We start from the raw sequence: 115,343 nt of genomic DNA on the forward strand, positions 1-115,343 counted from the left end.
TTGTCTAACTACAACCGCAACTATCCCTAAAGCTGCTCCCAATGCTAAAGAACCCACATCACCCATGAAGACTTGAGCCGGATAACTGTTATACCAAAGAAAACCCAGGCCGGCACCAACAATAGAAGAACAAAAAATTGTTAGCTCACCAGTATTGGGCACATAAGGGATTCCTAAATAATTAGAGTATACGGCGTTACTTGATGCATAGGCAAACACACCCAAGGCACCAGCCACCATTACTATTGGCATAATAGCCAAGCCATCCAGTCCATCAGTTAAATTCACCGCATTACTGCTTCCAACGATAACGAAATAGGCAAGCACTGGAAAAAAAACGCCCAGATCCCAAGTGACCGTTTTAAAAAAAGGAACCGTGAGCTGAGTATGTACTGGCAAACTGGCATTCCAATACAAATAAGAGACGGCGACTAAAGCAATAACCGACTGCCAAAAATATTTCCAACGGCCAGGTAAGCCTTTGCTATTTTTTAATACCAACTTGCGATAATCATCAACCCAACCAACCAAACCGTTCGCCAAAGTAACCAAGAGCACCAGCCACAGGCTTGTTTGTCTTAAATCGCACCAAAGCAGGCAACTTACAGTGATAGCCAATAAAATCAAAACGCCCCCCATAGTGGGAGTTCCTGCCTTTGATAAATGGGTTTGGGGACCATCAGTCCTAACCATTTGACCAATTTGAAGCCCTCTTAACCAGCGGATCATTAATGGGCCACATAATAAACCCACTATAAGAGCGGTTAACGAAGCTAAGATAGACCTGAATGTCAAATATTGAAAAACTCTAAACGCATGATATTGTCCCTGCAATAACTGCGTTAACCAATAGAGCATAATTATTCCTCTTGTTCTTAAAATTATGCTCAATGACGCTTATTGAGCATAATTCCTTTAATGGGGCAAAAAAGTGGCCAAGCATACCACATTCCTGTCGATTCAATGAAGAGGTTAGCCCTCTATCTGAACCAACTGATGCACAACATTTTCCATAGCACTCGATCGAGACCCTTTTACCAATACTGTGGTATCAGGTGTTAAATCATTTTTTACCACTTCAATCAACTCTTCTTGACTGCAAAAATGCTGACCTCCCTCACCAAACGCTTGGGATGCCAATTCACTATGTGAACCACAACTCATCAACTTATCTATTCCTAGCTGGCGAGCCGCTATGCCAACTTCCCTGTGATGTTGTGTCGTCCATTCACCCAATTCTCCCATATCACCGAATACAAAGATTTTTCTTCCTGGACGTCCAGATAAAACCTCCAGGGCTGTTAAGACTGAGCGTAAGTTAGCATTATAGGTATCATCAATGACTGTTGATTGATTTTGCCCTGTCAACATCGTCATCCGACCTTTTACACCACCAAAATGCGCCAGTCCCCTTTGAATGTCATTGCCTGATATTCCTACAGCATAACAACAAGCTGCGGCAGCCAAAGCATTGCGAACATTATGCAAACCAGGTACTTGTAACTCGACCTCAATTCTGCCATTAGGTAAAACCAGGGTAAAATGAGCGCGTCCGTGGGTATCCAAGCGTATATCCTGAGCGTAAATATCCGCAGGATGAAGTGAGGAAAAACGTAATATTTTTTTATCAGCAAGCAAATCATCCCAAAAGTGGGAGTATGCGTCATCATCATTGACTACAGCAACGCCAGTTGGAGATAAGCCTTGATGGATTTCACCTTTGGAGCGAGCGACTCCGTCTATTGATCCGAAACCTTCGACATGTGCCGGGGCAATATTATTAATTAAAGACACATCGGGCTGTACTATCCCTACAGTATGCGCTATTTCTCTTGGATGATTGGCTCCCAACTCAAAAACAGCATAGCGGTGCTGCTTATTTAAAGCCATCACGCTTAACGGAACCCCTATGTGATTGTTTAAATTACCTTTCGTAGCATGTGATGGCTGAGGCAAAATACTCGCTATCATCTCTTTGACAGTGGTTTTTCCATTTGATCCTGTCAAAGCAATAATAGGGCAACTCATCTTTTGTCGATGTGCCGCGGCAATTTTGGCTAAAGCCATTAAAGGGCTGGCAACCACAAATTGGGGAATATGAACGCCTTCAATCGAGCGATTAACCACCACAGCTAAGGCGCCTTTGGCCTCGGCTTCTTTAATATAATCATGACCATCGAAACGCTCCCCCACTATCGCAAAAAATAAATTTCCTGGCTTTAAAGTGCGGGTATCTATACTAACACCAGTAATATCGGTATTAATCTGACAAGACTGAGAAAGAAGTGAAGCAATTGTAATTAGGTTCATAGTATTTTGTGATGTCTAAAAGACTAGTGTACTAACACTCACACTCACAGTTCAAGATGGTTTGAGGGAAGATAAATAAGAATATAACTAAAAAGTCAAGAATTTTAAATTTATTATAATCCCGCTTGTAAATAATCTGACACACAATCAACGGAGTAAACGCTGGGCTTCGCAAGGTGCGAAGCCCTATCCTGGAAATATGACCACTTGATAACTCAATAATTCTAGCCTATGACTTTGACATTAGTTTGTTACACAATCATCCATCAAATGCTCAATTTTCAAGTATCGATGATACCGTGCAATACGCTCTTCCGTTAGAGGCTTGCGCTGGTCATCCAGCAAATAAGCATCCAGCCCCTCACTTAATTGTTTTGCAGTATCTAACATAATAGAAAACCGTTCTGCATCGACCTCAGGATTATTTGATATTTGCATGAACAGACATAACCCTCTTACACTGAAAGCGCCGATATTCTGTAAATCAAAAACACCGGTAGCTGTAGCCGCGGCTAAACTGCAAAGCACTGGACCTTGTCCATTCGTCAATTGATGTCTATGAAACAAGTGCCTCTCTCCAAATCTTAAACCAGCCGCTAAAACAGTTTGCAATAATTCATAACCTGCGAATTGTCGATTTTCTTTGGCCAACAGAAACACCATGACGGTAGAAGAAGAGCAGTCACTATTGGATTCTGTTCTTTCATTTGATTCGCACTCCTCTTCCTCAGGAATCAACTGGGGTTGTGCTGTTTTTGCAGAAGACTTTCTTATTGCTTGCCGCTTTTCAGAACCATCAAAATTTTCAAAATCCAAAGGAACCTCCCTATTGACCTTCCGCACAGCGATAATTTCATCATTATATGATTGAGAGCCATAGGAACTATTTTCTACTTGGCCAAGAGAAGGTTGATAATGTTCTTGATTTAAGCTCTGTCTTCTAGTCTTCATTAAACGGCCAATAGCCACTAGAACGCCAATTAACAACAGGACATTAAGAATTAAGCTCCAATTTGCCTGCATAAAAGTTTACTCCATAGTCAAAGCTTGTTTCACATCAACCGCAACCAAACGAGACACTCCCGGCTCACGCATGGTCACCCCAACTAAATGATCAGCCAATTCCATAGTTACCTTATTATGAGTAATAAACAGGAATTGTATGAATTGTGACATCTCTTTTACTAAATCGCAAAACCGACTTACATTTAAGTCATCTAAAGGTGCATCTACTTCATCTAACATACAAAATGGTGAAGGATTTAGCTGAAAAATTGCAAACACCAAAGCCACAGCGGTCATTGCCTTTTCACCACCAGATAACAGATGAATAGAACTATTACGTTTTCCAGGTGGCTGCGCCATTACTACAATTCCTGATTCTAACAGATTATCACTAGTTAATTCGAGCTGTGCCCGACCACCACCAAATAATCTTGGAAAAAGCGCTTTAAAAGAAGTATTCACTTCATCAAATGTATTTTCAAGACGCGATTTCGTTTCATTATCCATTTTTTCAATGGCAGTTTCCAAAGTAGATAAAGCTTGACTCAAATCATTATATTGCTCATCCAGGTAGACTTTGCGCTGCTGTTCAGTAGCAAATTCTTCGATGGCCGCCAGATTTATAGCGCCTAGCCTTTTAATTTTCTCCGAAATCGCTATCAATTCATCTTCTTTTATACTTTGCGTTACCCCAGATGGAATTCTCTCTAATAAAGACTGTGCCTGTAAATTAGCCTCATCAAGGGTTTCTTGAATTGAACTTGCACGAACAGATAAAGCTTGTTTTTCCATTTGGATTTGATTCATGAGTTCCTGAATCCGTTTTACTTCCTGATCGTAGTTTAAAATTAATTTCTCATGGTCTTCAAGTTGCAACTTAAGTTGAGATACTTTCTCTCGGCTCACAGTCAACATCGATTCGATTTCACCATGTTTTATCAATAATGCTGCCAATTGATTTTTAAACTCGGTTTCTGGCGTTACTGACTGTAAATAATGTTGATTTAACTCCTCTAAACGTATTTGTGCACGTTGCAAACGCTCTTTTTCTCTACTTATCCTATCGGTTATTTGCTGTATTTTGTTGACTTCTCTATCAGATTCCAATTCACTTTGATGCAATAAAGCACGGACACTCTCTACTTGTTTATTTTGGTCAACGAGAACACTGTTCCATGTGTCTTTTTCATTTATAAATTTCTTGAATTGCAACTCAGAAGCCTGATATTGGCCTTCCAATTCTCTGATTTTCTCAGCCATTTCCAATTGTTCAGCGTTTAGCTCTTCCAGCGAAGATTCCAACTCTATTATCTCGTTAGTGATAGCATCTTTCTGTTTTTCAGCGTGAAAAATAGCTTGTTCCTGACTATTTATGGCAATGATATGATTGCGTAGCGCCTCATTACTGGCATTTAAATTTAATTGATGCAGCTTTATAAAATTTAAATTTTCCTGTAGTCGGGCTTGATAACTATCTCTTGCCAAACGAATAGATTCAATTTTTTGTTGTAAAGATTCCACACTTAAATTCAGCTCAAGAATCCTTTGCTGTCTGGCAAGAACGCCTACCTCATCTTGTTCTTTTTGGCGAGGTAATTTAACCCACCCTTTACCTAGCCAAATACCATTGACGGTTACAATAGATTCATGAGCCAATAACTCAGGAAACCAAGCCTTTGCCTCTTCAAGATTGTCTGCAGCATAAATATGCTCAAGATGATTTACTGTTGCGGGAACTAAACCTTGAATTTTATCAGCTAACCTTGGGCGCTCCGGCTTCTCCCCATCAAGAGCTCTCATCGTCACCACGCTCTCTTTATGATCTTCACAAAACTGCCACCGAGGCCACAACTCAGCAAAATCATCTAATACATAAGCGATTAGATCATCTCCTAATACGATTTCACAAGACGCTTGCCATTGAGGTTGAACCTTTAAAATATCCATTAATCTTGGCTTATCTGACCATTCTGCAATTCCGTCCTTATCAGGCCGATTTTCCTTTTTTGCTGCGATTTGAGCAGCTTTTAATGCAGCGAGCTCACTGTTTAAATGATGAAATTCATCTTGCAATGCATGCAATTGTTGCTCGGTATTTTGTAGTTGATTATGCAAATCCGACTGAGTCTCATTCGCTTGCCTAAGCTGTTCTTCATCAAACTCCTGTGTTTCTTTCAAGTGGACATGTTTTTCTTGCAGTTCGTCTTTACCTTTTTGTAAATCGTCAATTGATATAGCTGATTGTTCCAAATTCAATTTTTCCAGCCTTATCAGGACTTGATGGCGTTTCTGCTCTAAATGTTGTCGTTTGGCTTGTGTAAGCTGGTATTCATTTTTAATGGCATTGGAATTAATTTGCACCTCTTGCCAAATTTTTTCCCATTGCGATTGTTCGTTTTGTTTTTCTTGCCATAGAGATTCCTGTTCTTTGAATTGCATTTTTAAATGTTGTAAATGCTCTTCTAACTGTTGAGCCCTAAGCTTACAATTGTACAATTCTTCATTATCCTGCTTAAGTTGCTCCTCAATGAGTTGAGAGTCAACCTGCATTTGCTGCCTGTCATTTTCCAAACGCCTTTTTTCTCTTTCTTGTTGCTGAATAACTTCTTCTAGACGTGCTATCTCAGTTCCTGAATGATAGAGAGAATCTTGAATTAATTGGGATTGATCAATGGCATCTTGTAATTGTTCATTTAAAGCTGCGCGCTCCTTGTAACAATTAGTTAATAAACTTTGCTGTTGCTCATTACGGATTGCTAACTCTTGTAATTCCCGCTGTTTCACTGTTTGTTTTTCTGAGTATTCCTGCCATTTAAGAGCCAGGATCTCCGCTCGGCAAATTTTTTCCTCTTCCTTTAAAATAGTATAGCGTTCTGCTGCTTTGGCCTGTCGCTCCAAACGTTGCAAATGTTTGCCCAATTCTTCTCTAATATCAGCAACGCGTGTCAGGTTATCTCTTGTTTGTTCAATACGTTGTAAAGTTTCTCGGCGACGCTCTTTGTATTTTGAAACCCCGGCCGCTTCTTCCAAATAAACTCTTAATTCCTCTGGTTTCGCTTCTATTAATCGAGATACAGTACCTTGGCCAATAATCGAGTAACTTCGCGCCCCGGCTCCTGTGCCTAAAAAAATGTCAGTAATGTCTTTTCGCCTGCATCGAGCCCCATTCAAATAATAAAAAGATTCACCATCCCGAGTGACTACTCGCTTTACAGCGATTTCACCATAACTGGCAAAAGGCCCAGTCAATCTTCCCAAACTATTATCAAATACCAATTCTACTGACGCCTGTCCTACTGGCTTACGATTCGAAGAGCCGTTAAAGATAATATCCGTCATAGACTCTCCACGTAGATTTTTGGCAGAGCTTTCGCCCATGACCCAGCGAACAGCATCAATAATATTTGATTTACCGCATCCATTTGGACCAACAACAGCGACCAAACGGCTGGGAAAATGAACCGTGGTGGGATCAACAAATGATTTAAAACCAGCCAATTTTAATTGCTTCAAATGCATTTTAACTGCGGATTATAAAATAATAATCGATTAGTATATCGTAGGAAGTGAATCCTGACTATTTCAGAACCCCCATATTGCTCTCTTCTGCCATTGTTAAGGACAACATGCTCAATTGACAAACAATTTTATCGCTTTATAATGCAAACTTCTGTTAACAAATGTAGGTAAACAATGAAACAGCAATTCTATAAATTGCCCCAAATTCTAATAAGCCTTTGTCTCCTATTGATTCTATCCACCCCAATCCAGGCAGAACCGCCAAATCTTAGTTTAATTAGAAAGGAAATTAAGCATTATTACGATTCTGGCTTGTATTATCGCGAATTGGAACGAACCATCAAGTTAGCTCAAGAATATATACACCAACAATATTTAATCAATAAAAATAATAAGCACCCACAAAAACTCGCCATAGTACTGGATATCGATGAAACCAGTCTGTCCAACTACGATAAGATGGTAAAACGGGACTTTACCAGTAACAAAGAGCAAATTCATAAAGAAATACTTGCCGCCAATTCCCCGGCAATTAAGCCTATGCTGACACTTTACAAAAATGCCTTAAAAAAGGGCATCAAAGTATTTTTTGTAACCGGAAGACAAGAATCTGAGCGCAGCGCAACCCGAGCTAATTTAATTAAAGCAGGATATACCAAATGGGCAGGACTTTATCTACGGCCTAATGGGTATTCCTCTCCCTCGATTATCCCATTTAAATCAAAAGCCAGAGAAATGATAGCAAAAAAGGGATATACCATCATTGCCAGTATTGGTGATCAATACAGTGATATCCATGGGGGATATACAAAAAAAGGATTTAAGCTCCCCAATCCATTTTACTACTTGCCTTAATCGAGATGTAACGTGTCATTAGATTTTTCTTGTTATTAAATTCATAAAAAATAAAGCCCTCGGGCACAAAACCCGAGGTTTCTTAACACGCCAATCATTAAGCCGCTTTTTCTTTCATACGAATTGCCATGACTTCCATTGCCAGGAATTTGACATAATCATAGGTCACGTAATAATCCCCTTGATCTCCAGCAAATTTAGACCAGGAGTTACGCAAAGTGAAAACACCTCTATTGACATGACCATCTTCATCCATCACTTCAAGATCATCATCATAGCCAGTGATCACTAATTCATGCCCGGCATAGATCATTCCATTCATTGCGTCCAATACAATTTCAGGTGTTAACATCCAGGTGTCATGGTAAGCACGGTTAGTGCCTACAGCTCCGGCATCCCCAACAAATACATCCAATAACATACCGACAGTCAAGCGATTACCTTTGGCAAGCTCTTCCTTGATCTGATAAACGATTTGATTCATATCTGCTTTGGCTGAAAAAGATTCTTCATCCTTCAACAAAGCCTCCCAGCTGATTAAATTGGATACCGGAACACTGTGAGCCAAGAACTCGGAATCGGACATAGGTTTCCCTTCATTGTTCTCGTCTTCTAAAGGATATTCTCTAACACCGGCACAACCATTCAATTTTTGATAATTCTGGCTGATGATACCGTATTCAGAAATCTGTTGAAGAACCCAGTAGCCAAAAGAACCATTCCACCCGCTGGCTTTGGCTTTGTCATGTATCGCCAGATAACTTCCTAACTCCAGGTTACACAATTGACTGATATAATCCCCAGCCCCAAGAGCAGCATTGATGGCTGCAGTAACTGCGAAAGTGACGCAACTGCCATGATATCCCTGATCCAATACGGGTGTTAATTGCATTCCCAATTTAACTTTTCTTGGTAATTCAGAAGAAAAGCCGGCTGTGTTTATTGCATTTTTAGGATATTCTGACAGCTGTTCGCGCAAATAAGATTTTGCTTCGGTCGATAATTCATACTTGGGCAGCTTAAATGTCAAGCTTTGAGCAACACCACTTGGATTTTTAGGTGTAATGTGGACATCAACCTCCCCTTTTAAAGTCAAAGGGCCAGCAAAAGCCAATGATGAAGACAAAGACAATACAGCTAAATTAATTAACTTACTCATAAAATATATCCCTATAATTAACCCTCTTGCATCATATCAAGAGGTGAATTAAATGCAAACAAATCATGCGAATAAAATGACAAGCCAATTTTTTACTCACAGAATAGAAATTATTTTATGATAAGATACCCGTTCGCTAGAGCGCTGAGATAATTTTGCTCAAACAAACTCCATCCCAAATACTGAAATGCCATCCTTTCATTGACCAATAAACAATAACAAATCTGATTCAATTTAAGAAAACAAGCAACTTGGCCTGAGTTCATATATAATAGGTCTGATTCTAAAAAAGAGGATATTAATATGCGTACTCTATTGTCATGTTTCCTGATAACCCTATTGTCTTTTGGTTTAATTATCAATGAGGCCTCCGCTAAACGCTTTGGCGGCGGGCGTAGCTTTGGGGTTCAACGTTCTCACAATAGTCTTTTTTCATCCAATAAAACATACAACCAATCTTCATTAGCACAAAAAGCTAATAAAAACAGATGGGGTGGGGTATTAGGAGGCCTCCTGGTTGGAGGATTATTGGCCAGTCTCTTTATGGGTAATGGTTTGGCAAATGGGTTAATCACCTGGCTAATCCTTGGTTCAGTCATATTCTTTATCATCAGCTTCTTACGCAGAAAAATGAATCCAGGATTTCAATCAGCTCAATCCGGAACATTCCGCCAAAACTCTTTTCAACAATTCACTCAAAATTACGGAAACCGAAATAGCGGTGGAGCTCATTTTGCTCAACAAGAAATTAATTTTGACGCGGAGGGTTTTCTTCGTGATGCCAAAGTAACTTTTATACGTCTACAAACGGCTTATGACCAAAAAAATCTGCAGGATTTGCAAACATTCACAGTTCCGGAAGTATTCGCAGAAATTAAAATGCAATTGGACGAACGTGGCGATGCCCCAAACCAAACAGAAGTCATTTCCCTGGATGCAAAATTGCTTGATGTGTCTAAACAATCCTTATCCACGATAGCCAGTGTACAATTCACTGGAACAATCAAAGAGAACGGTGAACTATCTAACCTGGATGAAATATGGCATTTCCGACAGTTTGATAACAGAAAGGAGTGGGTTGTAGGAGGTATTCAGCAAGAAGTATTTCAGCCATAAATACTTATAATTCCCTAGAGTAGCAACTGTCTTTGATGACAGTTGCACTAAAAATTAAAGAAAATAACTGAACTCAATCAACAATATATTGTACCTTGGTAATTTCATATTCAACCATACCTCCGGGTGTTTCTACCGTAACCGCATCATCAAGCTCCTTGCCAATTAAAGCTCGGGCAATAGGAGAACTGTATGAAATCTTGTTCAGTTTGATATTGGCTTCGTCCTCTCCAACTATTTTATAGGTTAGTTCCGAGCCAGTGGCTACATGGCAAATAGTAACGGTTGAACCAAAAATCACTTTACCGTTGTTCGGTAATTTACTGATATCAATTATTTGCGCATGAGACAACTTCGCTTCAAGTTCTTGAATACGCCCTTCATTAAAACTCTGTTGTTCTCGAGCAGCGTGATACTCCGCATTTTCTTTCAAATCACCATGAGCTCTTGCAGTCGCAATTGCTTCTACAATGCGCGGACGATCCACGAACTTTAAGCGATGCAATTCTGATTTTAGTGCTTCTGCACCTTCAACTGTCATAGGATGTTTGCTCATATTTACCCCTAATGTAAATCTTGTAAGCGAGTTACAGTTTCCCTATCTTCATACTTCATAGCCAAACAAGCGGCTTCGGCTCCTGATAAGGTCGTAGTGTAGCTGACCTTATGCTGTAATGCATTGCGCCTAATCGCAAAGGAATCTGCAATTGCTTGTTTGCCCTCCGTCGTATTTACAATAAAGTCTATTTCATTATTTTTTATAAAATCCAGCACGTGCGGCCTACCTTCTGCCACTTTAAATACTCTCCTGCAGTCTACGCCGGCAGCTTGTAAAGCCAAAGCAGTGCCCCGCGTGGCAATAATTTCAAAACCCAATTCTATTAATCTCTTGGCAATTTCTCCGACACGCGTTTTATCTGCGTCACGAACCGATACGAAAGCCCGTCGTCGTTTGGCAATATGACATCCGGCACCCAATTGAGCTTTAGCATAAGCTTGTCCAAAACGCTTGGCAATACCCATCACCTCCCCTGTTGATTTCATTTCCGGGCCAAGAATCGAATCCACGCCAGAAAACTTGATAAAGGGAAAAACAGGCAATTTAATAGAATAGAAAGAAGGCACATGATGATTATGATTTAATCCTTGATCTTTCAAGCTAATTCCTACTTTACAAAGAGCCGCTATTTTAGCTAATGGCAGTCCGGTAGCCTTTGAAACAAAAGGTACGGTTCTCGAAGCGCGCGGATTCACTTCCAAAACATAAATATCATCCGCTTGAATAGCAAACTGCGCATTAATCAAGCCCACCACACCTAATTTCAATGCCATTTTTCGAATCTGCTCTATCAAATCCTGTTGAACAACCACACCCAAACTAAAAGGGGGTAATGTGCATGCTGAATCACCCGAATGTATCCCCGCTTGCTCAATATGCTCCATGATGGCACCAATCAATACGTCTTTGCCGTCACAGACGGCATCAATATCTACCTCTATGGCATCATTCAAAAATTTATCAAGCAGAACGGGAGAATCATTAGAAACTTCAACGGCATGCGACAAGTAATACCTTAAATCCTCTTCTTGATAAACAATTTCCATAGCTCGTCCACCGAGAACATAAGACGGCCTGACGACTAGGGGATAACCAATTTTGTTAGCTAATTCAATAGCCTCTGCTTCGCTTCGAACAGTTCCATTATCAGGCTGGTGCAGTTTCAATTCTTTGACCATTTGCTGAAATCGTTCTCTGTCTTCAGCCATATCAATAGCATCGGATGAAGTACCAATTATTTTTACGCCATTAGCCTCTAAATCACGAGCCAACTTTAATGGTGTTTGTCCTCCATAATGCACAATGACACCCTCAGGTTGCTCAATTGCGACGATGGACAACACATCCTCTAAAGTAACAGGTTCAAAATATAATCGATCGGAGGTATCAAAATCGGTGGAAACCGTTTCAGGATTACAATTCACCATAATAGTTTGATAACCAGCGCTTCTTAAAGACAAAGCAGCATGCACACAACAATAATCAAATTCAATGCCTTGACCGATTCGATTAGGCCCACCTCCAAGAATCATAATTTTTTTCTTATTACTCTCAGCACGTGCTTCACAGCCGCCTTCATAACAAGAATACATGTAGGCTGTATCACTAGGGAATTCTCCAGCACAAGAATCAATCCTCTTGTAGACAGGCAAGACCTCTAATTCAACACGCTTTGCCCGTACTTGTGATTCTGTACAACCAAGCAACTTGGCCAAGTATGCGTCAGCAAACCCCCGGTGCTTCATCAAGTGTAAAGTGGTTTTATCCAGATCCTGAATCGTTTTTCCAATGATTGAGCGCTCTAAAAAAACCAACTCTTGAATTTGCGCCAGAAACCATGGATCGACTCGACTTTCCAGATGAATTTCCTCAAGTGATAAATTTTGCCTAAAGGCGTCAGCAATATACCAAAGTCTATCTGGAGTGGGTTCTCGTAAATGCCCTCGCAAACGAGCCATATCCTCTTTTTGAAACAGCGAATGCAATCCACATCGTCCTATCTCTAAACCTCTTATGGCTTTCTGTAATGATTCCTGAAAGTTAGAACCAATCGCCATGACTTCCCCGACTGATTTCATCTGCGTTGTGAGGGTGTCTGGAGTTTGTGGAAATTTATCAAAATTAAACCGCGGAACTTTAGTAACGACGTAATCAATGCTGGGCTCAAAGGACGCTGGTGTTTTACCTCCGGTAATTTCGTTTTTCAATTCATCCAAGGTATAACCCACAGCCAATTTTGCTGCGACCTTGGCAATAGGAAAACCGGTCGCTTTTGACGCCAAAGCAGAGCTTCGAGATACACGCGGGTTCATTTCCACAACCAGCATGCGTCCATCTTCAGGATTAATAGCAAACTGAACGTTAGACCCCCCTGTATCCACACCAACAGCTCTTAATACTTTAATCGCCGCATCTCGCATACGTTGATATTCTTTATCAGTTAATGTTTGTGCTGGAGCAACGGTAATGGAATCTCCAGTATGCACGCCCATAGGGTCAAAATTTTCTATAGTGCAAACAATAATGCAATTGTCATTTTTATCCCGGACAACTTCCATTTCATATTCTTTCCAACCCAGAACCGATTCATCGATCAAAAGCTCGCGAGTTGGCGATAACTCCAATCCTCTAATACAAATTTCTTCAAATTCTTCACGGTTATAGGCAATACCGCCTCCACTGCCACCCATGGTAAATGAAGGCCTGATGATAGCTGGAAAACCTAAACGAGCTTGCACTTGAATTGCCTCTTCCAGGCTATGTGCAATCGCCGACCTTGGCATATCCAATCCGATTTTAATCATCAGTTGGCGAAATTTTTCTCTATCTTCTGCCCTGTCTATGGCTTCACGCGTCGCGCCAATCATTTCAACCGAGTACTTGGCTAATACCCCCTCTCTTACCAAATCCAAGGCGCAATTTAAGGCTGTTTGTCCTCCCATCGTTGGCAAAAGGGCATCTGGCCTCTCTATTTCAATAATACGAGCCACTTCTTTCCATTGAACAGGCTCTATATAGGTCGCATCAGCAAGCTCTGGATCAGTCATTATGGTTGCTGGATTAGAGTTGACTAATATCACTCGATATCCTTCTTCTTTCAAAGCACGTACTGCTTGGGTACCTGAATAATCAAACTCACAAGCCTGCCCAATCACAATAGGGCCTGCCCCAAGAATTAGAATAGATTTTATATCGGTTCGTTTTGGCATAATGACAATAAAAAAAGAATAAAGTGATATATTTTACCGAGTTTTGCCTAAAGATTATACCCTTCGGTGACATGTTTTGAGTTATTAATTGCCAAAAAATATCCAACGGCACTAAATAACTTAAAATTACTTGTATAAAGTAGAAAGCAGCATTTGCAAACCGGCTTCTGTCAAAGATAAATATTTATAATAAGGGTCAGCTGTTGTCCGCTCAAGCCATTCATTTGCGATGCAAATATCGGTTAATTTCTGCGCTTCTTCCACTGAAACAGGTTTGCCCAGTTTCTGGGTAAGCATTGCTGCTGCATCCTCTTCAATACTCAGAAAAACCTGTTCTCTGGTTACCCCGCCCGCGATCATTTCATCATAAAACAAGGACAAAATATCCATTTCGTTCATAGCAATTCCTTATTATTTGGATACTAAGATCTATAGCATATATTTAATCATCGTTCGACATGATAAAATTAAATACTTTTTAACTAAAAAATTGGTCATAACCGAATCTCTCTATGCAAGAAATTGATGTCCTTATCATTGGCGCTGGTGCTGCAGGCCTGATGTGCGCTATTGAAGCAAGCAAGCGTAAAAGAAAAGTGTTCGTCCTGGATCATGCCAATAAAGCCGGGAAAAAGATACTCATGTCAGGTGGTGGTCGTTGTAATTTTACCAATTACTACGTTGAACCCAACAAATATTTTTCCCACAACCCCCATTTTTTCAAATCAGCCTTATCACGTTACACTCAATGGGATTTTATTGACCTGGTTAACAAACATAAAATTCCTTTTCATGAAAAAACATTAGGACAATTATTTTGCGATAATAAATCCAAAGACATCGTTGATATGTTGCTTAAAGAATGTGGGCAATATGGGGCGACAATTTATTTAAATACTGTAATAGAAAAAATACAAAAAACCAACGACTATTCTTTCAAGATTAGTACGACAAAAGGGAGGTTTCATTGTCATTCTGTGGTCATTGCAACTGGTGGACTATCTATTCCCACAATGGGCGCGAGCCCCTTTGCCTATAAAATTGCAGAACAGTTCGATATTAAGGTATGGCCAACCAGAGCTGGTCTGGTACCGTTTACATTGGATGTCTTCGAAAAGGATAGATTATCCGTCCTGTCGGGAATAGGTATTGATAGCCTGGTCAATAATGAAAGAAAGCAATTTCGTGAACATATCTTATTTACCCATCGGGGGCTGAGTGGCCCCGCTATCCTGCAACTCTCGTCCTACTGGCATCCCGGTGAAAGTATATGCATTAATTTGTTACCTGAACATAACCTGCTGGAAAGTTTGAAAACAGCCCGAGTAGAGGTGCCGCATAAACAATTAAACTCTGTATTATCGATGCACTTACCCAAACGAATTATTGAAGTATTTATTCCTCAAAAACTGAGTGAAAAAAAACTGGCTGACACTTCTAATAAAGATTTGCAAACAATTTCCCACTTGTTGCAGAATTGGGTAGTGAAACCCAATGGTACAGAAGGCTACCGTACCGCAGAGGTTACGGTTGGTGGAATAGACTGTCATGCTATTTCATCAAAAACCATGGAAGCCAACAATGTACCAGGCCTATATTTCATTGGCGAAGCCATGGATGTGACGGGGTGGTTAGGTGGGTATAATTTTCAGTGGGCATGGTCTTCCGGCTGGGCTGCCGGGCAAGTAGTGTAAGTAAGGACATTCAAAAACCCAATTCTAAACACCCATCCGCTTAGCGGAATCCCAAAGCCCAAATTTTCCCCAAGATTTCATGAAGAGCAATTGAAGTGTAGGCCAAGTTATAAGGATTGGGTATAATCATTTTTACCCAAGTATCAGTAGACCAAAAGAAGGTAAAATCAGTTGGAGCCGCTATAGGATGCAACCCTTGCTGCTCGCACAATGCCATGGAACGCGGCATATGAATAGCTGAGGTAACCAGATAGAAGGATTGATCATGCACTATCGCAGCTAATTCACGTGCCTGATCTGCTGTATTGATAGAAACCTTTTCAATAACAACTTTTTCAGGATCGATTGAGAACCATTTGGTTAATTCTGCCAATAATAAAGCCTCTGATTGTTCACCAGCAGATCCCCCGCCCGATAAAAGCAATTTTGCATCGGGCAAAGTTCTGAATAATCGAACACCTTCAATCAATCGCTTGATACTCGCGGAGGTCAACAGATCATTTGCAGGCATTCCTTCTGCTGTATTTTGTCCACCACCGAGAACAACCACCCATTTAACATTCGGATTAATCGCCTTCACTATAGAGTATCGAGACTCTAATTGATAAGTTAAATAACTGGGTAACCAACCCGTACTCATTGCAAGCAAGATAATCAACACAAGAAACAACATAACCTTAGTAACAGCAGGAGCAAGCCGGCGCCATAGTAAAAAAATGCAAATACCCAACGCTAACACACATAAAAAGAAAGGATGTATCAAGTATTCAAGCAAGTGTCTAATGAATGCCATTATCTCACTCTTCTCATCAAATAAATCCCGATTAAAGAAAAGATAAGAGTAGGACTAAAGGCAGCCAATTCAGGTGGCCACTGGAATACTATGCTCACTGGGCCAAAAAATCGATTCAGAATATGAAACCCGAATCCAACCATAGCGCCTACCAGTAATTTTGAACCCATAGTTGACGAACGTAACGGGCCAAAAATAAAGGGGATAGATAATATCATCATAACCATAGTGTTCAAAGGCTGGGTAATACGTTGAAAAAAGGCAAACTTATAATTTGATACATTTTGATGGTTACGTTGTTGCTCACGTAAATAGCGCTTTAATTCACGTAGAGTCATTTCATCCGGATTGGCACCAGTAATTTTAAGAATTTCCGGTTTCACAGGAACATCCCACGGCAAAGCATCGAAATGATAGGCTTTGGTATGATCCTCCCCAAACTCGGTTTGTTTCACGTCATAAGCTATCCATGAATTGTTGACATATTTTACTTCACTTATCTGACGGGCCAATTTTAAATGATGTTGGTTATCAAAACGGAACTGGTTAACATAGCGTAGAGTATTCTCGCGCGTGACGGAGGCGATAGAAACAAAATCATTACCATTACGCACCCAAACCCCTCTTGGAGTCAGCAAAGCCTGCCCTCCTGTTAAAGCTGAAACCTTATATTCATTCGCATAATGCGCCATTACTGGTACAACGGTTTCACCTAAAGAGGTGATCAATAGAATGACTATCAGAGACGCTTTTAATACCGCCCCTGTTATTTGGCCGATAGATATCCCCGCGGCGCGCATGACAACCAGTTCACTATGGTTAGCCAATACTCCCAAACCAATCAAACACCCCAGCAAGCTGGCAATAGGAAAAAACAAATAAACTTGATAGGGCATCTGCAAAAGCACAAAAACACTGGCTTGTACTATTCCATAGTCTGCTCGACCCAAATCGTCTATCTGGTTAACAAACAAAATAAAAATCTGCAAACCGACCAGCATCAAAGTCACTAAGCCAATTGCAGATAAAACTGTTTTGGCAATATAACGATCAAGTATTTTTCTACTCATGCAAGCTTCACCTGATTTCGCCAAATTAGGATGATGCCAAGAATAGCAACGATCAAGTGTACCCACCACATCCCTATCCACCAGGGAATTTTCCCGGTAGCAATCGCATCACGAGAAACAAACATAAAATTAGCGTAAAAAATATAAATGATAATCGCGGGCAAAAGTTTCGAATATTTTCCAGAGCGAGGGCTGACACGGCTGAGCGGAACAGCAACCAAAGTCAAAGTCAGAACCATTAAGGGGATAGAAATACGCCACTGTAATTCAGCGGCCTTTTTCAAATCCTGATTGTTCAAAGGCCATAAATTTCTGGTTTTTGCAGTGCGAGCATCATCATTCATGACAACAGTAGGATTGGGCAATTTGGATTTATAGCTCGCAAATTCAGCAATCTGGTAATCGGCATGACCAGGAACACCTTGGTATTCCTTGCCATTTTGCAGCACGATGTATTCCTCGCCTGTTTGAGGATTAACCTCAGCAAATGCTTTATCTGCCCATAACACATCCCATAACAGCTTATTATCCTGAACGCTATGTTTTGCCATGAATATCTGTTCTGCCTGGGAATGATCACGATTCATGGATTGCACATAAAAGATTTGCTGACCACTATTAATCGCATGAAAGCGCCCTGGCATAATAGTTTGAATTAAAGTTTTGATTCCAGTAGAACGTATTAACTTGGTGCGTTCAACAGCAATCACAGGACTTGCCCAAATCATTACGACAGCAACGACTACTAACACAACAGTAGCCATGACAAAGCTATGTTTCAGTAATTGCTTAGGGCCATAACCACAAGCTCGCAGAACAGTCATTTCACTTTCGGCATATAACCGGCCATACGCCAATAAAAGGGCGACATAAAATCCCAGAGGCAATAACAAGCCCATTAAATTTGGCAATTCCAACATCAACAGCTTCATAATCACAAAACCAGGAATTGAACCAGATGCAGCGCGATTTAAATATTGTATGAATTGATTACTCATGAAAATAAGAACTAATATCGCGGTTAATGCGATTAAAGTGAGAAACACTTCTTTAGTCAAATAACGAAAAATAATCACTACTTCATACCCTATGGAGGATTTTATCGATTAATTCAATTCTTTCAGAATAACATATAAAAGAACCCATCATGATAATTCAAGACAACCTATTTAAAAATAGTATTGATTTAAAACAGACGATTAAAACAGAATTTTTCATTCAAATGCTTATCCAATTTAGGTAAACTAGTTGTCTTTCTTAAGAGGCGCAGGAAAAAATATCATGAATTATGGATTAACTCATACCCCCTCATTAACCACGAGCGAATGTCTGGTGTTAGGCGTTTTTTCAGATTTGGCGCTACCCGATTTTGCAACTGCGATTGATAATGAACAACAGGGGCTTATAAAAAAACTTTGCCAACGAATCCCAGAGCCAGGAAACGCTGTATGGCAAACTGATGTCGAAGGACATAGCCTACTAATCATTCAGTGCGGCAAGAAAGAGGAATTTAGTGCTAATTCACTCCAAAAACGTATAGGGGAAATTACAGAAGCATTAATTAAACAGCGTTTCTCTTCTGCCACCGTATGCTTGCCTCGATTAAATCAGGAATCTGCCGAATGGCAGTTAGAGCAAATGATAGTTCAAATCGATAATTTAAGATATCAACTTCTTGATTTTAAAACAAAACATGCAAAGAATCATAAATTGGAATCGGTCATATTCCATCTACCCGGAGCCACTGAAAAAAGCCTTGAAATGGCCAAAGCAATTGTTACCGGAGTTGAATTTTGCCGTGATTTAGCGAATATGCCGGCTAATATTTGTACTCCGACTTATCTTGGTGAGCAAGCCTTTTCATTATCCAAACAATTCGACCAAATAAGCTGTCAAGTTATGGGGCCAGAAGAAATAAAAAAAATGGGTATGGGGGCATTATTAGCCGTTGCCCAAGGAAGTGACCAGCCCCCAAGATTAATAGATATTCATTATCAGGGAGACAAAAACTCAGCACCGGTAATTCTTGTAGGAAAAGGCATTACATTTGATTCAGGAGGCTTATCTATAAAGCCGGCTAACGCCATGGATGAAATGAAATACGATATGTCTGGCGCCGCCAGTGTGTTAGGGGTTATAAAAGCCTGTGCTTTGCTGAAATTGCCTATTAATCTCATCGGCATTATAGCCAGTGCTGAAAATCTGATTAGCGGCTCCGCTGTAAAATCAGGAGACATTGTGACCACCATGTCAGGACAAACAGTCGAAATCATCAATACCGATGCGGAAGGTCGACTAGTGTTAGCAGATGCTTTGACTTACGCCGAACAATATAATCCTGATTTTGTAATCGATATTGCTACTTTAACAGGGGCGATAATAGTCGCTTTGGGCAATATAGCCACTGGCTACATGACTAAAGATGAACAACTGGCAAAATCAATTGAGCGTGCTGCTAACGAAAGCCAGGATAAAGTCTGGCGTATGCCACTGGATGAGGCCTATCAAGATGCTTTGGATAGTCCTTTGGCTGATATGATTAACGCCAGCTTTGATCGTACTGCAGGAAGTATTACTGCCGCCTGCTTCTTATCACGATTTACTGAAAAATATCGTTGGGCTCATTTGGACATTGCGGGAACAGCCTGGATTTCAGGAAAGAAACGTAATGCAACAGGGCGTCCTGTTCCTTTATTAATTCAATTATTACGCCATGTCGCCAATTCGCGTTGATTTTTACTTATTAGCCAGCAGCCTTCCAGAAGCCCGCTGGTTGGTTGCCTGTCGTTTAATAGAAAAAGCCTACAGCAAAGGGCATACCATTTTTGTTTTTTGCGACAATCAGCAGCAAGCAGAATACCTTGATGAATTGTTGTGGACCTTTAAAGACGACAGCTTTATTCCCCATAATTTGCAAGGTGAAGGGCCGGAGCCTCCGCCCCCTGTACAAATTGGCTATCAAAAGGAGCCCAGAGGCTTTACTGATATCTTGTTGAATTTATCCGCCAATATTCCAATTTTTTATACCCGATTTAAAAGAGTCATTGAGTTGGTAAGCAATGTGGAAAATGAGAAAGAAGTGAGTCGATTGCACTATAAAGAATATAGAAATAAAGGCTGTGCATTGCACACACACTCAGTTGAATAAATATTTTACTGCTCGCTGGACTTTTAATCTTATTGTGTGTCCGCTCCCTGATGGTCGCGGCTCTGATTATAATAAAGTAAAACAGAGCCGAGACCATCAGGGAGCGGACAAAGAAGGCCGGAGAATAAGCAGTTACATTTTAACTTGGTGATTTTGAATAAGACCACAGCACGTCACAGTCCTTTTTTTGGGCTGCTTGCAATAAATGAATTAGAGGAATTGCTCGTTTAGCCAAACTGATATCAGGTTCACTATCCTCATCGTCTTCTAATGGATTATTTTGGCTTTTTATTTTTTCCAGCCCTTGTTGTAAATGACTTAAAGCATCTGGCACATTCTCTGATTTAATGGCACCGGGGATTGTGCCGCCATGTCCCATTAACAACAATAATTGTTTTGCCACATTTTCAAAATAAGTAATGTTTTCATATGCATCACAACTAAAAGTCACAAACATAACTAACTCCCAAGTGAAAATTCTATCCATAAGTCTGTAATAAATACTCGGCAACGGCTCGTAAACCCATTGCTTCACCACCTTCGGGCTTTCCTGGCTTGCTTACAGTATTCCAGGCCATGATATCAAAATGAACCCATGGTATTGATTTTGTCACAAATCGTTGCAGAAATAAGCCGGCAGTAATAGCCCCGGCATAGGACGAGGAACTGGAGTTGCTCATGTCTGCAATATTTGAATTCAATAACTCTTCATAAGGTGCAAATAAAGGCAAACGCCAGACAGGGTCTGAGACTTTATTAGATGCCTCCACTATACCTTGAGCCAGTTGATCATGATTAGAAAACATAGCAGCAATTTCAGTGCCTACAGCAACACGAGCGGCGCCAGTTAAGGTAGCAAAATCAATGATCAAATCTGGTTGTTCTTCACAAGCCTTGACCAAAGCATCTGCCAGAATCAATCGACCCTCTGCATCAGTGTTTTCTATTTCTACCGTTAATCCATTACGCATGGTTAAAACATCTCCTGGCCTAAAAGCATTCGGACCAATGGCGTTTTCAACAGCAGGAATTAATACCTGTAACCGAATCGGCAAACGCCGAATCATTATCCACTGGGCTAATCCTATAACGTGTGCAGCACCACCCATGTCTTTTTTCATCAAACGCATGCCTGATGAAGGTTTGATATCAAGCCCTCCACTATCAAAACAAACTCCCTTTCCAATTAAAGTCACCCGTGGATGTTTCTCATTTCCCCAATGCAAAGATAATAAGCGAGGTGCTAAAGCAGCAGCTCTTCCAACCGCATGAATGGCAGGAAAATTATCCTTTATCAACTCCTCTCCGATCCATTGTTTAAATTGAGCCTTGTGGGTTTTAGCCAATTCTTCGACAACATGGGCTAACGATTCTGGCCCCATATCACAGGTTGGTGTGTTAATGAGATCCCGTACTAGAAATAAAGAATTAGCCATGGATAAAATATAATCCATTTCATTTGCTTCAATAATTAAAACTCGAGGCTGTAACTCGTATTTTTTATAGTCATCAAATCGATATTGTGCTAATGCCCAAACTACACCAGCCTCCCGACTTAACTTATCTTGTAATTGATAGTTCCCCGGAGGCAATAAAAGTGCGGCATTGGCCAAAGCACATTCCTGATTACCAGCTCCTGAACCAATAAAGGCTTTTTCGATCACGCCATCCGCATTGAGAATAAAACAATAATCGCCCAATTTACCTTTAAATTGGCGCACAGAAAAACAATTGCGTTCCATTGGAGTTAGATTCTCAATTCCTTCTTCCCATTGTGATTGAGAAATGAGACAAACAGGAACCACTCTATCCCCGCTGTTTTTATAAAATACTTCAGCTTGCATCATTTTTAATCCTTCATCTGGCCACGAAAGTGGTTAGGTCTAACACCCATTATACCTAAAACTAATAAGTAGATGACTACCGTGACGAACACATGAGTTAATAACAAGCTCAAGCGCATCAAAGGAGAGAAACCAAGCCAGTAAGTCGCTGTTCCACTCATAAAATATAAATAAACTCCAATGGTAAAATTGGCTATCAATAACTGCATACAGTATTTCAGCCATCCGGGAGATGGCTTGAACAATCCCCTTTTAATCAAAAAAAACAACAAAATAGCGCAATTCACATATCCAGCTAATGCAGAAGCCAAAGTCAAGCCAGCATGAGCCAAGTGCCAAACAAATACAAAACATAAAAGAGTATTAACTACCATGGCTATGGCACCGACTTTTACAGGAGTACTGATGTCCTGACGAGCATAAAAACCGGAAGCCAACACTTTAACCACCATGAAGGCAGGAACTCCCATGGCGAGAGTGATTAAGCTTTTTTGAGTTTGTAACAAATCGTAGGCTGTAAATTTGCCATATGCAAAACAACTGGCAATTAAAGGCAATGCAAAAAAGGACAATCCCAAGCCGGCAGGCATTCCTATTAATAAAATCGAACGTAGCCCCCAATCCAAAGCACGAGAATATTGATTAATATTCTGTTCTGTGTGTTTTCGGGAAAGGTGGGGTAAGATAACTGTCGCAATCGCGACCCCAAAAACCCCCAAAGGAAAATCAGTTAATCTGTCCGTATAATATAACCAAGAGACACTCCCTACCTTTAGAAAAGAAGCAAAAATACTATCTACCATCAAGTTAAGTTGCGCAATTGAAACACCGAATAATGCCGGGATCATTAACTTAAGTACTTTATTGACTCCCGGATCATCCCGAACAACTCTAGGCCTCATAAGCAAATGCCGTTGATACAAAAATGGCAATTGAAAAACCAATTGTACGATACCTGCAATCAATACACCCCATGCCAAACCAACAACGGGTTGTGGCAAATTAGGGCACAAATACATGGCTGAGAGTATCATGCTGATATTAAGCAAAACAGGAGTAAAGGCTGGAACCCCAAAATAACCATAGGTATTCAATATCGCCCCTGCCATCGCTGTTAGGGAAATAAGCATTAAATAGGGAAAAGTGATACGAAGCATCTGCGTTGCCAATTCAGCCCGGACGCTATCATGATGAAACCCTGGTGCAAATAAAAAAATAATAACAGGCGATGCTACAATTCCCACTACAGTGACCAGAGTTAATATAGAACTCAAATAACCTGAAATCCGGGCGATGAAAATACGGACGTCTTCAGAAGAACGCGTTTTTTGATATTCAGCCAATACCGGGACAAACGCTTGAGAAAAAGCACCTTCCGCAAAAAGACGCCGCATAAAATTTGGTATCCTGAAAGCAACAAAAAAAGCATCCATACCAGCTTGCGCACCAAAAAAATTGGCAAGAACCATATCTCGGGCAAATCCTACTATTCTTGAAATAAATGTCATTAATGAAACAAGGGAGGTGGATCGAATCAAGCTTTGTTTTTTAGGTACCATAATATCCGTTGTCAGCATGATGTTTTAAATAGATAAAAATTTTCTTTATGATATACTTAAACTGACGTGAGTTCGATATAAAAAGCATGGAAATATCTCTTATATCTGGTTAAGCTGACATTATCTAGTAAAACACAACACATCAGGAGCCGGATGCCACTGCAAATTAAGTCGAACCTGGCATCAACTGAGTAAGCGCATCACCTGAAATCTTGGCCTTGTATCCCGATAATAAAACATTTCAACATCAACCTACGTCAAAACAAATACATAAAAGCAAAAGGGTCAAAACAGGTCTATTGACAAATTCTAACTCATTGTGCAAGATCTACATTTTTTGCAACATCTGATTGAGTGGAGATTTTTAAGTGGCAAATATCAAATCAGCGATTAAGCGTGCGCGTCAAAACGTCAAATTGCGTCAACATAACGCCAGTGCGCGTTCCATGTACCGCACCTACATTAAAAACGTGCTGAAAGCCGTAGAGTCTGGAGATCAAGAAGCTGCTCGTGCTGCTTATACCAAAGCACAACCAGTAATAGACAAAGCCGCTAATAAAGGCTTAATTCATAAAAATAAAGCAGCTCGTATTAAAGGTCGCCTCGTTGCTCGCCTCAAGGCCATGGCTGCCTAATCTGGAGTTTCCGTCGCTCTAAGTTCGAAACAACCGAACCGGCATTTACGGTTCGGTCCCCTTAGTTGAGCCCATTGGAATAATTAGTTGCCTCAATTGTGGGCTGTTCCTGTTCTATTGCCCTGTAATCATGCTCCTGATTTCCTCTGACAAAAGTTGAGTAAAAATAACTTCTACCCATAGCAGCAGCTATGCCCTGGAAAAATCCTAACATACTTAATGGTTGAGCAGGAAACACCAATGCGGCTAACTCTCTTTGCGACTGCATATGTACCAGTATATCTAATTCTGAAGTCATCGCTTGTAAGTTTTCTCGGGCTATTTTGTGCTCACTGTCTACTTTTTCCATTTTCGTTTGCAATTCCTTTTCCAAAAGGAAAAAAGGCTCTGTCATCAAATTAGCAAATCGGTCTGTTATTGATTTTAAATGAAGACGTTTGACTTCGATACTATCCACTGTTGGATTAGTAAAGCCATTTTTAGTAAACAATAAACAGGCTATCTCATTAAGCATGTTATGCCAAGGTAAAGGAGACAGTAAAAATCTTGTTAGCCAATATCTGTCGTCTTTTACAGAAGAAAAAGCATCAGCCAGGCATTCAACAAAAAAATTTAATGATTCATTGAAATACATTATCCGAGCATCTAATTGCTCTTTATAGATTGCTAAGGACTCATGACAAAAATCCGATGCCCATTTGTATTGTTTTTCTGCTGTCTGTAATCGCTCGCAATAATACGCTACTGTTTCACGGCCCTTTTCAACATCGCGCCACTCCTTATTGATACTGCGTGCCATGCGATAAGCCAGATTTAAGCCTCTGAACTGTACATTGGTTTGGACTTCAAAAGTTAATTCCTCCAATGTATGCAATTGTTCCATTAAGGTAGTGAGTTGACATAATCTCTTGAGTATTTCACTATTTTCTCGTGAGTGGCATACATAAATCACTCTGGGTACCCTTCTTGCGTTGAATTGCTTGGGGTGATTTTCTGAGTTTATCAAGGACGAAGATTGCTCGAAGCTCTCTTGCGAGAAGTCATCTTCCGATTGATTGACCAATGTTGCATTGCGGATCAAGGGAAAACCTGTCTCTTTTAATCGCTCCTGCATTTCTTCTTTTGTCGAAGCTTGAAATGCATCAAGCCAATTCGCCTTATCTTTTGAATTAATTGCTTCCTTTTGAGTTTCCAGCCAATTTTGGGCTAAAACATACAATCTTTTTTTTGCCAATTGAATTTGGCTTTGTAAATCATTTATGGTTAAAAACATCCTTTTATGCTCACTTGTTTGCTTGAGTGCCCTTAATCTATCACTCTAAAATTCATACTTCAATCAAAAAAGCATATTAATAATCGGATGTTTTAAAACAAATCGCTTATCTAATTTTCACAAGGCTTGTATATTCATTTCTAAAGAGGGTTGGGCTTTAACAGTCCCTCAACACCAACCCATACTGGAATCTATTCAACCCACTCTACGTTGCCGAAAGGTGTGGAGTTAAAGAAATCTTCCCCTCATAGTCCTCTGACTCGACATCATCCTCACAATAGGTGCGTCCGATAATTTTACAAAGGTTAATTTTATCCTTTCTGGATAAATAAGAGGCCACTGCTTCCACCATATTTTCAAACTTATGGTCGTCAGTTTTCCCATATGGAGAGGTAGTTGGATTTTCCATTGGGGCATCATCGTCAATTTGATAATTATCCACAATGGCCATATAAATGTTGTTAAATAACGATTTTGCCTTTTTAATTTTATCTTGTAATATTTTTTCTCCTGAGTTTCTTGGAGCTGAAAATAAAGAAAGTGCCCAGCCATACCACCCTCCAGGTTTAGGCTCTTCTTGCTTGGGCTCAATAATGGAAAAGGCTTTATAACATTCAACGACTTGATTGATTAATTCATCTTTGTAAAGCCGATATTTCTCAGGGACACTGCTATTGATTAATAACCATTCCAGGCGTTGCAGTTTTCTGACAATTCCTTTCACTTCCTCACAATAATCCTCATCTATTTGGAATAACTTGATTGTCCCATCGGATAACGCTTCAAGCTCTTGCGGCGGAACTGTCCAATAAAGCTTTACTCCGGGATCTTTTAAATCACGATAGTGTACAACGTCTCCTGAAGATTTTTTATGCTCTCGTAAAGGGCCTGTGCTATGTAAAAAAATGGCCTCCATTGGTCCACTACGTCTGGGCACTGTGGGATGTTGACCATATTCAGTTAGGCGTTCAATTTGCTCCTTTGATAATACATAAGACAACAATGATAAAGCTTGTGTTTTACAATTTTTGGAAAGAGCCAAACTAGGTCCAAACAATCCCCAGGACAAGCGCAGCTCAAAAGGTTTTAAACGAGCTTCCCGCCCTTGTTGTTCTGCTTTAATCTTTTCAGTCGCATAAATTAATCTTGAAAATTGTTCATGAGGATAAATTCTGGTTTTCTCAGGAGGTTTCCCTTTAATGCCTTGCGTTTCCACAAACTCATTTATCGCTGTTTGCTGATCAGCTGCCATCTGCAAACATTTTCTTTGTAATAACTCAAAATCGTCTTTGGTTAACTCAAAGGTAACCCCGCGCAAACCACATCCCTGATCGAGAAATCTAAGCTCTTCGTGCCGCAACATTCCATGATTGTCAATCAAATCCACATCCAGGCCCATTTTTATTTTCAATTGATTTAACCAGGAACTATCACGATTGGTTGTCGGCAGCCCATAAAACCCCCAATTATCGACAACTTCCAGTAGGTTACTGGTTTCGTCCATTTTTGAAAGCAATAGACAACTATGCCACAATGGATTACTTCCTACCTCCTGATCTGTAGTACAAAAAGTAACAACATATTTCATATCAACACCCTTAACGATTTTTATCTAAAATTATTTGCCCGTGATTAAATTAAAAATTTAAACACCTAAATATTATTTTTAAAACAACAATAAGGCATGGTTGCACTTTCGTAAAGTGCCAGGGTAAGCTTAATGTTATTAATATAATCGAGGAAACAAATGTAGACTGGGCCTTGTGGCCCAGAAGAATCAGATACTTGATTAGCAAGATTGAAACATCATCTGTTAAATAGCTCAATGAGCTGAGCAATGACTTTAACCCAAGTTATTAATTAATTTGGCTTGATTCAACTGCTCATAAGCTCTCTTTGCAGGTATAAAATTGGGATATTGCGTCACTAAGCGTTGCAAGATCATTCTGGACAAAACCTCTTCCCCATGGTTCCATTCATTCAATGCATCAAAATAAATCATATCGGCGCTTTGACCATCAAACTTGGGAACATTATTAAACAACACAGGTTCGACATAACTTACTTTATCCTGGGTTTGTGCCTCTAATCTTTGTAATATTCTACGGGCTTGTAAACTACCGTTTTCACTCGCTTGTTGTAATAACTCACGACCTTTTTCGGGTAGTCGCTCGCCAGCTGTCCCTTCAATATAATAAGTACCCAATTGATATTGAGCATAAGCATTTTGCTTTTGTGCTAATTTTTGATAAATACTCGCTGATCTTTTATGATCCTTTTCGACACCAAGACCATAATGATACATTCTTGCCAAAGCAAGCATTGCTTTTTCGTTACCTTTATCAGATGCATCCTGGTAATACCTTAAAGCATCTGGAAAATCCAATTTAACACCAACGCCTGTTTCGGATAATAAACCGAGTGCATACAAAGCATTCCCATTACCTAAGCTTGCAGCCTTTTTATACCAGACCAAAGCTTGTTGTTCGTTTCTCGGTTGCCCCAAACCATAAAAATACATTCCGGCCAATTGACTCATCGCTTCCGGAGCGCCTTTCTCTGATGCTTCCTTAAACAAGGATAATGCTGTGGAGTAATTGACAGGCACGCCTTTACCATACTCATACATTAAAGCCAAATTATAAGCGCCTAACATATCTCCTTTTGCCGCAGCATTTTCATACGCTTTTAACGCTTGAGCATAATTATCATCTACAGTTTCATAAATAAAACCTAGGGCTACATCGGCTTTAGGTAAATGTTTCGCTGCTTTTTGGTACCAATGTTTGGCTAAATTGTAATCGGGTTCTCCTGTTTCACCTAGTTGATAAAATTGACCCAATAAGTATTGTGCCTCAGGATTGCCTTGTTCTGCCGAAGCAGTGTACCAATGTTGCGCACCAACAGGATCCGGCGCGGCACCCAATCCTTTTTGGAGCATATAAGCCAATTTTAATTGCGCATATTGATCACCCTTATCAGCTAAGCCCTGATAAATTTCTTTGGCTTGATTCATTTGTTCAGGATCACTGCTTTGAGATAAATAATAATCTGCCAATACTATCCCGGCATGACTATTACCTAATTTATAAGATTCAATTAAATCGGGTAAAAAGTCTTCCCCGGATTTTTGCTTAAGTACTGCCAGATTAAAGTCGGCATAGGAAAATTGGGATTCTGCTGATTGCTTCAGCAAGTCCAATCCTTTTTCTTTATCCTGTGCGACCCCTTTTCCTTCCGTAATATAAGTGCCCAATATAAACTGACTTACGGGATTTTGTCCGGCTTGTTGATACCAGTACATGGCTTTGGCTGGATCAGCTGTTATTCCTATACCACGGTCATAGAGCATTCCCAGTAGAAGAGCGGCTTTCTCATTACCTGTTTCAGCTTGCTCTTCGGCTACTTTAAATGCTTGTTCCTGCTTTTGCCTGTTATCATCCATTGCATTATAAAATGCCAATGGTAACAATGCCTCTGCAACTTTATTCTTCACAGCACCTTGATATAATTTTCTTATTAAGGCAATTTTTTGTTTTCTGACATCTACACTTAAACCATTGTTGTAGTCTCTTGCCAAATATTCTGCCAACTCATATTCTGCCGGACCATAATCATTGGCAGCTGAAAGATAAAGCATGGCCATGGCTTGCTCATCATTTGCTTTGATATACTCTTTTCCATCAGGGCCAACTATTCCCTGGCGCAATATTCTTGCCAATACGTATTGTGCCCTTTTATTCCCTTTGAATGCGGAATCAGTTAGCCAATTTAATGCTTGTTGATAATCATTTTCGTCTTTACCACGCTTCAGATAGAGTATTCCCAAATTATATTCAGCGCCCAAGTGCTTTTGTTCCGCAGCATTCTCATAAAAAATAATAGCCGAAGCATCATCTTGCATTAAACCAATCCCATATTGAAACAATTGACCAATTTCAAATTGAGTTTGGGCATTTCCAAGTATTGCTCTGAAATACAAATAATTGACCACAGACATATAATTGACAGTTCGCTTCCAATCTCCGGTCCAAATGTCCATTAAATCAAAACTTTCAACTTCGCTATCATCATAATTCGCGTCGATATAAGGAGCTGGCAAGTTGAGCTTTTGTACAACAGGGCTATTGGCCCTCTCTAGAGCTTCTATGTATGGATTAAGTCTGTAAGTTGGATAAGTCCATTGATTTGATTGAAATTCTACTTGTTTACTGATTAAAGCATCATAGTAACTGCTTATAGGAATACTATTAGGTTGAGTTAACTCAAATTGTGGTTTGAAAATATCCTGACGAGAGATGGTTTCAATTTTAGGTGCTTGATTATAACTATTATTTCTCAAGGCTGACGGATTATTCCATGGGCTAAATATACCATTCATCTGGTAAGCCGTCTCTTCCAATTTATCCGTTCGATCATTACTTAGCCATAATGCAGCTTGGGCAAGAACGGGAGGCTCCGCTTTTTTCTTCTCGTTTTCTGCTGCCTTAAGAGTCCATTGTTTAGACAATTCCTCATCAGCAGTTACGCCTATGCCTTTTTGATATAAATTGGCCAATTCTTTTTGAGCTTGAACAGAACCATTTTGGGCTGCTTTTAGTACCAATAAAAAGCCTGTTTTTGGGTCATAAACTGGACTTTTATCTTGTAAATAAATATGGGCTAACTCAAGAGTAGCTTCTGTACTCTGTTTCGCAGCTTTATTAAGCCATTGAATAGCCTCATCATATTGATTTTGCATTAAGGCCAATTTACCCAGCTCAACCATGGCCGGGGCGTATTGTCCTGTAGCTGCTTTATTTAATAATTCGACACCCTTGACAGTATCCTTGGTAACCATTTGCCCAGCCACATAAAATCTGCCCAACTCTGTTAAAGCTTTTGGATCTCCATTCTCCGCTGCTTTAGTCAGCCAAATGATTCCTAATTTTTTATTACCTGCATGCTTACTCTCTAAAAAATACTCTGCTAAGGTGTATTGAGCAATAGCGTTACCATTTTTTGCTGCATCAATATAATAGCGTCTCGCGACATCAGTATTTTTCTTGACGCCAACCCCATATAAATAAGCTGCCGCCATAAACATTTGTGCGTTCACATCTCCCACTGCGGCCGCTTGTTTAAACCAACGGACAGCCTCTTCCGGATTTTTTTCATGAAGCAAATTGTATTTGGCCATGAGCAGTACTGCAGGTAAATAACCTTTTTCCGCTGATTTGGTAAAGTACCGCATCGCAATACGATTGTTTTTTAACTGACCATATCCATAAAGATAAAGTCGCCCTAAATAATATTCAGCAACAGCATCCTGACCTGATTTACTGATTAGGGGCTCAGCAGCTTCATTATAATTGCCTAATCTGTAAGCATTGAATGCATCATCGGCAAAAACCTGTTGGCTTGCAGATGCGACTAAAACACACACCCATGGTACTAGTGATTTCATGAAGATTCCCCTCTTTTCATGGCCATTTATACGCCGGGTATAATGCCATAATGCACCACTTGACTAACTGCCCCATTCCTCGTATTACTGTCTACTATCCAAAAATTACCTTTATTATTCAAACCAAATTTGACATTAACATATTCGCATACTTTAACCGCATCAGCACAATCCAAAATTTTTCCATAGGACTTTTTACCATCACCCAAGGTGCAGATGAATTTCACTTCCTTTTCACCTGTTGCCAAAACAGCCCAGGAATTCCCTCTGATAGAATGATTTAACCAATAGGAATACAAACTTTCCTTATCATGCATCTGATATAAGCTAACGGTTTCTGGCAATTGATTATAAATAAAATACATCGATTGCAAGGCTCCTTCCTTCCCCGGAAGAAGAGTCAATACCTTTAAATTTTGCTGATATCCAACAGCAGTACAACCGAGAGGAAATTTTCCGTTATCCTTTTTCTCCGCCTTATCTTCGGCAGTTGCTGCTTTATTAGGTTTGGCTGCATATGCCGATATATTTAGTGCACCAGTTAATAGAATCACAACGATTGCTGTTATTGAGCTTCGGCTTTTTAGGTTCATTTTTTCTTCTCACTGTCATTTAAAGGACGCACAATCACCTTAGTCCCCATAAAATTATTACGCTCACTGGACAACTCTACAAAATTTTCATTTAGCCACTTGGCATCCTGGATAAACATACGCACACAGCCATGGCTAGCTCTTACTCCCGGGATATCATCAGAACCATGTAATGCAAACCCTTTATGAAAATACATGCAATAAGGCATTTTGGCACCGCCTCTGCCTATAGGAAAAACATCTGAAGTACAACGAACATTTTCCTTGCTGAATACGCGGAAAATTCCTGTCAAAGTACGACAAACTTTATTGGAATCAGAGCATTTATCACTTCCAGAAGAAATAGGTCCCCACCATACTAAATTGCCCTGAGCATCATAGGCGCCCCAAGCCAGTTTCTCTTGATCCACGATAATTTGTTTTTCATTTTCACTTTCGATTTTAAGTGGGAAAGGCGATACATCAAAAATATTGATATTGGCTAAATTCTTTGGTACGGCAATTTCTCTGCCTGACCAAAGATAGTTATAAGTGCGATTGACTCTTTGAACAATGTCTCTTTGAACAGGATCGGGGAATAATTTTTCCCAACTTTGCCCCCCCGTGACCTTGATACATTCATATTGAGGATAAGCACATAATGCCGTTCCATAAAAATGCCCAGCATTAAGTACAGTCACCATTGACATCATGAACATTGTTAATAGTATTTTTTTCATGGTGCCGCCCCCTTATGCCTGATTTTTATAATTTTATGCAAAATTTGTGCTAAAAATTAAATGTCATTCTTTTTATCTTTTTTCGGTTATTTTTAATTTAAGTTTAGACCCATACAAAAAAAAATTGAAATTATTGCTATATTTAAATTAGCATTGACTGGGTTGAAGACTCATGAGACCTTTAAAAAGTAAAATTAAAACAAAGTCTTTCAAGAAATTAACAAAAACTCAAGACATTACCAACACGATTGAAAGATTATTTACAAACTCTCAAGACAGCATCATTGTTTTTAATCAACATGGCAAAATTGTTGCTATCAATGAAAAAGCTGCTGCTTTATTTAAAAAAAGCCCGGACAAACTAATTAACAAACCGATTTGGAAATTATTTAAGTTAAATAGCTTTACCATTAAGAGACAGTTTATTCAAGCAAAGAGGTGCTTTCTTTTAGCCAATGAAGGAATAGCCCAGCAATTCACTTGGCTTGAAAACAAAGCACAAAAACCAGTACTTGCTTACCATATCCTGTTCAATAAAACAGAAATAGAAGGCACACCAATCATTTTTACCAAGCTAACCGATATTCTAAAATCGAAAACCATAGAATGGATTTTATGGTCTTTAACTAAAATAAGTAATCATCAGGAAATCAATGAAATTATTGATCAAATTCTCCAATTAACCAGTGATGTTTTTTCAGCAGATTATACCTCTGTATCTTTCATAAATAATCAACAAATTGCCAGGACAATCAGCTACTATAAATTTGGAAAGAAAGAAGAGAATATTAGTTTTTCTTTAATCAATACTCCTTGTGCTGAAGTAATCCAGAAAAAGACCATTTGTTATTTTAATGACGTTCAAAAGCAATTTCCAAACGATAAATTATTGAGAAGGATGAAAATCAATACGTATCTCGCAGGCCCAATTACAAATTCTCAAGATGAGGTGATTGGAATAATGACTATCCTGTGTAAACGCAAAGTCGAATTTGACACACTGAATAATACCTTGTTTGGTTTATTTTTAAGCCGAATTAATTCAGAGATTGAGAGACTGATAAACCTTAGAAAATTAGAGTTTCTTGCGAGTATACCCCAGCAAAACCCTAATCCAATCATAAGGATCCTTCTCAATGGGGATGTCGTGTTTACTAACGATGAAGGGAAAATCATTTTAAATTACTGGACAAAATTATTTAAGGGACTTCCAGTAGAGTTACTAAAAGAAGCTCAAAGAATTCAGAAATCCGATCAAAGCACAAGCATTGAAATGGAAGTTGAAGATAAAATCTACTTATTCACACTTGTCTGGATTGACGAATTTAAACAAATCAATATCTACGGGACTGATATAACCCAACTCAAGAATACGCAAAATGCAATGTTAAACCTAACCCGCAGAGATACTTTAACTCAAATTGCAAATCGACAATATTTTGAAGAAAAACTAATTGAAAAAATATATGAGCATCATCTCAAAGAAAAAAGCCTGGCATTATTATTAATCGATTTAGATAACTTTAAAATTGTTAATGATACATTAGGGCATCCAATAGGAGACAAACTATTGATGGCCGTTACCAATAGGATGACCCGATGCCTAAGAGCAAATGATTTTATTGCCCGCCTTGGAGGAGATGAGTTCATAGTCCTTCTTGATCAATCCAATACTGATACTGCAGTTAAGGTTGCGGAAAAGATTATTAACGTGCTCGGCAAACCTTTTCAATTTGATGAATATCAAATAGCCATCACAGCCAGCATTGGCGTTGCGATCTATCCTGAAACAGGTGAAATAGCCATCGACTTACTAAAACATGCCGATATTGCAATGTACCAATCCAAAAAATCAGGTAAAAACAAGTGCACTGTGTTTTCAAAAAACTTACATTATAAACAAAATCAAAGAAATGAAATTCTCAAAAAAGAAATAGAGCTAGCAGCATTAAAAAGAGAGCTCTATATCGATTACCAACCGCAGATAGATTTATCCAATAACACAATAATTGGAATTGAAGCCTTATTACGCTGGTCACACCCTACTCTAGGTCTAATATTACCTACTGAATTTATTCCTATAGCGGAGCAAACAGGCTGTATACACACCATCAGTCAATGGTTCATAGAACAAACATTAGTTGATTACTCCCAGTTTCAGCAATTAAGTTCAAACATCAAATTGTCGATAAATGTTTCCTTAAGTCAATTAAATGACGTGAGATTTACTAAAGTATTGTGTGATAGTTTATTGCAAAATAATTTAAGCAAGAGCAAAATCATTTTAGATATATCAGAACGTATGATTGCCCCACACTTTATTCAAATATCAAAAAAATTAAAACAAATACATCATATTGGAATTAATATAAGCCTGGATAATTTTTGCTGCCCACAAATTTCCCTTACTGAGTTACTGTCATTACCACTTGATTATCTCAAAGTAGATCAACGATTACTAATAGGCATAGAGGGAAAACTCAAATTACGTAAGTTATTATCAGGAATAATCAATTTAACTAAAGATCTTAATATTAAAATTATTCAAAAGGGTATTGAAACAGCAGAACAGCATGAAGTGATTAAATCTTTAGGATGCCAATACGCACAAGGATATTTTTACTGCAAACCTATTGCTTTAAATGAACTACTGACACTTATAAAAAATACCATTCACTAAGTAATTAATAATTCAACCTTATTTTATAGCATCAAACGCAATAATCTTATAAGATTCTAACTGTTTTGAACCGATACTTAGGAAGTTTATCGTCATAATTAATTGACCAGGACTTACGATAAACCCCAAGGTCGAGGCAAAAAATGTTTTTAATGAAGGAGTTTAGATAGACTAAATGACCGAATTAAAAACATTTTTTAACAAAGAGATTGGAGGGTTATCGTAAGTCCTGTTGACTTAAGTAATTGATACAAGAATCATACATTGCAATGGAAGTGACCTTATGTGTTTTTGCTTTTCCAAACAGACAAATATCTTAAATAGAAAACTTATTCTAAAAATAGTTGTGCTTATTCTCTTCTTTAGTAATTCGAGCCTTTCGAAAACAATCGATTACCCATGGACAGTCTCTGCAAGCTTGGGATATGTCAATTATAAATACGTACACGAAGGCGACCATATTACCGCAACAGGTCGATTTGCAATAGGAAGAGATTTGTTAATGAAAGGCCCATTTTTATTTGGACTTGAATTAGGTTTACAAAGTGGGAACCAAATGCGACTGCAAATGACAGAAGAAGAGGTAGATGCCCTCGGTGGACTTTTGGTACAAACCACATTGAAACCTATGGTTGATGCATTAGCTACAATCCGTATTACCCCTGAATTTACCGCACCTTTGTTTCTCCAACTGAAAGCAGGAACTGCTTACAGGCAATGGCAAATGGATAGAGACACAATCAATGACATCTCTCAACTTGCAGGTGAAATAATGGCTGGCTGTGGTTATACGATTACACCAAATGCCAGTATTACCCTATCGTATCAAGGCCTATTTGGAGACAAACCAAATTTCACTATTGATCTCGAAAGTGGCATTGGGCATGTACAAAAGATTCCTATTCAACATGCCATTTTGTTAGGTATTGTTTTAATGATTTAACCGGTTTTTCTAATAGACCTCTGGTATAACCTGATAATTTTGTTTTAGGACAAGGCAAAACCGTTTCGAGTAATGGTGTGTAGATGCAGCAAATGAGCACCACAGAAACGTTTGAATGCATCAGTAAAATAAAAGAGACCGGTTTGATCAAAGGTCTAATGAAGACAAGTTAGCGTACAGAGGGAAATAAAGAATGATACATCGAAATAAAGTCCTTAATAGCATTTTATTAATCTTATTAACCTCACAGATGGCATTTGCCAAGAGCAATCCAGCCTCGCAAGCCTATGTAGACAGCAAGGTATCCGAACTAAAAAATGAATTAACCAACAAAATCAATAGTATCCCCTCTGGACCTAAAGGAGATAAAGGTGAAGCAGGCCCTCAAGGATTGCCTGGCCCTAAAGGAGACAGAGGAGAAGCAGGACCACAAGGGTTGCCCGGACCTAAAGGAGACAGAGGCGAGGCCGGACCGCAAGGGTTGCCCGGACCTCAAGGAGACAGAGGCGAGGCAGGACCGCAGGGATTGCCAGGACCTCAAGGAGACAAAGGAGAAGCCGGGCCGCAGGGATTGCCCGGACCTAAAGGAGACAGAGGTGAGGCCGGGACGCAGGGATTACCCGGACCTCAAGGAGACAAAGGAGAAGCAGGACCTCAGGGATTGCCAGGCCCTAAAGGAGACAAAGGGGAGGCAGGACCTCAGGGATTACCAGGCCCTAAAGGAGACAAAGGGGAGGCAGGGCCGCAGGGATTACCAGGCCCTAAAGGAGACAAAGGGGAGGCAGGACCTCAGGGATTACCAGGCCCTAAAGGAGACCGAGGGGAGGCCGGGCCGCAAGGGTTGCCAGGGCCTAAAGGAGATAGAGGAGAAGCAGGGCCGCAGGGATTGCCAGGGCCTAAAGGAGATAGAGGAGAAGCAGGGCCGCAGGGATTGCCTGGACTTAAGGGAGACAGAGGAGAGGCAGGGCCGCAGGGATTACCCGGACCTAAAGGCGACAAAGGAGAAACAGGATCTATAGGTCCACAAGGTATACCAGGGCCTAAAGGCGAAACAGGCAATGACGGTCAGGGTGTGCCTGCAGGTGGTGAAACCGGTCAAGTCCTTGCCAAATCAAATGACCTCGATTTCAACACAATGTGGGTTGACCCGGCAAATTCTGGCATTAGGCGGCAATTAGGCGATAAAACACTTGGCGGTACAGTGATTTATGTTAATGCACAAGGTACCCATGGCCTTGTAGTAGCAAACTCAGATCAAGTTAATGCAAGCACATGGTGGGATGCACATGACTCCATATCAAATCCTGCCCACTTTGACAATGAAGGTAAATTATATTCTGACTGGAGACTGCCTACCCGTTTTGAATTGAATTTAATTTATATGATGCGTAATGAGCTGGGAAATTTTTTGGCAGGTAATTACTGGAGTTCCATTGAAAAATCATCGGCAAACAGCTGGGTATTTAATTCCAAAACAGGGGAAATTAAAGACATTGCGAAAAATAAAACGGCTGCTGTCCGTGCTGTAAGAGCCTTTTAAGCATGGCAAAACTTAAATTTTGATCAAGGATGAAAATGCTCATAAATTCGCTTTGCCAACTGCTCGCTGATTCCCTGGACCTTACAAATTTCTTCCAGTGGTGCTTTAGCCAACTCGCGCAACCCACCAAAACGCTGAAGCAATGCTTGACGTCGTTTCACACCAACACCCTCTATACTTTCAAGAGTGGATTCAACACGTGTCTTCTGTCTTTTCTTCCTATGGGCAGTAATCGCAAAACGATGCGCCTCATCACGAATATGCTGTAAAAGATGAAGTGCTTTGGAGTCCTCTGGTAAAATAAATTCTCTGTTTTCATTAACTAGTATTAATTTCTCCCATCCTGCCTTTCGTGAAGGCCCTTTTGATATACCCAATAGAGTAATATCTTCCACACCCAGAGATGTTAAAGCTCGTTTTACAATAGAAACCTGACCCTTACCTCCATCAATAATCAAAACATCTGGCAATAATTGAGCATCAGTCAATCTTTTAAATCGGCGAGAAATCGCCTGATCCATTGCTGCATAATCATCTCCTGGAGTAACACCCTCAATGTTAAATCGCCTATATTCACTGGGGCGGGGACCCTCTGTATCAAATACAACACAAGATGCAACAGTGGCTTCACCTTGAGTATGGCTAATATCAAAACACTCCATTCGCTCTATGTTTTTATCAAGCGAAAGCAATTGCTTTAACGCCTGATATCTTGATCTTATAGTAGAATGTTTGCTGACATATTCTGCTACTGAAATTCGTAAATTGTTCACTGCAAAATCCATCCATCTTGATTTAACTCCTCTTGGATTGACTTGAATCTTACAGGATTTGCCTCGTCGCTGGGACAAAATATGCTCTAATGAGCGACTCTCTGCTATCGATTGATTAGTAATTATTAAATCCGGGATTCTTTCTGATGTATCCAAATAATAAAAACCAATAAAGGCTTCAAAAGTCTGCTGCCAAAGTGAATTGACATCCAATTCTTCATCTAATACAGCATAAGGCACTGTAGGGAAAAAACTTTGACTATTCAGTACTTGTCCTTCACGAATAGTCACACACTGAATACATGCGAAACCAGGGCGTACTTCTATGGCAATCACATCAGCATCACCTCGTAACTGGACAACTCCCTGTTGTTCTTGAATTAAGCGCAAATTTTTTATCTGATCACGCAAAACAGCAGCTTCTTCGAAATTTAATTGATTCACTGCTTTTTTCATTCGTTCAGCAAGTTCATCAAGAATTATCTGACACTTCCCCTGTAAAAATCTTATGGCATCGTCTACAGACAATTTGTAGTGCTCAGGAGAAATATAATGAACGCAAGGCGCCGTACAGCGTTTTATTTGATATTGTAAACAAGGGCGAGAACGGGCTTTGAAATAACTGTCTCTGCAATTGCGAATTTTAAATATTTTTTGAATGGTTACTATCGTTTCTCTTACAGCAGCTACACCAGGATAGGGACCAAAAAAATTACCGGGGGGTGGCTTCTTTTTACTTCGATATAATTCAATTCTTGGAAAATCTGGATGATTTGATAGATGAATATAAGGATAGGTTTTGTCATCGCGCAGCAAAACATTATATTTTGGCCTCAGCGCTTTGATTAAATTACTCTCTAATAATAAGGCCTCTGTCTCTGATCTTGTCACAGAAATTTCTATAGATTTAATTTGGCTTACTAGTGATCGTGTCTTAATTGCTGTATTTTGTTTACTAAAATAGCTAGTGACTCTTTTTTTAAGATTGGCTGCTTTCCCCACATATAGAACGGTGCCTTCTTCGTCCAACATGCGGTATATACCCGGATCACTTGGGAGTTTAGTTAAAAATAAAGCGAGTTCAGCAGAAAGCTGTGAGTCATTCATGAAATTAACATCTAATCATCTTGTGACAAATCATTGGGGTGCTCAATTATGCGGTGCTTCATAGCCAAATAGGTAAGCTCCACATCATTTTTAATCCCCAATTTTTCAAACATCCTATATCGATAACCATTAATCGTTTTACTACTTAAAAATAATCTATCAGCAATGTCCTGTACATTCATGCCGCTGGTAATCATCAACATGACTTGCATTTCTCTTTCAGACAATGAATCAAAAGGGGAATCCTGAGACTCCTGGAGGCTATTAATTGCCATTTTTTGTGCAATCTCAGCGCTAAGATATTTCTCACCTTTGGCCACTTTACGAATTGCAGCAGCCATTTCTTCAGCTCCGGATTCTTTAGTAAGATACCCCATAGCACCTAATTGCAATACTCGAGTAGGGAGAGGGTCTGAGCAAATAGCTGTAACAGCTATGACTTTAATATTTGGGTTTGTTTTTTTTAAACGACGTGTCACTTCCCACCCATCTATCCCAGGCATTTTCATGTCTAATAATACGACATCAGGAGAGTGGGTTTTCACATAAGCTAAAGCCTGCTCACCACTTTCAGCATCTGCTACCACATCAACATCCGACATATCTTCAAGCAATCGTCGAATGCCCATTCTAACCAATGCATGGTCATCAACAATTAATACTTTAATCAAATAATGCTCCTTGACCAATCAGTCAATGAACAAACTGTGTTGGTCGATGTTAACAAGACTCGATAATCATTACAATACATAGTCACTCTAATCCACAAGTCCAGTTATCTTACAAAATAACAAATTAACAAGCCCTTATATGAATATTTGGATTATCCTGATCCACATCAAAATACGGTGGAAATTCACCTAACTCTCGAGCACGATTCATGAATTTATCCATATCAGAAAGCACAAAATCATATAAGTCTTGATAGCTGTCAATTACGAAATAAACAGGTTGTAACTGGTCAATCCGATAAGGCATTCGAAAAGCTACCACTGGATCAAATAAAATTCGAACAGGAATATCACTTTCCACACAATATACGGTTTCACTAATAGAAGATAAAATACCCCCGCCGTATGCTCTAAGCCCTTTAGGAGTTTTAATCAATCCAAACTCTACAGTAAACCAAAACATCCTTTGCAATAAAGGCCAATCCTGCTCAGGAAAAGTTAATACCTTACATGCATAATCATGAACAAATTCAGCATAGACTCTATCAGTTAACATAGGACAATGACCAAAAAGCTCATGAAAAATATCAGGCTCTTGAACATAATCCAATTCTTCTTCACTGCGAATAAAAGTCGCCGCAGGAAAATATTTTTCTGCTAATAATTCAAAAAACTCCCTAGCTGAAATTAAAGCAGCAACTGGCGCCACTTGCCATCCCGTTTTGGCTTTTAACCGTTCACTTACTTCGGGAAGTTGTGGAATAGTCAAGGAGTTAAGCCCTAAAGTCTGTAATCCAGTCAGAAATTCATCACAAGCTCTACCTGGCAATAATTTGAGTTGTCTCTCAAATAAAATATTCCAAATTCTATTTTCTTGTGCCGAATAATCGACTAAACCCTGAGCATCAGGGACATGTGCGACATAACGGCTACTAAACTCCATAATCTCTCCTTCACTCATCTCATTCAAAAATCAATAACTCAGGATAATAATATTTATTTGCATTTGAGGTTAGCATATAAAGTCAACGAGAATTTTTACCTGAAAGTTGCTTTATTTTGAGTATACATCCTAGCCAATACACTTTTTAGATTGGCATTATTATAACGCTCACTAAACTCTCTAGCTTGTTTTAGTAATTACCTAACAGTAAACTAAATGTCAACATGATTACCATTATCTTTTTTGATATACCCTCTATATTTGACAAACAATGGAAAGCAATGAATAACTTTCTGATGCTGCAAAAATCACCTACTGGTGTTTGTGAGGTAACTGGGGCATCATAAAACGATAGTTTAATCTGTGAGCCCTTATATATTAATTATTACTTATTTTACAGATTCTGCTATAGAATTTATTACAGAAATTACCTATTGGAATACATAGAATGACAATAGCTATCTTGTCTACCGGAGATGAAATAATACATGGTGATACTCTAAATACCAATGCGCATTACATTGCTCATGCCCTTTGCTCTGAAGGCTTGCCTCTTGGATTGCAAGTGGCCTGCAGCGATAAGGAAAATGAAATTATAGATAGCCTGAATTTCCTGACGGAACACCATGATATTCTTATTTTAATTGGTGGACTTGGCCCAACAAAGGATGACATTACTCGCTTTGCTTTGGCTAAATTTACCAAAGAACCTCTTATCCAGCATGTTGAAGCTCTGGATCATATAGAAAAGAAAGCAAACATAGCAAAAATATCACTGAATCAAGGCAATTTGCAGCAGTGCCTCTTTCCAGCCAATGCAAGGCTTTTCCCTAACCCTTATGGCACGGCCTTGGGATGTTCTTATTCATGGAAAGGTAAAGTTTTTATTCTATTGCCAGGCCCCCCACGTGAATGCCTTCCAATGTTTAATCAGCATGTACTTCCGTTATTATTGCAAACATCCAGGCATAGCAATAAACAAATTCTGCGCTGGCGAATTTTCGGCTTGGCTGAAAGTGAAATAGCTCAAATCCTTGAAGACGCTTTAGAAGATCTGGACTGCCAGACTGGATACCGATTGGAAACGCCTTATCTGGAGTTTAAAGTTCGCTGCAAAAATAAATTGATTGAAAAGATAACATCAATAATAGATCCCATTTTAGCTCCGCACATTATATCATCACTTGAAAGCAAAGCATCTGATCAATTGAGAGACCTGATTTTAAAGAATAATGAACCAATAACTATTATTGATGAGGTTACTGGAGGATTATTGCAATCCCTATTGGTAAGGCCAGAAAACTATCATTTATTAAATTTTCATAATCTTAACAGAACCAAATTATATTTCCATTGCAGTGGATTAGAAGATTATTGGTCACAACAACCACCCGAAGGCATTACTAAATTAATCATTCACTACAGCAATCAAATACAAGAGGGCCGAGAAACACATCAGATTCCTTATCGAAGTGCTATGGTTGTGTATTATGCCGCCGAATGGCTAAGCTTCAGACTCTTTCATCTCATCAATCAATTGCATTAAAGCGTAGCAAAGTTCTTGTGTTCCCTTACTCTCTATGGCGGAAATAGCAAATACTTTGTCTTTCCACTCCAGACCTTTTATTATGGATTGAATTTTTTCTTCTCTTTCCTTTTCATCAGGCAGCATATCTATTTTGTTTAAAACTAACCATCTGGGTTTGTTGAGCAGATCTGGATTATATTGAGTTAATTCATTAAGAATTGCTTTCGCATCAGCTACGGGCTCACTCCCATCCAAAGGCGCAATATCAATAACATGCAACAACACACAAGTACGTGAAAGATGTTTTAAAAACCGATGTCCCAATCCTGCTCCTTGAGCAGCACCTTCTATAAGACCCGGGATATCCGCCATGACAAAACTCTTATAGGGAGAAACGCGGACAACCCCTAAACCTGGGTGTAAGGTTGTAAAAGGATAATCAGCTACTTTGGCTTTTGAACTTGAGACGGCTCTTATTAAAGTAGATTTTCCTGCATTAGGAAGCCCTAACAGGCCTACATCCGCCAAAACTCGAAGCTCCAAACGCAAATTTCTGGATTCACCAGGACTTCCAGGCGTTGTTTGTCTAGGTGATCGATTCACACTGCTCTTATAACGAGTATTACCCAAGCCATGAAACCCTCCCTGAGCGATGAGCACGGGAACACCTGGTTGACTGATATCAGCTAGCAATTCACCTGTATCGGCATCATACACCATAGTACCGACAGGCACTTTGATAGTTAAATCCTCTCCTTTCTTCCCGGTACAATTTCCACCCATTCCTGGTTGTCCATTCTCTGCTTTGTATTGACGAGTATAACGAAAATCAATCAAGGTATTTAAATCGCTGCTCGCTTCAAAATAAATACTGCCTCCATCACCCCCATCACCTCCGTCAGGACCACCACGAGGAATAAATTTTTCTCTCCTGAAGCTTAAGCAACCATTCCCTCCCTTTCCGGCTTCAACTTTAATAAGTGCTTCATCAACGAATTTCATGCCTAACCTTAGACTAAAATAGGACTTATACAAAACTCCTGGATCGAAGCAAAAATTGTTTTCAATGAATGAGTTTAAATAAGCTAATTGACTGAATTGAAAACATTTTTTAGCAAAGAAATTGGGATTTTGCCTAAGTCTGTAAAAAAAAACCCCGTTGCCGGGGTTAAACAAAACGAATTATGATGCCATTGGGTAATAGCATTGTTCTAGCTTAACTCGCAGCTTCTTCTCGTTGCTCCGGTAATATAGTGACATATTTACGATTTTTTTCACCCTTGGTAGTAAACTGTACTAACCCTTCTACCAGCGCATACAAAGTATGATCTCGACCACAACCAACACCAGGTCCAGGATGAAAACGTGTGCCACGTTGCCTTACAATAATTTCACCGGCATTTACAAATTGACCACCAAAACGTTTCACACCGAGGTACTTTGGATTCGAGTCGCGGCCATTCCGAGTACTACCACCTGCTTTCTTGTGAGCCATTGCTATCTCCTCTTATTTACCTATCGCAGTGATTTTAACTTGCGAATAATATTGTCTATGCCCCATTTGTTTCATATGGTGCTTACGTCGACGAAATTTAATAATCTTAACTTTTTTGTGACGACCATGATCAAGGACTTCTGCCTTTACAGTTGCTTTAGCAACAAAAGGTGTGCCACATGTTACCTTATCACCATCCACTAGCATTAATACTTCTGAAAATTTAATTTCATTGCCAACATTTTCAGGCAGCATTTCAATTTTTAAAACATCACCTTCTTTTACGGTATATTGCTTACCGCCAGTTTTAATTACCGCATACATAACTATTCTCCAATTCGCCTGATTGGCTATCACAATTCCAACAAAGTGCCATATTCTATGAAATTATGACTATTACTTCAAGTTCATTTTAAAATATTGTATACTTCACCACCCTTTACTGATTGACTTAATGTTTTTGAGACTTTCGAGTCAATTTTAATCTGGTCGCGGATTAATTAGGAGCTATAGTCATATCAAGATAGCCCCTAGAGGGAACCCTTAAATTTTTGGAGTTTTTATAATGTCAACTATTCAATTAGAAGCACAATCAAGAACGGATATGGGGAAAGGTGCGAGCCGCCGCCTACGTCGTCTTGAAAATAAAGTTCCTGCTGTTATATATGGTGGAAGCAAAAAACCTATGGCAATCCATTTTAGCCATAATAAAGTGATTAAGGCATTGGAAACAGAAAGCATTTATTCCAGCGTTTTTGACATCACAGTAGATGGTAAAGTAGAGCATGTTATTTTGAAAGCCTTGCAACGCCATCCCTACAAACCAATCGTGTTACATATGGATTTACAACGTGTTTCCAGTAAAGATATTCTGGTTAAATTAGTACCCATTCACTTCATAAATGAAGAACAATCTCCTGGAATTAAAGCTGGCGGCATTGTTCAGCATACTATGACTCAAGTTGAAATACGTTGCCAGGCAAAAGATCTACCTGAATTTATTGAAGTAGATATGTCCAAGGTGGGTATGGACGATGTAGTTCACTTATCGGATTTAAAACTTCCCAAGGGCGTTCAGCTGACGGTCGATGTGACTGATGGTAGTCATGATGCTCCTGTGGTGAGTATACACGCCGCTAAAGTCAGTTCAACTGAACTGGAAGAAACACATGAAGTTCCAGCATCAGCTGTACCAACTACAGATCAAGAGGAAAGTGCTGAATAAGTACTCCCCTGTTATATAATTATGCAAATATTCGGAGCCCAATCCAGAATATTTGCATAAAATCTAGTGCTAGAATATTCAACACAAACCCGCTTAATTCAATTTTTGATAGAAAATATGGCCATTAAACTTATTGTCGGTTTACGCAATCCCGGGTCGGCTTATGAACAAACCCGACACAACGCAGGTGCGTGGTTAGTGACCGCTTTGGCTCAAAGACATAATTCGCATTTTAAGATTGACAAAAAGATGCAAGCGGAATTAGCTGAAATGGATATTAATAACCACCCATGTCGACTGGTGCTTCCATTAACTTTTATGAATCATAGTGGTCAAACAACAAGAACAATCAGTCAATTCTATAAAATTGAACCCAGTGAGATATTAATTGTTCATGATGAATTGGATTTACCTGTTGGACGCATCAAATTAAAAACAGGTGGCGGCCATGGTGGGCATAATGGTTTGAGAGATATAACTGCTCAATTGGGGACAGGTGAATTTCATCGATTACGTATAGGGATAGGTCATCCTGGGCATAAAGATTTAGTCCATCAATATGTGCTCAGCAGACCTTCTATGTATGACAGACAACAAATTTATGATGCAATAGACCGAGGTATAGCGATAATACCTATAGTATTGTCTGGGGATATGGCTCGGGCAATGAATCAAGTAAACGCTTAACAGAATGAGGTGTGACTCATGGGATTTAAATGTGGAATAGTAGGATTGCCCAATGTGGGGAAATCAACTCTTTTTAATGCATTGACCAAGGCTGGAATTGAAGCGGCCAATTACCCATTTTGCACCATTGAGCCCAATGTAGGTATAGTTACTGTTCCTGATTCAAGATTGGATAATTTAAGTAACATAGTCAAGCCTCAACAGGTGATTCATGCCACCATGCAATTTGTTGACATTGCGGGATTAGTAAAAGGCGCGTCCAGTGGAGAAGGATTAGGAAATCAGTTTTTGGCCAATATTAGAGAAACAGATGCGATTGCTCATGTCGTTCGTTGCTTTGACAACTCGGATGTTGTTCATGTGGAAGGGCGCGTTGACCCCTTAAGTGATATAGAAGTGATTAATACAGAATTGGCATTAGCGGATATGGAGACATTGGAAAAAGCGCTATTAAAAGTAGGGAAAAATAGTAGAAGTGGAAATAAAGAAGCCATTTTTGAATTAAAAACTCTGGAAAAAATTAAAGCACATCTTGATGCCGGATATCCTGTAAGAACGCTTGAACTTACCCCTGAAGAAGAACAGGTAAGCAAACGCCTATTTCTGTTAACGGCCAAACCGGTACTTTATATAGCCAATGTCGATGATAGCGGCTATGAGAATAACCCTCTCCTGGATAAAGTCCAGGCCCTAGCTGCTAAGGAACATGCCAGCATAGTAGCCCTTTGCGCAGCAACAGAAGCTGAATTGGTTGAGCTGGATGAAGAAGACCGACACGAGTTTATGGTGGATTTAGGACTTAGTGAGCCTGGATTAAATAAAGTGATCAGGGCGGGCTATGAATTGCTGGGACTGCAAACCTATTTCACCGCGGGAGTGAAAGAAGTAAGAGCATGGACAATACGCAAAGGCGCCACAGCACCTCAAGCTGCCGGAGTCATTCATACCGATTTTGAGAAAGGATTTATTCGAGCAGAAGTGATTTCTTACGATGATTTTATTCGCTTTGGCGGAGAACAAGGTGCTAAAGAGGCTGGAAAATTGCGGCTTGAAGGCAAAGAATATATTGTATGTGATGGTGATGTCATGCATTTTCGCTTTAATGTTTAATAATTGGCATGCTGCTACTGGTGATTTATCAAGAGTTGGACTAAAGAAACCACATCATCCCTTCTCCGCCATAGCGAGCTTTGACCAAGCCATTAAAATCGTAAATGGTGATGACAGGAAATCACTGGTAAATACAACTCTTCCAACCTTCGCGCATACAATAGCTATTGTTTTATTTGCAATAGCCCCCTCAACTCCTGTCCATTAAGGACTAAACTTCTTTCTATGTACTACGCCCAGACCAAGACCATCTTGCACACCAAATAACCACAATAGAGAAAATTTAATCTCATCTTAATCTATAATTGAATTAATAATAGAAATTAGTTCTATTGTTTTCCGGCAGAGAGTGTTGAGGCAAGCGGATGTCATTTTTAAAGAAAACAAAAGAGCGGGATTACTCAATCCTTGTGACTACTCAAGACCAGCAAAGAAAGCGGCATTTAATTAATACTATTTCCATAGAGCTGATCATCTTAGGTATTTTACTATTAATAACCAATTTTTATTTACTTAGAGTATGGCTCATAATCGGTATGCTAATCACTGGCATTCTTATTCTGCTTGGAAATTTAATCTTAATAAAAAAGAATTACAATCTGGCCTTAAGTGGACATATTTTGAACATTATTGTGTTGTCTATCATCATTGGGGGCAATCTTATTGTTGGAAAAAATACCATGTCTTACCTGGGGTGGTTCTATGTTTCTCCAATTATTGCTTTTGCAACGCTTGGTTTAAATGGGTTGGTCATTTATGGTTTGCTGGCGATTAGCGCGATGATTCTTCTTGTATTCGAGTTTTATGCCCCTATTTATCCTATTTCTCAAGAATACATATTCTTACTGGATAATACCAATCACCTGTTTATTTTTGCCCTTATCTTTACTGTCCTTTATCATTTTCTCATTCAAAACTCACAATATGAATCGCTCTTAAAAGAGCAAAACTATCTACTCATCACCGACAAAGAAAAATTCCATTATCTTTCACATCACGATTCATTAACCAATTTACCCAACCGCTCCTACTTTCATGCTCATCTCCAAACCCTTATGGAGAATACAGACACAAAAAAAGAAGCGATTACTCTTTATTTTATGGATTTGGATAAATTCAAGCCCATCAATGATGAATATGGTCATGAATTTGGTGACCAACTTTTACTTTTAACCGGCAAACGTTTGCAATCCTGCTTTAGGAAAAATGATTTTATAGCCCGACTTGGAGGAGATGAATTTACCGCAATTATCATCCATAAACCCGATGATCAAATTGCCAAGACTCTAACTCTTAGAATTATACAGGAATTTAAACAACCTTTTCTCATCAATGGAGAGACAATTCATTGCAGCATAAGCGTTGGGATGGCCAATTACCCGCACAACGCAAAAAATGCTGAAGACTTATTAAAATGCGCTGATAAGGCAATGTATGACAATAAAAAGAAAAAATATCAAACGCTTAAACAAACCTCTTAGCCAACCTTTCTAATTTAAAAAGTATTATTATACTCTCATACTATCAACCACAGGCTCCAGCAATCTGACATTCACTTGACAATTAACTTTTACAACTTTAGCATTCATTGATTAAATATCAGAGGGTAAATGAATGACTATTGACCGTATACGAGCGCTGGTTAGTGAAGATTTTAACGCGGTTAATAACTTAATTATTGATAAAATTCAATCTCAAGTTGGTTTAATTCATGATTTGTCACAACACATAGTCGAAAGCGGCGGAAAACGTTTACGACCCTTGGTTGTCCTATTGGCAAGCAATGCTTGTGGATACAAAGGAAAACACCATATTTCTCTTGCCGCAATGGTTGAATTTTTCCATACTGCCACCTTGTTGCATGATGATGTGATTGATGAATCCACTTTAAGAAGAGGCCGACAAACGGCAAATAGTATTTGGGGTAGTAAAGCCAGTGTTTTAGTCGGTGATTATCTTTTTACCCAATCCGTACAATTAATGGTAGAAGTTGGTATCACAGAAATTCTCAATCTACTAGCGGATACCTCTCACCAAATTACCTGTGGTGAAGTCAAACAACTTGCCAATCGCCATAATCCTGCCCTTAATCTTGATGACTACTTTGATGTAATCCGGGCCAAAACAGCACTTTTATTTGCTGCCGCTGCCTGCATAGGTCCTATCCTCACTAATGCACCTATTGAGGTTCAAAATAGTTTATACACTTACGGTTTACACTTGGGAAATGCCTTTCAATTGATTGATGATGCCTTGGATTATTGCTCAGATGCTGCTACTTTAGGTAAAAACATTGGTGACGATTTAGCTGATGGGAAAGCTACTTTACCACTGATTCACGCATTACAACATGGTAATGCAACTCAACAACAGCAAATAAGAGAAAGTTTAATGGAAGGTAGCCTAAATTACTTGCCTGAGATTTTAATTGCTATTGAACAAACCAAAGCCATACCGTTTACAAAACAAATTGCTGCCCAAGAGGTAGACTCAGCTCTATCTGCCCTGGAAATACTGCCTGATTCTGTTTATAAAGAGGCTTTAGTTGATCTGGCTAAATTTGCCTTGGAAAGGAACTATTAACCTGATAATTGCTAATTATGCGATCGATTGATAATAATCCGGGGGGGTACGGCATTTAAAGCAGGCCGTTTTGCAATTAGTCCCTCCTTGACACTTCCTTATTGCACCTTTCCTAACCCATAAATCCAGCATAGGTTGCAATGCGGTCAGATCCAAATGAAATTCCCTGCTCAACTGTTGAGTGCTTACTACCCCTTCCCGATGAATAAAATCACGTATTTGTAGCAGCATTTTGCCTCCCCATATCATACTGGCTGTAACGAAATACAGCTAAAACAAAAAGCAGGCTCAGTGACATAGCCAAAATCCAGGCCATGCTTTGTTGAGGATGCTCCAGAAATTTAGCACCTTGATAAAAAACAACGGAAGTGGTGTAAGCCACGACAAATGACCAAATAATGGAAGTCCACATAAACCGCCTGTTTGCCTCCTGGCGAATCACTGCCATAGTCGAAACACAAGGGATATAAAGCAAGACGAAAAGCAAATAAGCATAGGCTCCTATAGCGCCATCAAAACGTTGTGACATAATGCCATAGACAGATTGAGATAACTCACTATCAGCCGCGCTGGCAGAAACAGGATTCCACAACGCAGAACCTAATTCAGACAAATTGGCAGGAATAGACCCAAAAGCGGCTTTGATGCCACCCCAAAAATCAAAATGAGCAGCGGCTATTTCTCCCACATGACCTACTTGGGCATAAAGTGAGTTTAAGGTACCAACCACTACCTCTTTAGCCAGCATGCCAGTTAATAAACCGACAGTCGCGGGCCAGTTGTCTTGATGAATCCCCATTGGAGCAAATAATGGGGTAATCCACTGACCTATTATTGACAATAAAGAATCCGTGTTGGCTTCTCCGGAGCTAATTCCTCCTCCCCAAGTAATAGCATTCAATCCTCCCAGAATCACACAAATGGGAATAATGAGCTTACCTGCACGATAAACAAAAAATCGTAATCGCATGGAGGTTTCTTTAAGCAATCTTCTGAGTGAAGGTCTATGATAAGCGGGTAACTCCAAAATCAAAGGGGAGGCATGTCCCTTCAACGTGGTTTTCCGTAAAATAAACCCGGTAAATACTGCCATTAAAATGCCAATTAAATATAAGGAAAAAACAATATTATGCCCGCCAGAGGGGAAAAAAGCCGCGACAAATACTGCATAAATAGCCAATCGGGCACTGCAAGACATAAATGGACTCATCATCACAGTTAATAATCGATCGCGCTCCGAATCCAGGGTTCGTGCTGCCATAATAGCAGGAACATTACATCCAAAACCTACAATCATGGGTACAAAGGATTTTCCTGGTAATCCCATGGCTCGCATCGCTTTATCAACGACAAAAGCAGCTCTTGCCATATAGCCTGAAGTTTCCAACAAAGACAAAAAGAAAAACATGGCAGCAATAACAGGGATAAAAGTAATAGTGGTATTAATTCCCTTGCCTACCCCATTGGCTAAAAGCGCGATTACCCAATTTGGTGCATGGAGTTGTTGCAACAACCAACCACTACCCTGAACAAAGATAGTGTCTGTACTAATATCAAAAAAATCCTGGAATGCCCCCCCAATGTTAATAGCAAACAAAAACATCAAATACATCATCGCAAAAAAGATAGGCAAGGCTAAAAAACGATGCAAAACAAGCTTATCCAGTTTCGCAGTGAAATGCTCGCTGGCATCACTACTCTTTTTTTGAACCAAGGTGACAATTTCATGAATTTTTTGATAGCGGGCGTCCGCCAATAACACATCAAGATTTTGATCTGTTTCTTTAAGCTTTATAAGATTCTCGGTAAGAGTTTTATCTCCTGTCAAAGTATCTCCTTCTGCAATCCTGCGAGAGAAATAATAGGCAAGCGAATTGTTATACCCTTCTGAGAGCAAACAATTTTCCAGGTCATCCAAAGCATGTTGCGCAACAACAGATAAAGAAAGTTTTAAAGGTTTGTTCTGTTGGGAGCAATGAAGCAATGATTGCTGAAGTGCCAGAATACCAATGTTTTTATGGGCCTGAATTGGAATAACAGAACATCCTAACAAATCCTCGAGTTTCTTTATATCAATAGAAATACCCCGTTGCCCGGCAATATCCATCATATTAAGCGCTACAATAACGGGCTTACCTAACTCAAAGAGTTGGCTGGTTAAATACAAATGTCTTTCAAGATGACAAGCATCTATAACATTAATGATACAATCGTATTCCAAATCAACAACAGACTGGGCAGCAATTTGCTCATCCTTGCTTATTCCTTCAGCATTCGCAACCAGCGAATAGACACCAGGCAAATCAGTGATTTCAATTAAATGTTCGCCAAATAAAAATTCACCTGTTTTTTTCTCAACAGTTACTCCGGGCCAGTTCCCTACTCGTTGATTGGCATTGGTCAAGGCATTGAATAAGGTGGTTTTACCACAATTGGGATTTCCTATTAATAGAGCATGAGTCATAGGTGCTCCAACACTAATTGACTCGCTTCATCTTTGCGCAAAGTTAAAAATGTTCCTCTTACTTCAATTTCTACAGGACACCCTAATGGCGCCATTCTGACTACAGAAAACTCTATTCCACAAGTAATACCCAAGGATAAAAGCCTGCGTCGATACTGCGTATCAGTCGTACCAAAACTGACCAATCGCACTTTATCCCCTTGTTTTAATTCACTAATCTGCATAATATGTAAGCAATAAGGTAATTCATTTAATTAATTTTAACACAAACGATATCGAGAATCATTCTCAATTAAGAAATTTTATACCACATTACAGCATTTCTTTTACCAAACGCCGAGGATGACGACTCAAATAATCGACCGATTGCATTTCAATTAGGCGGCTCAACGTTCTTTTAAAGGTTTCCTTCATTTCACCTTTGACGTACAACTCTTCTGCAGGAACATCCGCTGAGATAATGAGCTTAATCCCCCTATCATACATAACATCTATAAAATGAATAAACATAATCGCTTGTGCTGTGTGGCTCTCGGTAAGCTTATAAACACCACTTAGGAAGACATTATCAAAGCGGTCAGCAATTTCTAAATAATCCAATTGGCTACGCGGAAAATTACAAATCACGTCAAAAGCAAACCAAATGGACCGCGCGCCGTATTTAACATAAGGAATATCCCGATTTTGTACTGTTATAAAACCCTTCCTGTCTTCTTCTTGGTTTATTGCAGCAAACTGTTTTTCCATCGCTTCTTGTGTTTGCTCGTTTAAAGGATAAAAATAAGCCTCTAATAAGGGTTGTCGTCCTAAACGATAATCTCGTTTTTGATTAAGATTCAGAACCTCACAATTTTTTTTAATAATCTCGATAGCCGGAATAAATCGTTCTCTATGTACCCCATTTAAATACAATTCATCCGGGTGAGTATTCGAAGAGATAACTAAAACAACACCGTATTGATGTAGTGCTTGTAATAATTCAGCCAAAATCATTGCATAAGCGACATCATGAACCAAAAATTCATCAAAACACAGTAAGCGAATGGATTTGGCCATTTCTTTGGCGATATACTGCAACGGATTTTTCTTGCCTTGCAATCGCCTTAATTGAGCGTCAATTTGCTGCATAAAATGATGAAAATGAAATCTCGCCTTTTTTTCTTCATCAATATGCTGATAAAACAAATCCACCAAATAAGTCTTGCCAACTCCTACAGGACCGTAGATATAAAGCCCTTTAATGGGGTGTTTCTTTCCCCAGGGAAACCAAGAGCCATTCTTTTTCTGTAAATCCTCAGCTAGCCTTTGCATGTGCTCAAGGATTTCTCTCTGCCCCGGATCGCTGTCTATTTCACCCCTTTGAATGGCGGCTTTATACTGCTCAATCAAATTCATGACAGGCAAACCTGATCACGAACAACATCCATCAATTTTTCTTTTAATATTAATAACTTACCATGAAAAAAATGACCTGTTTCAACAAACTCAATGACCGGCAATACTGGCGATGCTTGCCTCGCAAATTCACTCACCAATTCAAATGGAACCACCTCATCTTCTTTGCCTTGTATAATAAGCCAGGGATGAGGAGCGGGTTCAAATTCTTTGTAATGATAATGATGCACGGGTGGCGCAATCGTGATTAAAAGAGCATGCTCACAATGAGATGCTGCTCTATAAGCCACATAAGATCCAAAAGAAAAACCTGCAAAAATATTTTTGGCTTGCGGTTGTTCAGCGTGCCATTGCCTGACAAGATGGCACATATCTGCACTCTCGCCAATACCGTTATCATAATGGCCTCCCGATTGCCCTACGCCTCTGAAATTAAAGCGTACTGAAGGAATACGTAATTCTTTAAAGGTTCTGGCCATCGTAGTAACTACTTTGTTATTCATTGTCCCACCTTGTAATGAATGTGGATGACCAAGAAAAGCGACATAACGAGTATCTGCTTCTTCAGGAACAGTCAGTACAACTTCCATTGGACCAGCTAATCCTTCAAGCATTAATCCATGCTCTCCTGGGGTATTTAATTTGTCGGTAAATAGCATAACAACCCTGCCCATTTAAAGGTAATAACTCAGATCAATATAGATTTAACCAAAAGACTTAGGATATTATAGCAATGGATGCGTTGACCCCCAATAGACCTTTCGTATATCCGGTTTATTTTGTTGGCAGCGACTTTTATTGACCTTATGAGGAGGACTTGATCCATGAGACAGGTACCTGTATTACCATCATTCTTATCCATTCCAGGCCAATTTCCCCATTCAGGGAGAGCAGCATGAAAATCCATGATTTTAAGCTAAAAAAGCAAGAACAAAGTAAGATTTCCATGTTGACCTGTTATGATTACCCTTCAGCCTGCATAGTAGCAGAATCAAATATCGATTGTGTGCTAGTGGGTGACTCCGTAGCTATGACAATACACGGCCATCCTACAACCATCATGGCCACCATTGAAATGATGGAATTACATACCCAAGCAGTAGCTCGAGGTTTAGGCAAACAGTTTTTGATTACTGACTTACCTTTTTTAGCGCATAAATCATCTCAAGTTCATACAATAGAAAACGTAAAAAGGCTGTTACAGGCTGGGGCTCATGCTGTCAAAATTGAAGGGGCTGATAAAGACACCTGCCAAACGATTTCCCATTTAGTTAACGCAGGAATTCCTGTTATGGGCCATATCGGTTTAACTCCTCAATCCATTCATCAATTAGGCGGTTATAAAGTCCAGGGAAAAAACAACGAGCAGGCAGAAACTCTATTAAAGCAGGCAGCCGCCCTGGAACAAGCAGGCTGCTTTGCGGCAGTCATTGAATGTGTTCCGCAGGGCTTGGCAAAAACAATTACCGACTCGTTGACTATTCCTACTATAGGAATTGGTGCAGGCCCAGGAACCGATGGGCAAGTCCTTGTCTGGCACGACATGCTGGGTTTACAGACTTCATTTAATCCTAAATTTGTAAAGAAATATTTTAGAGCCAAAGACCATTTTATTGAAGCCTTAAACAGCTATGTCCAGCAAGTACAACAAATGCATTTCCCTGCTAATGAACATTCTTTTTAGGAAAAATATCCATGCAAATTTTTCACAATTTAAATGAGTGGATTCGCTTTAGAAATACCCTGTCTCCTGATTTATACCTGGGATTTGCTCCAACCATGGGTAACTTGCATTCTGGACATGCTTCATTGTTTTTAGCCAGTAGTAAAGAAAATCACTATACTGTCTCCAGTTTGTTTGTTAACCCGACCCAATTTAATAACCCCGATGATTACACTCATTATCCACGCACACTCGATGCTGATCTCGAATTAATGACGCAGAATGGGGTTGATTTTTGTATACTCCCCAATGAAAATGAGATCTATGCTGACGGCTATGCTTATCAAGTTCAAGAAAATCAGCTGGGGCAATTGATGGAGGGAAAACACCGACCGGGGCATTTTAACGGAGTCCTGACCATCGTCATGAAACTCTTTAATTTGGTCAAACCAACCCGTGCCTATTTTGGTGAAAAAGATTACCAACAACTGTTATTAATTCAAGGAATGGTAAAAGCATTGTTCATGGATATTGAAATCAAATCTTGCCCCACAGTAAGAGAAAAAAGTGGCCTGGCCTGCAGCTCACGCAATAACAGGCTTAATCCAAGCCAAAGAGAAATCGCTGATGAATTTGCAAAAATATTTCATCAAAACAAATCCCCTGCCATGATAAGCAAAGAATTGGAAGCGCTTGGAATCACTGTAGAATATATTGAAGAATTCCAGGGCAGACGATTTGCTGCAGTAAAAATTGGCGATATCCGTCTCATTGATAATTATTTGCTATGATACAAACCAATTGGTGCGTGATAACAGGTGGACCTTCCTCAGGGAAAACCACTTTAATTAATCATTTGGCAGAGTTGGGATACAAAACTGCGCCAGAAATAGCCAGATTTTATATCAACCAGCTTCTGTCTCACGATAAAAAAACTCTACAAGAAGTAAAACACGACATCCTTTGGTTACAAAGAAAAATTCTCAATATCATGTTAAGACGAGAAAGAAATCTGCCTAAGGACGACTTAATTTTTTTTGACCGTGGCACCCCGGATAGTATTGGTTATTTTCGTTTTCATCGTTTAGATGAGGCTCATGTGGTTAGAGCTTGTCAGTATTTACGCTATAAAAAAATTTTTTTCTGTCATCCCTTACCTGTTGTCCCAGATACTATAAGAGATGAGGATGATGTCACCGCAAAGAAAATTAGCGATTGCATTTATAATGCGTATGCTGGTCTTAACTACCCTGTCATAGAGCTGCCAGCAACCTCAATAAAAGAACGCATGGAAATAATTTTATCGCACATTGATACCTAGACAGACAAACCTGCTCTAGGTTTTATTCAAAGCGATTGCCGCAGCAATAACCGCTGCCTTGTGTTGAGGCAAGGATTTATTTGAATACCGTAACCATTCCGGATGTGCATCCACTAAGCCGTTATTGAATAAGCCTTTCTGGAACTCTTCCGACTTTATCATTTCAAGATAATAAGGAATGGTAGTTTTTACTCCAAACATGCGCATTTCCTCAAGAGCTCGATGCGCCCGTCTAAGAACGGATGGCCAATCAAGCGCCCATACGGTCAGTTTGGCACACAAGGAATCATAATCAGGCGGAATCTGGTAACCAGTATAGATTGCGCTGTCTGTCCTAACACCAGATCCTCCGAGCGCATAATATCGGGTAATCCTTCCAAAACCAGGCAAAAAATCGTTTTGAGGGTCTTCTGCATTAATACGAAATTCGATAGCAAAACCATTGTATTTAATTTGATCTTGAGAGAGGGAAAGACGCTCACCTGCTGCAATTCGAATTTGCTCCTGGACTAAATCAATGCCGGTAATTTGCTCTGTAATTGGATGTTCAACTTGTAAACGAGTGTTCATCTCCATGAAGTAGGGTTGATTATTTTTATCCAAAATAAATTCAACAGTACCAGCATTGGTATACCCTACCTCCTTGGCTGCCTTGACTGCGTATTCCAAAAGTACTTTACGCGTAACCTCATCCAGCTGGGGAAAGGCGCTATTTCAACCAGTTTCTGATGCCGTCTTTGTATTGAACAATCCCGTTCAAATAAATGAAGTACTGTCCCATAATGATCCGCTAAAATTTGTACTTCGATATGACGTGGATTCGCTATGTATTTTTCCATGTAGACATGCGAATCTCCAAATGATTTTCCGCTTCAGATTGCACACGGGCAAATTGTTGTTTTATCTGACTGGCATCATGACATAACCTTATTCCTCTACCGCCCCCTCCAAAAGTCGCTTTAAGCATTACAGGATACCCCAGAGTTTCTGCACAATATAAAGCGTCCTCGATGGTTTCCAAATTCCTTTTGCTTCCTGGTATGGTGGGAACCCCTGCTTTTATCATCGCTTCTCTTACTGCAATCTTGGAGCCCATGGTGGCTATCACTGAAGCAGAGGGCCAATAAAAATGATACCCGCCTTGTTGCAATCCTCGGCAAATTCCGTATTTTCAGATAAAAAACCATACCCGGGATGAATGGCTTCACAACCTGCCACCTTGGCACACTCAATAATGCGCCGTCCGTTAAGATAAGCTTCCAGAGGTTTTTTACTCAAGCAGTGGGAATGAGAAGCTCTCCTTACATGCAAGGCAAATCTATCCACCTCACTGTGAATAGTGACTGCTGCTATCCCCATCTCCTTGCAAGCTCGTACAATTCTCAGTGCTATCTCACCGCGATTAGCCACCAGAATTTTTTTAAACATTAAAAATCTCTTGTAAAAAGAGCTTCATTGCTTGCCATGAACGACGCGCGGCAACCTCATCATAAATAAGTCCTAAATTTTCATCATGTGCTTGAGGATTAGTGAACGCATGTTGTACCTGTCCATACATATGCATTTGCCAATCGACATTGGCTTCTGTCATTTCCTGACAAAAAGCATGTACTTGTTCTGGTTTCACCATAGGATCATCATAACCATGCAGCACCAGAATTTTTGCCTTAATTCTTTCTGACTTGAGATTCTCAGGTTTATTAAGCAAGCCATGAAAACTGATTGCCCCTCGGATATCCGCACCACTCCTGGCTAAATCAAGTGCGCACAACCCGCCAAAGCAAAACCCTATAATGGCTATGCGATTGCTATCGACCACTGATATCGATTTAATGGCTTCAAAAGCAGCATGCAATCTTCCCCTAAGCAAAGCACGATCACTGTACAAAGGTTGCATTAATGCCATTTTTTCATCATTGTTAGAACCAATTTGTCCTTGCCCATACATATCCAAGGCAAACCCTATATAACCCATCTCAGCAAGTTGTTTTGCTTTAAGGCAAGCAAACTCGCCTCTTCCGCTCCAATCGTGCGCGACTATTACTGCAGGCCGAGATTGCTTAATTCCCTCTTCATGCGCTAAAAATCCATGCAAATCCAGATCACCATGCTGATAAATATAATTCGATGAATACATAGAATATCTCCTAAATTATTTAAAAATAGTCTAAGGCAATCTCTGTAAAAGTCCAGTAATGACATCAGTTTAGAGTAATGCTCAGGACTTACGAAAAACCCCAAGGTCGAGGCAAAAAATGTTTTTAATGAGGGAGTTTAGATAAACTAAATGACCGAATTAAAAACATTTTTTAACAAAGAGATTGGGTTTATCGTAAGTCCTGATGCTGTTCTCAGCTTTTAAATAAAGCAATAAACCCGCCTAATATAATGACTAGGAATTGGATTGGTATGATACTCTAGCACTTTCAGACAATACATGAGCCAGCAAATATCAACGTGCCCACTAATTAACTCAAATTATGGATTTGGTCTAAAATAAAAGTAAACTGTGTAAGGAATATTGCCATGATGACTGATTCGCTAATACATATAAGGGATTTGTTACATGCTCAATTTTGCTACCAAATGTTTATTACCCCCATTCATCTTCCTATCGATAAAAAATACAGGGAATTTGCCAAAATGGCCTGTGAATTTATAGAAGGACGAAGGGATGAAATCATACACAGAGAATATCCTCGCCATCATGTTTTACATCGATTTACCCCGGCAAACAAATCAAATAACAAAAAAATATTGATTACGCATGGCTGGATGTCTCGTGCTGCCTATATGGTACGCTTAATCAGGCTTCTTCATAAAGAAGGATATGAAGTCTACGCTATCGATTTTCCTGCTCATGGTGAAGCCAAAGGAATTCAGCTTCCCTGGACTGATGCCATTGCTATTATCAAAGAAACGATTAATCAATTTGGGCCTTTTTATGGAGTGATTGGCCATTCTTTTGGTGGTTCAATGATCTTAAATACTTTGAATCTGGCAGGGCAACTTCCAGAATGGCAATTAAATTACAAGCCAGAAAGAGCCATTTTAATTGCATCACCCACACAAATGCGGACTCCTGTCAATAAAATTGCCAGACGTTTTAAATTAAGTGGGCATGCCTATTTACAACTTCGCCAATTAATCCGTCAACAAGCATCAATCGACCCTGAAAGGATTCGCTTAAGGCATTTTATTTCCCAAGCCCCCGACACCTATTTTCTATGTATCCATGGAGAATTGGATGCCACTATCAACCCCAAAGAATCGATAAACTTTTGCAAAAATTACAAAAATGCCAGCCTGTCTCTTTTACCAGACGCTGATCATGTGAGTGTATTAATGGATGAGCGTGTTGAACAAATTGCTTTGGATTTTTTAAGTCTTTAACAGGGCAGGGTAATTTGATACACATGGATTACGGTTTTACCAAATCGAGATGTATCCAGCACATCAGCAGACGTAACTCTTCACGAGGTATGAAAATTTTTCTGCGTAAAAGCCTATTTATTTCATTTGTCTTTCCTGCGGAGGCGGGAATCTATCTAAAAATCAACCTATATGCTAACTTTATTTATAAATTCCCGCCTCCGCGGGAAAGACAGAGGACTTAATATTCCTTAATTACATACCCCGTGAATGGTTATAAGCAGGCTATTGTGTTTGCTGCAACGACGAACCTGACATGCAGAGTAATTTGCTTCAAAATTAGATAATCAAGCTTCCATGTATTGACGAATTTTCTTCATGGCATTTTTTTCAAGCTGCCTAACTCGTTCAGCAGAGACACCATATTTTTCCGCCAAATCATGTAACGTGAGTTTTTCTTCGGCAAGCCAGCGTTGTTGTAAAATATCCTGACTACGTTCATCCAGTTGTTCCATAGCACACAGTAATTTTTCACGCCCCTGATCGCCAGTATCCTCATTCTCTAACAAGACAGCAGGATCATCGTTCACATTAAACAAATAACGCTCAGGCGCTTTGTAAGCATCATCATTATCATCAACGTCTGGCGCATCATAAGAAGAATCCATAACATTTAAACGTTGCTCCATCAGCAACACGTCTTCTCGACTGACTCCCAAATCTTTGGCGACGGCATCGACCTCTTCACTGCTGAACCAACCCAATCGATTTTTCATTTGGCGCAAATTAAAAAACAATTTACGTTGAGCTTTGGTTGTAGCAACTTTAACTATTCGCCAGTTACGCAGCACAAACTCATGAATTTCTGCTTTAATCCAATGAACAGCAAAAGAAACAAGGCGTACGCCCATTTTAGGGTCAAACCGTTTTACGGCCTTCATCAAGCCTACGTTACCTTCCTGAATTAAATCACTTAAAGGCAATCCATACCCCAGATAACCGCGGGCTACACGAACTACATAGCGCAAATGAGCAAGAACTAATTGTCGAGCAGCTTCTATATCTCCTTCAGAATGAAAACGCTCGGCGTATGCCATTTCCTCTTCCAAAGTCAGCATTGGAATTTGATTTACTCGATGGATATAAGAATCAAGACTACCAACAGGTAGATTCATTGCAGCAAGTTGCAACTGTTGACTCATACTAACTTCCTCCGGTCATTAACACTAAACATAGTATTAAAATTTACATCCTATTAACTGATAGGATTCACCAAAATGAATGCTAAGCTATAAACTTTCAAAAACTGCAAATTAAGTAAAACTTCATAACTTAGCACTCTTTTCGTAATGTTTCAGTTTTGGTCATTATTTCAGCAATCCTTGTCATGTTTTATAAATCGTTAAACCTCTTAATAAAGGTTTTTTACGGTTTATAAGCATATCCCGGACATGACCAAATATTGACCAAAACAAATGTTTCATCAACTAATATTATACATTATTTGTAAGGCTCAACAGAAGCCAATTGTCGTTTAACAGACAATAAGGCTCCGAGCCACCCGAGTATAATAGCAAATAACACAAGTAGCAAGATTTGCCGTAGTGATAAACAAGCCAAAGGATAGTGCATTTGATAGACATTAGCCAACTGATTCACGGCAACACCTAAGGTTAGAATAAAAATATTAACCAGAAAAATGGCTAAAAGCGCGCCAGCTACCCCATACCAAACTCCTGAATATAAAAAAGGGCGAATGATATAAGGATCTGTTGCGCCAATCAGTTTTAAAATTTTAATTTCTTCTTGTCTATTATGAATGTCCAGACGCAAGGTATTACCAATAATAAATACTACTGCCAAAGCCAGTAAGGCCATTAAAGCATTTGCTGCCTTGCCAGAAAAACCTAAGATGGCGTGCAATCGATTAATCCACTCCATATCCAGTTTCGCTAACGCTACTTGTGGAAAAGTCTGCAGTTTTCGAGATAATAAATCTAACTTTGCAGGAGAATCTATAACTAATGCAGGAACTACTTCAATAACTGCAGGCAAAGGATTTTCAGGAAGATACCGCATAATGTCCTGCATGCCTTCTTGTTGCGTTAACTCGGATAATCCATCTGCAGCGGATTTGATATTTGCCTGACCTACTCCTTCCGTAGTACGGACTTTTTCAAGTAACAATGTTTGCTCCGCTTCCGACAATGAAGGTTTCAAAAACAGGGAAATGTGCCCCCCTCGCTGCCAACGATTGGTTAGTTCACTTAAATTGTCTGTGAATACCCAAAAAAGCGTGGGTAACGCCAAAGCGATGGCAATAACAATGACAGTCATCATGGTTGCTAGCGGTTTACGGCAAAAAAGATTCAGACTATTAGCTGCAGCTTGCAAATGATAGGCAAGAAGAGATTGTGATCGTTTTAACAAAGCCTTCCTCCTTTCAGCATGACGATGCGATGTTTCATTCCGGCTATTAAAGCCAAATCATGTGTTGCAATTAATATGCTAACCCCAACCTGATTAAATTGTTCAAAAATTTTCATTATCTCAGAAGAAAGCTTTGGATCCAGGTTACCGGTAGGTTCATCTGCCAATAATAACGCAGGTTTATGAACTACAGCACGAGCAATACCGACTCGTTGCTGTTCACCAACAGACAGGTGAACTGGTAACATTTTCTCTTTGCTCAACAATCCAACCATATCCAAAGCGGCATGTACCCTTTTGGCAATCATAGGATAAGCAACTCCTTGAATTTGCAAGGGCAGGGCAACATTATCAAAAACAGTTCTGTCATTCAGCAACTGAGGGGATTGAAAAGTAATGCCTAACTGGCTGCGATGGGCGGCAACATCTCGCTTTTTAAGATGATTTAATTTCAAACCATTGACTGTTAATTGACCCGATGTCGGCCATTCAAGAAGAGCAATCAACTTGAGCAAGGTGCTTTTGCCAGCGCCTGAATGGCCTGTAAGAAAAGCCATTTCTCCCTTTTGCAAAGAAAAATTAACTTGGCTTAATGCCTCAAAGCCACCCGGATAACGTTTACTAACCTGGTCAAATGTGATCATCATCGAATATTGCACTAACAAATTGCGCTGCGTCAAAGGGCCTCAAATCCTCAATGCCCTCCCCCACCCCTAAATAACGAAATGGTATCCCCAAATCATTCGCTATAGCAAATAATATCCCGCCTTTGGCTGTTCCATCAAGCTTGGTCATAGTAATTCCAGTTAATTGTACTGCTTCATGAAACTGTTTTGCCTGGACCAAGGCATTCTGCCCAATACTCGCATCCAATACCAACATGGTTTCATGAGGTGCCTTGGGATCGAGTTTCTGCATTACTCTTTTCACTTTTTTCAACTCTTCCATTAAATTGCTTTGGGTATGCAAACGTCCGGCTGTATCAGCAATTAAAACATCTATTTTTCTCGCTTTGGCAGCCTGAAGGGCATCAAAAATTACTGAGGCACTGTCAGCGCCTGTATGCTGGGCAATAACAGGTATGCCATTTCTTTCGCCCCACACATGCAATTGTTCCACAGCAGCAGCACGAAACGTATCACCAGCAGCTAACATCACTTTCTTTCCCTGCTTTTGGAATTGTTTGGCTAATTTACCAATCGTGGTTGTTTTACCGGCGCCATTGACACCAACCATTAAAATGACAAAAGGAGAACCATCTTCTGTTTCTATGGCAAGCGGTTTCTCTTCTTGACTCAAAATCTTTTGCAAATTTGCCTTTAGAGTCTGATAAACTGCTTCGCCATTAGACAGTTGCTTTCTTGCCAGGCCTTCATTTAATTGCTTCAATACTTCTTGGGTGGTATCCAAGCCCAAATCAGCAGTAATCAATAAGGTCTCGAGTTCTTCGAGTAACTCCTGGCTGATTTCTTTTTTACCTAATAGTAGCCGACTTATGCCTTCCCCCAATTGATGGCGCGTTTTGCTGAGGCCTTTCTTAAACCGGGCAAAAATACTTTCTTTTGGCGAAGGCTCTTTTACAGCCAGTTCCTGGGGCTCTTCAAGCCCCGATTCCATGCTGTTTTCGGCATGAGCCTGTTGTTCTTCAGTATCCAAATTTGGTTCGGAATTTTGATTTCGTTTAAACCATTTAATCATTTTAGTGTACAATTCCTTAAAAATATGAAATTCTATCATCTTTTTAGCTTTGAGGTGACATTGTGCACAAATTACTCATTTCTCTTATGATGCTACTCTCATTTCAGGCTTTTAGCCAAATCCAGGAATATACATTAAACAATGGCTTAAAAGTACTGGTTAAAGAAGATCATCGAGCTCCAGTAGTAGTATCCATGATTTGGTATAATGTAGGTTCAGCTGATGAGCCTGTAGGCATCACTGGGGTTTCTCATGCTATAGAACACATGATGTTTAAAGGAACTCCCAAATATCCAGTAGGGGTATTTTCCAAAACAATTGCTGCATTGGGAGGCCAGGAAAATGCTTTTACAAACAATGACTATACCGCCTACTATGAAAAACTAGATGCAGCTCATCTGGCTACAAGCTTCGAATTGGAAGCCGATCGCATGAATAATTTACTGCTTGATAGCGAGGAATTCGCTAAAGAAATTAAAGTCATTCAAGAGGAAAGACGTTTACGTACTGACAATAACCCGCAGGCACTCGCTTTCGAGCGTTTTCTGGCCACAGCGCATCTTACAGCGCCATACAATCACCCGGTGATAGGATGGATGAATGATTTGACGAACATGAAAGTAGAGGATTTAAAAAAATGGTACGAAAGTTATTACGCACCAAATAATGCCACCTTAGTAGTAGTAGGTGATGTGAATCCTGAGAAAGTGCATGCCTTGGCTGAACGTTATTTCGGCTCAATAGCCAAACGCCCGATAGCATCTCGTAAACCCCAGCACGAACCTTCCGCGCTCGGTAAAAAAATGGTTTATATTAACGCACCAGCGAAATTGCCATTACTGTTAATTGGCTATACTGTACCTGGTGTAAAAACTGCTAAAAATCATTGGGAGCCTTATGCCTTGGAAATTATCGCTGGGATACTTGATGCCGGGGAAAGTGCGCGATTTGCTAAACACCTGGTGCGAGGCAATCAAGTAGCCACTGGTGCAGAAGCCTATTATAACCTCTATTCAAGGTATCAAAGCCAATTTATTGTCTATGGGGCGCCTAGCCAAGATCATCAAATAAAAGATCTGGAAAAAGCATTAATTGCCGAATTGGATGCCTTAAAAAAAGCGCCTGTTAGCAACCAGGAATTACAAAGAGTTAAAAATCAAATCATAGCACAAAAAACTTTTGAAAAAGATTCTATTTTTGGTCAAGCCATGGAACTGGGACTGTTAGAAACAATAGGCCTGGGATGGAAAAATACGGAAACGTACACCAAAGCTATCAATGAAATAACTCCCGAGCAAATTCAGCAAGTTGCGCAACGATATTTTCAAGAAAATAACATGACTGTTGCAGAATTAAAGCCAATCAGGCAAGAAGAGGTAAGACCATGAGTGTTTTAAGAGCTTTTATCATTTCGTTTAGTATAATTTTTTCTCACAATCTATTCGCCAATTCATTCAAAACTGAAAAATGGCAGACTAAAAATGGGGTGCGAGTTATATTTTATCAGGCCATGGAAGTACCTATGCTTGACATCAGTTTGGCATTTGCCGCTGGCTCTGCCTATGATGGTAAATATTTTGGTTTAAGTGCATTAACGACCAATTTGATTAATCAAGGCAATTCCGGTAAAGACGCAACGACTATTGCGGAAGCTTTAGCAGACACTGGAGCACAATTTAATGCCGAAACGAGTAGGGATATGGTTGTCCTAAGCCTAAGAACTCTTACCAGCAAAGAGGCCTTGCAGCAATCTACCAAAACCTTTAGCCAAATTATCAGTCATCCTGATTTTCCTAAAGAAGCCTTCGCAAGAGAAAAGGATCAACTTCTCATGGCTGTTGAACAAACCGAAGAATCACCAGATGATGTAGCCATTCAAAACTTTTTTAAAACCTTATATCAAGAACATCCTTATGCCCATCCAGTGCATGGAACAATTGAGTCACTCAATGCCATCAAAGAAAATCAGGTTATTGATTTTTATAAAAAATATTTTGTTGCTAAAAACGGCATATTAGTCATGGTTGGCGCGATTGACAGTTCTCAAGCTCATCAATTGGCAGAACAACTGACCCAGGATCTCCTCGCAGGAGAGCCAGCACCAACAATTCCTAAAGCATCACATCTGACTGATGCAGAAAAAGTTAATGTCCCGTTTCCTTCGTCACAAACGATAGTTCGTTTGGGACAGATAGGAATAGATCATCATAATCAAAATTATTTTCCGTTAATGGTTGGGAATTATATTTTAGGTGGAGGGACATTAGTTTCCAGGCTGGGTACTGAAGTAAGAGAAAAACGAGGTTTGACTTACGGAATCGATAGCCAATTTGTCCCTATGTTAGGTGAAGGACCTTTTATCATTAGTTTATCAACAAAAAACTCCGAAGCCAGAAACGCACTGAACATTACCCAGGACACACTGACAAAATTTATCAAAAATGGACCTAACAAGGAGGAGCTGGCTTCAGCGAAACAATATCTCACAGGCAGTTTTCCTCTTTCGTTAGGAAGCAATACCAACATTGCAAACCTGCTATTAAGAATGGCATTCTACCATTTACCTGATAATTATCTGGATACCTATGTCGCTAAAATCAATGCTGTAACCGACACTGAAATCAAGCACGCCTTCCAGCAACAGGTGAATCCTGAAAAATTACTCCTGGTAACGGTTGGACAATCTTGAAGCAGGTAATACGGATTATCGGAGGATTATATCGGGGAAAAAAAATACATTTCCCCGATGTAAATGGCCTAAGACCAACTCCAGATAGAGTTCGGGAAACACTCTTTAATTGGTTAATGAATGATATTAAAAATGCCCGCTGTCTGGATGCTTTTGCAGGTAGTGGAGCGTTGGGGCTTGAAGCCTATTCCAGAGGAGCATCTCTTGTCGTTTTTATCGAACAATCACCTAAGGCTCATGCCGGTTTGCAAAATACCATTCGTCAATTTGATAGCCCCAACTTACACCTTATAAAAACAGATACGTTAAATTACCTTAAACAAAGCACCGAGCTGTTCGATCTGATTTTTTTAGACCCTCCCTACGCTCTCAACTATGTTCCTCAATGTCTTGAGAATATCATAACCAATAACCTTCTTGTTAAAGGAGGGCTTGTCTACATTGAATCCTCTACTCCTATTGAAGTAAAAGCAGATCTTTGGAAACAATTGAAATTAAAACAAGCCGGTCAAGTCATTTATGGATTATTTGAAAAACTCTAACAAACAATGTCTTGACAACAAGCCTTCCTCCTGTTTCAATCAAACTAATATTTCCAAATGGTAAAGAACATTGAATGAACAACAATAAGATTGTCATGATGTTTATTTTTTCAGCGCTCCTTGCTGGTTGCGCTGGGACAATGAAATTTAAAAAACCACCCATAAATAATCCTAGTGATGATGCGACGATTAAGTTAGCAGAAGCTGCTGTTTCGGTCAGTGATTCAATGCTTGAAATGGCAAAAGTTGAAAAAGTAATTAGTCCGCCAAGTAAAGATAATACTTTAACTATACCTAATGCTTATAACTTGCAAGCAAGAGCCAGTGTCGATTGGTCTGGTCCCATTGAAGAATTGACTGCGCGTATCGCAAAAGCAGCACATTTCAGATTTCGTGTTTTAGGAAAGTCTCCTTCCGTTCCAGTTTTAATCAGCATCAGTACCAAAGATGAGAGTCTGGCGGAGATCCTTAGAGATATTGATTATCAAGCTGGAAAAAAAGCCAGTATTCATGTGTATCCTAACAGTCAGGTTGTAGAATTGCGCTATGCGAAAATTTATTCTTAGTTTATCTATTTTGCTATCAGCTCTCCTGGTAGCCTGTTCTTCTCGTAATCATTACGGGGACACTGGCTCATTGGCAGGGCTTCAAGCCATGGCTGATTCAAAATACACTCGAGCTCAAAAGAAACAGAAAATGGGTAAAATTCGCGAGATGGCCCTTAAGGAAACCGCTTTAAGTGTTGGCGCCCAGGCAGGATTAGCCTGGAGAGCGAAAATAATTGATGAGCAATTAAACAAACAGGCAAGAAATCTTGATGCAATTTATGATTTTAATTCTCTGGTTCTAGAACATAATATTTTACCTCCTGTATTACTTGAGGGAAGAAATACTTTGAATCTTGCAGATGCTCAAAGTATTCGTATTTCAGATCGCACTTATAAAGTAGCAAAACAAGCTCATTTTATTACCACTCCACCTACCTGGCGACAATATTTATGGATGGATTATGTGAAACCAGAAGCACCTAATGTGACTCTACTCCCCAAAACCAAGGCTGAAAAAGAAATATGGTGTATCTATACTGAAAGAGGGTGGAAAAATGGTATAGATCAGGCAAATACCATTTTGGAAGAAAACATTGCCCGCATTAAAGAAGATTTCGGCGGTATGATTCTTTATAGAAAACTACTGGCAATGAACATGGTATCTCCTCCTTATGTTTCTCATACTGACTTGGGCGTAACTGGGGATGGCTCAGAAATTCATATCGATGACAGAGTCTTGCGCATTACAGCTTTACCTGAACTTAATGTTAATAGTGCGGAATGGAGAGCGGCAGTAGCCAAGGATGAAAATGCTCTGGAACGTTTCAAAAATATGGAAAAACTGGCAAATCAGGCTAAAATTGTTATAACGAACAAATCCTGGCAACCTATTATAGCACCAGTAAGTTAATGTCTATGGATAATATTAATTTAATGCCCGATGAGCCAACTCGTTTCACTCCTGTATTCATGGACAGAATGCTGGAGCATGCAGAAAGTCTGAATGCTTCAGATATTACAATCCAAACAGGAGAGCCCATTTTCGCAGAAGTTTATGGAAGACTCCTTAAAATTACAAATCGACGTCTTTCCAATACAGAATTGGGCGATCTTATTAATTCCATTTATGGCCCGAATGCCACCACACAATTACTTTCCGGTAAAGATATAGACACTCATTATGAGTTTCGCCCTAATCGTGGCGTCCGCTATCGATATAGGGTTAACGCTACTGCCTGCCTGGTTGAAGGTCATGATGCCATTCAGATCACATTAAGAACCATTCCAACCACACCACCCAAACTCAGCACCATGAACCTCCCTGATAACATTATTGAAGCGATTGCACCACAGGAAGGAATCGTGTTTATTACAGGCGCTACCGGTTCAGGTAAATCGACATTGCTAGCTTCCATTATTCGAGAACTGATTGAAACATCAGACTCAAACCGTAAAGTATTAACTTACGAATCCCCGATAGAATTCGTCTATGATGAAATTGAAACTATTTCTGCTGTAGTAAGCCAATCAGAGATTCCAAGACACTTACCCAACTTTGCTGATGGCGTAAGAAACGCATTAAGACGAAAACCGAGATTAATTATGGTGGGTGAGTGTCGTGATGCAGAAACCATCAGTGCCGCTCTTGAAGCAGCTTTAACTGGTCACCCTGTCTACACAACCCTGCATACTTCCGGTGTTGCAGAAACGATGCGACGTCTGGTCACGTCTTTTAGCGGGGAAGAGCGTTTGGGCAGAACCATCGATATTCTTGAAACAATTAGGCTTTGCATTTGGCAAAAGCTGGTTCCTACCGTTGATGAGCGACGAGTAGCTCTCAGAGAATATTTGGTATTCGATGAAGAAGTGAGGGATATTCTGTTGGAGGGCGATCCCAACGAAGTGACTTCAGCCACTCGTAAATTAGTGAGGCAAAAAGGGCAATTAATGACTTGGGACGCAAAAATGAAATTTGAACAAGGGATTATCAGCGAACGAGTTTACAAATTAATCATCGCCGGAGCCAAAGAATATCAACAATAATCAAAATTAATCTTCTTGTGCTTGTCATAGAAAAATCGTTGATATACCTCATAGCAAAATAATCAAGATCAAGGATTCGATTCATGATGTTTCATAGGAAAAACCTATACCATTATTTTAATTTATTTATTTTGTTAATCAGCCTTTTAGGCTCTTCTCTGAGCTGGGCCTCCGCCAATCAACACAGAGCTGATTCGCCAACTCTCAACATAAAAATTTTAGGTATTAACGACTTTCATGGTCAAATAAGTAGTGGAAGAACCGTAAAAAATGAGCCTGTCGGCGGGGCAGCTGTTCTGGCTGCCTATCTTAAAGAAGCTCAATTGGGAATGGAAGATCGGGCAGTCATCACCATCATGGGTGATTTGGTTGGGGCATCCCCCCCTTCTTCAGGACTGTTGAATGATGAACCCACTATTTTATTCATCAATAGCTTGGGAAATAATCAATGCAAGCCCGAATCAAGAATGAATCCGCTTTGCAATATCGTTGCCACTGTAGGAAATCATGAGTTTGATAAAGGACAAAAGGCCATGTTCGACTTAATTTATGGTACCAATAATCCACCGACCGATTCATGGATCTCATTACCCAATTATCCAGGCTCCTCTTATCCTTATGTTTCTGCGAATATTGTTGACGCCAAGTCAGAACAACCTATCTTCCCACCCTACACAATTAAACTGATACAAAATATTCCCGTAGCGTTTATTGGTGCTGTTTTAAAAGATGCGGCAGACTCCATGTTTCCTTCCAATGCAGAGGGAATTAAATTTTTAGATGAAGCAGAAAGCATTAATCATTACATCCCGGAAATTAGAGCGCAAGGAGTCAATATTATCATTGTTCTGATTCATGAGGGTGGAAATCAAATTCCTTATGAGGGAGATACCCAAACTTCCTCAACAGTTGAAGGCCATATTAAAGAAATCATCTATTCCCTTGGTGATGAAATCGACGTGGTTATGGGCGGGCATACCCATCAGTTTCTCAATGCGCTCCTTCCTAATCGCAATGGACACAAGATCTTGACCACACAAGCAAATAGTTACAGTACTGCTTTTGCTGAAGTTACCCTGCAAATCGATGCCAAAAACCATACAATAAAAAACAAATCAGCCAAAATTATTACAACTTATGCTAATCGATGGCCTGGAACAAATCCAGATCCTCAAGCCTTGAAAATTGTTAACTTGGCAGAAGATAAAATTGGGCCAATAATAAATAGTCATGTAGGCACTGCAGAATATGATCTACTCAGGAAACAAAATGAAGATGGAGAGTCGAGCTTAGGGAATCTGGTTGCAGATGCTTATAGAACCGTCATGAATACCGATCTGGGGATCACTAATCCCAGTGGCCTTCGTGATGATTTAAAAGCAGGAGAAGTTAACTGGGGAAATGTCTATTCTGTTTTGCCCTTTTCCAACAGGATAGTCACAATTACCTTAACTGGAAATGATATTTATGACTTGTTAGAGCAACAATGGATGGGCTCTTATATCAATATGTTACAAATTTCCGGGTTTACTTATACCTATGACTCACATAAACCTTTGGGACATAAAATAATTGAGATTAGGCATCAAAACAAACCATTAGTTAGAGAAAAAATGTATACCATAGCCACTTCAGATTTTCTGGCCAGCGGGAATGGCATTTTCTCGGTTATGAAAAGAGGGAAAATAATCCATCTTGGTCAAAGTGATCATGACACGGTAATTGCGTATATTAAAAGCTTACCTCAACCCTTTCACGTGTCGATTGAAACAAGGATAAAAAATTTGGAAATTGTATCAAAAACAGGGGTTGGCTAGACGTCTTACAGCCCGCCCCTGTTTTTTATTATTTATTCACTACGTTTGGCTATTATTCTATGCATTCTAATCCAGCACATGGTAGAATTTGTTTTCGCCAAGTCCTCAAGCTCATCATGTAATTGTTCAATTTCCTCTCTTTTAGCTATACCAAGCTCTAAAAGCCGGGGGGTCAAATCATCAAGCGCCATTGAATAGATTAGTTTTTCTTTGTGAGTTCTGAGCAAGGGTTGAAATAAGGAACAATGCTTTATTTCTAAACCACAGGATGAAAACTCTTGCTCCAATCGATGGGCGACCTGAACATCCCGATTGCTTTTGCTAAAACATGATTTAGCCCACTGAGTAAACTGATCATAGGCTGACGAGGGAGGTGAACAAAATGTAGAATCAAATAAAGAAGGTTCTTCACATACAATGAAACCGCCAGAATTAAGACAATTTTTCATTTGAAGAATGACAGAACGGGCATCAGCCACATGATGCAAAACCATTCGACAATATATCAAGTCAAACTTTTCCCCCAAATCGGAAAGATGATTAACATCCCATAACTTGAACCGTATATTGCTGTAGGCTCTGGTTCGTTGTTGGGTATAATCTAATTGATCCGGACTCAAATCCATAGTAAGTAAAGCGCCCTCCGGGCCAATTAATTTGGCTAATTCGAGCGTCATATCACCGGAGCCACACCCTATCTCCAGAGCAGTCATTTTCCTTGGAAACCCAATCTCAGCAAGTAAATCCAAGCTGCTTTTGGCATACAATTGATGTTGCAGAGAAAGGCGCTCTCTTGCCTTGTCATTAGTATTTAAAATGTAAGTGCTGGTCATAATATATCCTTATATTGAACAAAAAATAATCATCCCTCTTCAAAAAGAGGGTGATAGGATTCTTTTTTCCTTAAAAATTCATTTAAATATTGGTTTAAGTGTTTTGCCTGTAATTGAAACATCTGGTTTAAATTTTCTTTAGTTGAGCTGCCCATATGCGGTGATAAGACGACATTATCAAGCTGCCTTAAAGCCAAAGGAACTTCTGGCTCATACTGGTATACATCCAATGCGGCACCAGCGATTGCATGGTCTTGCAAAGCATCAATCAGCGCATTTTGATCCACAATGCTCCCTCGAGCAACATTAATCAAATATCCTTCTGCCCCTAAATTATCTAAAACCTGTTTGTTAATTAAATGTTGTGTTTCAATACCACCGGAACAACAAATGATTAAAAAATCACTAATCGATGCTAAACTTGCGGCAGTTGGACAATACAAGTAAGGGCTACTTTTTTGACTTCGGGCCGTATAAGCAATTTTTAACCCGAAAGGCTCTGCAAATTGCGCTATCTTTTCACCAATTTGACCGAATCCAACCAATCCCAATTGCTTTCCTAATAAATGATTGCCAAGAAAACGTGGCCTTTTCTCAACCCATTCATTATTTCGGGTATAACGATCATTTAGAATTATCCTCCGCGTCAGTGTTAACAATAAAGCAATTGCAAGTTCTGCTGTATCATGAACACCCGCATTAGGTTGTGAATGGAGAAGAATATGATTTTGTTTTAAAAAATTAATATCAATATTGTCCGTTCCTATTCCCAGGTGGCTAATAATTTTTAAGTTAGGAAATTGCATTAAAAACGAATGGTCAATTTGATCCCATACCGTTGTGGCCAAAGCCACAACCTGGGATGAATCCATTCCCGAAGCCATTTTCCAACCATGAATAATGTTCCAATCAGGAATCAGCATAGGAATGATTGGGTCTAGAAATTGGTTGGTCAGGTAAACAGATGGCTTCATTAAAATGTCCTATTTTTCAGAATAAAGATTCAGTATGTTGCCCATAAACTATAAGCTATTTTCTGGTAACCTAGTATCGTTAACCTTTCTTTCTCATCCAGCTGATAGGTAAATAAAAACCAGAGATAAAGTAAACGTTCTCAAGCAGAGATATATAGCGATTTTTACAGTTATGATACTATATCCTTCTACTATTGCATTTGATTATTCCAGGGAGACGTTACCATAGAGAGGAATGCACAGCAATATTTTGAAAGCGCGAAGGAGTTGTTCTTGCCAGTAATACCCGTTGAGGAATTCGATGGTTTTATACTGAAATTAGGTAAGAATAACTACCATTTTTGCAAGAATGAAACTCCTTTTAATAACAGCTGTAGTGCCAATATTGCTATTGATAAATATTGCACCTCTAAATTATTGGAAAAAGCCGGTATTCCTGTTCCCAAAGCCATTTCTTTAAATTTTAGTGAATTTCAACGGAATTTACATAAAGATAAAATTGCACAATTAAACTTTCCCTTGGTCATTAAACCAATAGATGGTTCGCTGGGAATCGGTGTTTTATGTAATATAAAAACATGGGAAGAACTGGAAAATCATTTAACAAAATATTTTTCCTCTTATCAGTGCTTAATAATAGAAGAATTCCACGGCAAACTAAACTCTTACCGCGTATTGGTATTTAATCAGCGTATTCTTGGCGTAGTGCAACGTTATCCAGCCACCGTAACTGGCGATAGGGTACACCCCATACATGAGTTAATTAAACTGGAAAATTTAAACAGAAAAAGAATCAATCAAGCCTTGGGTGAAATTACTTTAGATGACGAAGCTCAGATTAAACTTCAAGAGCTGGGCATAACAGAAAATTATATTCCCTCCTTTGGGGAACAAATTGTTTTATGCTATACAAGCAATGCGACAAGAGGTGGATCCTATATCACCATAAACAAGAGGATGTGCAAACAAAATCGTAAGTTATTGCTTCAAGCGTCCAAAGTACTCGACTTGCAACTGGTTGGGATAGATGTGGAATGTTCGGATATTATCAATATTCCTATAGAACAATCAAATGGCGTCATACTGGAAGTGAATCATAAGCCCAGTATTCGAATTCATGAGTTCCCAATGAAAGGAGCTCCTCAAAAAGTAACAAAAAAAATTATGCGTAGTTTTATAACCCGCCACCCTTGGGCCTATTTCTATTCTATCTACAGCAACCAACCTACCGCTTTTTATGTCCGTAGTTCTATTCTTATTCTCATTATGGGATTAATTCTTTTAGCTATTTGGTAAAGTAGGTAACGTCCCTAAAGTTTTTTATAGCTTTTCCAGGCTGAATCTGAGCCCGGATATTTCAGATTATTCCGAGCTGCTCCCTCTCCCGCGAAAAAGCATCATCATACTACTCAAATTCCTGGCGTGGGAGAGGGAGCAGATCAGAGTATGCCTACAGTTCTGGGCTTGATCTAAGATTAAGGGTGTGTAAAAACGTTGTCTATAACTTTAAGCAACGAATGTATTTAACTCCATGATAAATTCAGAACTTACGCAAAACCCCAATCTCTTCGTTAAAAACTGATTTTTAATTCGGTCATTTAGTGTATCTAAACTCCCTCATTAAAAACATTTTTTGCCTCGACCTTGGCGTTTTTCGTAAGTCCTGAAATTCTGATAATTCACTAATCTCAATGAAAGAAATTTGAGATTGAAGTGCTTAATTGAACAACATATTGAGCATGCTCATTTTGCAAGTGGTCTTTTAAAGTTTATACTTAATAATAATGAGGTTAAATTATTATTACGAGGTATTAAATGAATCCTGTATCGATTTTAGATGCCTCATTAAGAGATGGTGGACATAGAACTAATTTCCATTTTAAAGATGATGATTTAAAACAAATACTACTTCCTCTTGATAATTCGGGTATTGAATACATTGAAATTGGCTACCGTAATGGCTCTCTTCACTCTATTGAAAATATAGGGAGAGCCGGGATGTGTCCCCAAGATTATCTTCTGTATTGCCAATCTCTCATAAAAAAAGCAAAAATTGCAGTGATGGTTCATCCTCATAATGTAAACGAACAAGATCTGTTGGAGCTAAAAAATTGTGGTGTAAAATTAATAAGAATATGTATAGCAAAAGATGATCTTGTAAACGCTATCCCTTTGATTAAACTGGCTAAGAATTTGAATTTTGAAACCTCAGTGAACATTATCCATATTTCTTATTATACAGAAAGTGAACTGGATAGTTTGATTGAGGAAGTAAGCAAACACGAACCGGATATGATCTATTTTGCTGATTCTAACGGAAGCTTATTTCCTGACAAGATAAATAACCTATATAAAAAATACACCAGTCGATATAAAATTTCTTTTGGATTTCATGCTCATGATAACCTTGGTTTGGCGCAAGCCAATGCTCTTGCAGCGGTAAACGCCGGGGTTCATTTTATTGATGCCTCACTGGCAGGAATGGGCAAGGGAACAGGTAATCTAAAAACTGAGTTTTTTATCGCTTATTTGCATGCGAACAATATAAGAAAATACAATTTGGAAGATGTATTGACAGCGGCAAACTATGTAAGAAAGGCCTTGAAAATAGGCCAGGAACCTATTGAAATGAATGAATTCATAAGAGGGATTTCTGATCTGTCTACAGCAGACCTGAAAAGCTATAAATCGGGCAACCTCTAGGAAATAAGAACATTTCTAATATTAGGAATATAGAGCTGCGACATCTTTTCAGGATTAAGCCGGCAAAATCATAGATCTTTCAGGAACAAATAGAGAGTACAATGGGAAAAAAAAGATTATTGGTTATCGGTCCGGTTTCAACTCAAACCTCTGGTTTGAGGCACTTAAGCCAGAATTTATCTTTTCTTAATCCTTATTACTCCATTGAATGTCTTGATCCTCTTGTCAAGCAGCAAGAGTGTCCCGATGAAGAATATTATGGAATTTGGCAAAATCAACTAAAACAACTCATCAAAATTTATGATGCATTTGTTGGCTTTTCTTTTGGTGGTGTTATTCTTCAACAATGTTTTTCCATATTGAACGGGGAAAAAAAACAAATTATTCTTTTTTCCACACCCACATTTGCAGATTCCTCCTTAAGAGAAAAACTTGAAAAAGTCATCTCGCTCTGTTCGCAAAATAAATTGGAAGAGGCATTGTCCACGCTCTATCAAGCAGTTTACGCCCCTCATTCCATTCCTGTTACTTCACTGCAGTATTTAAATAGGGAACTTGCGATCAAGAGACTTATTTTTGGCTTAACCAAAGTATTGAACACAGATTGCGTCTCGATTTTAAATAATTGTAAGGTGAATCACCTTCATTTAATAGGTGAAAAATCACAACTGGTTAATACCAATAACGTGATAGAACCATCATGTGGCCAATTGATTGTAGTTCCAGAAGCAAGTATGAGAGTTCTGGAAAGCAACCCCTCTTTTTGTAAAGAAGTGATATTAAAGGTCTTAAATCATGAAACCCATTGACCCCATAAAAATTGCTGTATTAGCAGGTGATGGCATAGGGGTTGAAGTGACTGAAGCAGCACTTCCTGTTTTTGGAGTCTTTGATGTTCCTGTAATCTTGAATTATGGTGATATTGGCTGGGAATTTTGGAAAAAAGAAGGAACAGCAATACCCTCCAGAACATGGCAATTGATAGCGTCCTCTGACACCGTTTTACTAGGAGCGATTACCAGCAAGCCGCAACGTGAAGCCAAACAGGAATTAAGCAATGCGCTTAAAAAGAGCAACCCTTATTATGTTTCTCCCGTCATTCAATTAAGACAAGGTTTGGATCTTTTTGCGAATGTTCGTCCCTGTTTTTCCATTGATGAGCAATCAAAGCCGTTTAATTTTTGTATCATTAGGGAAAATAGCGAAGGATTGTATTGCGGATTTGATTATTTTCCTTTACCAAAAGCTATACATAGTTTATTAGCAGAAAGCCAACATTGGCAAACGATTCCAGCCGATGAAGCAAGTTGCGCATTAAGATTGCAATCAAAATCCGGTTTAACCCGTTTATTTGATTTTGCCTTTAATCATGCCATGCAAACCGGCATGCATAGAGTCACTTTGGCAGATAAACCAAATGTTCTTAGAGAAAGCGGCGAATTTACCAGGAAAATTTTTGAAAGCACAGCCCAAAGATACCCGAAAATCCAGGCGGACATACTCAATGTCGATGCCGTAGCATTATGGTTGATAAAAAGCCCAGAAAAATTTGGAGTAATCGTCGCGGAAAATATGTTTGGTGATATTTTATCCGACGTCGGAGCTGGAGTCATGGGGGGATTAGGCCTTGCACCCAGTGCCAATATTGGCGATAAAGGGAGTTATTTTGAGCCAGTACATGGAAGCGGGCCAAGAATGAGAAAAAATTGTGCCAATCCATCGGCTATGTTTTTAACGATTAGCATGCTGTTAAATCATTTTGGTTATCCTGACCAAGCAAAAAAAATAGTCAATGCCGTAATGCAAGTCATAAAGGAAAAGCGTTTTATTACTTATGATCTGGGTGGGCATGCCACTACGACAGATATGGCGAATGCAGTGATTGAACATTGTGCGCGATTGAATGCCTCTTGTTTATCCAGGGATCTTAATCCCACCCCTAAAGAAAATTTAATTGAGTCTGATACTATGCGCAGCTTGCTTCAGCAATTAATAAATTGTAATTCTGCAGAAATTTCTGATGCCCTGGACGCTTGTGGAATCAAAGGCGGATTATTGAATATAAAACCGTTATCACAGGGAATGAAAATTATCGGGCCTGCTTATACTATCCAATACTTACCCAGAGAAAAAAAAGGAACGGCCTTCCATAATGCCGCAAACTATATAGACAAGGTTCCCAGACATTCGGTAATAGTCATTGACAACAATGGTCAAATTGATTGCACCGTTTGGGGTGACCTGTTAACACATACCGCATTGAGAAATAACATCATGGGCACTGTTGTGCATGGGGCAGTGAGAGATGTCGAATCAATTCGCTCAACAAACTACCCTGTTTTTTGTACAGGAATTTATATGTGCTCTGGTAAGAATCGCGTTTACAAAGCCAATGAACAATGCCCTTTATCCATTAATGGAGTTACAATAAATCCTGGCGACATTATCTTTGCTGATGACAATGGAGTCTTGGTGATCCCAAATGATCACCTTCAGGAGGTAATGAATAAAGCAATTGCCATAAGATTAACTGAGGAACGCATTAAGACAGCTATTGCATCAGGTTCCACACTTGAGCAAGCTCGAGAAGATTATTACTATGAACAACCCTGGTTAGGTATTAATAAAAAAAGAGAGTCATAGTGTTTTCGCCTGAAAAATTTAAATTCATAGACATACACTACCATGCCGCCCCTGATCTTTATATTCGTCGCAGAAATGTAATTGGAGCGGGAAGATTGTATCACTCTTTATATGGTGCGGTCGTTTTAAAAAGTCATATTGGCAGCACTGGTGTTCAGGCAACTATTGCGCAAGAAATGGGTTTGCCCGTTTTTCCTTCTGTTGTGTTAAATCATATCAATGGAGGAATAAATTATAGAGCGGTTATCCGTGCCTTGAGTGAATATCAACCTCTTTTTTCGGGTAAAATGATTGTTGACTTCCCAACCATCACAGGTCGTAAACTTCAATCAAAACTATCAAGAGAATTAACTCACGATAATGTAAAACAATATACTCAACAGGGTGAAACATTGTTTGGATCAAAACAACAACTACGCAAAGAAGTGATAGATATTTTAAAAATGACCCGGGACTACCCTATTGTTTTAACCTCAGGTCTTGCCTCGAGAGATGAGATTTATAGACTGATTGATGCCTGTAATCAATATGATGTTCCTTCATTATTATTAAGCCAACCATCTAATCCTTTAACCGGTTTAAAATTCACCGAACTCAATGAATTGATTAAAAATGAATGGTTATGGGTGGAACAGACTGCCTTAACTTTTATTCTTGGGTACCAAGACAAACAAGATTTTTCTCAAGTATTAACTCATCTCCCTCGAGTCATTTACAGCTCGGATTTAGGACAACCCAGTCAAATGGATATTCCTGAATGGCTGCATTTCTCAAAAAAAATATTTAATGAATTGCATTTATCCGCAAAGCGCATGGAGGAGCTGATTCTCTCCAATGCCGTCACATTACTCAATTTATAAAGCTCCAATATATCTCTTACCTAGCCTGCCTCTTTCATTTTATTGCTGTGTTGCAAACGTTCCTGGGGTGCTCATTTATTGCATGCAAATAACTCTTGCAAAAACAATTGAGTGCTTTGCCAGGATCGTTGATCTGCTAATTTATTGTAATGCAGTCCCATTTCATCATCATTCGCACTAGGGTCAGTAAACGAATGAGCTGTTTGGCCATAAGCATGAACCTGCCAGTCCACTTTCCTTTCCGTCATTTCAATAGCGAACTGGTTAACTTGCTCAATTGGTACTAAGGGATCATCATAACCATGTAATATCAATACTTTCGCATTTAATGACTTATTACTCTCACCCTCCAAAGGTAATAATACCCCATGAAAACTGACAACTCCTTTAAGTGGTGCCCCGGAACGTATCAAGTCCAATACGCACAAACCACCGAAACAATAGCCAATAGCAGCCACTTTCTCACTATCCACTTCAGGCAACTGCACCACTTTGTTGAAGGCCGCATTTATACGAGTGATTAACTTCCCTCTATTTTCTCTGAAAGGAGTCATTAAAGCTCTTTTCTCTGCCTTATCCTTACCTAGCTTGGCATTTCCATACATGTCTATAGCGAATCCAATATACCCCATGCCAGCAAGCTGCCTCGCTTTGTTACAAGCTCCCTCTCCACGCCCCCCCCAATCATGAGCAACCATGACACAAGGTAATGGTTTTGAGACACTGGAATGATAGGCAATAAAACCTTTGCATACAGTCTCACCGTCCTCATATTCCACTTCCTTCGTGACTAACATATTAATCCTCCTTTTAAAAGGCCGCCCAAACAGCATTAATTGCTACCTGCCAAAGTTTTAATAAAATTAACTGCCCATATATAATAAGAAGGGCTCCTGCGAGCCCTTCTTATTATATTGTTTTAGAATATTATTCGGGAGGTGGGGTACTGGTTGGGGTACTACTATCAGAACCGCCCAGTTGTTGGCCTGTATCCGGTTTCGAACTTGGTCCAGTCTGGCTGCCTCCACTGTTCTTACCTTTCCCTGAAACATCACCCGCATTTTCCGAAATCTTTTTAGCTTGAGGCCCCAGTTTGCCAAGCATCTCTTGCCCTTTAGCCCCCAGTTTGTCGCCAATAGCTTTCTCAGCCCCATAAGTAGCTTCGCCTGCTTTCTCAACTCTACCTTTGGCTTCCTCACCCCATTGCATTGTTTCTTGACCGAAAGATTCCGGACTACCACCTATCCATCTCAGCACTTTATCTGGCAGGTGAGCAATCAATGTAAAGGCTTTTTGTACAATAATTAAATACATACTGGTATAAATTAAGATGGAGAAGAAGAAAGCATATACTCCTGCCCAGCCTGTATACCCACCTTCTAATGCAGTTGATTGATAATCACCGCTCAATTTGGATCCAAAATTATCCCATTGCGATGTATCCATCTTTGCTCCAGTCCAGTTCCCGGCGCTCTGGAAAGCTCTCTCTACTTTATTTGAACTGGTGCCTTTTTGCCATGTTTCAATTCCTTGATCTGATTGAATGTAGGAAATGGCATGATCAAATCCGGCATTCAAAATCCATACGCCAACATAGGACAAGGCAATCGCTGTAATATATCCTATTATCATCAGAGAAGGTCTTAAAAAGACATTCACCAAAATCATAATAGCGAATTCACCTTTACCAAAAGCCTCATTCCCTTCTGGATGTGTAACGCCCAATGCGACAATAGGTGCTGCCACCATAGCTTCTATAACAGCTATCAGCCAGGCAAATGATCCAAAAGTAAAAATCATATAAGGTAAAACGGGTACGTAATATGCTGTAACAAATCCTATGGATACCATGGTCCCTATCCATGCCATCAACAAAGGCATAGCCATCATAATCAAGGCAAAGATAAAGATACCAAAAAGTGGTATTAATGAACTGACCACTGCCATATTCAACAGCGTTAGCCACAAAGTACCAGAAAAATTAATATACATCGTTCCCATATTAGCCAATGCGACAATAGGATTTACTCCAGGCTGTGTCAGCGTTTGAACTCCCACTATGAAAATATCTTTCATGCCCTGTAAAGGAATCATTAAAAAGGCCATGACGATGGAATTAATCATTTCCCCAAATATGGCTAGAAAGAAGTTGTACACATACCTGAAAACATAGTTATAAAATAAGTCGCCCATCATGCGGCCAAGGCAAAACGAGAAGAACAAAATCTTCACCCTGCCACAATCAAAATCCTGGTGCTTCATATAATAAAGCGAAGTATCGACTTTAAAATTAATCAGATTAGCAAACGTCAACGGTTTTATTCCCGGCTGACCCGGCAATTGAACCATCATGGAATTGTTGACAAATCCATAGACTGTTGAAGACAATGGCCCATCCACAGACGGTCGTTGAGGATTATCACTAAGCTCAGGTTGCTTGACCCCATCCTGACCTAAAGCGGGTACGCCATCGATTAGGGACTGGATTTGAACCAGTTTATCACTCTTGTTTTGAAACCAGGTACACAATAATGAATAGGGATCCTGACACGTTTTTCCAAAGGGTTTGGTGAGCTGCGTTGGATCAAACATACTCCCATCGAGACCTGTTCCTGTATCAAATTTATCGGCAAACTCTGTTGCACTTCCATTGAGTTTCACCAAATCAAAAAAGTAAGATCCGGCCATCATCCATCCTTTGGCATTGGCTTCTGCGATAAAGTCACGAGATTTTTTATCAAATTCTTTGGACGTAGCTTGTCTTATTAGATTCAGAGTAGGCATCATAATGCCATTATAGTCACTAATCGCCCCTAAAAATTCTGTGCCATTAAACAGTACACCCGTAGTAGAGCCAGTGGAGCTGGGTACCGATCCCCATGTTTGGCAAACTTGTTGATAATTCGTGCAGGCCTCACCGTTTGCTTTATACGGAACCCCAAACTGCTGCTTGGCAATAGCGGAAAAATCATTTTTTGAGTTTCCGGTGGACGTGGTTGTTGAAAATGCCGGATCATTATTAACCATCACCTGTGCCACAGTAGACAAAGTCACATACATTTGCTGTATGGCAATCGCGCGAGACAATCGGGCGGTTTGCAGCTGGGAAGAAGTAACACTTATGTTGTTATTACCCATGGATGGATTGGTGCCCGGTTGGCCTACTGTTACAAGACCTGCACTGTTACTTTGATTAGTTGAATTTAAAGCAGAAATATTATTCCATTTGACTGTGCCGCAAATCCCATTTAAGAAATAAAATGGTGAACTTTTATCGAAATTTGGCATATCCAGAGAAAAGGAGCTAGGTTGGTCTTTTGTTAAATCTTTGGGAGTGTCATCAGTTTGCTTCTTAACAAAATTCACTGTACTAATGAAATCAGGAATCGCTGTACGGCAAAAAGTGTTCATTTCAGGAGTAGGATTACCCCCACAAGGAGGACTATTACTTTGACTCAAATAAAGATCCCTTTGCGCCTGTAATTGCTTTTGCAAACCCAACATGCAGACTTGACCAGACAATATAATCAACGCCCCTTTTGCAATACCTGAAGACGGAGACCCCGCTGCCTGCAAGCTCTTGGTTGGATCAGCCTGGGCTTGTATTATCACACCACCCCGATTGAGATAACTCAATGCGGCTTCCCATATTTTATCGGCCGCACCTACGCCTTGCACAATAACCCACATAAAAAATACCTGCATCATACAATAACCAGATGCTTTAGGTATTAACAAAGCCAAGCCGAAAGTGGAGCGAAGAGGAATCCAGATGGAAGACCATTTTTGCCCGAGCATTTGCCCTTCATGAGCCGTGTTCATGGTCGAAACCATAAGGGTATACATGATAATGATACCACCCAGAGCAAGGACAGCGGAGTTAAAAACACCAAACATATTGCCCATTATCTGGCTTCCCGTTCCGTGCAATACCCCATCGACTACACCAAACAGGTTACCTAAAAAAACAACGGACAAATCGCTTGCCGGGGGAGCGAAACTTAAAGCTCCATTATCAGCCAGTGCAAGCGCAGGAAAAAAGCCAAGGAGGATCGTAATAGCTAATTTATTCATTCTTTCTCACCCAATAACCCCTGCCTGTACCATTCTTTAACGGTACATCCCAATTTACGTTGTTTAATCTGGTAGTACCAAAAATGATAACGAAAGGCTAGTACCAATGCGATCATAACCACAACCAAGCTTATTATTGTAGCTTTCCATGAACCGTATAAAAATTGATAACCTGTATAAATAAGTAGCATAAAAGCAGCGATAACCATAATCATACTTAGTCTGAATAAGGCTTTTTGTTTGATGATCAAATCAGCTTCACTCAATTTTAATTTACTGGCTGCTTCATCAAATGATTCCACATGGGTTGGTTCCTGAGGTATGAATAACCGCTTAATGCCATTGACCAAATATAAGGTCAATGACTTCATTCTGTCCCAATCGAACCATTTGCGAACATTAATAATCCTTGTAAAAACTCTTACGATCCTTGATCCTGATTTCTTTTTCATATTTTTTACTTTTTCACAATTTTAAGTAATGGACTTTTATATATCATAATATACTATAGTATTAAGTAGTTGTTTCGTCTATCAACGTATCTCAGTAAAAAAAGAGTAAATAATGCCTGATTTAAGCCATGAAGCCGCCGCAAAGTACTGGTTTGAGTACCTTGACCCCATGATTTACAGGGTTATCACTTTTATGGAAAGTGTAGAAAACTGGACTCTTGATGGAAATCCTGAGATGGAAGAAGCGATGAAACAGTTAGGGCAAGAACTTGATGATATTGAAAAAATTGACTTGGGCTTGTTAGCAGAAGAAGACAAATTTATTCGTATCGTTGGAAATATCAAATCAGGAAGAGGTTTACGTTTGCTCCAAGCAATAGACACAGTCCATCCTGGTAGCGCCTCCCGGGTTTTAATCCATGCGGAAGAAACCAGTTTAAGTAGCAATGACCCGGCAGGTTTTTTTCTAAAACGCAATATTGTATTTGAAAGACTAAGGTTATTATCACGAGTTTTTTGCCAATACCGTCTAAAACTCGTTTTACGAGCACTCGAAGGGGATGAATAATGAAAGTACTACCTAAACTGGCCTTGGCCAATCTGTTTTGTTTTACCACTTTATCTGTTTTTGCTCAACCTGCTGACCCATCTGGACAACAGACGAGCACCAACACGTCCAATCTGGTGACCTACCTGACGAACCTGGGAAAATATTTAGGGTATGATATTACTCAATCCAACAAAGCCCCAAACCCGCCTTATTCGCAATTATTCAATTCCAATGTAGTCCAACTCATTCAAAATTACGCCTATAATACCTTTTTGGGCGCTATCCCTGTCGATGCCATGTCCCAGAGCTTAATGAATTTTGTTACCGATAAGGTACAAGGAAATTCATTAATTAATAATTTGGCAAACAATACCTTTAAATATCAAAATTTCAGCTCCCCATCCTCCGGCGCAGATGGGAAAATTACGGCTAACGGTTTAATAGATCAATCAACAGCTAGTGCCCAAACACCCACCACACCCGGCATTTTTTCAGCGCCTCAAATCACAACCTCCGGGACTTATTTAAATGACCCAGTCAGTCAGGCAGTATTCAACATTCTGGGCACCCCGGATTACAGTTTTTGTATGGACAATGAGCAAAAGAACTGGTTGCCCAATTGTAACCTCATGTATCAAAATCTGGTCATGCAAAATGTAATTGGCACTTTACCCCCGGCACAAACATCTGGTTCAACGCCTGCTTTTTATTCCTACAAATACAATCAAGCGCTCATAAGTCAACTAAACAGTAACTCTCTGATTGCCCCGTTACTGATGGATACCGCTGCGTCACAATCTGGGCAAGATTCTGGATTAACGGCAAAAAGCCAAGCCCAGCAAGCGCTTAATTTTATCAGATACGCAAGCGCTCAAGTCACTCCGCCGTCCTTACCTAAGTTGAGTGCCTACAGTGAGCTATGGAATCAAGCCACTGCCAAACCGAATTCTGCAGGTTATAATGAAGTCCAGCAAAAACAAGCAGCCGCAACATTGAGCGGTTATTTTAATAATTTGCGTGTTTATGCAGCGCAAACTTCTGTGGGCGTGAGCAACCTCTACTATATTTTATCCAAAAGGTTACCTCAAAATATGAGTGCAGACCAAAGTAATGCTAATATCACGAGCCAGGCGCTGAATGAATTCAATATGGCTACTCGACGATTGTTTGATCCAACCGCCTCCAATACTCCTGGACAACCAAACCAACAATGGATTAAACAAATTAATGACGCATCCCCTGCTACAGTTCAAAAAGAAATAGCGGTATTGCTGGCTGAAATTAATTATCAAATGTATTTGGACAGGCAAATACAAGAACGAATATTATTAACCAATAGCATTATGCTATTGCAAAACTTAAAAGCCGCTCAACCCACTGCTGATTTTTCAAGTCAAGGCTCTCCTTCTGAGCAATAATAGTCATCAATTCGGCTCCTGGGATTCTAATTCCAGGGGCTCATTGTATCCAGGTTTATTCGCCCGCTTAAAAATTTGATAAACAAAATCAATCATTTTTTCCCCTTGCGGTTGATTTTGGTTTAAATAAAAACCCGAGCTTAATGTACTAACTAAATGGTAGTTTTTGAAAAAATTTTTCGCATCTAACAAATCTGTTAAATAATCACCACGTGATTCCATAGGGTAGTAATTGGTGATTACCCAGTCCGGCTTCACTTTAGAATTGAGATAATCGGCGTAAAGGCTTAAATCATTTTTAAATGGTTTTTGGGTTAAATCGCTATTATTCAAGCATTGCGCGTCTATGAATCGAATGTCTTCTCGAGAAAAAAACGGGATAATCCCACAATCATCTAACAGAACGCTGTCACCCTTTTTTGCTTTTCGGTTGAGTAAATCAGCAATAGCCATTCTATTTTGAGTACGTTCATTATATTCTGTAACTGATTTGGATAAATGGTTTAAATCATTCCCCGGCACAAAAATCCAGGTAATAAACAACATTAATCCCGCAATTGGATATTCAGGATCCCATCTAAAGGGTTTAAAATATTGTATCAATTGATTAAGTCCTAAAACAGGTAATATGGAAAAAAGAGCGAATGGACTTAAAAACAATCTTAAACCATAGGTGACTACAGGATTTGCTTTCCAAAGCAACAAACTGTACAAAACAGAAGGCAACCAAAGTAAAGCATGCCGACAATCTTTCTTAGTAGATAATAAATAGGGTACCGATAATACAAGTAAAGGAGTTATAAAAAGAAAATAATCAAAATCTACTGCCAAAAACTGCCCATAAGCTAACGCTTTGCAACGATAGCTATTAGGAATCCAATGACCGAAATAAATTAATCTCCAAATAAAATACCCGAGATAGGGTAATATAAAGCAAACAAAAGTAATTGAACCCCATAAGAACAATCTCTTATGATCTTTAAAAACCAACTCCCTATGATCTCTCAAATATTGACATCCTATAAAAACAGCCAGAGGAATTATCCAAATGATTCCCTCAAATCGTGTTAAGCTCAATAATAACAAGAGCACATTGGTTATTATCCAATGATTGGTTGAGTAAAAGGAAAATCGATTGCTCCATTGACTGTCCTTAACAGCTTGATAACCGAATGCCAAGGTGCACTGCCATATCAATGCCAAAGACAGGGCACAATAAAATAAGGTTTCCAATCCACTGACTGCCCACCAAGCCACTCCTGTATAATGGCTAAATAAAAAAACGGGTAATATGGATAATAGAGGGCTACAAAAAAGTCTTGCCAATCGATATAAAAAAAGTAATGACAATCCCAAGCTACAACAGGAAATAACCTTCATACTGCTAACCAGAGGTAATTGCAATTTAATGACCGATGCAGCAATCATGAGCCATAAAAAATTGGAATACCCCTCTACTGGAGGCAGAGTCACATGCCAAAATAGCCCTTTCCCATTCGCTAGCTGTCGCGCATAATACCAGCTGATATAAGCATCATCTGTTGTGAAACCCCAAGCTGTATACAATGCGACTATCAGGTTGTAAGCGCAATAAATGGCTATCAATAGCACGAGAATGGTTTTTCTTCTTGGTAATAGGACGGCACGCAAAATGTGTTCTGCTCCAGAAAAGTTTTTATAACCCAATTCACAATAGCAATATCACAAAATATCAACAAGCTCTAAAATCAAGATGCAAAAAAAATAATGGGTATGATATGATTTTAACCCAATTTAAAAAAGCTGTATCCTCAATGGAATAATACGGGACTTACAACAAACACCAAAAATCCAGGTCATTGTGATAAGGGAATACCACAATATCATTTCAATGACAGTGATGCACATCTACTGGACTAAAAATGATAGGATTGACTTAAAAGTGTAATCCATGATCAATAGCTGGTGTTGATTGATAAATCCGGTACAAAATTCTCAGGATGAGTTAACCATTTAACTCAGCGAGCTATTATGTCCAAACCTTATTTTTTTTATGTCAGCGGAATGAATTGTACCAGTTGCAGCAATTCAATAGAGTCCTTTTTAAGAAACTCCAACTTGATCAAAATCAACACGTTTCATGCGGACATGAGCACCCCAGACCCCAAAAAAATTGTGATATCTCTTTCTGAAGAAAGGGAAAATGAACATAAAAGCAACTGGAAAATCATTAAAAAATTAATTGATGACACAGGGTTTACTTGCGAAAACTATGAATTCCCTCCAGCTAAAGATCAGAAACCTAATCCCCCCCTTGACAAACAGCAGACAACAACTCAACAAGAAGTCAGCAAATTATCCGCAATATTTAGCAGTGCAAAAAAAATAATCACTTCCCATTGGTTGCTTGGAGGACTAGGTTGTATCACTGGTGTTAGCTTAATGATCCTGACTATGGCCATAGGAGGTTTACCTATTGCTGTAATGATTCCTCTGGCGGGTCTCAGCATTTTATTAACCCTTGCGCTTGGAGCCCAATCTTATTATGACGCTTGGAAAAAGTTAATCCAGTCTCGCACACTCACAATGGATACGTTATTCTCAATTAGCACCATTTCCGTTCTTGTTGTATCGGTTACTGCATTCTTTATACCCTGGCTCCCCATGATGTTTGAGGCAGGATTGCTTATTTATGGATTCAGACATATTGGTATCGCTATTGAAGACACTATCAAAGACAAAATAAGTTCCGCTAAATTTCAAGACAGAACCCCACAAAAAGTAAGACTATATCGCCACCCTGATTTTAAAAAGACAAGGATTGAGCAGATTCAACCCAACGACATCATACAAGTCAAACCAGGTGAGCTTATTCCATTGGATAGCGTTTGTGAGCAAGACACTCTCATTTATCCCACCATCATTACCGGTGCTGTCATCCCTAAACAATTTCGTAGTGGTGAAAAAATACTTGCCGGGATGCGTCTGGCAAATGATGCAAAACCACTCACCCTCCGCGTTCTAAAAACTGCAAAAGAATCATATCTTGCTCGTCTTGATGAAAGCATAGCTCAATCTGTACTTGAAAAAGCACCGATAGAAGTAAAAACAGGACAGCTTCTTACCTATTTTATCCCCGCCATTATCGCTCTCTCCATTCTTTCAGGAGTAATCGTCGGCCTAATCGCTACACCAGCGCTTGCGATACAATGTGCTATTTCAGTATTGGTTTCTGCTTGTCCGTGTACTCTTGGTTTAATTATTCCTCTCGCAGTGAAAACTGGAATTCATAAAGGAGCCGAACACGGCGTGCAGTTTAAAAACTCCAGGGTATTACAATTAGCAGAACAAATTGATGTAGTCATTTTTGACTTGAATGGCACTTTAACAACCGGGGTTCCTGCAGTTAAAGAATATGTGGTATTAAATGATGCTGCTCTTTCTTCTGAGCAATTTTTAAGCATTTGCAGCGCATTGGAGGAGCAATCAAAACATCCTTTCGGAAAAGCAATACAATCGTTTACCCAAGGAATCAATAAACAAAAATTCAATATTGCTAATTTGGATCATTCGAACCACTCAGGCATTTCAGCAGAGATTAATAGTATTCAATATACTATTGGGAGTAAAACCTTAATGCAGGAAATAGGGATTTCTACAACTTCGCTTGAAAACCAAATGAATCTGGTTGCGGGCGATAGCCTGGTGTTTCTAGCCAGAAACAAACAACTATTAGGTTATCTGGTTATTACCGACCCCTTACGAAAAGATGCAAAGCAAACGGTTGAAGCTTTAATTAAAATGGGGAAAGAAGTGCATCTATGCACTGGTGCAGATGAAAAAACAGCCTATCGTTATGCGCAAGCTCTTGGCATTAAGAAAGTCCATGCTAATTGTGTCGCTACAACTATCAACACAGAGGATGGATCCAAACCCGTTTACATTAAATCATTACAAAATCAGGGACTAAAAGTAGCTATGATTGGAGATGCGGCTAATGACGCAAACGCACTTGCTGCGAGCGACTTCGGTATCGCTGTATTGTCTCAAGACAGCGATGAAATCACCCAGCAACACGCCTCAGCAATTATACAAAATGGAACCATATTGCCCATAGCCAATGCCTTTGCCATATCAAAACAAACAGTAAACAATATCAACCAGAATTTGTTAATCAGCTTAGGGTATAATTTGACAACAGTATTAATAGCTGGTGGTCTGCTAGTCACTCTTGGTTTTGTATTAAATCCTGCTGTTGGTGTGGCATTAATGGTAACTCAGGCTTGTTTTGTCTTGCTTAATGTATACCGCTTTAAAGAGCAACCCTTGCAACATTTGCAAGACAAACCTCAGGAAAAATCAGAACCGGCACCTTCGTCTTATGAGGTCATGAAGAAGAATACACCTAATTACCATAAGGATCCTGGAATTAATCATATGCAAGTCATTCAAGCTGGAAAACAACCAGCCAATAAAAATAAATCGCCTTCCTTTTGGAGCGATTATTTTCCTGATTTATTTGAGGAAAAGACGGACACAAGCAATGAACATCTAATGAATAACAGTTTAGGATAAGCTCCCGATAAAACCTGACTGAATTTAGAATGAATTTGTGTCTATCGCTACTTTAAAGAATACATCACTGCCAGAAAAACCCTCTCTACGCTCAGTATGACATGGAGGGTTATCATAACTCTTGGGAATAAGGTGGGCTAAGACAAACAATAATGCATACACATCATTATATAGACAATAAATCAATTATATGGTCAAATTAACAGAGCTAATTAACTTACATTTTAAGAAAACTCATGCCAACCACCTATGAAAATATGACATCCAAAGTTCCCAGTTTAAAATCCTTGGCTGCTAATGTTGTGCAAAAAACCAATGCGAATCTCTTTTTCAGGTTGCACTCACTTGAAACGCCCCCTGAGATTAAAAAAGAGTTTATTGACAAGAATCTAGAGGCATTAACTCATGAATTAACGGAAGAGTACCAAACAAAGGTGGAAGCCAGGGAGGAAAAAATTGAGGAATGCAGTTCTAATCTTAGTTCTACTGAATGTTTTGTAAAATGCTCCGCTTTTACCCTCACCACGTTGATGGCTGGAGTGCACGTTGGTATTTATTACATATTGAAAGCAGCAGCTGTCGATTCATCAACGCAAATAGCTTATATTTCGAGTATCCCTGCTACTATTTGTTTCTCTATGTGCGTTGGCGTCTGCCTGAATCGACAAATTACCAAATGCTTGGGTTATTGTTTTACGCCAAGTGTGCCTGATAAAATTACTGTCGATTTGGATGAGTTGGGCAGACAATCCCATGTTAGCCCATAAGCAATTTTCTGGATTCATTGAAAGAACAAGTTGACCCATTTGAATTAAATTTATCCAGATTTTGTAGAATAAAGTTTCATCCCAACGTACTCTTCACTCCCTGGTAATTGTTAAAAAATAGGGAGTGGTTTCATACACCCATTGTCCACCGTATTTTTTTTGACAATACTCATCAAAAAACAGCATCATGCTGTTTACAATATCTTGATACATTTTACCGGGGAGATCCTTGAATAATGGGGCGCCGTGTATAAAATTTTCAAATAACTCAAGGTCAGGTAATTCCACTTGGCAGTGTTCTACAACAAAAGAAATGCTTTTAAATGGCAAATTATCCAATGCTCTTCGGCATTGAACAGAATAATTCTCCCGCATCATTTTAGATTGCACGACATTTTTAGCGACATCAGGGTAAAGATTTTGAAATTGCAAGCTGTTTAATACTTCAAATAATGTGCTTTGTTTGCCAGAGGAAAAAATGGCGCAAATTTTACCTCCTGGTTTCAAGACATGATATAAATTGGATAATGATTTTTCCAAATCAGTCCAGTGAAGGCACCAAAAGGATACAATATTATCAAATGGCCCGTAGATTATAGGTTCCTGAATATCCCCTATATCAAAACGAATGTTGATACTCCTATAATGTTTGTTCGCATAATCAATCATTGTTTTTGATCGATCCAAACCGAGTACATATCCATCAGGGACTAAATTGGCTAGTATTTGAGTGAAACTGCCATCACCACAACCGGCATCGAGTAAATAATCATTACTATGGATAGATATCTTTGCAAGAAACTTGCTGGAAATTTCTCTCAGGATATAGTTACCTTTTGCATAATTGGTTGCAGACCAATTATTTAATATGGCAAGCAAACTTTCATTATCCATTCGGGATTTCTTCCAAAATGATTTACCAAGAGTCTCATGTAAATTATAGAGTTCTCCAGCACAATTTTCTAAAAATCGGAAGCTTTTAATATTGTATTCTCTGAGAATCTCTAAACTAGTGAGGTTATAAACAAGGAATCCCATTGGGCCATTGCAACCAATTTGTCTCAGGATAAGGTAAAGAAATATCAACCAAATGCAAAGTATAGGCATGTCTGGATTGATTAGAAAAATTAGCCTGGCTTTTATGTGGAACTCTGCCATGTAGTATAATTAATGCGCCTTTTTTAACAGGTAAAGGAACACTCTTGTCTTCTGGCCAAGGACTTGAATCGAAATTTTCAAAATAAATTTCGTTTTCTCGACGAAACATCCTTTGCTTTAAGGGGGTGGTACAAGGGCTTGGAATCACTTCCAAACAGCCATTTTCCAAAGTAGCATCTTCTATTGCAAACCAAAACCCTAAGGCGTCACTGTCCTCTCCGAAAATATAGGTACTATCCTGATGGCAAAGCACTTCAGCCCCTATTCCTGGCTGTTTGAATATGTACATCGATTGTACCAATCCAAGTGTTTTTAACCCAAGCTGATGCGCGATCTTCTTAATTCGATCATCTCGGGAATATTGCCTAAAAACAGGATCCAGTTCATGTAAAGCATGTCCGATTTTATTAATGGATTGATTAAAAGGACGGGTACAATCACCGGCTTCATCAAAAGCGCCTGGCTCAAAAAAATAATGAATTTTATCTCCAGAATCAAGGAAATATTGTTTCTTTGCATGCTCATTGGTTTGCGTGGAAAAAATGGTTTTAGGTATTGCTGTTTGATTATTTTCAAGCAATGTGTCTATGCGTTGCTTTAAAAGATCACATACAGGTTCTGCAAAGAAATTATTAATTACCAAATATCCATTTGTGAAAAAAAAATCACATTGTTCAGAAGAAAGTTGCATCCCATGCTCCTCAAAAATCAAAATCAAGACTTGAGAAAACCTCCAGGGTCAGGGTAAAAAAGCATTTAATGAGCATGAACTCAATGATCGCATTAAAAACCTTTCCCACATAAAGATTAGGTATTTTTCATAAGCCCTGAAATATTTCAGTTAATTTATCCATTACATCATCTACGGTAATTAATTTCATGGCGTCATATCCATGCACCTGCGTACCCCAAATATTTTTTTCTGGGCTCACTCCTAATACAGTTTGGATAGCTTGCGAATACCTGTTAACTACTAAATGTTGAAAAGTGTAGGGACCAGAAATACAGGGATTAGTTACGGCATGCAAAGCCACAACAGGAGTGCCTACTGCAGCCGCCATATGAGAAGGCCCTGTATCAGGGCACAAGACTGCTTTTGCTTTACTGATCACAGCCAACAATTGCTTAGGTTTGGTCTTCCCAACCAAATTAATGGCCGGGATTTCTTTCGCTATTTGCTCTACCAATGATTTATCATGATCACCAGGCCCCCCAGTTAAAACAACCTTGACATTCCATTTAACTCGCGCCTGTTTCAGAACCTCGATGTATCGCTCAGCCAACCAACTGCGCTCAGGTTTACTGGCTGCAGGATTAACTACTAAAATTGGGCCTTCCTGTTCAGGCAAATGCTTTTGAGCCCATTCATAATCTGCCTTGGTAATAGGTAAATCCCAGTGTATTATTTTTTCAGTGATACCTAAAGGCTCAGCAAACTTTAAAAAACCCTCAAGCGTATGTTCCAAGCCAGGAGTAATACTTTCCTTTACAAACAGACGATGGCCATCATTGGCTCTATGGGAATCATAGCCAACTTTGCGTTTCGCTTTAATAAATGGAATGAGCCAATTAGTTCTAAAACTGGCTTGAGGCGCTAACAGCACATCAAATTGGCGAGGAGACATTTGTTTCCTAAACCGCCAATAGTCAGCAGGCGTCTTAGGTTTATCAATAACGATAAACTCTACGCCTTCCATTCCTTCCACCAAATAAAAAGCGGGTTTTGAAATAACCCAGGTCAATTGAGCGTTAGGCAATTTATTTTGCAGGGTCCTAATCAGTGGGACCAACATCAAAACATCCCCTAAAGCTGAAAGCCTTATGATGCAAATCGATTTAATCATTCTGCAATACAAAACGAGAGCCGCAATAAGGGCAGACTTCCACCCCTGTTTTTTCTATAGGCAAATAAACCTTAGGATGAGCATTCCATAACTCCATCTCATCTGTTGGGCAACTCAATGGTAATTGATGTCTATGTACTACATAATTTTTTTTAGCGCTAGCAGGTTCTTTTGTTGTTTTCCTCATATTGTTCCTTTGCGGCATGATGTCAATTAGAGACAGTATTATCTAATATTTCCCTTATTTTCGCTATAATATCTGTACTAAATCCCTTGTTTTGCGAATCATAGTATAAAGTACCCTCCCAATGCCTTAACCAGGTTAATTGCCGTTTGGCTAATTGCCTTGTTGCAGCTATGCCTTTTTCCTTCATGGCCTCATAATCATAATGCCCTTCAAGATACTCAAATATTTGTCTGTATCCAACACATCGCATGGAAGGCAAGCTGATTTGAATAGGCCATTTTTCTTGTAATTGTTGAACTTCTTCTATAAATCCATCGATAAGCATCGCGTCAAACCGTTGCGCTATCCGTTCATGCAGCCAGGATCTTTGTTCGGGAAAAAGAGCAAGATTAACAAAATAATATTCAGGCTGTTCAAGAGGCTCAGCCAAATAAGTCGATAAGGTTGAACCAGTTATGTAATAGACTTCCAACGCTCTTTGAATTCTTTGCGTATCATGTGCATGAATACGAGCGGCTGTTACAGGATCTAATTGGCTTAACCTTTGATAAAGAAAATCCCAACCCCGTGATAAGGCTTCTTCCTCCAGTCGCTTACGAACTGTTTCATCGGCTTCAGGTAAAGCGGCTAACCCTTTTTGCAGGGCATTAAAATACATCATAGTTCCGCCTACTAACAAAGGAATATTTCCTTTCTTGATGATTTCCTCGCACAAAGACAAAGCATCTGCACAAAACTGGGCTGCTGAATAGGATTCCACCGGATCTTTAATATCAATTAAATAATGAGGAGCTCTCTGTAATTCGTGAGCTGAAGGTTTTGCTGTTCCAATATTCATATCTCTATAAATCATTGCGGAATCAACACTAATAATTTCAAAAGGGAAATGGGTCACCAACTCACATGCTAACCCTGTTTTTCCTGAAGCAGTTGGCCCCATTAAACAAAACACTATCTTATTCATGCAATAACATCCGGCAATCATCAATGGTTAATGCTTTACATATTTGACGTCTCTCTTCTTTAAGAAACAGTTCCAGCAACAATTGATTCATTTCAATACGCTCTTCAACTGTTAATTGTTTTGGATCAAACATTTGAGAATGGCTAATTAACGCTATCAATTGCTCAGTATGAAAAAAATCCAATTCGCAGAGAAAATTAAAGAAAAGACGAACATCTAAATAGGGCGCACTCAAAGGGATGCTGCGAATTAACAATTCATCATCATTAGGATATTCAATTCGTATCCCAACACGAGCCAACTCATGCTTTAAGTGATCCAGCTTATGTATCCATTGTTTTGGTAATGGATACCGAATTGAGATCAATAAAGGCCTGCTCTCCAGGGGTAATGCCTTTTTGATTAACTGCTGTTCTGTCCATTCTTGAAACAGCGTTACTAAATCCACAAGATAAGGTTGTTGCTTTATAAAAACCAAAATAAACCGCTCATTTAAGATAACCCACTGAGATTCCGTTTCAGGATGATATACAGGGCTGTTTTTTTTATACCCTTTGCTGATTATAGTTGATAATAATGAATTGGCATCCCGGTTTGGGAGTAAAGCACTTGCCCCTTCATGTGTCTCTCTATCATTGCAGACATGGGAAGGTTCTGAAACCGTATTTTGCTGTTCGTTACAAGTGGAAGCAGCATACGCATATTCTCTTGTATCAAAATGGTCAAGAGTCGATTGCAACGCTTTCGTCAATTGGGAAGTAAAAAAATCATGCACCAGACGAGGCTGTTGGAATCTCACTTCATGCTTTGTAGGATGGACATTCACATCCACTTCAGAACCAGGCAGAGTAAAATACAACAGACAAACTGGAAATCTGCCAGCATGCAATAAGCCATCATAAGCTTGCTTTACTGCATGCTGGAGTAATTTATCCTTTACCATGCGTTGATTCACATAAATCCACTGCCTATCATTCTGACTGCGTTGCAAGCGCTGGTTACTTATCCAGCCATAAAGACGCATACCACTGTGTTCCACATCCAGAAAAATAGCTTCTCTCATAAAAGTATTGCCCAAAATGCGGCTCATACGAATGGATTTGGCTTGCTCACTTAACGCCGGAGGTAATGAAAAAATCAGTTTCTTATTATGCTTAAGCGTTAATGCAATCTGGGGAGCACTTAATGCAAACCGTTTCACAACCATTTCAATCGCTTGAAATTCCAGTTTTTCATTTTTTAAAAACCGCTTACGAACTGGCGCATTATAGAACAAATCAGAAACATCGATGGTAGTGCCTATATTCCGCGCACAAGGAGAGAGAGTCCTGTTCTCTCCCTCTACTCGCAACATCATCGCATTGTTCTGCCCCTCAGGCTTTGAAATGATAGTCATTTTGGCAACAGAGGCAATACTTGCCAATGCTTCCCCTCTAAAGCCCATACTATGAATGGAATATAAGTCATTAAGTGTTCTGATTTTACTGGTTGCATGAGCTGCAACAGCTAAAGGCAAGTCGTCTCCAATAATTCCTGAACCATTATCACTAACTGTAATCTGCAACAATCCCCCATAATTGATATCAACCCCAATAACACTGGCACCAGCATCCAAAGAATTTTCCAACAGCTCTTTAACTACCGAAGCAGGCCTTTCTATGACTTCTCCTGCTGCAATCTGATTGGCTATTGCTGGCGAAAGTTGATGTATCCTTACGACCATGTGTCAGGTATCACTAATTTTTGCCCGGGCATAAGTCTTGCCCTTGCTTGAAGACGGTTAATTGATTGTAATGCGCTCACAGATATCCTATACCGAGCAGCAATAGCAGGAAGAGTTTCGCCTTTTTTAACGATATGAAAATTAGGAGAAATCATAGCCTCGATTCGAGTCCCATGAGGGGGATGATCCCAAAAGTAATTTTTTAGTCCTTGGAATATTGCCTGGCTCAATCGCTCCTGATAGGCAGGATTGGTTAAATTTCTTTCCTCGCGGGGATTTGAGATAAAACCGGTTTCAACCAAAATAGAAGGAATATCTGGAGATTTCAGAACAACAAAACGGGCTTGTTCCACTTTGTTATTATGCAAATTAGTAAAATTATCCAATTGACCTAATACTTTTCCTCCCATTTCCAAACCAGCATTTATTGTCGCAGTTTGTGATAAATCGATCAAAACGGAGCGGACTACCCCGTTACTATCATCCAACTCACCTAAATTCACCCCGCCTAATTCAGAATAATTCTCCTTTTCTGCTAACCACCGTGCTGCTTCACTGGTAGCGCCTCTTTGTGATAAGGCAAATACCGAGGCTCCATTGGAGTGAGGATTATTGAATGCATCGGCATGGATGGAAATGAATACATCTCCATTATACTTTCTGGCAATATCCAGCCTTTGTCTCAGTCCAACGTAATAATCGCCTGAGCGTGTCAGAACTGCACGCATACCTGGTTGCCTGTCTATCAATCGTTTCAGTTTTAAAGTAATAGCCAGTACAACATCTTTTTCATTACTGCGACGCGGACCTCTCGCTCCAGGATCTTTACCTCCATGCCCTGCATCTAATACAACAACAACATCACGCAAAGGTTTTTTTGATGGATTATGAGGAACTTGAATAGGCGTTTTATGTATTGTTATTCGTGGTTCTGATGGCTGGTTAGATATTTTCAATTGGCTTTGTTGAGCTGGGGCTTTAACCGTTTTAACAGGTGTACTCAACTGACTACGATTATTTATGACTAAAGGAGTATCATTAACGAGATCAATCCTGATCCCATTAAATTCACCTTTCGGTTTCCATGAAGATGAGCGCACCTTGACCGGTTGTTTTACATCCATGACAAGCCTTAGCGTGTTCTTGGAGGGGCTGCCACTCCTTACCTGCTGGATAAGAGAATTGATTAAACCTAATTGACCGATATTAACAGCTAAATATGTGTCACTTAAGTCTAAAACCACGCGATTGGGGTGACTTAAGGTAAATAGTTTATGGGTAAATGAACCTTGTATAGTAAGATAAAGAGACGTGACAGCTGATTGTTGAGATACTGAAATATTTTTTAATTGTGCAGAAAATACAGCAAAAGAACTTGGTAGATATAATAACAGGCATAAGACCCACGCTCGCATCATCATCATTCACCCGCCAGGCAAGCTAAAATTTGTTTACCAGCGATACTTAATGCAGCTATTTGCATTAGACGCCCAGTCCCTCTAATTATTAAATTAAACTGAATATCTACTGGAGGCAATGTTTTTCCAGCATGTTCAGGCCATTCAATACAGCAAACACTCTGATTGGAAAAATAGTCTCGAAAACCCAGGTAATCCAGTTCTTCTTCCTGGTGAATACGGTACAAATCAAAGTGATGAACATAAAATTTACTGCAATTGTAACTTTCAACTAATGAATAAGTTGGACTCTTGATGGCTGAGATTACCCCGAGTGATTTTAGCATGGCGCGGATAATGGTTGTCTTCCCGGCTCCAATGTCACCACTTAAAGTAATCACCAAAGGCGCTGTTATACAAACAGCCAATTTTTCTGCAAATCTTTTGCTCTCTTGTTCACTAACCAAATCCAAAGTTATGAAATTATCATTATCTTCAATAGTCATATCGAGAACACTATATAATGTATCTGTTTAGAAAAAGCCTGCCAGCCCAATCCTGTCATAAACAAGTATTAAAAAAGAGCTTGTTATCCTATTCAAGGCTAAGACTACCTTCTTAATGACTCATCGCACTAGATACAATTCAAAATGCTTGGAATTTCATCAAGTAAATCGCTTGCCAATAACCCAACCTCACCTGATCTCTCAGCAACCTTGTCCCCAGCCACAGCATGAACCCACACTCCTAACTTCGCCGCATCGGATAAGGTAAAACCCTGGGCACAAAAAGCTGCAATAATGCCACTCAAAATATCCCCCATGCCTGCTGTGGCCATGCCAGGGTTACCTTTAGGACAAACAAAAACATTCTTTTCAGCTGTCTGAATAACTGTACCTACTCCTTTTAATACCACAACACCACCATATTGTTTTTGTATAGCAGATGCCGCGTGGTATCTATCCGTTTGAACATCTTTTACAGTACGTGAAAGCAAACTGGCAGCTTCTCCAGGATGAGGCGTTAAAATCCAGTTGTCATCCATTTGAGGATGTTGCGAAAGTAATCTTAGCGCTGAAGCATCAATGATCATAGGTAATTGGGTTGTAATTGCCGTTAAAAACAAGGTCTTGGCCCAATTACCATCACCAAGCCCAGGACCAATAATACAAACCGTAGCTTTTGCCAACAGAGGTATTAACTCTTCAGCTGTTTTAATACCCCAAACCATCGCTTCAGGAATTAAGGGTAAAGTACCCTTTGCATAATCCGGCCAAGTCGCAACAGTGACTACTCCTGCTCCCGTTCTTAGCGCTGCTTTGGCTGCCAAACTCACTGCCCCTGGCATTCCTGGGCCTCCGCCTATCACTAAAACATGCCCATGATCTCCTTTATGAGAATTCTTTTTTCTGGCAGCAAGAGGCAATGGCAAGGTGGAATCTCTCAACAGAGAGGCAAATCGAGTTATTTTAGTCCTGCACGCATCCAGGTTTAAATCGCTACAATGAATCACACCACAATAATCGGGTCCATCCAAAGTATACATTCCTGTTTTAAGTCCGATAAAGGTAATTGTGGCAGTTGCATTGACACAAATATTCTCGACTAATCCTGTATCCGCATTAAGACCAGATGGAATATCAATCGATAATACAGGTAACCCACTGGCATTGATTTGATGAATCGCATTGGCTATTACGCCATGCACTGGTCCTTGTAATCCAATGCCCAATAATGCATCAACAATTAATTCGGCATCACCGTCTAAAGGTTCATCTGCTGATTGACAATTTACTCCAGATGTCAAAGCCTGGCGCGCGGCATTTCTGGCAGCAGGAGGTAAATCTTCTATTGATTTGCATTGATATACAGTAACTAAAAATCCTTGTTCATGAGCTAATCTAGCCAAGACATAACCATCACCTGCATTATTGCCAGCACCGCAGAAGACTGCTATATGCCTTGCATGCGGGTAGAGTTTCTGTAAGAAAGAAAATGCCTCTGCGCCAGCCAGAGCCATCAAGGCATTTTCGTCTTTTTGATACAAAGTTACAGCCTGCTGTTCACAAGCTCTAATTTGATCACAACGATACAGAGCATTTTCTAGCTTGTTCACCTCTCGGCTCCAAATTAACGTAAATTTGATATAACGACCACAAAATACTTATATATCGCTATGCCAAGATCATTCTGTAAAAAATCACTGCTTCTTGGCCAGACCCCACTTAAAATAAACCACGCCGTCTACTTTACTAATTTTAGTGATGGTTTATTTTTTGTAGCACTTTCAGAGGAAGAAGAAGTTTTAGGTGGTGGCTCATCATCTTCTTCAACTGAAAAAGCAATTCCTCTACCATTTTCTTTTGCATAAATCTCCAGCACTGCATTGGGAGCAACAAAAATTTGCTCTGTTTGCCCTGAAAAGCGTGCCGTAAACACAATACGATCATTTTCCAATAAAAGTCCTCGTGTCGCTGAGGGAGAAATGTTTAATACAATTCTATCATGCTGGACATGTTCCTTTGGAACCTGCACATTGGGATTTGATGCATCCACGAGAATGTAGGGTGTTAAATCGTTATCAACAATCCAGTCGTAGAAAGCACGAATCAAGTAGGGTCTGTTTGATGTCATTACCATAATTATGCTGCTCTTATTTGTCTCTCAGCGTCAGTCAAACTTGTTTGAAAAGATTCACGTTTAAACACACGCTGCATATAAGAAATTATTCCTTTAAAATTAGGCGCAATTTCCAACCCTAACTTAGGTAACCGCCATAATAAAGGAGCCAATGCGCAATCCAAGAGTGAAAACTCATCACTTAAAAAATAAGGTTTATCTGCAAATACAGGATCTAAACTGGTTAAACTTTCAAGTAAATTAGCTCTGGCTTGTTCTACAGATTCCTCCCGCAAAATAGAATTCATTAAATAATACCAATCCTGTTCAATTCTATGCATCATTTTGCGAGTTTCAGCACGAGCTACTGGATAAACCGGTAATAATGGAGGATGAGGAAAACGTTCGTCCAAATATTCCATAATGATTCTTGCTTCATATAATACAAGTTCCCTATCAATTAATGTAGGAACGGTCCCATAAGGATTAATAGACAATAGGTCGGCTCCAGGCTCATCTTGCTTTACTGCAAGAATTTCAACATTAACTCCTTTTTCTGCCAGAACGATACGAACTTGGTGACTATAAACATCATCTACATCAGAAAATAAAGACATTATGGTGCGCTTTGCAACGATTGCCATTACTTACTCCTATCAATTCATTTAAGCCTGTTAAAATGGCTTTTTATATTCTACTGTACAAAGGTTGCTATTCTATCACATTTTTAATCTTCTGGGTTACTTTGAGCAAATCTTCTTATTTTAGCGTGAATTCGATACAAGAAACCAGATATATTTTCTTGTACAAAGGTAGCCATTTGAGATTCAACCTTGTATAAAAGGCAAAAAAGGAGCACTTTTTACAAGGCTGAGTAGCCGGCTTATTCCTATTTTAATTGTTTCCAATAAGCTTTCTTCAGTGAATAAGCTGCTATAAGGAAAATACAGAAGAACAAAAGAACAAAAATTCCTAATTTATAACGGATTAACTTGGCAGGCTCACCTACATAAACCAAAAAATTCACTAGATCCCGCAATGCGCTATCAAACTGGCCTTCAAACATCTCACCTCGTTTTACCACTAATAAATCATTTGCATGCGAGTTTTTGTTTTTGATCAAAATAACTTTTCCAATCAATGGTTCCAAAACATTAGGCATAGCAACATCAGGTATTAATAAATTATTAGCGCCAAAAGGTCTGGAAGGGTCGCTGTAAAAACTTTTCAAATAATTATATATCCAAACAGGCCCCCTATCCCGCGCGCTTAAGGACAGATCGGGAGGAACCATACCAAACCATTGCTTGGCATCTTCAGGCGACATGGCTATTTGAATGGGATCATAAATATTGGCTTGGGTAAAAATTAAGTTATTTTTTAATAAATCTTCAGCGATCTCACCATCAAAAGTAGTTAATCCAAGATCCTGGGCCATGCGGTTATAACGCATGTATTTGAGAGAATGGCATCCAGAGCAATAATTCATAAACATTTTTGCCCCTCTTTGCAAACTCTCTTTATCGTTTATATCAACAGCTACAGAATCCATGGTTAAGTTTTCTGTAAAAGCAGCGTTTGACATTAAAAGAGCCAAGGCAGCAATTAATAACACCTTTATTTTCATCATTTTTCACCTATCCGTGTAGGTACTGGTCGGTTTTTTTCAAAACGACTATAAACAGGCATCAAGATAAAGTAAGAAAAATAAATAACAGCAGCAATTCGAGCTAAAAACAACCTTACTGGTGTAACCGGAGTTGTACCCAAATACCCTAAAAGTAGAAAACTCAACGCAAACAAGGTAATACTTATTCTGGAAAATATTCCTTTATATCTTACAGAACGCACCTTACTTTTATCGAGCCAGGGCAAAAAGAAAAGTAATAATATGGCAGCTGCCATACACACTACCCCAATTAGCTTATCAGGAATAGCCCTTAAAATGGCATAAAAAGGAGCGAGATACCAAACGGGAGCAATATGGTCTGGGGTCACCATTGGGTTAGCGGGTACAAAATTAGCATGCTCTAAAAAATACCCCCCCATCTCCGGGGCAAAAAAGACAACCGCAAAAAATAAAATTGAAAAGACTATGATACCTACAAAATCTTTCACAGTATAATAAGGATGAAAGGGTATTCCATCCAAAGGCTTTCCATCCTTATCCAGGGTCTTCTTGATATCAATCCCTTCCGGGTTGTTTGAACCTACTTTATGCAAAGCTACAATATGTAAAAACACAAGGATGAGCATTAAAATGGGTATCCCTATGACATGCAGCGCAAAAAATCGCTGCAACGTCGGATTTGCAACGGAATAATCACCCCTCAACCATACAACAAGACCTTTGCCAATGTAAGGTATAGCCCCAAATAAGGAAGTAATCACTTCGGCACCCCAGTAAGACATTTGTCCCCATGGTAATAAATAACCAAAGAATGCTTCTGCCATTAACAAGAGATATAAAAACATTCCCAATAACCAAACTAACTCCCTTGGTTTCTGATAAGAACCATAAAGCAACCCCCTAAACATATGCAAATAGATAACAATAAAAAAAGCAGAAGCTCCTGTGGAATGCATATAACGGAGCAGCCAGCCAAAATTAATGTCCCGCATAATGAATTCAACTGAAGAGAACGCCTGCTCTGCGTTTGGCGTATAAAACATAGTTAGCCATAAACCAGTAATGATTTGATTAACTAAAACTATCAGTGCTAAAGATCCAAAAAAATAAAGAAAATTAAAATTCTTAGGCGCATAATAATTACTGAAATGTGCTTTCCAAGTGCTAACAAGAGGGAAACGTTCATCTAACCAATTGACTAACCCATTCATGCCTTAATCCTTATTTTGCATCCTCACCTATCAGAATGGTGTTTTCATCTAAAAAATGATAAGGTGGTACTTCCAAATTGATAGGGGCAGGAACACCCTTAAATACTCTGCCTGAAAGATCAAACATTGACCCATGACATGGGCAAAAAAAGCCGCCTGGCCAATCAGGCCCTAACTCACCAAGATTAGGTTTGTATTTGGGGGAACAACCCAAATGAGTACAAATACCTATTAAAACCAAAAACTCAGGATTAATGGAGCGATATTTATTTTGCGCATATTCTGGTTGTTGATCCACCAAAGAATCCGGATCCCTTAGTTGAGACTCATCTTCTTTTTGTAATTGGTTAAGCATGTCCTTGCTTCGTTTAATTATCCATACTGGTTTACCACGCCATTCAATGATAGCTTGCTCACCAGGCTCCATTCTACTGACATCAACTTTAACTGGGGCACCTGCTGCTTGTGCTTTAGAGCTTGGTAACCAGGAAGTAATAAAAGGAGTTAAGGCGCATGCGGCACCTACTCCACCTAAGACACAGGTAGTATGCAACAAAAAACGACGCCGCTCTTCATCCAATTGTTCGTCTTGATTGTGATTACTTACATCCTGATTGAGATCAGTCATTTCGCTCACTGCTTAATCATCCTGATTATGGTCTATGAACTGGATTCAGTTCGCCTAATTATAACTCCCGTTAGTTATAACAAAGAATAACAATTTTTCAAACGGTTGAATAACTTATTTCTTAGAAAATAAAAAAAAGCCCCGTATAAAACGAGGCTTGGGAAAAAATAATAGAATTAGCGCTTGGAGTACTGAGTAGCTCGGCGTGCTTTGTGCAGACCCACTTTCTTTCGTTCTACACGTCTTGAGTCGCGAGTTAATAAACCACGCGCTCTCAGCTTGCGACGGAACGAATCAGGACTTGACTCAGCTCCTTCGGCTAAACCGTCTTCATCATAAGCAACCAATGCTCTTGCTATTCCCAAACGAACAGCTCCCGCTTGGCCAGATATGCCACCACCAGTTACAGTAATGTATACATCAAACTTATTAAGAAGATCAACTGTTTCCAAAGGTTGCATTACAATCATGCATGATGTTTCTCGACAGAAATATTCCTGCAAAGTTCTGTCATTTACTTTAATATCACCTTTTCCAGGACGTAAAAACACACGTGCAATTGAACTTTTTCTACGGCCGGTGCCATAATATTGCTTCATTTCAGCCATTATACTTATTCCTCAATCTCAAGTTGCTTCGGTTGCTGCGCAGTATGTGGATGTTCGCTGCCAGCATATACTTTCAACTTGCGATACATCTCTCTACCTAACGGGTTTTTGGGCAACATGCCTTTTACAGCAAGCTCAATAATTTTTGTTGGATTTTTATCCTGTAATTTTTCAAAGGATGTCGATTTGATCCCTCCAGGAAACCCTGTATGATGATGATACATTTTGTTTTTAAACTTGCGACCAGTCACAATAACCTTTTCTGCATTAGTGACTATAATGTAATCGCCGGTATCAACATGGGGGGTATACTCAGCTTTATGCTTGCCACGTAAACGACGAGCAATCTCTGTGGCTAAGCGACCCAAAACTTTTTCACTGGCATCGACAACAAACCAGTCACGCTTGACTTCATTGCCTTTTGCACTAAATGTCTTCATTAAATAAACTCCGAACCGCCTCAATTGGTAATCTTTCTATCATGGACGGGCGATTTTAACCAAAACAGAAACAACCTACAAGTAAAATGGATAAAAAAATATATACAATTAATCAAATCTCAATAAAAACATCAGATTAATGACTAAATGTGAAGTATTTTTCATCTTATTGACGTAAGCTCATACTGAATCAACAGAAAACCCTGATACGCATTTTCATCTCTTTCTGTCATTAAGAGAGACTGGGCCTGACTAATCGCTCAGCATTAACCAACGTTTCATTTTATCAAAAGCCTTTTTGTGCCGGGAAAGCACAAAAAAGTTTATTTCCCAAAATAATTATTTGTCTAGCAGAAGTGGCTCTACTATCTCACCATCAATTAAGTGATTTTTGATGATTTGTTCAATATCTTCAAAGGAAGAATAAGTATACCAAACTCCTTCTGGATAAATAACGATGCAAGGACCAGAGCTACATCGTCCAAGACATCCTGATTTGCTGACCCGGATTTTTCCAGGGCCATGCAAATCAAATTCTAACAACTTTGACTTCATGAAATCAAAAAATTCTTCTCCGCCAGAGTTAGCACAACACTGCTTACCCGGCGCTTTCTGATTCGTACATATGAATACATGCTTGGTGTAATGCGATAACAAACTACTTTCCTATTTTTTCAATTTTTGTTTTTAATTTCAAACCCGGTTTAAAAGTAACAACTCTTCTGGCTTCCACAGGAATTTCTTCACCTGTCTTTGGATTGCGACCAGGTCTTTGTGGTTTATCTCTTAAAGTAAAATTACCAAAACCGGATAATTTCACATGCTGACCATTTTCAAGAGCATGACGTAATTCTTCAAAAAAATTTTCAACCATTTCTTTAGCAACTGGTTTATTTAATTTTAATTCGTCACACAACGTTTCTGCCATTATTGCTTTGCTTAGTGCGTTCACGATCATTCCCTCAAAAGGATTGAAAATTCATTTTCCAGTTTCTTGATTATAGCACTAATTACTAAATTGATCTCGGCATCAACTAATGTTCGAGTATCATCCTGAAGTGTCATAGCCACAGCAATACTTTTTTTATCTTCTGGGATACCTTTACCCATGTACACGTCAAATACGTCAAATGATTTTAACCAATCCTCTTTTACTGTATTTCTAATAACGCGCTCAATCTGCATGGCACTTATCTGTCTATCAACCACGAAAGATAAATCTCTCCGTATTTGTGGATATTTGGAAATAGGCTTGTACAGAGGGATAATCGGATTGATTAATGATTCAAGATTCAATTCAAATAAAACCACATCCTGGTCAAGATCAAAGGCATCCGACAAGCGAGGATGTAACACACCTATCCAGCCCGAATGTTTGCCATTAATCACAATCTGGGCTGACTGGCCGGGGTGAAGCGCATGATGAGATGATTGAATAAATTCAACATCATCCAGCCTCAATGAAGCAAACAAAGATTGTAAATCCCCTTTTAAATCATAAAAATCAAATAAACGGGTAGACTCACTCCAGTTCAAATTACCCTGCTCCCCCATTAACAAGCCCGCAATGCATGAACGTTCTTTTAGTTGCCCTCCGTCCAGATCAAAAACCACGCCTATTTCAAAAAATTTCACTGCAGTTTGTTGTCTGTGGCTATTATAAATCATGGATGCAATTAAGCCTGGCCACATTCCCGCGCGCATTTGCGATAATTCAGAGGAAATTGGATTAAGCAATTCCATAAATTCCTTTTGTGGGTAAAGCGCTTCCTGCAGCTCAGGATCGACAAAACTATAACTGATGGTTTCATGATAACCCTTGGCACTAAACCACGATGAAACTTGTGTCGCAATTTTTTCCTTGGCACTGATTAAACCGGCTTGTACTGATGTTTGCATTGGCTGAGCCTGTAACTTGTCATAGCCATATAACCGAATAATTTCTTCAACCAAATCAGCATCTTGTTGTAAATCTACTCGATGAGAAGGAATGGTGACCTCAAAAAAATGATTTGTTTCTTTGGTGATGACAACACCTAAGCCTTCCAGTAAATTTTTCATTTCATTCACAGGGATGGACAACCCCGTTAACTTTTTCACTTTTGTCGTATCAAATAAAAAGGAAACGGTGCCTGGTAAAAACTTTTTGTCAAAAGATTCTATCACTGGCCCAGGTTCACCTCCTGAAATTGATAAAATCAATTCCGTCGCTCTTTCGAGCGCTTTCGATTGCAAACAAGGGTCTACTCCCCGTTCGAATCGTTGCGATGAATCACTGAATAAACCATATTTTCGGGCAACCCCGGCAATTGTCACCGGATTAAAATAGGCGCTTTCCAGAAAAACATGTTGTGTATGCTCTTGAACTGCGCTACTAGCTCCTCCCATTATTCCAGCCATAGCCAGAGGCTTTTCTTTATCAGCAATCACCAATACTGTGTCATTTAAGACAACTTCTTGCCCATCCAATAATTCTAATTGCTCGCCTGAAGTACTATAACGTACATTAACTTCACCGTTAATTTTTGATAAATCAAAAGCATGCATGGGTTGTCCAAGCTCGAGCATGACATAATTCATCACATCCACTACAGGGTGCAACGTTCTAATGCCGCCTCGACGTAAGCGCTCGGCCATCCATAATGGCGTTTTTGCTTCAAGATTTAAATTACGAATAATTCGACCGCAATACCGGGGACATGCCTCGGAATGGATTAAATTTACTCGAAGACCATCATCAATCGCTGGAGGCACTGTGGTTATTGGCTGTTCAATTAAAGGCAATTTATTGAGAACAGCTACTTCCCGAGCGACTCCTAAAATACTAAAGCAATCCGCACGATTAGGAGTCAAATCGATATCAAAAACATGATCATCAAGAGCAAGGTACTCACGCAAATCCATCCCAATAGGTGCATCATCACTCAACTCCATTATCCCCTCGGAATGTTCTGCTAATCCCAGTTCTGTTGCAGAACACAACATGCCCTGAGATAATTCCCCGCGCAATTTGGATTCCTTGATTTGCAAACCGCCAGGCAAGTGTGCTCCAATCATGGCTAGGGCAACCTTCAAACCAGGTCTCACATTAGCTGCACCACAAACAATTTTCAACGGTTTGTCTCTATTGATATTCACTTCACATAAAGTTAATTTATCAGCATCAGGATGAGGCTTGGTATTTAGGACTTCAGCAATAATAACATGGGTGAATTGGCCAGCCACAGGATTCACTGCATCGACTTCTAAGCCAGCCATGGTCAATTGCTCAGCCAGCTCTTGTTCAGTTAATGAGAAGTTAACCCACTCACGTAACCATAACTTACTTACTTTCATTTAAAGTCCTCATCTCTGTAACTGTTCATTTGACTCAAGATTTCCAGTATTTACGGAAATTATCCCGGATTACAATTTGGTCTGATCTGTATTATCTATGTGCTAGATGTAAGACAATCAAAAGAAACATAAAAATAAAATCCAGGATACATTCTTTTTATAATGGTCAAAACTGTCGTAAAAAAGTTAAATCATTTTCAAATAACATACGCAAATCATCTATTCCATAATAAAGCATTGCTAATCTGTCCATACCCATACCAAAAGCCCATCCATGATACTCATTCGGATCGATGTTCACAGCGATTAAAACGTTAGGGTGGACCATACCACAACCCAACACCTCGAGCCACCCTGTAAACTTGCAAGAACGGCAACCCTTACCATTACATTGAGTACACTCTATATCGACTTCTGCAGAAGGTTCGGTAAAAGGGAAATAGGAAGGTCTAAATCTTAAGGCTAATTCCCGACCAAAAAAATAAGCGAAGAAATCTTGCAACAGGCCCTTTAACCCAGCCAAAGTCGCTTGCTTATCGATGAGTAATCCTTCCACTTGATGAAACATAGGGGTATGTGTTACATCCGAATCACAACGATAAACTCGCCCAGGAGCAATTAAACGAAACGGCGGCTTACACTGCTCCATTGTTCTGATTTGTACAGGAGAGGTGTGCGTCCTGAGCAAGCGTCCATCTCCAAAATAAAACGTATCGTGCATGGCACGTGCAGGATGATGGCCAGGAATATTTAATGCTTCAAAATTATAAAATTCTGTTTCAATTTCAGGACCTTCAACAATATCAAATCCTAAACGACTAAAATAATCATTAATTCTATGCTTTACCTGAGTAACAGGATGTAGGGAACCTGTGGAATGATTACGACCTGGAAGAGTAACATCGATTTGCTCTCCTGCCAGCTTGGCTAATAATTGCTTCTCTTTCAATTCGATCATTTTAGTTTCAATCAAAGCACTAATCCCCTGCTTTGCTTGATTGACCAATTGACCTACCTTGGGTTTTTCCTCTGCAGACAAATTAGCAAGCCCTTTTAGCAATTCTGTGAGCTTGCCTTTTTTGCCCAAGAAATCAACACGAATTTGTTCAAGAGCAGCTATATCCGTGGCTTGTTTGATTGCTTCTGAAGCTTGTTCTTGTATGGTGTTTATAATTACCAACATAGTTCTACCCACAAGTAAAAAGGAGGCCTTAGCCTCCTCAATAATTTTATTTTACAAGCCGGCTTTTATTTAAGATTGCTTTTCCGAATTGAGATTTATAGACGGGAGGCAATAACAAATAAAGCAGGCTGAAAATTAACCAGCTAGAGCTGCTTTGGCTTGTTCTGCAATAGCAGCAAAAGCAACTTTATCATGAACCGCCATATCAGCCAGGATTTTTCTATCCAGCTCAATGGAAGCTTTTTTCAAACCATCAATCAAGCGGCTGTAGGATAAACCACATTCGCGAGCTTGAGCATTGATACGAGTAATCCATAAAGCACGGAATTGTCGCTTTTTCTGCCGTCTATCTCGGTATGCGTATTGACCGGCTTTAATTACAGCCTGTTTGGCAACTCGATAGGTACGGCTACGGGCTCCATAATAACCTTTGGCTTGGTCTAAAATTTTCTTGTGACGCGCTTTTGCTGTCACACCACGTTTTACTCTTGGCATTGTTCAATCTCCCCGTTAACTACCGTGCAACATACGTTCAGCCAAACGCGCATCGCATGGCTTCAAAGTACCTGCTTCTACACGCAAATGACGCTTTTGCTTAGTAGATTTTTTAGTGAGGATATGATTTCTATAAGCGCCGCGACGTTTAATCGCTCCACTCGCTGTCTTTCGGAAGCGCTTAGCTGCTCCACGATGTGACTTTAACTTCGGCATAACAATATACTCCGCATTCGTTACTTGGTTTTTTTGGGTGATAATACCATCAGTAATTGTCTTCCTTCACGTTTTGCATGCTGCTCCACTATGGCTACATCAGCCGTGTCGGCTTGCAAACGTTCCAAAATCTTCATACCGAGTTCTTGATGAGCCATTTCACGACCACGAAAACGCAATGTGATTTTGACCTTATCACCATGATTGAGGAAACGGATCAGGTTGCGTAGCTTGACCTGATAATCTCCATCTTCCGTCGTAGGACGGAATTTTAATTCTTTGACCTGAATTTGTTTTTGCTTCTTTCTTGCTTCAGCTTGCTTTTTACTCAGTTCAAAGAGAAACTTACCATAATCCATAATACGGCAAACAGGAGGTTTGGCTGTTGGAGATATTTCTACCAAATCCAAGCCGCTTTCTTCTGCTGCCCTTAGCGCTTCTCGCGTTGACACAATTCCTGCCTGGTTACCATCGACATCAATTAAGCGTACCTCAGGTACAGTGATCTGTTCATTAATTCGTGCGCGATCATTTTCACGCTTAGTTGGTGCACTAATGGTTTAATCCTCCAGTTCGTTTATTTATATTGATCCTTTACGGATAATTTCTTGCGTTAAGGTATCACAAATTGTATCTATTGTCATCACACCCAGGTCAACGCCATCTCGAGTGCGAACAGCTACCTGACAATTTTCAACTTCTTTATCGCCCACAACCAATAAATAAGGAATTTTTTGTAAAGTATGCTCGCGAATTTTAAATCCAATCTTTTCATTTCTCAAGTCAAAATTGGCGCGGATCCCTCTTTTTTGCAAAATTTTACTCACTTTTTCGGCATATTCATTCTGCTTCTCACTAATAGTAAGCACAACTGCTTGCACGGGGGATAACCATAATGGCAATTTACCCGCATAATGCTCGATTAATATCCCCATAAAGCGTTCGAGAGAACCCAAAATGGCTCTATGCAACATGACCGGTGTTTGCTTGCTTCCATCTTCAGCAACATAACTTGCCTCAAGGCGTGCAGGCATAGAGAAATCCACTTGAATCGTTCCGCACTGCCAAATTCTACCTAAACAATCAGAGAGAGAGCATTCAATTTTAGGTCCATAAAATGCTCCTTCTCCAGGCGCATCCACCCACTCAATATTTCTTCCCTGCATAGCTAGTTTAAGGGCGGTTTCCGCCTTATCCCAAACGTCATCTGAACCGACTCGTTTTTCAGGGCGCAAAGCCAATCGGTATTTTATTTCAGTAAACCCAAAGTCCTTATATACGGATTGCACTAACTCCAGCATCATAGCCACTTCAGATTGAATCTGATCCTCAGTGCAAAAAATATGAGCATCATCCTGCACCATATTGCGTACTCGCATTAACCCATGTAGTGCCCCTGATGGCTCACAGCGATGACAATTTCCAAATTCAGATAGCCTGAGAGGAAGATCTCTGTAACTTTTCAAACCATGATTATAAACTTGAACGTGGCAGGGACAACTCATAGGCTTTACTGCATAATGCCGATTCTCTGTTTCAGTAACAAACATTTCATCCCTAAAGTTCGCCCAGTGACCGGACTTCTCCCATAAAGCCCTATCTACTAATTGCGGCGTCCTAATTTCCTGATAGCCAAAATCGACCAGGCGATTTCGCATGTAATGCTCCAGCTCTTGATAAATAGTCCATCCTTTGGGATGCCAAAAAACCATCCCCGGAGCAATATCCTGAAAATGAAACAAATCCAATGCTTTACCTAACTTACGATGGTCACGCTTTTCTGCCTCTTCCAAACGAAACAAATATTCTTCCAGGGATTTCTTATCAGTCCAGGCAGTACCGTAAATTCGCTGCAACATTTCGTTATTTGAGTCACCCCGCCAATAAGCACCAGCTACTTTTGTCAATTTAAATGCTTTTAAAAACCCAGTGGAAGGGACATGTGGGCCTCGACACAAGTCTTCAAAATCACCTTGTCTATAGAGAGAGAGAACTTCACTTTCAGGTATATCAGCGATAATTTTTGCCTTATATTCTTCTCCCAATCCCTTAAAGTATTGTATTGCTTCATTTCTGGGCGATTCCCGACGAGTGATTACAAGATTAGCCTTTGCCAGTTCATACATCTTCGCTTCAATTAAGCTCAAATCATCGGGAGTAAACGAGCGCTCAAAAGCAAAATCATAATAAAATCCGTCTTCTATTACAGGACCTATAGTCACTTGAGCTGATGGAAATAACGCTTTTACAGCCTGGGCTAATAAATGGGCGGTAGAATGCCTGATTACTTCAAGACTGTCTTCATGTTTCTCGGTTACGATAATCAAAGAGCAGTCTTCTTTTATAAGATAGGATGTATCCACCAAGACGCCATCGACACGACCTGCTATCGCTGCTTTAGCTAATCCAGGACTAATGTGATGTGCCACATCATAAACAGTGAGAGGCGCTTCAAAATGTTTTACATTTCCATCTGGTAATTTAACATTTGGCATAATCTTATCCGTCTTTCCATCTTTCAGGTTCTTGTTAAAAAAAAACCCTGCATGGCAGGGTTCAAACCTTTAATAATTCAGTGCAGCAGTTTACCAATTAGAGATTCTACTAGAAATCCAGGAATTATGGTAGGCACGAGTGGGATCGAACCACCGACCACCACCATGTCAAGGTGGTGCTCTACCACTGAGCTACGTGCCTATAATTCAACCTGAATGAAAATTGGCATGAATTATATACATAAGATTCCTGGAAATGCAATCATCCAAACCATATCATTTTTATCTAATGGAAAGACAAGATAAGCTGGTGTTAAAATCTTTGGATGATCTGGGCATATCAATCTTGCCTTTTAAATCTTTTCTAAATGCTACCAACCTCAACCAAGCCGCAACACACTCTTGCTTTCCCCAAAATATATCAGGGCAAGAAGAGTAAAGAACATGAAATGCCAATTCCAACTCTGTTGAGAACAAGGTAAAATTATAAAGCCCTCGTTAGCTTATAAAATATTATGTGGTTTAAAATCATAGATTCCCATGTAGAAATAGCTATTTATGCCAAACCGAACGCCAAGAAGACACAACTCATAGCCATTTCTGATGATAGGTTGCATATTGCACTCCATGCCAAACCACAGGAAGGAGAGGCGAATAATGAGCTGCTATTCTTCATGTCCCAATTTTTTAAAATTCCAAAAACACGAATCGACCTAATTAAAGGAAAAAACAGCCGTCATAAACTGCTAAGATTACCATTATCAGAATCTGTGTTCTGCTTTCTAAATAACCCAAACATCTAGAAAATGTCACCCATTAAAACTTAGAAATGGCCCGAATGAAGGGTTTCATTCAAGCCATACAATGCGAGGTTAACCGCTATGGTTAAACCACTTTTCCTATTGATTGGACTGCTCTTTGATACTTGTTCCTTCAAGTAACATCAGCGTCCGATGTTTGGACTTAAGGAAACGTATTATAACGTTCCAATGCCTATTATAATAATAATAGACAAAAAATCAATATTTAGTTTCCAATAGAAACCATTGGTTTATTTTAAATGGGTGTATTTGCAGGTTTAGCTACCCTTTGCTACACTTTTCCCACCTTTTAATATCTTAATATTATTACTCCGATATGGAAAAAGTTAACTTAACAAAACAGTTTGCTTACCGCTTGCGTGATGCCATGATTGCAGCAGGGCATAATTCCCAACGCTCTCCATCTGGAGTATGTATTCATAAATTAGCTGAAATGACAGGTTACTCTTTGCAAATATGCAGAAAATACCTTCGTGGAGAAGCCATTCCCGAGCCTGCCAAACTCATAGAAATTGCATCGAAACTAAATATTTCGCCAGGATGGCTTTTGTTTGGTGAAACTCATAATGATTCTGGAACATCTCAGGAACGCATCACGATAAGCAAAAATTTACTCCACCATATTTTCACAAAGGCGGCTTGTCTATATAATCGTGAACTCGTGGAAGATGAGGTGTCTGACTTTTTGATCGATTTGATCAATGATATTAGTCTGATCAATGCTACCGAAGAGCAGTCCAAAAAAATTATTGATTTGGCTATCTCTTCAGTGAGCCATTTTAGACAC

103 protein-coding genes, 1 tRNA gene and 1 pseudogene (2 of these 105 cut by a window edge) are annotated in these 115,343 nt (G+C 39.5%); 38 read left to right on the top strand and 67 right to left on the bottom strand.

What is annotated here, in order from left to right:
* The 4 genes from mraY to smc form a co-directional block, all read right to left on the bottom strand.
* Positions 1-858, bottom strand: partial view of a phospho-N-acetylmuramoyl-pentapeptide-transferase gene (gene mraY / locus OQJ02_RS13025; protein ID WP_265719430.1) — the 5' portion only. 228 nt of this gene lie to the left of the window's left edge; only the first 858 of its 1,086 coding nucleotides appear in the window; it begins with the start codon at positions 856-858; its stop codon lies off the left edge, out of view.
* Between the two features lie 114 nt (positions 859-972).
* A complete protein-coding gene (locus OQJ02_RS13030; protein WP_265719431.1) occupies positions 973-2,310 on the bottom strand; it encodes a UDP-N-acetylmuramoyl-tripeptide--D-alanyl-D-alanine ligase in 1,338 nt (445 codons plus the stop codon).
* 243 nt (positions 2,311-2,553) lie between these two features.
* A complete protein-coding gene (locus OQJ02_RS13035) occupies positions 2,554-3,333 on the bottom strand; it encodes a cell division protein ZipA C-terminal FtsZ-binding domain-containing protein (RefSeq protein ID WP_265719432.1) in 780 nt (259 codons plus the stop codon).
* Positions 3,334-3,339: 6 nt separating this feature from the next.
* Positions 3,340-6,834, bottom strand: coding sequence for a chromosome segregation protein SMC (gene smc / locus OQJ02_RS13040; RefSeq protein WP_265719433.1), 3,495 nt, complete (start codon positions 6,832-6,834; stop codon positions 3,340-3,342).
* A 174-nt stretch (positions 6,835-7,008) separates the two neighbouring features.
* Here smc and OQJ02_RS13045 point away from each other — a divergent pair, with 174 nt between their 5' ends.
* Positions 7,009-7,689: an HAD family acid phosphatase gene (locus tag OQJ02_RS13045; RefSeq protein ID WP_265719434.1), complete on the top strand. Its 681-nt coding sequence runs from the start codon at positions 7,009-7,011 to the stop codon at positions 7,687-7,689.
* A gap of 97 nt (positions 7,690-7,786) precedes the next feature.
* Here the strand turns inward: OQJ02_RS13045 and OQJ02_RS13050 are convergent, their stop codons facing one another.
* The gene (locus OQJ02_RS13050) at positions 7,787-8,848 is read right to left on the bottom strand and encodes a C1 family peptidase (protein ID WP_265719435.1); all 1,062 of its coding nucleotides are present in this window, start codon (positions 8,846-8,848) and stop codon (positions 7,787-7,789) included.
* Positions 8,849-9,151: 303 nt separating this feature from the next.
* On the opposite strand from OQJ02_RS13050, the gene OQJ02_RS13055 reads away from it, so the two are divergent.
* On the top strand, positions 9,152-9,964 hold the full coding sequence (locus OQJ02_RS13055; RefSeq protein ID WP_265719436.1) for a Tim44 domain-containing protein: 813 nt from the start codon (positions 9,152-9,154) through the stop codon (positions 9,962-9,964).
* A 73-nt stretch (positions 9,965-10,037) separates the two neighbouring features.
* Here OQJ02_RS13055 and greA read toward each other — a convergent pair whose 3' ends face one another.
* From greA to OQJ02_RS13070, 3 genes are all read right to left on the bottom strand, one after another.
* Positions 10,038-10,520 carry a transcription elongation factor GreA gene (gene greA, locus OQJ02_RS13060; protein WP_265719437.1) on the bottom strand — a complete coding sequence of 161 codons (483 nt, stop codon included), beginning with the start codon at positions 10,518-10,520 and terminating at the stop codon, positions 10,038-10,040.
* Between the two features lie 8 nt (positions 10,521-10,528).
* A complete protein-coding gene (gene carB / locus OQJ02_RS13065; RefSeq protein WP_265719438.1) occupies positions 10,529-13,732 on the bottom strand; it encodes a carbamoyl-phosphate synthase large subunit in 3,204 nt (1,067 codons plus the stop codon).
* 126 nt (positions 13,733-13,858) lie between these two features.
* On the bottom strand, positions 13,859-14,131 hold the full coding sequence (locus OQJ02_RS13070) for a hypothetical protein (RefSeq protein ID WP_265719439.1): 273 nt from the start codon (positions 14,129-14,131) through the stop codon (positions 13,859-13,861).
* A 113-nt stretch (positions 14,132-14,244) separates the two neighbouring features.
* Between OQJ02_RS13070 and OQJ02_RS13075 the strand changes: the two genes are divergently transcribed.
* Entirely contained in the window at positions 14,245-15,426 is a 1,182-nt protein-coding gene (locus OQJ02_RS13075) for an NAD(P)/FAD-dependent oxidoreductase (protein ID WP_265719440.1), read from the top strand.
* 40 nt (positions 15,427-15,466) lie between these two features.
* Here the strand turns inward: OQJ02_RS13075 and OQJ02_RS13080 are convergent, their stop codons facing one another.
* From OQJ02_RS13080 to lptF, 3 genes are read right to left on the bottom strand one after another with little or no spacing between them, the layout of a single operon-like run.
* A complete protein-coding gene (locus OQJ02_RS13080) occupies positions 15,467-16,219 on the bottom strand; it encodes a YdcF family protein (RefSeq protein ID WP_265719441.1) in 753 nt (250 codons plus the stop codon).
* A complete protein-coding gene (gene lptG, locus OQJ02_RS13085) occupies positions 16,219-17,289 on the bottom strand; it encodes an LPS export ABC transporter permease LptG (protein WP_265719442.1) in 1,071 nt (356 codons plus the stop codon). The genes OQJ02_RS13080 and lptG overlap by 1 nt, the downstream gene beginning before the upstream one ends.
* The gene (lptF, locus tag OQJ02_RS13090; protein ID WP_265719443.1) at positions 17,286-18,365 is read right to left on the bottom strand and encodes an LPS export ABC transporter permease LptF; all 1,080 of its coding nucleotides are present in this window, start codon (positions 18,363-18,365) and stop codon (positions 17,286-17,288) included. Before lptF ends, lptG begins: the two co-directional genes overlap by 4 nt.
* Positions 18,366-18,570: 205 nt before the next feature.
* Here lptF and OQJ02_RS13095 point away from each other — a divergent pair, with 205 nt between their 5' ends.
* Both OQJ02_RS13095 and OQJ02_RS13100 read left to right on the top strand, forming a co-directional pair.
* Positions 18,571-20,022 carry a leucyl aminopeptidase gene (locus tag OQJ02_RS13095; RefSeq protein ID WP_265719444.1) on the top strand — a complete coding sequence of 484 codons (1,452 nt, stop codon included), beginning with the start codon at positions 18,571-18,573 and terminating at the stop codon, positions 20,020-20,022.
* On the top strand, positions 20,003-20,437 hold the full coding sequence (locus OQJ02_RS13100; RefSeq protein WP_265719445.1) for a DNA polymerase III subunit chi: 435 nt from the start codon (positions 20,003-20,005) through the stop codon (positions 20,435-20,437). Before OQJ02_RS13095 ends, OQJ02_RS13100 begins: the two co-directional genes overlap by 20 nt.
* 139 nt (positions 20,438-20,576) lie before the next feature.
* Here OQJ02_RS13100 and OQJ02_RS13105 read toward each other — a convergent pair whose 3' ends face one another.
* From OQJ02_RS13105 to murJ, 3 genes are read right to left on the bottom strand one after another with little or no spacing between them, the layout of a single operon-like run.
* Complete coding sequence (locus tag OQJ02_RS13105) at positions 20,577-20,894, bottom strand: DUF1840 domain-containing protein (RefSeq protein ID WP_265719446.1); 318 nt, start codon at positions 20,892-20,894, stop codon at positions 20,577-20,579.
* A 22-nt stretch (positions 20,895-20,916) separates the two neighbouring features.
* Positions 20,917-22,281, bottom strand: a complete 1,365-nt coding sequence (locus OQJ02_RS13110; protein WP_265719840.1) for a leucyl aminopeptidase family protein — start codon at positions 22,279-22,281, stop codon at positions 20,917-20,919.
* A gap of 5 nt (positions 22,282-22,286) precedes the next feature.
* Positions 22,287-23,858: a murein biosynthesis integral membrane protein MurJ gene (gene murJ / locus OQJ02_RS13115; RefSeq protein ID WP_265719447.1), complete on the bottom strand. Its 1,572-nt coding sequence runs from the start codon at positions 23,856-23,858 to the stop codon at positions 22,287-22,289.
* A gap of 350 nt (positions 23,859-24,208) precedes the next feature.
* Here murJ and rpsT point away from each other — a divergent pair, with 350 nt between their 5' ends.
* Positions 24,209-24,475, top strand: coding sequence for a 30S ribosomal protein S20 (gene rpsT, locus OQJ02_RS13120; RefSeq protein ID WP_010948336.1), 267 nt, complete (start codon positions 24,209-24,211; stop codon positions 24,473-24,475).
* A 61-nt stretch (positions 24,476-24,536) separates the two neighbouring features.
* Here the strand turns inward: rpsT and OQJ02_RS13125 are convergent, their stop codons facing one another.
* The 5 genes from OQJ02_RS13125 to OQJ02_RS13145 form a co-directional block, all read right to left on the bottom strand.
* Positions 24,537-25,748, bottom strand: a complete 1,212-nt coding sequence (locus tag OQJ02_RS13125; protein ID WP_265719448.1) for a hypothetical protein — start codon at positions 25,746-25,748, stop codon at positions 24,537-24,539.
* Between the two features lie 205 nt (positions 25,749-25,953).
* Complete coding sequence (locus tag OQJ02_RS13130) at positions 25,954-27,336, bottom strand: hypothetical protein (protein ID WP_265719449.1); 1,383 nt, start codon at positions 27,334-27,336, stop codon at positions 25,954-25,956.
* Between the two features lie 255 nt (positions 27,337-27,591).
* Positions 27,592-31,194, bottom strand: a complete 3,603-nt coding sequence (enhC, locus tag OQJ02_RS13135; RefSeq protein ID WP_265719450.1) for an enhanced entry protein EnhC — start codon at positions 31,192-31,194, stop codon at positions 27,592-27,594.
* A gap of 26 nt (positions 31,195-31,220) precedes the next feature.
* Positions 31,221-31,787 carry an endopeptidase IV gene (locus tag OQJ02_RS13140; protein ID WP_265719451.1) on the bottom strand — a complete coding sequence of 189 codons (567 nt, stop codon included), beginning with the start codon at positions 31,785-31,787 and terminating at the stop codon, positions 31,221-31,223.
* A complete protein-coding gene (locus OQJ02_RS13145; RefSeq protein WP_265719452.1) occupies positions 31,784-32,506 on the bottom strand; it encodes a L,D-transpeptidase in 723 nt (240 codons plus the stop codon). The genes OQJ02_RS13140 and OQJ02_RS13145 overlap by 4 nt, the downstream gene beginning before the upstream one ends.
* 172 nt (positions 32,507-32,678) lie before the next feature.
* Between OQJ02_RS13145 and OQJ02_RS13150 the strand changes: the two genes are divergently transcribed.
* The 3 genes from OQJ02_RS13150 to lcl all read left to right on the top strand — a co-directional run bounded on the left by OQJ02_RS13150 (position 32,679) and on the right by lcl (position 37,669).
* A complete protein-coding gene (locus tag OQJ02_RS13150; protein ID WP_265719453.1) occupies positions 32,679-35,186 on the top strand; it encodes an EAL domain-containing protein in 2,508 nt (835 codons plus the stop codon).
* A 283-nt stretch (positions 35,187-35,469) separates the two neighbouring features.
* Positions 35,470-36,129: a hypothetical protein gene (locus tag OQJ02_RS13155; protein ID WP_265719454.1), complete on the top strand. Its 660-nt coding sequence runs from the start codon at positions 35,470-35,472 to the stop codon at positions 36,127-36,129.
* Positions 36,130-36,322: 193 nt separating this feature from the next.
* Positions 36,323-37,669: a collagen-like adhesin Lcl gene (gene lcl, locus OQJ02_RS13160; RefSeq protein ID WP_265719455.1), complete on the top strand. Its 1,347-nt coding sequence runs from the start codon at positions 36,323-36,325 to the stop codon at positions 37,667-37,669.
* A 23-nt stretch (positions 37,670-37,692) separates the two neighbouring features.
* Here lcl and uvrC read toward each other — a convergent pair whose 3' ends face one another.
* From uvrC to phhA, 3 genes are all read right to left on the bottom strand, one after another.
* The gene (gene uvrC / locus OQJ02_RS13165) at positions 37,693-39,549 is read right to left on the bottom strand and encodes an excinuclease ABC subunit UvrC (RefSeq protein WP_265719456.1); all 1,857 of its coding nucleotides are present in this window, start codon (positions 39,547-39,549) and stop codon (positions 37,693-37,695) included.
* 11 nt (positions 39,550-39,560) lie between these two features.
* Entirely contained in the window at positions 39,561-40,220 is a 660-nt protein-coding gene (gene letA / locus OQJ02_RS13170) for a two-component system response regulator LetA (RefSeq protein WP_265719457.1), read from the bottom strand.
* Between the two features lie 124 nt (positions 40,221-40,344).
* Positions 40,345-41,163, bottom strand: coding sequence for a phenylalanine 4-monooxygenase (gene phhA, locus OQJ02_RS13175; protein WP_265719458.1), 819 nt, complete (start codon positions 41,161-41,163; stop codon positions 40,345-40,347).
* 448 nt (positions 41,164-41,611) lie between these two features.
* On the opposite strand from phhA, the gene OQJ02_RS13180 reads away from it, so the two are divergent.
* Entirely contained in the window at positions 41,612-42,709 is a 1,098-nt protein-coding gene (locus OQJ02_RS13180) for a competence/damage-inducible protein A (RefSeq protein WP_265719459.1), read from the top strand.
* On the opposite strand, the gene cgtA is transcribed toward OQJ02_RS13180, so the two are convergent.
* The 3 genes from cgtA to rplU form a co-directional block, all read right to left on the bottom strand.
* The gene (gene cgtA / locus OQJ02_RS13185) at positions 42,668-43,693 is read right to left on the bottom strand and encodes an Obg family GTPase CgtA (RefSeq protein WP_265719460.1); all 1,026 of its coding nucleotides are present in this window, start codon (positions 43,691-43,693) and stop codon (positions 42,668-42,670) included. The two genes, OQJ02_RS13180 and cgtA, sit on opposite strands and share 42 nt — an antisense overlap.
* A gap of 214 nt (positions 43,694-43,907) precedes the next feature.
* On the bottom strand, positions 43,908-44,186 hold the full coding sequence (gene rpmA, locus OQJ02_RS13190; protein ID WP_010948350.1) for a 50S ribosomal protein L27: 279 nt from the start codon (positions 44,184-44,186) through the stop codon (positions 43,908-43,910).
* Between the two features lie 12 nt (positions 44,187-44,198).
* Positions 44,199-44,510, bottom strand: coding sequence for a 50S ribosomal protein L21 (rplU, locus tag OQJ02_RS13195; protein ID WP_010948351.1), 312 nt, complete (start codon positions 44,508-44,510; stop codon positions 44,199-44,201).
* A 241-nt stretch (positions 44,511-44,751) separates the two neighbouring features.
* Here rplU and OQJ02_RS13200 point away from each other — a divergent pair, with 241 nt between their 5' ends.
* From OQJ02_RS13200 to OQJ02_RS13225, 6 genes are all read left to right on the top strand, one after another.
* Positions 44,752-45,411: a 50S ribosomal protein L25/general stress protein Ctc gene (locus tag OQJ02_RS13200; protein ID WP_265719461.1), complete on the top strand. Its 660-nt coding sequence runs from the start codon at positions 44,752-44,754 to the stop codon at positions 45,409-45,411.
* A gap of 117 nt (positions 45,412-45,528) precedes the next feature.
* Positions 45,529-46,098 carry an aminoacyl-tRNA hydrolase gene (pth, locus tag OQJ02_RS13205; protein WP_265719462.1) on the top strand — a complete coding sequence of 190 codons (570 nt, stop codon included), beginning with the start codon at positions 45,529-45,531 and terminating at the stop codon, positions 46,096-46,098.
* Between the two features lie 18 nt (positions 46,099-46,116).
* A complete protein-coding gene (gene ychF, locus OQJ02_RS13210; protein ID WP_265719463.1) occupies positions 46,117-47,208 on the top strand; it encodes a redox-regulated ATPase YchF in 1,092 nt (363 codons plus the stop codon).
* Positions 47,201-47,416, top strand: coding sequence for a hypothetical protein (locus OQJ02_RS13215; protein ID WP_265719464.1), 216 nt, complete (start codon positions 47,201-47,203; stop codon positions 47,414-47,416). The genes ychF and OQJ02_RS13215 overlap by 8 nt, the downstream gene beginning before the upstream one ends.
* Before the next feature lie 157 nt (positions 47,417-47,573).
* A complete protein-coding gene (locus tag OQJ02_RS13220) occupies positions 47,574-48,689 on the top strand; it encodes a GGDEF domain-containing protein (RefSeq protein WP_265719465.1) in 1,116 nt (371 codons plus the stop codon).
* Between the two features lie 133 nt (positions 48,690-48,822).
* Positions 48,823-49,791 (top strand): polyprenyl synthetase family protein, encoded by a 969-nt coding sequence (locus OQJ02_RS13225; protein WP_265719466.1) that lies wholly within the window; start codon positions 48,823-48,825, stop codon positions 49,789-49,791.
* 15 nt (positions 49,792-49,806) lie between these two features.
* Here OQJ02_RS13225 and OQJ02_RS13230 read toward each other — a convergent pair whose 3' ends face one another.
* The 5 genes from OQJ02_RS13230 to OQJ02_RS13250 form a co-directional block, all read right to left on the bottom strand.
* Positions 49,807-50,022 (bottom strand): FeoC-like transcriptional regulator, encoded by a 216-nt coding sequence (locus OQJ02_RS13230; protein WP_265719467.1) that lies wholly within the window; start codon positions 50,020-50,022, stop codon positions 49,807-49,809.
* Positions 50,003-52,255, bottom strand: a complete 2,253-nt coding sequence (gene feoB, locus OQJ02_RS13235; protein WP_265719468.1) for a Fe(2+) transporter permease subunit FeoB — start codon at positions 52,253-52,255, stop codon at positions 50,003-50,005. The genes OQJ02_RS13230 and feoB overlap by 20 nt, the downstream gene beginning before the upstream one ends.
* Positions 52,252-52,479: a ferrous iron transporter FeoA gene (gene feoA, locus OQJ02_RS13240; protein ID WP_265719469.1), complete on the bottom strand. Its 228-nt coding sequence runs from the start codon at positions 52,477-52,479 to the stop codon at positions 52,252-52,254. The genes feoB and feoA overlap by 4 nt, the downstream gene beginning before the upstream one ends.
* An 88-nt stretch (positions 52,480-52,567) precedes the next feature.
* Positions 52,568-53,650, bottom strand: a complete 1,083-nt coding sequence (gene zapE / locus OQJ02_RS13245; protein ID WP_265719470.1) for a cell division protein ZapE — start codon at positions 53,648-53,650, stop codon at positions 52,568-52,570.
* Positions 53,647-54,309, bottom strand: a complete 663-nt coding sequence (locus OQJ02_RS13250; protein ID WP_265719471.1) for an alpha/beta hydrolase — start codon at positions 54,307-54,309, stop codon at positions 53,647-53,649. Before OQJ02_RS13250 ends, zapE begins: the two co-directional genes overlap by 4 nt.
* Before the next feature lie 236 nt (positions 54,310-54,545).
* On the opposite strand from OQJ02_RS13250, the gene panB reads away from it, so the two are divergent.
* From panB to OQJ02_RS13265, 3 genes are read left to right on the top strand one after another with little or no spacing between them, the layout of a single operon-like run.
* Complete coding sequence (gene panB, locus OQJ02_RS13255) at positions 54,546-55,334, top strand: 3-methyl-2-oxobutanoate hydroxymethyltransferase (RefSeq protein ID WP_265719472.1); 789 nt, start codon at positions 54,546-54,548, stop codon at positions 55,332-55,334.
* A gap of 11 nt (positions 55,335-55,345) precedes the next feature.
* On the top strand, positions 55,346-56,104 hold the full coding sequence (gene panC, locus OQJ02_RS13260) for a pantoate--beta-alanine ligase (protein WP_265719473.1): 759 nt from the start codon (positions 55,346-55,348) through the stop codon (positions 56,102-56,104).
* A complete protein-coding gene (locus OQJ02_RS13265; protein ID WP_265719474.1) occupies positions 56,101-56,634 on the top strand; it encodes an ATP-binding protein in 534 nt (177 codons plus the stop codon). The genes panC and OQJ02_RS13265 overlap by 4 nt, the downstream gene beginning before the upstream one ends.
* Positions 56,635-56,649: 15 nt before the next feature.
* On the opposite strand, the pseudogene OQJ02_RS15430 reads toward OQJ02_RS13265, so the two are convergent.
* Both OQJ02_RS15430 and OQJ02_RS13290 read right to left on the bottom strand, forming a co-directional pair.
* Positions 56,650-58,062, bottom strand: a pseudogene (locus OQJ02_RS15430) (acetyl-CoA carboxylase biotin carboxylase subunit).
* A complete protein-coding gene (locus OQJ02_RS13290) occupies positions 58,055-58,771 on the bottom strand; it encodes a dienelactone hydrolase family protein (protein WP_265719477.1) in 717 nt (238 codons plus the stop codon). The pseudogene OQJ02_RS15430 and the gene OQJ02_RS13290 overlap by 8 nt, the downstream one beginning before the upstream one ends.
* 389 nt (positions 58,772-59,160) lie before the next feature.
* On the opposite strand from OQJ02_RS13290, the gene OQJ02_RS13295 reads away from it, so the two are divergent.
* Complete coding sequence (locus OQJ02_RS13295) at positions 59,161-60,027, top strand: alpha/beta hydrolase (RefSeq protein WP_265719478.1); 867 nt, start codon at positions 59,161-59,163, stop codon at positions 60,025-60,027.
* 326 nt (positions 60,028-60,353) lie between these two features.
* Here the strand turns inward: OQJ02_RS13295 and rpoH are convergent, their stop codons facing one another.
* The 4 genes from rpoH to ftsY form a co-directional block, all read right to left on the bottom strand.
* On the bottom strand, positions 60,354-61,208 hold the full coding sequence (gene rpoH, locus OQJ02_RS13300; RefSeq protein ID WP_265719479.1) for an RNA polymerase sigma factor RpoH: 855 nt from the start codon (positions 61,206-61,208) through the stop codon (positions 60,354-60,356).
* 298 nt (positions 61,209-61,506) lie between these two features.
* On the bottom strand, positions 61,507-62,436 hold the full coding sequence (ftsX, locus tag OQJ02_RS13305) for a permease-like cell division protein FtsX (protein WP_265719480.1): 930 nt from the start codon (positions 62,434-62,436) through the stop codon (positions 61,507-61,509).
* Positions 62,430-63,080, bottom strand: a complete 651-nt coding sequence (gene ftsE, locus OQJ02_RS13310) for a cell division ATP-binding protein FtsE (protein WP_027222817.1) — start codon at positions 63,078-63,080, stop codon at positions 62,430-62,432. Before ftsE ends, ftsX begins: the two co-directional genes overlap by 7 nt.
* Complete coding sequence (gene ftsY, locus OQJ02_RS13315) at positions 63,067-64,134, bottom strand: signal recognition particle-docking protein FtsY (RefSeq protein ID WP_265719481.1); 1,068 nt, start codon at positions 64,132-64,134, stop codon at positions 63,067-63,069. Before ftsY ends, ftsE begins: the two co-directional genes overlap by 14 nt.
* A gap of 62 nt (positions 64,135-64,196) precedes the next feature.
* Here ftsY and OQJ02_RS13320 point away from each other — a divergent pair, with 62 nt between their 5' ends.
* The 7 genes from OQJ02_RS13320 to OQJ02_RS13350 all read left to right on the top strand — a co-directional run bounded on the left by OQJ02_RS13320 (position 64,197) and on the right by OQJ02_RS13350 (position 71,773).
* Positions 64,197-65,522, top strand: coding sequence for a M16 family metallopeptidase (locus OQJ02_RS13320; protein WP_265719482.1), 1,326 nt, complete (start codon positions 64,197-64,199; stop codon positions 65,520-65,522).
* On the top strand, positions 65,519-66,823 hold the full coding sequence (locus OQJ02_RS13325; protein ID WP_265719483.1) for a M16 family metallopeptidase: 1,305 nt from the start codon (positions 65,519-65,521) through the stop codon (positions 66,821-66,823). Before OQJ02_RS13320 ends, OQJ02_RS13325 begins: the two co-directional genes overlap by 4 nt.
* A complete protein-coding gene (gene rsmD, locus OQJ02_RS13330) occupies positions 66,820-67,365 on the top strand; it encodes a 16S rRNA (guanine(966)-N(2))-methyltransferase RsmD (protein WP_265719484.1) in 546 nt (181 codons plus the stop codon). Before OQJ02_RS13325 ends, rsmD begins: the two co-directional genes overlap by 4 nt.
* A gap of 74 nt (positions 67,366-67,439) precedes the next feature.
* Entirely contained in the window at positions 67,440-67,931 is a 492-nt protein-coding gene (dotD, locus tag OQJ02_RS13335; protein ID WP_265719485.1) for a type IVB secretion system lipoprotein DotD, read from the top strand.
* Positions 67,912-68,823: a type IVB secretion system protein DotC gene (gene dotC / locus OQJ02_RS13340; RefSeq protein WP_010948375.1), complete on the top strand. Its 912-nt coding sequence runs from the start codon at positions 67,912-67,914 to the stop codon at positions 68,821-68,823. The genes dotD and dotC overlap by 20 nt, the downstream gene beginning before the upstream one ends.
* Positions 68,823-69,956 carry a Dot/Icm type IV secretion system ATPase DotB gene (gene dotB / locus OQJ02_RS13345; RefSeq protein ID WP_011216546.1) on the top strand — a complete coding sequence of 378 codons (1,134 nt, stop codon included), beginning with the start codon at positions 68,823-68,825 and terminating at the stop codon, positions 69,954-69,956. Before dotC ends, dotB begins: the two co-directional genes overlap by 1 nt.
* Positions 69,957-70,039: 83 nt before the next feature.
* Complete coding sequence (locus OQJ02_RS13350; protein WP_265719486.1) at positions 70,040-71,773, top strand: bifunctional metallophosphatase/5'-nucleotidase; 1,734 nt, start codon at positions 70,040-70,042, stop codon at positions 71,771-71,773.
* Positions 71,774-71,805: 32 nt separating this feature from the next.
* Here the strand turns inward: OQJ02_RS13350 and OQJ02_RS13355 are convergent, their stop codons facing one another.
* Positions 71,806-72,606: a class I SAM-dependent methyltransferase gene (locus OQJ02_RS13355; protein ID WP_265719487.1), complete on the bottom strand. Its 801-nt coding sequence runs from the start codon at positions 72,604-72,606 to the stop codon at positions 71,806-71,808.
* A 29-nt stretch (positions 72,607-72,635) separates the two neighbouring features.
* On the bottom strand, positions 72,636-73,580 hold the full coding sequence (locus OQJ02_RS13360; RefSeq protein WP_265719488.1) for an NAD(P)-dependent oxidoreductase: 945 nt from the start codon (positions 73,578-73,580) through the stop codon (positions 72,636-72,638).
* Between the two features lie 273 nt (positions 73,581-73,853).
* Here OQJ02_RS13360 and OQJ02_RS13365 point away from each other — a divergent pair, with 273 nt between their 5' ends.
* The 5 genes from OQJ02_RS13365 to OQJ02_RS13385 all read left to right on the top strand — a co-directional run bounded on the left by OQJ02_RS13365 (position 73,854) and on the right by OQJ02_RS13385 (position 79,786).
* Positions 73,854-74,876: a UDP-N-acetylmuramyl peptide synthase gene (locus tag OQJ02_RS13365; RefSeq protein ID WP_265719489.1), complete on the top strand. Its 1,023-nt coding sequence runs from the start codon at positions 73,854-73,856 to the stop codon at positions 74,874-74,876.
* Between the two features lie 519 nt (positions 74,877-75,395).
* Positions 75,396-76,283 (top strand): aldolase catalytic domain-containing protein, encoded by an 888-nt coding sequence (locus tag OQJ02_RS13370; RefSeq protein ID WP_265719490.1) that lies wholly within the window; start codon positions 75,396-75,398, stop codon positions 76,281-76,283.
* 101 nt (positions 76,284-76,384) lie between these two features.
* Positions 76,385-77,092 (top strand): hypothetical protein, encoded by a 708-nt coding sequence (locus OQJ02_RS13375; protein WP_265719491.1) that lies wholly within the window; start codon positions 76,385-76,387, stop codon positions 77,090-77,092.
* Entirely contained in the window at positions 77,079-78,926 is a 1,848-nt protein-coding gene (locus OQJ02_RS13380; protein ID WP_265719492.1) for an isocitrate/isopropylmalate family dehydrogenase, read from the top strand. The genes OQJ02_RS13375 and OQJ02_RS13380 overlap by 14 nt, the downstream gene beginning before the upstream one ends.
* The gene (locus tag OQJ02_RS13385; protein WP_265719493.1) at positions 78,926-79,786 is read left to right on the top strand and encodes a DUF6282 family protein; all 861 of its coding nucleotides are present in this window, start codon (positions 78,926-78,928) and stop codon (positions 79,784-79,786) included. The genes OQJ02_RS13380 and OQJ02_RS13385 overlap by 1 nt, the downstream gene beginning before the upstream one ends.
* Positions 79,787-79,857: 71 nt before the next feature.
* Here OQJ02_RS13385 and OQJ02_RS13390 read toward each other — a convergent pair whose 3' ends face one another.
* From OQJ02_RS13390 to icmV, 3 genes are all read right to left on the bottom strand, one after another.
* A complete protein-coding gene (locus OQJ02_RS13390) occupies positions 79,858-80,583 on the bottom strand; it encodes a dienelactone hydrolase family protein (protein WP_265719494.1) in 726 nt (241 codons plus the stop codon).
* A gap of 130 nt (positions 80,584-80,713) precedes the next feature.
* Complete coding sequence (gene dotA, locus OQJ02_RS13395) at positions 80,714-83,860, bottom strand: type IVB secretion system protein DotA (protein ID WP_265719495.1); 3,147 nt, start codon at positions 83,858-83,860, stop codon at positions 80,714-80,716.
* Entirely contained in the window at positions 83,857-84,312 is a 456-nt protein-coding gene (icmV, locus tag OQJ02_RS13400; RefSeq protein WP_265719496.1) for a type IVB secretion system protein IcmV, read from the bottom strand. Before icmV ends, dotA begins: the two co-directional genes overlap by 4 nt.
* A gap of 112 nt (positions 84,313-84,424) precedes the next feature.
* Here icmV and icmW point away from each other — a divergent pair, with 112 nt between their 5' ends.
* Together icmW and icmX are read left to right on the top strand one after the other, a co-directional pair.
* Positions 84,425-84,880: a type IVB secretion system protein IcmW gene (gene icmW, locus OQJ02_RS13405; protein WP_265719497.1), complete on the top strand. Its 456-nt coding sequence runs from the start codon at positions 84,425-84,427 to the stop codon at positions 84,878-84,880.
* Positions 84,880-86,280, top strand: a complete 1,401-nt coding sequence (gene icmX / locus OQJ02_RS13410) for a type IVB secretion system protein IcmX (protein WP_265719498.1) — start codon at positions 84,880-84,882, stop codon at positions 86,278-86,280. The genes icmW and icmX overlap by 1 nt, the downstream gene beginning before the upstream one ends.
* Before the next feature lie 6 nt (positions 86,281-86,286).
* Here the strand turns inward: icmX and OQJ02_RS13415 are convergent, their stop codons facing one another.
* Entirely contained in the window at positions 86,287-87,930 is a 1,644-nt protein-coding gene (locus tag OQJ02_RS13415; protein ID WP_265719499.1) for a protein LphB, read from the bottom strand.
* Between the two features lie 360 nt (positions 87,931-88,290).
* Between OQJ02_RS13415 and OQJ02_RS13420 the strand changes: the two genes are divergently transcribed.
* Both OQJ02_RS13420 and OQJ02_RS13425 read left to right on the top strand, forming a co-directional pair.
* The gene (locus OQJ02_RS13420) at positions 88,291-90,834 is read left to right on the top strand and encodes a heavy metal translocating P-type ATPase (RefSeq protein WP_265719500.1); all 2,544 of its coding nucleotides are present in this window, start codon (positions 88,291-88,293) and stop codon (positions 90,832-90,834) included.
* Between the two features lie 236 nt (positions 90,835-91,070).
* A complete protein-coding gene (locus OQJ02_RS13425) occupies positions 91,071-91,601 on the top strand; it encodes a hypothetical protein (RefSeq protein WP_265719501.1) in 531 nt (176 codons plus the stop codon).
* Positions 91,602-91,694: 93 nt separating this feature from the next.
* Here OQJ02_RS13425 and OQJ02_RS13430 read toward each other — a convergent pair whose 3' ends face one another.
* The 25 genes from OQJ02_RS13430 to OQJ02_RS13550 form a co-directional block, all read right to left on the bottom strand.
* Positions 91,695-92,495, bottom strand: a complete 801-nt coding sequence (locus OQJ02_RS13430; protein WP_265719502.1) for a class I SAM-dependent methyltransferase — start codon at positions 92,493-92,495, stop codon at positions 91,695-91,697.
* 124 nt (positions 92,496-92,619) lie between these two features.
* A complete protein-coding gene (gene legD1, locus OQJ02_RS13435) occupies positions 92,620-93,477 on the bottom strand; it encodes a Dot/Icm type IV secretion system effector LegD1 (protein ID WP_265719503.1) in 858 nt (285 codons plus the stop codon).
* Positions 93,478-93,577: 100 nt separating this feature from the next.
* Positions 93,578-94,552: a glycosyltransferase family 9 protein gene (locus tag OQJ02_RS13440; RefSeq protein WP_265719504.1), complete on the bottom strand. Its 975-nt coding sequence runs from the start codon at positions 94,550-94,552 to the stop codon at positions 93,578-93,580.
* 43 nt (positions 94,553-94,595) lie between these two features.
* Positions 94,596-94,790, bottom strand: a complete 195-nt coding sequence (locus tag OQJ02_RS13445) for a zinc-finger domain-containing protein (protein ID WP_011216566.1) — start codon at positions 94,788-94,790, stop codon at positions 94,596-94,598.
* 22 nt (positions 94,791-94,812) lie between these two features.
* Positions 94,813-95,754, bottom strand: a complete 942-nt coding sequence (gene miaA, locus OQJ02_RS13450) for a tRNA (adenosine(37)-N6)-dimethylallyltransferase MiaA (RefSeq protein WP_265719505.1) — start codon at positions 95,752-95,754, stop codon at positions 94,813-94,815.
* Complete coding sequence (mutL, locus tag OQJ02_RS13455) at positions 95,747-97,477, bottom strand: DNA mismatch repair endonuclease MutL (RefSeq protein ID WP_265719506.1); 1,731 nt, start codon at positions 97,475-97,477, stop codon at positions 95,747-95,749. The genes miaA and mutL overlap by 8 nt, the downstream gene beginning before the upstream one ends.
* Positions 97,468-98,898, bottom strand: coding sequence for an N-acetylmuramoyl-L-alanine amidase (locus OQJ02_RS13460; protein ID WP_265719842.1), 1,431 nt, complete (start codon positions 98,896-98,898; stop codon positions 97,468-97,470). Before OQJ02_RS13460 ends, mutL begins: the two co-directional genes overlap by 10 nt.
* The gene (gene tsaE, locus OQJ02_RS13465; RefSeq protein ID WP_265719507.1) at positions 98,898-99,380 is read right to left on the bottom strand and encodes a tRNA (adenosine(37)-N6)-threonylcarbamoyltransferase complex ATPase subunit type 1 TsaE; all 483 of its coding nucleotides are present in this window, start codon (positions 99,378-99,380) and stop codon (positions 98,898-98,900) included. The genes OQJ02_RS13460 and tsaE overlap by 1 nt, the downstream gene beginning before the upstream one ends.
* Before the next feature lie 128 nt (positions 99,381-99,508).
* Entirely contained in the window at positions 99,509-100,990 is a 1,482-nt protein-coding gene (locus OQJ02_RS13470; RefSeq protein ID WP_265719508.1) for an NAD(P)H-hydrate dehydratase, read from the bottom strand.
* 128 nt (positions 100,991-101,118) lie between these two features.
* On the bottom strand, positions 101,119-101,514 hold the full coding sequence (locus OQJ02_RS13475) for a ClpXP protease specificity-enhancing factor (protein WP_265719509.1): 396 nt from the start codon (positions 101,512-101,514) through the stop codon (positions 101,119-101,121).
* A gap of 2 nt (positions 101,515-101,516) precedes the next feature.
* Positions 101,517-102,137 carry a stringent starvation protein SspA gene (gene sspA / locus OQJ02_RS13480; protein WP_027222848.1) on the bottom strand — a complete coding sequence of 207 codons (621 nt, stop codon included), beginning with the start codon at positions 102,135-102,137 and terminating at the stop codon, positions 101,517-101,519.
* A gap of 245 nt (positions 102,138-102,382) precedes the next feature.
* Positions 102,383-103,123 (bottom strand): cytochrome c1, encoded by a 741-nt coding sequence (locus OQJ02_RS13485; protein WP_265719510.1) that lies wholly within the window; start codon positions 103,121-103,123, stop codon positions 102,383-102,385.
* On the bottom strand, positions 103,120-104,334 hold the full coding sequence (locus tag OQJ02_RS13490; RefSeq protein WP_265719511.1) for a cytochrome b: 1,215 nt from the start codon (positions 104,332-104,334) through the stop codon (positions 103,120-103,122). The genes OQJ02_RS13485 and OQJ02_RS13490 overlap by 4 nt, the downstream gene beginning before the upstream one ends.
* 10 nt (positions 104,335-104,344) lie before the next feature.
* The gene (gene petA / locus OQJ02_RS13495) at positions 104,345-104,962 is read right to left on the bottom strand and encodes a ubiquinol-cytochrome c reductase iron-sulfur subunit (protein ID WP_265719843.1); all 618 of its coding nucleotides are present in this window, start codon (positions 104,960-104,962) and stop codon (positions 104,345-104,347) included.
* Positions 104,963-105,138: 176 nt separating this feature from the next.
* Positions 105,139-105,570 (bottom strand): 30S ribosomal protein S9, encoded by a 432-nt coding sequence (rpsI, locus tag OQJ02_RS13500; protein ID WP_265719512.1) that lies wholly within the window; start codon positions 105,568-105,570, stop codon positions 105,139-105,141.
* Between the two features lie 5 nt (positions 105,571-105,575).
* The gene (gene rplM, locus OQJ02_RS13505) at positions 105,576-106,010 is read right to left on the bottom strand and encodes a 50S ribosomal protein L13 (RefSeq protein ID WP_061483764.1); all 435 of its coding nucleotides are present in this window, start codon (positions 106,008-106,010) and stop codon (positions 105,576-105,578) included.
* Positions 106,011-106,349: 339 nt separating this feature from the next.
* A complete protein-coding gene (locus OQJ02_RS13510) occupies positions 106,350-106,667 on the bottom strand; it encodes a (2Fe-2S) ferredoxin domain-containing protein (RefSeq protein WP_265719513.1) in 318 nt (105 codons plus the stop codon).
* Between the two features lies 1 nt (position 106,668).
* A complete protein-coding gene (locus OQJ02_RS13515) occupies positions 106,669-106,962 on the bottom strand; it encodes an integration host factor subunit alpha (protein ID WP_011216576.1) in 294 nt (97 codons plus the stop codon).
* Between the two features lie 2 nt (positions 106,963-106,964).
* The gene (pheT, locus tag OQJ02_RS13520; protein WP_265719514.1) at positions 106,965-109,346 is read right to left on the bottom strand and encodes a phenylalanine--tRNA ligase subunit beta; all 2,382 of its coding nucleotides are present in this window, start codon (positions 109,344-109,346) and stop codon (positions 106,965-106,967) included.
* Positions 109,347-109,512: 166 nt separating this feature from the next.
* Entirely contained in the window at positions 109,513-110,529 is a 1,017-nt protein-coding gene (gene pheS, locus OQJ02_RS13525; protein ID WP_265719515.1) for a phenylalanine--tRNA ligase subunit alpha, read from the bottom strand.
* 135 nt (positions 110,530-110,664) lie between these two features.
* On the bottom strand, positions 110,665-111,024 hold the full coding sequence (gene rplT / locus OQJ02_RS13530) for a 50S ribosomal protein L20 (protein WP_010948412.1): 360 nt from the start codon (positions 111,022-111,024) through the stop codon (positions 110,665-110,667).
* A gap of 15 nt (positions 111,025-111,039) precedes the next feature.
* Positions 111,040-111,240: a 50S ribosomal protein L35 gene (rpmI, locus tag OQJ02_RS13535; RefSeq protein ID WP_011216579.1), complete on the bottom strand. Its 201-nt coding sequence runs from the start codon at positions 111,238-111,240 to the stop codon at positions 111,040-111,042.
* A 20-nt stretch (positions 111,241-111,260) separates the two neighbouring features.
* On the bottom strand, positions 111,261-111,797 hold the full coding sequence (gene infC, locus OQJ02_RS13540; RefSeq protein WP_011216580.1) for a translation initiation factor IF-3: 537 nt from the start codon (positions 111,795-111,797) through the stop codon (positions 111,261-111,263).
* Between the two features lie 24 nt (positions 111,798-111,821).
* Positions 111,822-113,735 carry a threonine--tRNA ligase gene (gene thrS / locus OQJ02_RS13545; RefSeq protein WP_265719516.1) on the bottom strand — a complete coding sequence of 638 codons (1,914 nt, stop codon included), beginning with the start codon at positions 113,733-113,735 and terminating at the stop codon, positions 111,822-111,824.
* A gap of 127 nt (positions 113,736-113,862) precedes the next feature.
* Positions 113,863-113,937: transfer RNA gene (locus OQJ02_RS13550), tRNA-Val, on the bottom strand.
* Between the two features lie 313 nt (positions 113,938-114,250).
* Between OQJ02_RS13550 and OQJ02_RS13555 the strand changes: the two genes are divergently transcribed.
* Together OQJ02_RS13555 and OQJ02_RS13560 are read left to right on the top strand one after the other, a co-directional pair.
* Positions 114,251-114,538, top strand: a complete 288-nt coding sequence (locus tag OQJ02_RS13555; RefSeq protein WP_265719517.1) for a DUF167 domain-containing protein — start codon at positions 114,251-114,253, stop codon at positions 114,536-114,538.
* 334 nt (positions 114,539-114,872) lie between these two features.
* A protein-coding gene (locus OQJ02_RS13560) for a helix-turn-helix domain-containing protein (protein ID WP_265719518.1) crosses the window boundary here: on the top strand, positions 114,873-115,343 show its 5' portion. The gene runs 15 nt beyond the window's last position; only the first 471 of its 486 coding nucleotides appear in the window; its start codon is at positions 114,873-114,875; the stop codon falls past the right edge of the window.

This window comes from Legionella sp. PATHC032, from assembly GCF_026191185.1.
Classification (GTDB): Bacteria; Pseudomonadota; Gammaproteobacteria; order Legionellales; family Legionellaceae; genus Legionella.

Bases quoted from the DNA above. Each gene is read 5' to 3' on its own strand.
- OQJ02_RS13460 (WP_265719842.1), bottom strand. From the start codon at position 98,898: ATGATGATGCGAGCGTGGGTCTTATGCCTGTTATTATATCTACCAAGT.
- OQJ02_RS13295 (WP_265719478.1), top strand. From the start codon at position 59,161: ATGATGACTGATTCGCTAATACATATAAGGGATTTGTTACATGCTCAA.
- OQJ02_RS13130 (WP_265719449.1), bottom strand. From the start codon at position 27,336: ATGAAATATGTTGTTACTTTTTGTACTACAGATCAGGAGGTAGGAAGT.
- feoB (WP_265719468.1), bottom strand. From the start codon at position 52,255: ATGACTCATGCTCTATTAATAGGAAATCCCAATTGTGGTAAAACCACC.
- OQJ02_RS13140 (WP_265719451.1), bottom strand. From the start codon at position 31,787: ATGAACCTAAAAAGCCGAAGCTCAATAACAGCAATCGTTGTGATTCTA.
- OQJ02_RS13375 (WP_265719491.1), top strand. From the start codon at position 76,385: ATGGGAAAAAAAAGATTATTGGTTATCGGTCCGGTTTCAACTCAAACC.
- rpmI (WP_011216579.1), bottom strand. From the start codon at position 111,240: ATGCCGAAGTTAAAGTCACATCGTGGAGCAGCTAAGCGCTTCCGAAAG.
- icmV (WP_265719496.1), bottom strand. From the start codon at position 84,312: ATGAAAAAGAAATCAGGATCAAGGATCGTAAGAGTTTTTACAAGGATT.
- OQJ02_RS13035 (WP_265719432.1), bottom strand. From the start codon at position 3,333: ATGCAGGCAAATTGGAGCTTAATTCTTAATGTCCTGTTGTTAATTGGC.
- OQJ02_RS13440 (WP_265719504.1), bottom strand. From the start codon at position 94,552: ATGTTGGTCCCACTGATTAGGACCCTGCAAAATAAATTGCCTAACGCT.
- rpmA (WP_010948350.1), bottom strand. From the start codon at position 44,186: ATGGCTCACAAGAAAGCAGGTGGTAGTACTCGGAATGGCCGCGACTCG.
- OQJ02_RS13360 (WP_265719488.1), bottom strand. From the start codon at position 73,580: ATGAAGCCATCTGTTTACCTGACCAACCAATTTCTAGACCCAATCATT.
- petA (WP_265719843.1), bottom strand. From the start codon at position 104,962: ATGACTGATCTCAATCAGGATGTAAGTAATCACAATCAAGACGAACAA.
- OQJ02_RS13265 (WP_265719474.1), top strand. From the start codon at position 56,101: ATGATACAAACCAATTGGTGCGTGATAACAGGTGGACCTTCCTCAGGG.
- OQJ02_RS13355 (WP_265719487.1), bottom strand. From the start codon at position 72,606: ATGACCAGCACTTACATTTTAAATACTAATGACAAGGCAAGAGAGCGC.
- OQJ02_RS13490 (WP_265719511.1), bottom strand. From the start codon at position 104,334: ATGAATGGGTTAGTCAATTGGTTAGATGAACGTTTCCCTCTTGTTAGC.
- rplT (WP_010948412.1), bottom strand. From the start codon at position 111,024: ATGCCAAGAGTAAAACGTGGTGTGACAGCAAAAGCGCGTCACAAGAAA.
- panB (WP_265719472.1), top strand. From the start codon at position 54,546: ATGAAAATCCATGATTTTAAGCTAAAAAAGCAAGAACAAAGTAAGATT.
- OQJ02_RS13030 (WP_265719431.1), bottom strand. From the start codon at position 2,310: ATGAACCTAATTACAATTGCTTCACTTCTTTCTCAGTCTTGTCAGATT.
- OQJ02_RS13125 (WP_265719448.1), bottom strand. From the start codon at position 25,748: ATGTTTTTAACCATAAATGATTTACAAAGCCAAATTCAATTGGCAAAA.
- ychF (WP_265719463.1), top strand. From the start codon at position 46,117: ATGGGATTTAAATGTGGAATAGTAGGATTGCCCAATGTGGGGAAATCA.
- OQJ02_RS13555 (WP_265719517.1), top strand. From the start codon at position 114,251: ATGTGGTTTAAAATCATAGATTCCCATGTAGAAATAGCTATTTATGCC.
- pheS (WP_265719515.1), bottom strand. From the start codon at position 110,529: ATGTTGGTAATTATAAACACCATACAAGAACAAGCTTCAGAAGCAATC.
- OQJ02_RS13100 (WP_265719445.1), top strand. From the start codon at position 20,003: ATGTCGCCAATTCGCGTTGATTTTTACTTATTAGCCAGCAGCCTTCCA.
- rplU (WP_010948351.1), bottom strand. From the start codon at position 44,510: ATGTATGCGGTAATTAAAACTGGCGGTAAGCAATATACCGTAAAAGAA.
- OQJ02_RS13485 (WP_265719510.1), bottom strand. From the start codon at position 103,123: ATGATGAAAATAAAGGTGTTATTAATTGCTGCCTTGGCTCTTTTAATG.
- murJ (WP_265719447.1), bottom strand. From the start codon at position 23,858: ATGCTGACAACGGATATTATGGTACCTAAAAAACAAAGCTTGATTCGA.
- miaA (WP_265719505.1), bottom strand. From the start codon at position 95,754: ATGAATAAGATAGTGTTTTGTTTAATGGGGCCAACTGCTTCAGGAAAA.
- OQJ02_RS13155 (WP_265719454.1), top strand. From the start codon at position 35,470: ATGTGTTTTTGCTTTTCCAAACAGACAAATATCTTAAATAGAAAACTT.
- feoA (WP_265719469.1), bottom strand. From the start codon at position 52,479: ATGCAGATTAGTGAATTAAAACAAGGGGATAAAGTGCGATTGGTCAGT.
- OQJ02_RS13475 (WP_265719509.1), bottom strand. From the start codon at position 101,514: ATGGTAATGACATCAAACAGACCCTACTTGATTCGTGCTTTCTACGAC.
- dotB (WP_011216546.1), top strand. From the start codon at position 68,823: ATGTCTATGGATAATATTAATTTAATGCCCGATGAGCCAACTCGTTTC.
- enhC (WP_265719450.1), bottom strand. From the start codon at position 31,194: ATGAAATCACTAGTACCATGGGTGTGTGTTTTAGTCGCATCTGCAAGC.
- sspA (WP_027222848.1), bottom strand. From the start codon at position 102,137: ATGGCAATCGTTGCAAAGCGCACCATAATGTCTTTATTTTCTGATGTA.
- dotD (WP_265719485.1), top strand. From the start codon at position 67,440: ATGAACAACAATAAGATTGTCATGATGTTTATTTTTTCAGCGCTCCTT.
- pth (WP_265719462.1), top strand. From the start codon at position 45,529: ATGGCCATTAAACTTATTGTCGGTTTACGCAATCCCGGGTCGGCTTAT.
- rplM (WP_061483764.1), bottom strand. From the start codon at position 106,010: ATGAAGACATTTAGTGCAAAAGGCAATGAAGTCAAGCGTGACTGGTTT.
- ftsE (WP_027222817.1), bottom strand. From the start codon at position 63,080: ATGATCACATTTGACCAGGTTAGTAAACGTTATCCGGGTGGCTTTGAG.
- OQJ02_RS13215 (WP_265719464.1), top strand. From the start codon at position 47,201: ATGTTTAATAATTGGCATGCTGCTACTGGTGATTTATCAAGAGTTGGA.
- cgtA (WP_265719460.1), bottom strand. From the start codon at position 43,693: ATGAAATTCGTTGATGAAGCACTTATTAAAGTTGAAGCCGGAAAGGGA.
- OQJ02_RS13350 (WP_265719486.1), top strand. From the start codon at position 70,040: ATGATGTTTCATAGGAAAAACCTATACCATTATTTTAATTTATTTATT.
- zapE (WP_265719470.1), bottom strand. From the start codon at position 53,650: ATGAATTTGATTGAGCAGTATAAAGCCGCCATTCAAAGGGGTGAAATA.
- OQJ02_RS13145 (WP_265719452.1), bottom strand. From the start codon at position 32,506: ATGAAAAAAATACTATTAACAATGTTCATGATGTCAATGGTGACTGTA.
- mutL (WP_265719506.1), bottom strand. From the start codon at position 97,477: ATGGTCGTAAGGATACATCAACTTTCGCCAGCAATAGCCAATCAGATT.
- smc (WP_265719433.1), bottom strand. From the start codon at position 6,834: ATGCATTTGAAGCAATTAAAATTGGCTGGTTTTAAATCATTTGTTGAT.
- OQJ02_RS13420 (WP_265719500.1), top strand. From the start codon at position 88,291: ATGTCCAAACCTTATTTTTTTTATGTCAGCGGAATGAATTGTACCAGT.
- OQJ02_RS13230 (WP_265719467.1), bottom strand. From the start codon at position 50,022: ATGCTGCTACAAATACGTGATTTTATTCATCGGGAAGGGGTAGTAAGC.
- greA (WP_265719437.1), bottom strand. From the start codon at position 10,520: ATGAGCAAACATCCTATGACAGTTGAAGGTGCAGAAGCACTAAAATCA.
- OQJ02_RS13150 (WP_265719453.1), top strand. From the start codon at position 32,679: ATGAGACCTTTAAAAAGTAAAATTAAAACAAAGTCTTTCAAGAAATTA.
- thrS (WP_265719516.1), bottom strand. From the start codon at position 113,735: ATGCCAAATGTTAAATTACCAGATGGAAATGTAAAACATTTTGAAGCG.
- OQJ02_RS13290 (WP_265719477.1), bottom strand. From the start codon at position 58,771: ATGTATTCATCGAATTATATTTATCAGCATGGTGATCTGGATTTGCAT.
- dotA (WP_265719495.1), bottom strand. From the start codon at position 83,860: ATGAATAAATTAGCTATTACGATCCTCCTTGGCTTTTTTCCTGCGCTT.
- pheT (WP_265719514.1), bottom strand. From the start codon at position 109,346: ATGAAAGTAAGTAAGTTATGGTTACGTGAGTGGGTTAACTTCTCATTA.
- OQJ02_RS13180 (WP_265719459.1), top strand. From the start codon at position 41,612: ATGACAATAGCTATCTTGTCTACCGGAGATGAAATAATACATGGTGAT.
- panC (WP_265719473.1), top strand. From the start codon at position 55,346: ATGCAAATTTTTCACAATTTAAATGAGTGGATTCGCTTTAGAAATACC.
- OQJ02_RS13095 (WP_265719444.1), top strand. From the start codon at position 18,571: ATGAATTATGGATTAACTCATACCCCCTCATTAACCACGAGCGAATGT.
- OQJ02_RS13370 (WP_265719490.1), top strand. From the start codon at position 75,396: ATGAATCCTGTATCGATTTTAGATGCCTCATTAAGAGATGGTGGACAT.
- OQJ02_RS13105 (WP_265719446.1), bottom strand. From the start codon at position 20,894: ATGTTTGTGACTTTTAGTTGTGATGCATATGAAAACATTACTTATTTT.
- OQJ02_RS13325 (WP_265719483.1), top strand. From the start codon at position 65,519: ATGAGTGTTTTAAGAGCTTTTATCATTTCGTTTAGTATAATTTTTTCT.
- OQJ02_RS13220 (WP_265719465.1), top strand. From the start codon at position 47,574: ATGTCATTTTTAAAGAAAACAAAAGAGCGGGATTACTCAATCCTTGTG.
- icmX (WP_265719498.1), top strand. From the start codon at position 84,880: ATGAAAGTACTACCTAAACTGGCCTTGGCCAATCTGTTTTGTTTTACC.
- OQJ02_RS13055 (WP_265719436.1), top strand. From the start codon at position 9,152: ATGCGTACTCTATTGTCATGTTTCCTGATAACCCTATTGTCTTTTGGT.
- dotC (WP_010948375.1), top strand. From the start codon at position 67,912: ATGCGAAAATTTATTCTTAGTTTATCTATTTTGCTATCAGCTCTCCTG.
- rpsI (WP_265719512.1), bottom strand. From the start codon at position 105,570: ATGGCTGAAATGAAGCAATATTATGGCACCGGCCGTAGAAAAAGTTCA.
- rpoH (WP_265719479.1), bottom strand. From the start codon at position 61,208: ATGAGTCAACAGTTGCAACTTGCTGCAATGAATCTACCTGTTGGTAGT.
- OQJ02_RS13225 (WP_265719466.1), top strand. From the start codon at position 48,823: ATGACTATTGACCGTATACGAGCGCTGGTTAGTGAAGATTTTAACGCG.
- OQJ02_RS13425 (WP_265719501.1), top strand. From the start codon at position 91,071: ATGCCAACCACCTATGAAAATATGACATCCAAAGTTCCCAGTTTAAAA.
- OQJ02_RS13250 (WP_265719471.1), bottom strand. From the start codon at position 54,309: ATGCTATTTACCGACAAATTAAATACCCCAGGAGAGCATGGATTAATG.
- OQJ02_RS13200 (WP_265719461.1), top strand. From the start codon at position 44,752: ATGTCAACTATTCAATTAGAAGCACAATCAAGAACGGATATGGGGAAA.
- carB (WP_265719438.1), bottom strand. From the start codon at position 13,732: ATGCCAAAACGAACCGATATAAAATCTATTCTAATTCTTGGGGCAGGC.
- icmW (WP_265719497.1), top strand. From the start codon at position 84,425: ATGCCTGATTTAAGCCATGAAGCCGCCGCAAAGTACTGGTTTGAGTAC.
- phhA (WP_265719458.1), bottom strand. From the start codon at position 41,163: ATGGAGTTTAGTAGCCGTTATGTCGCACATGTCCCTGATGCTCAGGGT.
- lcl (WP_265719455.1), top strand. From the start codon at position 36,323: ATGATACATCGAAATAAAGTCCTTAATAGCATTTTATTAATCTTATTA.
- tsaE (WP_265719507.1), bottom strand. From the start codon at position 99,380: ATGACTATTGAAGATAATGATAATTTCATAACTTTGGATTTGGTTAGT.
- OQJ02_RS13430 (WP_265719502.1), bottom strand. From the start codon at position 92,495: ATGGATAATGAAAGTTTGCTTGCCATATTAAATAATTGGTCTGCAACC.
- lptG (WP_265719442.1), bottom strand. From the start codon at position 17,289: ATGAGTAGAAAAATACTTGATCGTTATATTGCCAAAACAGTTTTATCT.
- OQJ02_RS13380 (WP_265719492.1), top strand. From the start codon at position 77,079: ATGAAACCCATTGACCCCATAAAAATTGCTGTATTAGCAGGTGATGGC.
- OQJ02_RS13075 (WP_265719440.1), top strand. From the start codon at position 14,245: ATGCAAGAAATTGATGTCCTTATCATTGGCGCTGGTGCTGCAGGCCTG.
- ftsY (WP_265719481.1), bottom strand. From the start codon at position 64,134: ATGATTAAATGGTTTAAACGAAATCAAAATTCCGAACCAAATTTGGAT.
- OQJ02_RS13050 (WP_265719435.1), bottom strand. From the start codon at position 8,848: ATGAGTAAGTTAATTAATTTAGCTGTATTGTCTTTGTCTTCATCATTG.
- OQJ02_RS13390 (WP_265719494.1), bottom strand. From the start codon at position 80,583: ATGTTAGTCACGAAGGAAGTGGAATATGAGGACGGTGAGACTGTATGC.
- OQJ02_RS13070 (WP_265719439.1), bottom strand. From the start codon at position 14,131: ATGAACGAAATGGATATTTTGTCCTTGTTTTATGATGAAATGATCGCG.
- OQJ02_RS13045 (WP_265719434.1), top strand. From the start codon at position 7,009: ATGAAACAGCAATTCTATAAATTGCCCCAAATTCTAATAAGCCTTTGT.
- OQJ02_RS13445 (WP_011216566.1), bottom strand. From the start codon at position 94,790: ATGAGGAAAACAACAAAAGAACCTGCTAGCGCTAAAAAAAATTATGTA.
- OQJ02_RS13110 (WP_265719840.1), bottom strand. From the start codon at position 22,281: ATGCAAGCTGAAGTATTTTATAAAAACAGCGGGGATAGAGTGGTTCCT.
- uvrC (WP_265719456.1), bottom strand. From the start codon at position 39,549: ATGAATGACTCACAGCTTTCTGCTGAACTCGCTTTATTTTTAACTAAA.
- OQJ02_RS13080 (WP_265719441.1), bottom strand. From the start codon at position 16,219: ATGGCATTCATTAGACACTTGCTTGAATACTTGATACATCCTTTCTTT.